Here is a 112,817-nt window from a genome sequence, read left to right as displayed (position 1 = left end):
TCGCGCCCATGCCCGCCAGCCACATCGCGAAGATGAGGACGATGTAGATGATGTCGGCGACAGTGATGTACTTTGCGGCGCCCACCGAGTGGACGACCGTGTAAAGCTGCCAGGTCGAGATGGCGAACAGGACGGATGCCGCGATGCGCCCCCAGCTGCGTCCCGCCCTGTTCAGCCTGGCCATCATGATCCAGACCGCGGTCAGGATCGCGTACTCGATAAGTACGAACACCACGGCCTCTCCCACCTGCGCGGACGAGGGCGGCTTGCCGTTGATGTTGCCGATTGAGTTCCTGTCGGCCAGCAGCACGATGACCTCGAACAGGGCGAACACGACGGTGACGCCCGCCCCCGCCAGCATGAACCGCACGGCCTTGCGCACCGGGCTGGGGATGTCCGAGTCGTCGGGTACATTGCCCGTGAGCCGCTTCTCGAGGCCGGCCAAGGCCGCCTGACCGCTGGCGGGTGTCTTCAACATTGGGTGCCCTAACGTGAGGCGCTGACCCAAGGAAGCATAGTGCTCATCCGCATGAAGCGTCGCGTCCCGGGCAGGCACAGGGCAGGTTCGACGGGATGACCTGACTTGTCCCGTCTTCTAAGTATTCCTAGAAACTCGTATACCGACACTGGGCGCGATATCATCGCACCGTCATCAACGCATGCATGTGAAGAACGTCCGTGCAGACGTGACGTGCAGATGCAGCGCGAGGAGGCAAAAGCGCTGGTGAAGGGGAACGCCGGCGAGCCGGAAGACCTGAGAGGGGACCGCGTTGAGTGCTAGTGCGCCTGGGGGCGCCGCTCCCGCAGGCGGTCCCACTGTGCTCAGAATGCTCCTGGGTGCCCAGCTCCGCCGTCTCCGCGAGTCCGCCGGCGTCACTCGTGACGACGCCGGATACCACATTCGTGCCTCTGGTTCCAAGATCAGCCGGATGGAACTCGGCCGGGTTTCCTTCAAGGAACGCGACGTTACCGACCTTCTCGAGTTCTACGGCATCGATGATCCCGCGGAAAAAGAGAAGCTCGTCCAGCTCACCCGCGAGGCCAATGCCACCCCGTGGTACCAGAAGTTCCAGGACGTGGTCCCCGACTGGTTCCACGTCTTCGTCGGCCTCGAGGAGGCCGCCCAGCTCATCCGGGTGTACGAGGTCCAGTTCGTGCCTGGCCTGCTGCAGACGGAGGAGTACGCGCGGGCCATCGTCACGCAGGGCGCGCCCGGCATGGACCCGGACGAAATCGACCGCCGCGTCGCGCTGCGCATGGGCCGCCAGCAGCTGCTGACCAGGGCAAACCCTCCGCGGTACTGGGTGATCCTTGACGAGGCCGCGCTGCGCAGGCCGATGGGCGGCCGTGACGTGCACGTCAAGCAGATCGAGCGGCTGATCGACCTGGTCGGCGAGCCGAACATCACCTTGCAGGTGATGCCCTTCAGGTACGGTGGGCACGCGGCCGAGGCGGGCGCGTTCACCATCATGCGGTTCCCTGAGACGGACCTTCCTGACGTGGTGTACATGGAGTACCTGACCGGCGCGCACTACATTGACAAGCCGGAAGAGGTCGAGCGCTACGCCGCGGTGATGGAGCGCCTGTCGGTCGCGGGCACGTCGCCCGACCGGACCAGGGAGATCCTGACCAGCATGCTGAAGGAAATCTGAGCGCAAACGCGCCGAGCAATACACAAGGGGGACCGATGGCCAACGCGGTCTATAACGGAATGCCCGCAGGAGACCTGCCGGACCTGGAATGGCGCCTGGCGACCAACGTGCCGAAGAACGACAGCGGCACGGGGGTCGAGATGGCCCGCCTGCCCGACGGCCAGATCGCGGTGCGCAACGCCGCCGACCCACAGGGTCCGGCGCTCATCTACACCAGGGCGGAGATCGAGGCGCTGATCGGCGGCGCCCAGGACGGCGACTTCGACGCCATGCTGGCTTGACGGGCCGATGGCAAAGCCCGCCATCTTATCGGCCCGCCAAGCCAGCCGTATCTCCCGGGGGGACGACCCCCCGTACCCCCCGCCCGGCTCGAGCCAACTCTCAGCTACCTTAAGTACCTTTAACAGCATGGCTTCACCCGAAGACGACCTCGCGACGCCGTCCGTGGCGGAAGATCAACATCCGTCATCCCGAACGGTTTCGTGGCTCCGCCTCACCCGCCCGACGGACTCTCCTGAGCTGTCCTGGCGTGAGCGTGTCCTGCTGCGCTGGGAGATCGTCGCCGTCTTCGCGGTGTCCCTCGGCGCGAGCGGCGTCTACGCGTTCGTCTCGCTGATCGGCTCGCTGACCGCGCGTCACTCGCTCGCGTCGCAGCAGGTGACGCTGAACGGCTCGCAGGCGCCCGGCCGCCCGGTGCTCGACCTGTTCCTCCAGCTGGTCTCCCTGGCCTCGGGCGCCGCGCCGGTCATCCTCGCCTTCTACCTCCTCGCACGCTCCGGAGACGGCGCGAAGTCGATCGGCGTCGACCGCACCCAGCCGCTGCGCGACTTCCTGCGCGGCGCCGCGCTCGCGGCGCTGATCGGCGGCAGCGGCCTCGGCCTGTACTTCATCGCGTACAAGTCGGGCATCGCGGTGAACATCGTCGCGGAGAACCTGCCGAACATCTGGTGGCGCTTCCCGGTCCTCGTGCTGTCCGCGTTGCAGAACGGGGTGCTTGAAGAGGTCCTCGTCACCGGGTACCTGCTGACCCGGCTGCGCCAGCTTGGCGTGCACCCGTGGATAGCGATCCTGATCAGCGCGACGCTGCGCGGCTCATATCACCTGTACCAGGGCTTCGGCGGGTTCATCGGCAACGCCGTGATGGGCCTCATCTTCGGCACGCTGTTCCTGCGCTGGCGCCGCGTCCTGCCGATGATCATCGCGCATACCCTGATCGACGGGGTGGCCTTCATCGGCTACGCACTCCTCGCCGGCCACGTCTCCTGGCTGCCGTGACAGAGCTGCTGGGCCAGACCGCCGGCGCGGCCGTCCACGCCAGCCAGGAGCCAAAAAAGGCACCTAACGCCGGCTGAGCACCCGCGCCGCCCCCGCCGCCACCGTCGTCACGAGCAACCACCCCGCGGCGATCAGCACGTACGACAGCCACTGCTCCGCCCCGCCCGGGTTGAACGCGTGCTTCTGCCCGAGATCCACCACGGGCAGCAGCAGGTCAAGTGTGTAGACCACCGGGTTGAAGTGCGGCGTGTCCCCGGCCTGGAGCGGCGGCGGCGGCTGGACGGCGAACGTGATGCTGCCGGCCAGCAGCAGCAGCACGAGCCAGGCGACGGCCCGCCACGGCTGGTACCCGTACCCGATGGTGACATCCTGCACAAGACCCCAGGCCCGGGACAACGGCGACTTGCCGCGGCGCAAGATCCGCTCGCTCGCGTACATCACCCGGCGCGCCTGGTCGGGCTGGCCGATGGCGGTGAAGTAGGCGGCAAGTTGCTCATAGGGGAGCGGCGTGTGGCCGTCGGGGTCGCGGGCGAGCCACTCGAGGCGCCGCCGCGCGGGCAGCCGCGGTTCGAGCGCGTCGTAGCTCAGGCCGTCGACGCTGAGCCGGCCGGCCCAGCTCGCGGGATCGTCGCGGATGATCCGCGCGCGCGCGTGCCCGAGGTCCACCAGGCCCTCGGGCGGTTCGGCGAACCGCAGCGAGAGCAGGTTGGCCTCAAGCGACCTGGCCTGCAGCGCCGTGCCTGGCCCGTTGCAGATCCTGGCGCCGTCGAAGTCGAGCTCGCCGCCGATCGTGGCGCCGGGGGCGCGCACCCCGCCGGTGACGGTCATTCCCTCGCAGAAAACGTCGGCGCCGACCAGGGCCCGCGACAGCCGCAGCGCGGTGTCGCCGGGATTGGCCAGCCGGGCGGCCATCAGCAGGATGCGCTGGCCGACCCGGATGGTGCGCAGCCGCACCTCGCCGTCCGCGACAAGCCCCTGCAGGTAGAGCATGCCGTCGATGGAGGCGCCGTCGGCGGCGAGCGCCGCCTGGTCTCCGTGGCCGCTGAGCCGGGCGCCGCGCAGGTCGACGTCGCTGGTGACCCGCGCGCCGCTGAGGCTGACCTGGCCCTCGGCGACCAGGTCCTCGCCGCGCAAGACGCCGAGCGTGGCCCGGTCGAGGGTGAGTGCGACCCCGCCCGGGTTGCGCAGCGCCGCACCGGTGGCGGTCAGATTCGCCTCCAGGCTGGCGCCGTACAGCCTGATCTCGCCGTTGGCGGCGAAGTTGTCGGCGAGGAAGACGCCGCCCGCTACGCTCAGCCCGCCGGCGCTCAGTGCCACGTCGCCCGGGTTATCCAGCCTGGCTCCGGCCAGGACCATGCTCGCGCCGATCCTTGTGTTGTGCATCCGCGTCTCACCCGCGACCGCGATGCCGCGGGCGTCGAGCCTGCCCATCACGGCACGGCTCATGATCAGCGCGCGCTGTCCGGGGGCGGTGATGCGCGCCTCGCTCAGGTCGACGCCGCCAGCCACCGTCGCGTTCTCGAGCAGGACGGGCCCCTCGGCCCGCAGCGCGACGCCCTCGAATTCGCCGTCCACGGAAAGCCCGCTGGCGGTCACCGCCGCGGTTGTGCCGTCCGCGCCGATCTCCGCCCGGCTCAGGCAGAGCCCGTCCACCCGGGCATGGTCGAGCTTGATCATTCCCTCGATCCGTGAGCCCCGCAGGTCGAGGATTCCGGACAGGCGCATCCGGGCCGCGTTGAGCCCGGGCAGCAGGCTGCCGTGGATCCGCACCGTTCCCGCCGAGGAATCGACGAGGCGGATCATCTCGGTGAAGCGGCAGTAGTCGCAGACCAGCGCGTGGGCCACCGTGGCGCCCATCAGGTCGAGCCGCCCCGTGATCCGCGCGCCGCGCAGCCGCACCGCGGGAACCTGGCCGGGTTCGGCCTCTCCCGCACCGAGCAGCAGGGCGCGGATCACCTCGGCCCGGATGACACGCTCCGGCCCCCAGCGCGACCCGCCCTGCGGGTCGTCGCCGGCCGGATCGCCGGTGCGCAGGTCAATCCACGCGCCGCGGGGGAAAGCCTGCCAGAGCAGGCGTTCCGGCTCACTCAGGTCGGTAGGGGCCACGGCGACAATCTAGGGGTCGGCCGGCACAAATAGCCAGCGGAAACCCTTCGCATAAAATCGACGACATTCGAATTCCCATTATTCCCATTAGCATCAAAAGTGCTTGACGCTCACCAGAATGTATCGTTATCGTGTCGCGAAGGTCACATTCGAATAAGGCTCGATATCCGAGAAGAGTCCCGTGGACGCTTATTCGGCCCCCCAGGTACCGGACGGGACGGGGGAGCACCTGATCGCGGTCCCGGCCACGGCCTCCGGTGCGGAGGGCGCGCGCCGGGTGCTGTCCGTGCTGCAGGCCTTCTCGCCGCAGCGGCACACGCTCACGGCCCGCGAACTCGCCGGCCTGACGGGGATACCGCTGCCGAGCATGTACCGCTACATCGCGCTGCTGCGCGAAACGGGGCTGCTGGCCGGCGACGACCACGGCGCCTACCGCCTGACGCCGCGCATCATCGGGCTCGCCCGTGCGGCCGAGGCCGCCGAGACGTTCATCGAGATCGCCGACCCGGTCATGCGCGACCTGGTCGCCGAGTGCGGTGAGACGGTGATCTTCGTCAGGCTGATCGCCCGCGTCCCTGTCTGCGTGCACCGCGTCGAGTCCGCGCACCACCTGCGCGCCACGTTCGAGCCGGGCCAGTCCCTTCCGCTGCTGCGCGGCGCGAGCGGCCGCGTGCTGCTCGCGGGCCTGCCGGACCGAGTCAGGCGGGAATGCCTGGCGCCGCTCGCCCAGACCGACCCGGCGGAGGCGGAGCGCCTCGAGGAGGCCATCGCCAAGGTGGCGGCCCGCGGCTGGGCGACAAGCGAGGAAGAGATCGACAGGGGCGTCTGGGCCGCCTCCGCCGCGGTGACCGACGGCCAGGCCACGGTCGCCGCGCTGACCGTCCCGTCCCCCCTCGTCCGCTCACCCTCCGCACTGCAGGAACGCCTGCTCGGCCAGGTCCGCGCCGCCGCCGCCCGGCTGAGCGCCCTCATCGCCGTCCAGGGCCCGGTCTCCGCGGACAGCGCCGAACCCGCGCGCTGACCGGGCGCCAAGCCGGAAATGCTTTCGCGGTGCCGGACATGAGGGGTTTGCCAACTGCCGTCGCAACGGTGACCAGTAGCGCTCCTGGCTGGTCGATAGCGACGGGACGCACGGCAGAAATGGCTACACCCAAGAGTTCGATGAGGGCGAGCGGCCGGGACGCCGGCTGGGGTTCCCCCGGTTCAAGAAGCGGGGCATCTCGGGGTGAAGGCGCTGCTCACCGGGGTCGACGACACGGGGGCGGTGATCACGATCCCGGGGCCGAAGCCGCTGAGGGCGGGGCTGCGTCGGCTGCGGCGGGCCTCCCGCGCGCACGCTCGCACGAAACCGGGGTCGGCGGGCCGCCGCAAGGCGGGCGCCCGGCTGGCCCGCCTGCACGCCCGGGTCGCTGACCTGCGCGCGGACGCACTGCACAAGGCGACCACGATGCTCGCCACCCGGTACGAAACGATCGTCGTTGAGGACCTGAACGCGGCCGGGATGACCCGCAACCGCCGCCTCGCCCGCGCGGTCGCCGATCAGGGGTTGGGCGCCGCCCGGCGGATGCTCGGCTACAAGACCGCCTGGCAGGGCGGGACGCTCGTCACCGCCGACCGCGGTTTCCTTCCTCGAAGACCTGCTCGGGCTGCGGCACGGTGAAAGCCAAGCTGGGCCTGGCCGAGCGGACCTCCCGGTGCGATGGATGCGGCCTGGTCCTTGACCGGGACGTGAACGCGGCCCGGAACCTGCTGCACCTCGCCGCCAGTGGGGCGGAGAGGCGAAACGCCGGGGGAGGGACGGTAAGACCGCGCCCCGCGCGGCACGACCCGCCGAACCCGGAACCCGGCCCCCCGCACGGGGGCAAGACCGGGACCGCCGCCCGGCAACAGGCGGCTGCGGCATGAGCGCCCAGAGCACTCAACCGCAACGGAGTGTTAGTCTCACCTCTCTGCGACCCGGCCGCGATGCCGGGCGACTGGTACGTGGTCGACGTCAGTCCCTGGGTGCCGGACGAGGTGATATTGACGCTCCAGATGCAGCCGTAGGCTGCTGGCCAGTGGATCTGTCCGTGTTAGCGCTCACTTGGCTCATTTACCCAGGTCTCACCCCGTTACATGCGCCCACGTGGACAGTTATCCTGCCGGCATGCGGGATTTCCAGGGTTTGCCTAATCCTTTCTCCAGGGTTCCTGCGGAGGGCGACGATCTCGCATCCGCGGAGCGCCAGTGGCGGTCTGCGGTTTCTCCGGGCCCGGCGGGCCAGGGGAAAGACGGGATTGAATCGGTGGCTGAGCTGCGACGGGCGATGGCCGAGGGGAGGGTCACGGCGACCGCGGTCACCCAGCATTACCTGGACCGCATCACGAGGCTCAATCCCGCCCTCGGCGCGGTGATCGCGGTGACACCCGATGCCCTGGAGCAGGCGGCGGCGAGCGACGCCGCCTGGCGGGCGGGCAAGCCGCGCGGCCCGCTTGACGGGATTCCGGTTCTGGTCAAGGACAACGTCCAGGTCGCGGGCCTGCCGGCCACGGCCGGGTCGGCGGCGCTGCTGCCCGCGCGGCCGCCGGACGCGTTCATCGTCGGCCAGCTGCGCGCTGCGGGCGCGATCATCATCGCGAAGGCGAACCTGTCGGAGTGGGCCAACTTCCGGTCGACCCGGTCCTCAAGCGGCTGGTCCACCGTCGGCGGCCAGACGGCGAACCCGTACGCGCTCGACCGCAACCCCTCGGGGTCCAGCTCCGGCTCGGCCTCTGGGCTGTCGGCCGGCTTCGCGCCGCTGGCCATCGGCACCGAGACGGACGGGTCGATCGTGTCGCCGTCGAGCGCCTGCGGCGTGGTGGGCGTCAAGCCGACGCTCGGCCTCGTCAGCCGGGCCGGCATCGTGCCGCTGTCACTTGCTCAGGACACCGCGGGCCCGATGGCCACCTCGGTCGCGGACGCGGCGGCGCTGCTTTCCGTGCTCGCCGCCGCCGATCCGGCGGACAGCGCCGCGGACCATCCGGGGAGCTTCATCGACTACACCTCGTTTCTCGACCCGGCGTCGCTCGAAGGAGCGCGGATCGGCATCTGGCGGGCGCCGTCGGCGAACGCGGACGCGGTGACCGAGGCACTGCTCGAACAGGCGGTGGGCTGCCTGCGCGACCTGGGCGCGGTGGTGGTCGACCCGGTGGACCTGCCGGACATCGAGAAGGTCACCGAGCCCGAGTTCGAGGCGCTGAACTTCGAGTTCAAGCACGGCATCAACACCTATCTCAAGTACCTGTCCGACTTCGCCGACGGCAGCGACCCAGCCCTGCCCAGGTCGCTCGCCGACCTGATCGCGTTCAACGACAAGCACGCGGCGCGGGTGCTCGCCCACTTCGGCCAGGAGATCTTCCTCGCGGCGGAGTCGACCAGCGGAGACCTCGCCGATCCGGTGTACCTGGAACACCGCGGCGCGGCCGCCCGGCTTGCCAGGACCGCGGTGGAGACGCCGGTGGTCGAGCACCGGCTCGACGCGATCTTCTCGCTGACGGCGAACCCGGCCTGGCTGACCGACTACGTACTCGGCGACCACAGCGTCTTCGGCACCTCGCGGCCGGGCGCGGTCTCCGGCTGGCCGGCGGTCAGTGTGCCGTTCGGCTACGTGTGCGGTCTTCCCGTCGGCGTCTCGTTCCTCGGCCCCCGCTTCAGCGAGCCCCGCCTGCTCGCCCTCGCCTACGCCTTCGAGCAGGCGTCCCGGGCCAGGCGCGCCCCCGAACTCCTGCGCACCGCCTGCGCGACCCCCCAGCCAGGCCAAGCCTGACCCCCGTCCCCGCCCGACCCGGGCACCGTCCGCCCCGTATGGTTGCCGCACCCATGCGGCCGGCCCGCCGCAGGTCGCCGGTAAGGTCGGCTCCATGGCCACGATTCCCGAGCTTTCGCCCGCCGTTCAAGACGCGCTCAACAACGGCAGGCCCGTGGTCGCCCTGGAGTCGACGATCATCTCGCACGGCCTGCCGCGCCCGGGCAACCTGGCGGCGGCGCGGTCATTCGAGGCGCTGCTGACCGAGGCAGGCGTGACACCCGCCACGATTGCCGTCATCGACGGCGTGCCGAAGGCCGGGCTCGGGCCGGCCGACCTGGAACGCATCGCGACGGACGAGTCGGTGATCAAGGTCAGCAGCCGCGATCTCGGCCTGGCCATCGCCGCCGGGCGGACGGCGGGCACCACGGTCGCCGCCACCTCGGTGCTCGCGGCCCGCGCCGGCATCCGGGTGTTCGCCACCGGCGGTCTCGGCGGCGTGCACCGCGGCTTCGCCGGGACGATGGACGAGTCCGCCGACCTGACGGTGCTGTCCCGCACGCCGGTCACTGTGGTCAGCGCGGGCGTCAAGTCGATCCTCGACATACCGGCCACCCTGGAGCGCCTGGAGACTCTCGGCGTCGCGGTCGCGGGCTACCGCACCAACCGCTTCCCCGCGTTCTACCTCACCGACTCGGGCGAGGACCTCGACTGGCGGGTCGACTCCGCGGAGGAGATCGCGGCGGCCATGGCGGCGCGCGATGAGCTGGGGGAGACCTCGGCGCTGCTGATCGCGAACCCGCTGCCGCCTGAGCGGCAGCTCGACCCGGCGCTGCACGCGAGGGTGCTCGCGGACGCGCTGGCGGCCGCCGAGTCGGCGGGCATCCGCGGCAAGGCGGTCACCCCGTACCTGCTTGAGCAGATGCAGCGGGCGACCGAGGGCGCGAGCGTGGCCGTCAACCTGGTCGTCGCACGCGGCAACATCGCCCTGGCCGGGCAGATCGCGACCGCGTGGTCGGCCCGGCAGAGGGGAACGCGGTAGGCTTGGTGTGGGCGGGCACGAGTTTGCTGTGGCAGGAGTGACACGGTCATGAACGATCAGGCGGGTCCGGTCACGCCGGTTGTCGTGGTGCTGCCGCCCGAGATCGACGTCACCAACTGCGACGAGGTCTTCGAGCAGCTCGCGGAGGTGCTGGCGCCCGGGATCGGCACGGTGGTCGCGGACATGACGGGGACGTCGTTCTGCGACTCCTCCGGGGTGCACGCCATCATGCGTGCCTACGAGAGCGCCGCTGCGCGCGACATCACCATGCGGCTGGCGGTATCGCCCGACGGCTCGGTGCGCCGGGTGCTCGAGCTGATCGGCGCCGCCCGGCTGATGCCGGTACACGAGACTCTCGAGGACGCGCTGAGCGCGGCCTAAGTCCGCCCGGCGCAGCACGATCATCGCGATGTCGTCCTCCTTGGGCCCGAACAGCGCCATCACCTGATTGGCGAACGCCTCGACATCCTGGTGTGCCGCCTCCGCCGCGACGCCGCGCAGCTTCTCCAGGTTGTCGTCGAGCAGCACGCGGCGGTCCTCGACCAGGCCATCGGTGAACAGCAAGACGGTCCCGCCAGCGGGCAGCGCTGCCTTCTCGATATGCGGCTCGTGCCTGGTCAGGCCGAGCATGATCCCGCCCTCGCCTGCATACCTGGCGTCCGATTCGTCGGCGATCAGCATCGGCATGTGCCCGCAGTTGACAATCGTCAGCTCGCCGGTGTCCGGCTGGGCGAGCACCAGGCACAGCGTGGCGATGACGCCCGGATGATAGCGCCGCAGCACGTCGTTGACCAGGCCGGTGATGACCTCAGGCGGGTGCCCCTCGCTGACGAAGGCGCGCAGCGCGTGCCGCAGTTCGCCCATCACGGTCGCGGCGTGCAGCGAGTGTCCCTGGACGTCGCCGATCGCGAGCAGCACGCCGTCGCGCCAGGGGAGCGCCTCGTAGAAGTCCCCGCCGACCTCGGCCCTCTCGCTCGCCGGCACGTAGCGGACCGCCATCAGCGCGCCGGGGATCACGGGCAGCGACACGGGCAGGAAGCTGCGCTGCAGGGTCAGCGCGATGAGGTGCTCCTCCGCAGATGAGCGCAGCGCCGCGACGCCGAGCGCGACCGACTGCGCGAGCTGGCGGAGGATCTGCCTGTCCTCCTCGCCGGGCACCCCGGCGACCTCGACCACGATGGCAACCGGCGGGCGGTCGGCCTTGGCCCGCGCGACGGCCAGGCAGACGTCGGTCCGCAGCGTGCTGTCCGGCACGATGGCGAGCCACTCCTCCCGGCTGAGGGTGGCGATCGTGCCTGTACGGCCAGGGCCGAGCACTAGTCCCGCGACGCGCTCGGCGAGCCCGGGCGGACCGCCGCGCCTGATCGTCTGTGCGGTCCCCGGAATGCCCGCCATCCGGCGGGACTGCCCGTCGGGCATCTCGAGGATGAGGATGGTGGGCACCGCGAACACCCGGGCCGCGCCGGCCGCGGTGGCCGAAGCGAGCCCGTCGAAGGTCTCGGCGGCGTTGATGTCCAGGGCCAGCTGGGCCAGTTCCTTCAGCATGGCCGCGGTCCGCTCGGCGCGGTTCCTGGCCCGCGAGTAGCGCAGCACGGCCGTCACGGTGGCGAGCAGTTCGTCGGGCTCGGCCGGGTCGATCAGGTAGGCGTCGGCGCCCTGGGTCAGCCCGTGGGCGCGGTCGGAGACGTCGACGGCGGTGGCGGACACCTGGATCACCGGGATTCCCGCCGTCTCCGGGTTTCCCTTGATGCGCCGGCAGACCTCGAAGCCGCTCATGTCCGGCAGGTTCACGTCGAGCAGCACGAGTTCGGCGGACCCGGCCAGACCGAGGGCCTCGCCTCCGGTGCCCACCTCGGTCACCGCGTAGCCCGCCCGGCGCAGCCAGGTGCCGATGACGTAGCGCTTGGCCTCGTCGTCGTCCACGAGCAGCAGCGTGCCCGCGGTGCCCGTCGCGGTCTCGGTCATCGGCGGACCCGCGCGATCCGGCCGATGGCGAACGCCAGCCGCTCCCTGGTCAGGTCCTCCTTGCGCAGCAGCGCCGCGGCCCTGCGGGGCTTGGCCACATCACGGCCGGTGATAATGATCGCGGGCACGGTGGCGGGCAGCCGGTCTAGCAGCGTGTTCCCGTCCATGGCAGGCATCCCCAGGTCGGCGATCACCAGGTCCACTTCCTCTGCGGTCACGATGCCCAGTGCCTGGGCGCCGTCGGCGGCCTCGATGACGTGTTCCGCGATGCCGTCCAGCATGGATTTCACCACCTGACGGAAACCGGGGTCGTCGTCCGCCACTATGACCGTCCCGACGGACACCGGGCCGTACGGCAGGCTCAGCACCGCGGTGGTTCCCCGCCCCGCCTCGCTGCGGAGCGTCAGCGCGCCGCCGAGCAGCCCGGCCAGCCGCCTGGCATAGGCGAGGCCGAGCCCGGTGCCGCCCCGTCTGACACCAGGTACCTGGTAGAACTCCTCGAACACCCGCTCGAGCTGTCCGTCGGGAATCCCCGTGCCGGTGTCTGAGACCCGGATCTCGACCGTTCCGGCGGCGACGCTGACGCTCAGCCGCACCTCGCCCTCGTCGGTGTACTTGATCGCGTTGGACAGCAGGTTGCGCAGGATGGCGGTGAGCGCGGCCTCGTCGGTCAGCAGCGTGGCGGGCCCGCCGTCGGCGCTGACCACCACCTCCACCGGCTTGCCCTCGGCCATCGGCTTGATGAGGCCGCGCAGCGTGGCGAGCAGGGCGGGCAGGCTGATCTCCGCCGGGTCGATCACGAGCTGGCCCGACTCAGCCTTGGCCACGTCGAGCAGGTCGTTGACCAGACTTAGCACCGTGCCCGCGGAGTTCCTGATGAGCCCTACCTGGTAGAGCTGCTCGGCGCCGAGCCCGCCCGCCGGGTCGGTGAGCAGCCGGGTCAGGCCAATGACAGAGTTCAGCGGCGTTCGCAGTTCGTGGCTGACATTGGCCCAGAACCGGTCCTTGGACTGCGACGCGGCCCGCAGCTGCTCGGACTTCTCGTCAAGCTCCCGGTACAGCGCGACCACTCCCCGGTTGGTCTGCTCGAGCTCCTCGGACAGCTCGCTGTACAGGGCCATGACCCCGCGGTTGGTCTCCGCGAGCTCGGCGTTGACCAGCTCAAGCTGCTCCTTCTGCCTGGTGACGTCCTCGAGCGCCGCGATCAGGTCCTCGTTGTTTCTTCGCAATTCATCCAGCGTTGACTCCGGGTGGATCGCCGCCATCTGCGCTCCGACGGCGCGCAAGTCGACGGCGGCGACAAGCGGCCGCCGCTTCGTCATCCGGAGCACCTGCCCGTCCGTCGCCACGGTGTCCATCAGCCGGGAGGCGGCGAAGATGCCGTCCGCCGTCGGCTCGCCATCGACTGTGACGGTCAGCACCAGGTGCGTGGGGTCGGCACCGAACGAGATGACCGCGGCGTGCCCCGCGGTGACGATGCTCCGGCTGACCTCGCTGAGCGCGGTGGCGACCCGGACCTGGTCCTGGTGGTCGAGGATAAGCCCGGCGGCCAGCTCGCGGCCGAGTCCGCGCGCGGCGAAGACGCCGTTCAGGTCCTTGACGCGCAGGCGGGCGAGCTCCTCGGTCATGGCCGCAGCACCAGCACTCCCGCGTCGTCGCGGCGGGTCCCCGCCGCCGCCAGCAGCATCGCCGCGATGATCAGCGGGTCCCTGCCATTCAGGCCGGGCAGCGCTCCCGCCTCCCAGCGTCCGCTGATGCCGTCCGAGTGCAGGATGATCGCCGCGCCGTCGCCCGCCGTGTACTCGAACTGCCTGATGGACCGCGCCTGGTGGCCCGCGATGCCTGGCACCGACAGCATGCCCTTGCGGCTGCCGTCGGCCAGGATCGTGGCAGCGATGTTGCCGAGGCCGGCGAACCTGACCGCGGGCCCGTCCGTCTGTACCACGCCGATGGCGCCGCCGCGGGTGTGCGTGATCCGGCGGTGCGCGCGCTCGACGAGCACGGCGGGCTCGGCCGCCGGGTCCTCCATGACCGCGGCGACGGCCTCGAGCGCCGCGCGCGCGGCGAGCGGGCCATGGCCGAGCCCGTCGCACAGCACACCGGTCAGCCCGCTGCCTGTCTCGGCCGCGCCGAAGACGTCGCCGCACTCGGTCTCCCCGGTGATCGGCCGCACCAGGCCGGCGTACGCGACGGGCTCGGCGCGCGGCGACGGCCAGAACCTGGCCACCAGGGCCGTGCCGTAACCCGGCACCGAGTACAGGTCGGTGAAGTCCGCGAGGCGTCTGATGGCGCCAAGCCCGATGCCCAGGGTGCCGCTGGTGGAGTGGCCGTCGCGCATCGCCGCGCCGGTGTCCCTGACGCCGGGCCCGGCGTCGATGGTCACCATCTCGATGCCCGGACGGCCACCGTGGCGCGCGATGCGCAGCAGCATCGAGCCCTGGCTCGCGTGCTTGTGCAGGTTGGTCGCGGCCTCGGTGACCGCGAGCGTGAGCTGGTCGGCGCGGGCGGCGGGGAACTCGAGCCGGCCGGCCAGCGTCATGGCCGCGCCGCGGCAGGCGGCGGCGGCACTCGGGTCCTCGACCCGCACCCAGCGCAGGTCCCCGGGAGCCTGGGCGACGAGGGGCCCGCTCAACGCGACCACTTGACGACCACGACGGTGGTCCCGGCGCCGGGCTTGCTGTCGAGCTCGAACTCGTCTACGAGCCGGCGGGCGCCGGACAGCCCGAGGCCGAGGCCGCCGCCGGACGTCCATCCGTCGGTGAGCGCCAGCTCGATGTCGGCGATGCCCGGTCCGGTGTCGGAAAAGTGCAGCCTGACGCCGGTCCGGCCGTTGGATGACTTGACCACCTCGACCCGGGCCAGCCCGCCACCGCCGTGCACCAGCGTGTTCCTCGCCAGCTCGCTCGCCGCGGTCACCAGCTTCGTCTGGTCCACTAGGGACAGTCCGTTGTCGGCGGCCGCGCCCCGCACATGCTGGCGAACTCGGACCACGTCGTCGCCCGACCGGATGGGCAACTCGTCCATTAGGTCTTCCCGTTCAGGATCTCCAGACCCTTCTCCGCGTTGAGCGCGGTGCGCACCCCGCTGAGTGACAGCCCGAGTTCGGTCAGGGTGATCGCCACCGCCGGGCGCATGCCGACGATGACCGTCTCCGCGTCGAACAGCCGGGAGATGGACCCGATCGTGCTCAGCATCCGGCCGATGAACGAGTCGACGATCTCGACGGCGGTGATGTCGATGATCACCCCGTGCGCGCCAGTGACAGCCAGCTCGTTGGACAGGTCATCCTGGAGACGCAGCACGCTCTCGTCCTGCAGGTCGATCTGGATCGACACGAACAGCGTCTGTCCGATCTTGAGGATTGGTACCTGTTCCAAGGACATCTCCTTTCTTGCCCCTCCTACGACAGTTCCAGAACCAGCAACATCAAGAAAGGAGATGTCCTAGGCGGGAACCACCTTGAGCCCGGCGCTCTTCAGCGCGAGCGCCAGCGCGTCGGCCAGGGACGCCTTGGTCGCGATGTCGCCGAATTCGATGCCGAGCGACACGATCGTCTGCGCGACCTGCGGCCGGATGCCGGAGATGGTGCACTCGGCCCCGAGCAGGCGCGCCGCGCTGACGGTCTTCAGCAGGTGCTGCGCCACCTCGGTGTCCACGGTCGACACGCCGGTGATGTCGATCACCGCATGGTCGGAGCCGGTCGTCACGAGCGCGTCGAGCAGCCTCTCCATGACCAGCTGGGTGCGGGCCGAGTCGAGCGTCCCGACGAGCGGGACGGCGATGATGTTCTCCCATAGCCGGATGACCGGCGTGGACAGCTCCATCATCGCGGTGGACTGGTCGGCGATGATCGCCTCGCGTGCCGCGGAGTAGGCCTCGAAGGTGCGCAGCCCTAGTTCGTCGATCATCTGCGAGAACGCGAGGAACTCGGGCACCAGGTCCGCCGTGTCCGCGACGAGCTCGTAGACGGCCTCCTTGAGCGTGAAGACGCCGAGCGCCGTCTCGCTTGGCGTGAAACCGTTCCGCGCGCGGCCGTGCGACAGCTCGTCGAGCGCGGCGCGCAGTTCGCCCGCGGCGTGGTCGTCAGCCTGGGAAAGCACCCTGATGATGAGCCCGTACAGGTCGGTCAGCTCCCGGCGGACCTCCTCGGAGGAGGTCCGGCCGCGCAAGCCGTTGCTGACCAGCTCACTCCACCGGCCGATCACCTTGTCCTGATGCTCGCGCAGGTAGTCCGCCATGCGCTGCCCGGTGACGCCAACGTCCATGAATGCGCATCCTACTCATTAGTAAGAAGTAAAGATCCTGTTGCCCATCAGGCTACTCCCGGGCACGGAACGTAGGCAGTGTCAAGGAAACACCCTTCAAGGCAGCGACATGTACATCCTGATGACCGTCCCGTTTTCGTCTGACCGCAGGTCCACCCGGTCGCAGACTTGGTGCACCAGCCACAGGCCGTGGCCGCCGCTCGCGTCGCGCGACGGCGGCTCGCTTCCGGCCCGCGGGTTGGGGATGAAGCCGGCGTCCCGCATCTCGCAGACCATCTCGTTCGCGGTGAACCAGATGTCCATCGAGCCGGCCGAACGCGCGTGCCTGACCGTGTTCGCCGCCACTTCGCTGACCGCGATCACGAAGTCGGTGACCCGGCTCGCGGGCAGGCCCGCCGTCCTGGCGTGCTGTTCCGCCAGGGCGCGGACCTCGGACAGGTTCGTGGTGTAGACGAAGGGCATGGCAGGAGGGAACCTACCCCGCAGGCTCCGCCTAACCATCGACACGCCTGCCGCGTCGGGCGGAGCCACGAACCCGTTCTGGATGATGACTTTTGGCGGCGGGCGGCTACGCCACGAGCGTCTTGACCGCGGCGGTCATCTCGCCGAGCGCCTTCTTCGCGTCGGCGAAGTACATGCTCGTCTTCGGGTTGACGTACAGCTCGTTGTCGATGCCCGCGTAGCCGCTGCCCATGGACCGCTTGATCACGATGATCGACTTGGCCTGGTCGACGTCGAGGATCGGCATGCCGGAGATCGCGGTGCCGGCGCGGCGCGCGGCCGGGTTGGTCACGTCGTTGGCGCCGATGACTAGGGCCACGTCGGCCCGCGCGAACTCCGGGTTGATCTCGTCCATCTCGCGCAGCAGCGGGTAGGGCACGTTGGCCTCGGCGAGCAGCACGTTCATGTGACCCGGCATCCGGCCGGCCACCGGGTGGATCGCGTAGGACACCTCGATGCCGCGCGATTCGAGCAGGGTCGCCAGCTCCGCGACGGCGTGCTGCGCCTGCGCGGCAGCCAGGCCGTAGCCGGGCACGATGATGACCTTGGACGCGTAGGCCAGCTGGATCGCGGCGTCGTCGGCGGCGATCGAGCGGACCTGCGCGTCGCCGGACACGGCGGCGGCGACGGCCGTGTCGCCGGTGCCGAAGCCGCCGATGATGATGTTGGCGAGCGAGCGGTTCATCGCGTCCGCCATCAGCTTGGTCAGGATGCCGCCCGACGCGCCGACCAGAGCGCCGGCGATGATCAGCGCCCAGTTGCCGACGACGAACCCGGCCATCGCGACCGCGGTGCCGGTGAAGGCGTTCAACAGCGAGATCACCACCGGCATGTCCGCGCCGCCGATCGGCAGCACCATCATGACGCCGAACGCGAGCGAGGCGAGCACCAGGATGAGCAGCGCGGGCAGCGACGCCGTGGTGAACATGTAGGCGCCGGTGCCGAGCGCGATCACGGCGAGCGCCACGTTGAGCGCCCGGCCGCCCTTGAACACGATAGGGCTGCCGGTGATGACGCCCTGCAGCTTGCCCGCGGCGATGAGCGATCCGGTGAACGTGACCGAGCCGATGATCACGTCGAGGACGGTGAACACCGACGTGGTGCCGAGCACACCGCCAGGCAGCGACTCGTCGTGGATGTACTCGTAGACCGCGACCAGCGCCGCCGCGCCGCCGCCGACCGCGTTGAACATGGACACCAGCTGCGGCATCGCGGTCATCTGCACCGTGCGCGCGGAATACAGGCCTGCCGCCGAGCCGAGCAGCGACCCGACGATCAGCACTGTCCAGCCGACCCCGGTGACCGAGCCTTCGTGGATCAGGATGACCAGCGTCGCGATGATGGCGATGGCCATGCCCGCGGTGGAGACCTGGTTGCCGCGCCGCGCGGTCCCTGGCGAGTTCATCAGGTGCAGGCCGATGACGAAGCAGGCCGCCGCGAGCACGTAGACAAGCTGGATGTTCGTGGTGAAGGTGCTCATCGGTGTGCCCCTATGCCTGCTTGTCCTGCTGCGACGCCGCGGCGGTCGCCGCGTGCCCGTTGGCGGAGGCCTTGCCCCCTGTGGGCGTCGCGCCCACCGCACCCGCGGCACCTGCTGCCGCGGTAACGCCCGCGCCCGGTGCACCCGCCGCGGCCGGCGCCGGCTGTGCCTTGCGGCGGAACATCTTCAGCATCCGGCCTGTCACCAGGTAGCCGCCGACCACGTTCGCGGCGGCGAAGAACGCGGCGATGAACGCCAGCACGTACCCGACGACGTTATGCGCGGTCAGGCCGATGAGCAGCGCGCCCGCGAGCACGATGCCGTGAATCGAGTTGGCCGCGGACATCAGCGGCGTGTGCAGGGTCGCGGGTACCTTACCGATGACCTCGATGCCGACAAGCAGCGCGAGCACGAAGATGGTGAGGTCGGTGACCAGGGCGGTCGACATCGCTAGCTCCTTTGGTTCGCGGCCGGCTCGCCGTCGGCGTCTTCGCCGCCGGCCTGTTCGCTCGCGGCGTGCCCGTTGGCGGGCGGACCGCTCCCAGGTTGCCCGCTCCCCGGCTGCCCGCTCGCGGGCTCTGCGGCGTCGAGCAGCTTCGCGACGGCGGGATGGACCAGCTCGCCGCCGTGGGCGACGATGACCCCCGCCTGGATCTCGTCGGTGGTGTCGACCGCAAGCGTCCGGCTCGCCGGGTCATCGGCGGAACCGCCGACGAGGTGCAGCAGCAGCGCGCTGATGTTGCGGGAGTACGCGTTCGACGAGGCCGTCGGCACGGATGCCGCCAGATTCTCCGCTCCGATGATCGTGACACCGTTCGACGTGACCACCGTGCGGCCGGGCTCAGACCCCGCCACGTTCCCGCCGAGCGGGCTCGACCCCATGTCCACGATGACCGAGCCCGGGCTCATCGCCGCCACCGCGTCCGCCGTGACGAGCAGCGGCGGCCGTCGTCCTGGCACCTGCGCGGTGGTGATGATCACGTCCTGCCTGGCGATGTGCGCGGCGAGCTCCGCCTGCTGCGCGTCCCGCTCCTCCGCGGTCAGCTCACGGGCGTAGCCGCCCTCGCCCACGGCGCTGACCGCCGAGGCCAGCTCGAGGAACGTGGCGCCGAGCGACTCCACCTCGCCCTTGGAGGCGGGCCGCACGTCGTAGCCGCTGACCTGGGCGCCGAGCCGGCGCGCGGTGCCGATCGCCTGCAGCCCGGCGACGCCGGTGCCGAGCACGAGCAGCTTCGCGGGCCGCGCCGTGCCTGCCGCGGTGATAAGCAGCGGGAAGAACCGCCCGTACTCCTCGGCGGCGACGAGCGCGGCCTTGTACCCTGCCACGTTGGCCTGCGAGGTGAGCGCGTCCATGCCCTGCGCCCGCGACAGCGTGCGCGGCAGCCCGTCAAGCGAGATCGCGGTGACGCCGCGCTCCGCGAGCACGCGGGCGAACTGCGGGTCGACGAGCGGCGCGAGCATGCCGATCACCGCCTGCCCGGCACGCAGCCTGCCGATCGCCGAGTCGTCGGGCCGGGTCACCGTGAGGACGACGTCTGCGTCCCTGTACAGGTCCTCGGTGCTGACGATGGTCGCCCCGGCATCCGCATAGGCGCTATCGGGAAACCATGCGCCGTCGCCGGCGCCCCGCTCCACGAGCACCTGGAGACCGGCCTGGACCAGGCGCGGCACGGTCTCTGGAACCAGGGCGACGCGTCGTTCCCCGGGCGCGCTCTCCTTAACGACGGCCACCTTCACAGCCGCGACCCTCTCATCTCCGGCACCCCTTCTCGCTTCAGTGCGCGCCGCTGCGCCTGTCAGTACCGAGGCTAAGACCGTAAGGGAGGGTAACGGTAGGACCGAAGGCACCATGATCGCGGCAGTTTTTACCCGTTTCGCGAACATTTGCGGATTTTTGTGACGGATGTTCCCGCCGCAACCTCTGTTGCCAATGGTGCAGCTGATGCCCAAGTTCCTCAAGTCCAGATTCCGGAACGGCTTCGGCACCCTCCGTCCCCGCCCGCCGCCTCCGCCAAGATCATTCCGAAAATGCCCGTGTCACTACCGGGGTGATAGCCCCGGTAACTACAAGTCCATTCGCTAAACGATCTTCTGGAGGCAGCCGAGGAGGGCTGAGACTCGTCGAGGAGCCAGTCCAGGGCGCCGCTGATCCCGGCCGACGAACCCGGCAGCCTCAGCAGCCCCAGCGGCCCTACATCTCACCTACACCTCACTGCGTTCCGCGCGCACCTGCTAGGCGTGGTGGCCGGAATCGGCGCGCAGCAGTTCGCCGATTCGCTCGCCGGCCGCGACGACCGCCGCCGAGTGCAGGCGGCCGGGGGAGCGGGTCAGCCGCTCGATCGGCCCGGACACGGAGATGGCGGCGAGCACCTTGCCGCCGTGACCGCGCACCGGGGCGGAAACCGAGGCGACCCCGGCCTCCCGCTCGGCGGCGCTCGCCGCCCAGCCGCGGCGGCGGACGCCGGCCAGCGTGGTCGCGGTGAACCTGGCGCCGCGCAGCCCGCGGTGCATTCGTTCGCCCTCCTCCCAGGCGAGCAGCACCTGGGCGGCCGAGCCGGCGATCATCGGCAGGGCGCTGCCGATCGGGACGGTATCCCGCAGCCCGCTTGACCGCTCGGCGGCCGCGACGCAGACCCGGACGTCGGCCTGCCGCCGGTAAAGCTGCGCGCTCTCCCCAGTCACGTCACGAAGCTGGTTCAGTATCGGCTGGGCGACGGCGAGCAGCCGGTCCTCGCCGGCCGCCGATGCGAGCTCGGCGATCCGCGGGCCGAGCACGAACCGGCCCTGAACGTCCCTCGTCAGCAGCCGGTGATGCTCGAGGGCAACCGCGATCCGGTGCGTGGTGGGCCGCGCGAGCCCGGTCGCCGCGACGAGCTGCGCTAGGGTGGCCGGACCGCTCTCCACCGCGGCGAGCACCGACAGCGCCTTGTCCAGCACGCCGACGCCGCTACCGAGGCCAGCGCCACCGAGGCCGAGACTACCGAGGCCAGCCCCGGAAAGGCCGGCACCGCCGAGGCCGCCCGCGAGCCCGCCGCCGGTGAGAGCACTGCCCGTGAGAGCACTGCCACCGAGAGCGTCGCCGAGACCGTTCGGGTTGTCCATATTTTGAAATCACCGTATCAAATAGTGAGATAGCACTGCTGGTCGGCGCACCCGGCGCGACCCGCGCGGGTACTATCGACCATGTACTGATACTGCCGTCTCAAATTGTGAGATGCAAGTTGAGACCGGGCGGTGTACTCAAGCGAAAGCGAAGCAACGTCAAAGGAGACCGCATGAGCAGCGCGCCTCGCACGCTGGCGGAGAAGATCTGGGACGCGCATGTCGTCCGCAGCGCCCAGGGTGAGCCAGACCTGCTCTTCATCGACCTGCACCTGGTGCACGAGGTCACCAGCGCCCAGGCCTTCGACGGCCTGCGCGCCGCAGGCCGTAAGGTCCGCCGGCCGGACCTGACCCTCGCGACCGAGGATCACAACGTCCCGACCAACCCCGGCATCGGCCCGGGTACGCCGATCGAGGGCCCAGGCACCCCCGTGACCGACCCGGTGTCGCGCATCCAGCTCGAGACGCTGCGCAGGAACGCCGATGAGTTTGGCGTCCGGCTGCACCCGATGGGTGACCCGGGCCAGGGAATCGTGCACGTGATCGGCCCGCAGATGGGCATCACCCAGCCGGGCATGACGATCGTCTGTGGTGACTCGCACACCTCCACGCACGGCGCGTTCGGCGCGATCGCCTTCGGCATCGGCACCAGCGAGGTCGAGCACGTGCTCGCGACCCAGGCGCTGCCGCAGATCAAGCCGAAGACGATGGCGATCAACGTCGAGGGCGCGCTGCCCGACGGCGTCACTGCCAAGGACCTGATCCTCGCGATCATCGGCCAGATCGGCACCGGCGGCGGCCAGGGCTACATCGTGGAGTACCGCGGTGAGGCGGTCAGGAACCTCTCCATGGAGGGGCGGATGACCGTGTGCAACATGTCCATCGAGGCGGGCGCGCGGGCCGGCCTCGTCGCACCGGACGAGACCACCTTCGAGTACCTCAAGGGCCGTCCGAACGCGCCGCAGGGCGCCGACTGGGACGCGGCCGTCGAGTACTGGAAGTCGCTGCCCACCGACGAGGGCGCGGTCTTCGACCACGAGGTCACCATCGACGCCAGCACGCTCAGCCCGTACGTCACCTGGGGCACCAACCCCGGCCAGGCGCTCCCGCTCGGCGCGGCCGTGCCGGCTCCCGGCGACACCGAGGACCCGAACGGCACCGAGCGAGCGCTGACCTACATGGGCCTGACGGCGGGCACCCCGCTGCGTCAGATCCAGGTCGACACCGTGTTCGTCGGCTCCTGCACCAACGGCCGCATCGAGGACCTGCGCGCGGCCGCCGACGTCATCAAGGGCCGCCAGGTCGCCTCGGGCGTCCGCATGCTGGTCGTTCCCGGCTCGATGCAGGTGCGCGCCCAGGCCGAGGCCGAGGGCCTCAACGAGGTCTTCACCGCGGCGGGCGCCGAGTGGCGCTCGGCCGGCTGCTCGATGTGCCTCGGCATGAACCCGGACACGCTCAAGCCGGGTGAGCGCTCCGCGTCCACCTCGAACAGGAACTTCGAGGGACGCCAGGGCAAGGGCGGCCGCACGCACCTGGTGTCGCCCGCCGTCGCCGCCGCAACCGCCGTCACGGGCCGCCTGGCCGCCCCAGCAGACCTGTAAGGAGACCCGAGCAACATGGAACCGTTCGTCACGCACACGGGGCGCGCTGTGCCGCTGCGGCGCACCAACGTGGACACCGACCAGATCATCCCGGCCGTGTACCTCAAGCGGGTCAGCCGCGAGGGCTTCGGCGAGGGCCTGTTCGCGTCCTGGCGCGAGGACCCGTCGTTCGTGCTCAACCAGCCGCGCTACCAGGGCGCGACCATCCTGGTCGCGGGTACCGACTTCGGCACCGGCTCCTCCCGTGAGCACGCCGTCTGGGCGCTGCTCGACTACGGCTTCCGCGCCGTGATCGCGCCCCGCTTCGGCGACATCTTCCGCAACAACGCCACCAAGGCGGGCCTGCTCCCCGTCGTCCTGCCGGAAAAGGTCGTCGCGCTCATCCAGGACGCGGCCGAGGCCGAGCCCCCGGCCCAGGTCACCGTCGACCTCGACGCCCGCACGGTCTACGTGACCGGCGGCGGCCTGGCCGAAGACCTGGCCGAGTCCTTCCAGATCGACGACTACACCCGCTGGCGCCTCATGGAGGGCCTCGACGACATCGGCCTGACCCTCCGCCACGAGGACGCCATCTCCGCCTTCGAGGCCACGCGCCCCAACTTCCTCCCCGTAACGCTGTAAGCACCCCGGGGACAACCCGCGCAACCCAATGTCCGCGCCGGCGGGCCCTGACCCGATCAGGGCCCGCCGGCGCGTCCATGCCCGCACGCTGCGCCACCCTTTCCCGTGCGCCGCAGCACCATTCACCCCATGTGCCCCAAGGGTCGCGATTCTCTCGCCGCGGCGGACTTGATCGTGGACACTTTTCTCCTGACGGAAATTCGGACTCCGATTTGGGGTCCGAATTTCCGTTGAAATCCGAATTTCCACGATCATGGGTCCAATATGCCCGGATTGCCCGGATTACGCGGCACTCGCAAGACGCCTCCCACCCCCGCCGAGCCCGGTCCGAGCCCGGTCCGAGCCCGGTCCGAGCCCGATCCGCGAACCCGCCCCGGGCGACGCATCCGCCGCGCGAACCGGTCCACGACGGAAACCCCGTCCCCGCCGGCACCTCCATCACGCATGGCAACACGACGGCACACGAGGCACCCGACATATCAGCACATGTCAGGTGCAAATCAAAACCCTCCCGTGAAAAAGCCCCGACACACCACCTAAATTTCCGCAAGGTTATTGTGTACGCGGGCCCGATCGCCTAATTTCGGGCTGGTCAGGGGTCGTGAGCCAGGCGAGAAGCCAAGCGAGAGCGGCCTCCCGTGGGGGAACGCAGGAGTGAATAATGAACAAGCGTGATCTGATCGACGCGCTCTCGGGTCGCCTGGGGGACAAGAAGTCCGCGACCGAGGCGCTGAACGCGGTGCTCGAGACCATTCAGTCGGCGGTGGCCGGTGGCGACAAGGTCGCCATCACCGGATTCGGCGTCTTCGAGAAGAGCGACCGCCCGGCCCGCACGGCCAGGAACCCCGCGACTGGCGCCGAAATACATGTGGCAGCCCAGTCGGTACCCAAGTTCCGCCCGGGCGCCGACTTCAAGGCACTGGTCAACGCGGGGGCCAAGAAGGCCGCCGCCAAGGCCCCGGCCAAGAAGAAGTAATCGGCGCGCGACGGCCATAACGGCCGGCCGTACGCACGGCGGCACGGGGAGGCTCTCCCCGCTGCCGCCGTACGCGTGTCACGCCCCACGGCGCACACAAAGCGCATACAAAGCGAACACCTACAAAGCGAACACAAACCAACCCGCTACCGCACCCCGTCCGCCTTGGCCAGCGCCGTGGTGATGATCCGGTCGATCAGCTGCGGCAGCGGGACCCCGGACGCGGCCCACATCAGCGGGAACCCCGACGACGGCGTCATCCCCGGCATGGTGTTGATCTCGTTGACCACCACCTCACCGGATGGGGTGTAGAAGAAGTCCACCCGGGCGAGCCCCTCGCAGCCGATCGCGTCGAAGGCCGCGCAGGCCAGCGTCCGCACCCGCGCAGCCGCGGAAGCAGGAATCGGCGCGGGTATCTCCATCCGCGAGTCCTCGAGGTACTTGGCCTCGAAGTCGTACCAGGTGGACTGCGGGTCGACCACGATCTGCCCGGGCACGGACGCCTCGGGCGGCGCGCCATCGATCCCCTCGAGCACGGCGCACTCGACCTCGGCGCCGGCCACGAAGGCCTCGACGAGCACCTTCCTGTCGTACCGCCGCGCCTCCTCGATCGCCGCCTCAAGCTCGTCGGGACCTGAGACCCGCGACGTGCCGATCGACGAGCCGCCCCTGGCCGGCTTCACGAACACCGGAAAGCCGAGTTCGGCCACCTCGTCGAACACCTTCTTGCGCTCGGGCGAGGACGGCGACACGCCCCAGTCTCTGTCCCTGACCACCACGTACCGCCCGATGGGCAGCCCGCGGGCCGCGAACAGGATCTTCATGTACTCCTTGTCCATCCCGGCGGCGGAGGCGAGCACCCCGGCGCCCGCGTAGCGGATCCCGGCCATCTCGAGCAGCCCCTGGATCGTCCCGTCCTCGCCGAACGTCCCGTGCAGCAGCGGCAGCACCACGTCCACCTCGCCGAGCTCCGGCGGCACGGAAGCGGGCCCGCTGAACACCAGCGCACCGCCGCTTGGGCCGGCGGCGGGCGTGACGGACACTCCGGGCGTCGCCACCGCCTCCACCGAGGGCGAGGACCCGGACGTCAGCGCCAGCCGCGCTGGATCGCCCGAGGTCAGCACCCACCGGCCGTCTCTGGCGATGCCGATGGGTACGACGTCATACCGGTCGCTGTCGATGGCGCCGAGCACCAGCCCCGCGCTCGCACACGACACCGCGTGCTCCGCGCTGCGCCCTCCGAACACCACGGCGACCCGGACCTTGCGCGCCGAACCCATGCACCACCTCCGGTAACAGTCAACCCGGAAATGGTAGCCCCTGATCAGCGCAAGGCAGTTGCCCGTCCGTTACATCGGCCCGTCGCGCCGCCACGGTACCGCCCAAGAACGTACGGAACGGGTTCGGCTGACCCTTCCCGCCGAACTCGTGATCGTGAAGTGATCTATTCCGTTTCATCCTGGGCTCTCCTTGTGGAAGATTGCTAAGCGGCCGCGCAATCTGGCGGGAGGCACGGACCACACGTGGAAGGCGGACGGCGTGCGAATTACCCGGTTCGGTGGATTGCTCGCAGGCACGGCCGTGCTAGCGGCGGGCTGCGGCACGGTTCACGCGTCGGGCGGCGGCACGCCAAGCAGCCTCACTGCCGCGGCACGCGGCACCGCGGCGGGAACGGCACGGATCGCGGAGACGACCACCATGCGGCTGGGCGGCATGACCGTCTCCTACACCGCGACGGGGGAGTTCGACTTCGCCCACGCCCGTGGCACGCTCAGCATGTCTGCCCCGGTCGGCATGACGATGCTCTTCCTCCCGCCGAAGATCTACCTAAAGCTCCCGGGCGGAGCAGGAAGCTCGCTGCCCAAGGGCAAGACCTGGGTGGCGCTGGACGCGAAGGGCATTGGCGACGCGGCCGCCGTTCCGGGGCTGGGCACCTTCGGCGCGACCAGCCCCGCCGACCTGCTGACCTCGCTGACAGCGATCTCCGGCAGCGTCAAGAAGCTTGGCAGTGGGTCCGTCCGCGGCGTCGCGGTCACCGAGTACCAGGTGACCATCAACCCGCAGCAGGCGGCGCGGGCGGCCAAGCTCCCCGCCGCCCAGCGGGCCGGCTACCAGCAGTTCGTCGCTAGCCTCGGGGGAAACGCGATCACCGCCGACGTCTGGGTCGACAAGGCGAACCTGGTCCGGCGGGTAACGCTCTCGATGCGGCTTCCGCCCGCCATGGCCACCGGCTCGGGAAGCAACCCGGGCAAGAACACCCGGATGACCGAGACCACCGACTTCTACGACTTCGGGATCCCGGTACACCTCTCCGCGCCGCCCGCCGCGCAGGTGGCCAGCATGGGGTCGATCATCTCAGGCATCGGTTCGGTGTCCTCGGGAAGCAGCGACAACGGCGGAGGCAGTGTCAACGTCCCATCGAGCACGCCGCCGGCCGCATCAGGCACGCTGACCCCGGCCCAGGCCATGGCGGCAGAGCAGGCGGTCACCGCCTTCTTTACCGCCCTGGGGCACCACAGCCCCGCGGCAGTCGCCCAGACGGTGCTTCCAGCTCAGCAGTCGTGCGTCAGCTCAAGCATGAGCGGTGCACCCAGGATCACTGTCAAGTCCCTGCGGATCGTCTCAGCGGCACCCGCGGGCACAGGGAAGGCCACCGTGCGGTTCGCGGTCTCCGTCTCGGCCAACCTTGGCGGTCAGACCGTCCCGTTCCCGTTGTTCGCGCCCGATTCGGGCGGGCAGCCGTGGCTGGAGACTGCCGAGTCCGGCGGCCACTGGTACGTGGACCTCGGAGCTAGCAGCGCCTTCCTGTTCTCCGGCCCCTGCTGAGGGCCGCCGTTAGCAGCTACGTCGCCCGATCTGCCGGCGGCGCCAAGCCGCACGGAGACTAGCGGCCAAGGCCCTCCAGGGCCACGAAGGCGTCGCTGATCAGGTCCTCCGAGTCCTCCAGGCCGATGGAGAAGCGGACCGCGCCTGGGTCGATGCCCGCGGCGGCGAGCGCACGGTCGTCGAGCTGCCGGTGCGTGGTGGACGCCACGTGCGAGACGAGGGTGTGCGTGCCGCCGAGCGAGGCGGCGGCCTTGGCGAGCCGCAGCTTTGAGGCGAACGCGAGACCCGCCTCACGGCCGCCGTACGGCGTGACAGTGACGATCGCGCCGAACCTGACGCCCTCGGGCCCGGCGTCGAACATCCGCCTGGCCAGCTCGTGACCGGTATGCGTGGGCAGCCCCGGGTAGTCGACGTAGGCGACGGCGGGATGCTTGGCGACCGTGGCGGCGAAGACCGAGGCGGTGGCGCACTGGCGGCGCACCCGGACGGGCAGCGTCTCGAGGCCGCGGCGGAGCTGAAACGCGTCGTCTGGCGACAGCGAGCCTCCGGTGTCGATGCGCGTCGCGCGGATCTGGCCGATCAGCTCGAGCGACCCGGTCACCACGCCGCCTGTCACGTCGGAGTGGCCGCCGATGTACTTCGTGGCCGAGTGGATCACCAGGTCGGCGCCGTGCTCCAGCGGCCGGCACACCACGGGCGGCGCGAGCGTCGAGTCGATGACGAGCAGCGCGCCGCGTTCGCGGGCGATCTCGGCGAGCCCCTTGATGTCGGCCACGGCGGTCGTCGGGTTGGCGATCGTCTCCGCGTAGATGATGCGGGTCGCCGGCCGGGTGACGGCGCGCACGGCGCCCAGGTCGGAGATGTCCACGAAATCGGTCTCGACGCCGAACCTGGCCATGACGTTGCGCAGCAGGCTGTAGGTGCCGCCGTAGAGCGCGGTGGACGCCACGACGTGCCCGCCCGCCCGCGCGAAGGCCAGGAACACGCCGGAGATCGCGGCCATGCCCGACGCGAACGCCTGGGCGGCGGGCCAGCGCGGCAGGTTAGCCCCCTCGAGCGCAGCGACCGCGCGGGCGAACGCGTCGACCGTGGGATTGTCGATCCGGCTGTAGACGTAGCCGGGCATCTGCTCGCCGATCACCGCGGCGTACTCCTGCGCCGAGGAGAACTCGAACGTCGCGGTCCGGTAGATGGGCGTGGCGACCGGCCGCTGGGCGGTCTCCGGCGGTGGCGGCAGGTGCACCGCCCTGGTGTTCTCCCCGAGTTGCCTTCGGGCTATCTCCACGGATAGGACTCCATTCCTCCGGGGAACGACCCCGTACTAACACGGTCACTCAGATCCGTACCATTCGGGCTTGGCCGAGCGTGCTGCCAGGGCGGCGGCCGCGTCCGCGACGGACAGTCGGCCGGTGATCACCGCGGCCACCACCTCGGTGATCGGCATCTCCGCGCCGAACTTCCTGGCCAGTTCGAGCACCGGGGCGTAGGAGGTGGCGCTCTCGGCGGTCTGCGTGATCATCTCAAGGGCCTGGGCGGTGCTCAGCCCCTGGCCGAGGTACTCGCCAAAGCGCCGGTTGCGCGACAGCGGCGAGGAGCAGGTCGCCACCAGGTCGCCCATCCCTGCGAGCCCGGCGAACGTCCGCGGGTCGGCGCCCATCGCCTCGCCGAGCCGCGCCATCTCGGCGAGCCCGCGGGTGATCAGCGTTGCCTTCGTGTTGTCACCGAGCCCGAGCGCGACCGCGATGCCGACCGCGAGCGCGATGATGTTCTTCACGGTGCCGCCGAGTTCGCACCCGATGACGTCGGTGTTCCAGTACGGCCGGAAGTACCCGGAGTGGCAGGCCCGCTGCAGCATCCGGGCGCTGTGCTCATCGGTGCAGGCGACCACGGACGCGGCCATCTGGCGTTCGGCGATCTCCCGCGCCAGGTTGGGACCCGACACCACGGCGACACGCGAGTCTGGCACGCCCGCGGTCTCCATGATGACCTCGCTCATCCGCTTGCACGAGCCGAGTTCGATCCCCTTCATCAGCGAGACGAGCAGCGCGTCCGGCGGGATGAGCGGCGTCCACTCGGTCAGGCACGCGCGCAGCGTCTGCGCGGTGACCGAGAGCACCACCAGGTCCGCGCCGTCGAGCGCCGCGGCGACGTCCGTCGTCGCGGCAAGCGCCGACGGCAGCGTGATTCCCGGCAGGTACCTGGGGTTCATGTGCAGGCCGTTGATCGACTCGGCGATCTCCGCCCTGCGCGCCCATATGGTTACCGCAGTGTCCGCGTCGGCGAGCACCTGCGCGAACGTGGTGCCCCATGAGCCCGCGCCAAGGACCGCCGCCTTCATGAGGAGGTCACCTCCCCGGCGGCCGCGGCCTGAAGCGTGGCTGGGGTCACTGAGCTTCTCCGGCCGCGGCGGACCCCGCCTCATCGGGCCGCTGCGCCTGCGCCGCTTCGCCCGCATCCCCCGCGGTGCTCTCCGGGGGACGATCCTCCGCACCCACCGCGGTGACGCTGGGCGAAGCGGTGGAACCGGCAACCGTTCCGGCTGGCTTTGACGGTTTTGACTTCGCCGGGTCGAACACGATGGCGGGCGGTTCCTCGTCACGCAGGGATGCGAGCAGGGCCGCCACGTCGTTCATGATTGCGTCGGTGGCGGCGCGCAGCGCCTTCGCCGACGTGTGCTTGCCGGCCCATTCCGACAGGTCGACCGGCTTGCCGGCTACCGTACGCACGGTTTGCCGTGGCCACAGCTTTGCCTTCTTGCTGCCGTAAGGGAGAACGTTTTGGGTACCCCAGTGCGCGACAGGGATGACCGGCGTGCCGGTGGCGAGTGCCAGCCGGGCGACTCCGGTCTTGGCGACCATCGGCCACAGGTCGGGGTCGCGCGTCGCGGTGCCCTCGGGGTAGACGATCACCGCCGCGCCCTCGGTGAGCGCCTGCTCGGCCTGCCGGAGAGCGAGTGCGGCGTCGGCGGCGCCGCGGTTCACCGGGATCTGGCCGCAGCCGTAAAGCAGCTTACCGATGAAGGGCACCTTGAACGCCGACGCCTTGACCATGAACGTCGGGTACCGTCCGGACTCGTAGAAGAACAGGCAGTCCGTCCCCCAGTCCGCGTAGGACATGTGGTTCGGCGCGATGATCACGGGGCCCTTCTTGGGAATGTTCTCCTGCCCCGCCCACTTGTTCCTGACCAGCACATGGAGAAGGGGGCGAAACACGATGACGGTGAAAAGCCGCCACGCAGGCGAATAAGACTTGCTGCTCATCGGGGAGGCCTTCCCATGGTCCGGTTCCGCACTTCATGCTCCACAGTCTGCCGATGGTCGTCTCGATGACGGACACTGCCCGCTTTAGCTGGACAGTTCTGCTGCCAGTCAAGGTACTAGCCCGCGCCAAGTCACGGCTTGCCGTCCTGGCAGGCGATCGCCGGCGCGACCTCGCGCTTGCCCTCGCGTCGGACACCGTCGCGGCGGTGCTCGCCTGCCCCGAGGTCCGCCAGGTGATCGTGGTCACGTCCGACCCCATCGCCGGGCCGCGGCTCGCCGCGCTCGGCGCGATCGTCGTCCCCGACGAGCCGGCCGACCTGCGGGGCGACATCGTGAGCCTGGACGGGGTCCCGGTGCCAGGAAGGCCGGGCGTGCAGGCTGCGGGCCGCGACGGCGAGATGGGCCTGCAGGACGAGCTCAACGCGGCCCTGCGGCACGGTGCGAGCCTCGCGGCGCGCCGCTGGCCCGGCACGTCAATCGCGGCGCTCACCGCGGACCTGCCCTCCCTCGACCCCGCCGAGCTGTCCGCCGCGCTGCGCGCCGCGAGCGCGCTTGGGCGCGCGGCGTTCGTGCCAGACGCGGCCTGTGTGGGCACCACGCTGTACGCGGTGCCGTGGGACGGCGGGGAGTTCCTGCCGTCGTTCGGCGGCGCGTCCCGGGCACGGCACGCGTCGTCCGGTGCGGCCGAGCTCGACCTCGACGACATGGCGGGGCTGCGCAGGGACGTGGACACCCCAGACGACCTGCGCACCGCGCTCGCCCTCGGTACCGGACCGCACACGGCCGCCCTGGCCGCGGAACTGCTGGCCGACGCCTAGCGGCTCATATATGGACGACGGGGCAGGTCAGCGTCCTGGTGATCCCCTGGACGGCCTGAATCTTCGCCGCGACTAGCTTGCCTAGCTCGTCCACGTTCTCGGCGCGGGCGCGCACGATGACGTCATAGGGGCCGGTGACATCCTCCGCCTGCGTGACTCCGGCGATCTGCGCGATCTGCCGTGCCACGTCGGCGGCTTTGCCGACCTCGGTCTGGACGAGGATGTATGCCTGCACCATGGCGTCCTCCTGGGAGCGGCCTGCGATTGCCGCCCTGACGAATCCTTCCCATCTTCCCGTTTCGTCATCAGGTCTGACGGGTCGGGTTTATCAAGATAAGGAGAGTTCGCTGTCACGGTACAGCAATGGTCCAGACCTGTTTCATACCGGTCCGTAGTTTTCTGGCTGATTCGTGTGGTCTGCGGTGTCTGGGGGGTAACCGTCCTGTCTCCGTAGCGTTACCCGGTGGGACATTAATACCTGTGCCGGCCCCCGCCGCGCGGAAATTCCGCATACCCAGTGCAACCGATTTCGCACACCGCAGTAACCGGCACCCCCCGCCAGCTGGCCACGGTTGATCGCGCCGTGAAGCACATCGCTAGGCTTGGGCCGAAAATGGCACTGCAGGTGGAGGCGGCGAGATCACTGGCAATGACGGGTCCGTCGCGGACCTGGGCGAATGGGGGGTCATCGCGGCTCTCCGGGCGCGGATGCCCGCGGGCCCGCTGACCTCGGTCGGCATCGGTGACGACGCGGCCGTGGTCGGCGCGCCGTCGGGCAACGTTGTCGCGGCGGTCGACATGCTCATCGAGGGCAGGCACTTCCTGCGCGACTGGTCATCCGCCTACGACATCGGCGTGAAGGCCGCGGCGCGCAGCCTGTCCGACATCGCCGCCATGGGCGCGGTCAACACGGCGCTGCTCGTCGCCCTCGCCGCGCCAGGCACCCTGCCCGCCAGCTGGGCGGCAGAGCTGGCCGACGGCCTGGCCGCCGAGGCCACCAGGGCAGGCGCCGGCATAGCGGGCGGCGACACTGCCCGCGCCGACTACGTAACCCTCGCGGTCACCGCCCTCGGCGACCTGGCGGGACGCCTGCCTGTCCTCCGCTCCGGCGCCCGCCCAGGCGACGTGGTAGCCGTAGCCGGCCTCCTTGGCCACTCGGCCGCTGGCCTCGCCCTCCTGATGTCCGGCGTGCTGACGCCCCCGGCAGCAACCGGAGGCGCACCCGCCTCAGTCCCACCCACAGTCTCCCCAGTGATCCCACCTGCGTCAGTCCCACCCGCAGACGCCGCAGCGGCCCCACCTGCCCAGGCGCCCGCACCTGCACCGGACGATGCGCTGGCCGGGCTTGTCGCCGCCCACCTGCGCCCGGCTCCGATCTACGAGGCGGGCCCCGAGGCGGCGCTGCTCGGCGCGACAGCGATGATCGACATCAGCGACGGCCTGATCGCCGACCTGGGCCACATCGCCACCGCAAGCGGCGTCCAGGTCAACATCAGCACCCCCGGCCTTCCCATCGCCCCCGCCCTCCTGAAGGCGGCCAAGGCACTGCCCTCGACCTCCGGAACGACCGCCCTGGAATGGGTCCTGACCGGCGGCGAAGACCACGCCCTGGTCGCAGCCTTTCCCCCGTCGGTCACGCTCCCGCCCCGCTGGCACCCCATCGGCGAGGTCCGCGAAGGAACCGGCGTCACCGTAGACAACGCCACCCACGCCGGCCCCGGCGGCTGGCAGCACTTCCGCTAACTCGCAGGCCCCGCCCGAGCACCGCAGGCCACGCCCGCGGGGACATTCCGGATATGTCAGGGTATGCCCAAGTCCGTCGGCACTTGATCACGGAACTTCGGATCCTGACGGAACTTCTCTACCCGATTCGGGTACTGAAGTTCCGTTGTAATCGAAAGTTCCGTGATCATGATCGGATCGCGGACGACCCGTCCCCTCGGCCTCGTGGCCGATGGGGACTGCGGGTACGTGGGTGTTCGCAGGGCCCGTGTTACTGCTCCAGGGGGCGTGGAGGCGGTCGCAGGCGGCGGCCGGTTCCGGGCATAAGTCAGGCCGGCACGTCCCGTGGACGTGCCGGCCTGACTGACGAGAGCTGTGTAGAACCTCTAGCGGGAGACCTTGCCGGCCTTGATGCAGGAGGTGCACACGTTCAAGCGCTTGGGCGTGCCGGAAACGATAGCCCGAACGGTCTGGATGTTCGGGTTCCAGCGACGGCGAGTGCGGACGTGCGAGTGCGACACGTTGTTGCCGAAGCCCGGCCCCTTGCCGCAAACGTCGCAGACGGAAGCCACGGCTGCCTCCAAAGTCGGATTGGTAGAGTCTGTGTCAGCGCCTCACCCGGCGGTGATGTAAACACCAGCGCGGAACTGAGGCAGCCTGGGAAGCATACCCGACGGGACGCCCACCGCGCGAACCGCCTCGTAACGACGCTGGTGCACCCGAATGTCGGCGGGCGCTCCTATGCTTGCCACGTGACCACGCTCCGCGATCCGCTGGTCGAGCCGCTGGGTAAGAAGGCGAGCGACACGCTTGAGAAGGTCTTCGGCCTGCGGACGGTCGGCGACCTGCTGCGGCACTATCCCCGCCGCTATTACACCAGGGGCGAGCTGACCCCGCTCGATTCGCTCAGTGAGGGCGATCACGTCACCGTGCTCGCCCGCGTCGCCATGTCCACCGTGCTCGGCGAGGCTCCTCGCGGGTCGCGCTACCAGCAGGGCCGGGGCCCGCGGCAACGGCTCGAGGTCATCGTCACCGACGGCACGGGCAAGCTGCAGCTCACGTTCTTCGCGGGCGTCGGGTTCCACGCGCGCCAGCTGCAGCAGGGCGCCCTCGCCCTGTTCGCGGGCACCGTGTCCAGCTTCCGCGGCCGCCGCCAGCTGGTCCACCCCGAATACGAGCTGCTTCCGGCCGCGGCCGCCGAGAGCCTCACCAGCGAAATAGCGGAAGAGTTCGCCACCGAGCTGATCCCCGTCTATCCGGCGAGCGCCAAGCTGACCTCCTGGACGATCTCCAAGTACGTCGGCGCCGTGCTCGACTCCCTCGGCCCGACCAAGGACACGCTTCCCGACGAGATGCGGCAGCGCTACCACCTGTGGCCGCGTGAGCTGGCGATCAGGGCGATACACCGGCCGCAGGACCGGGAGGACTTGAGGCACGCCCGCAAGCGGCTCAAGTGGGACGAGGCGTTCACCATGCAGGTCGCGCTCGCTCAGCGGCGGCACGCCGCGGCGGCGATGCCGGCGGTGCCGAGGCCGGCGGCCGATGACGGGATCGCCGCGGCGTTCGACAGGCGGCTGCCGTTCACGCTCACCGCGGGGCAGCAGGAGGTGGGCGAGGTCATCGCGCACGACCTGGCGTGCGCCTACCCGATGAACAGGCTGCTCCAGGGCGAGGTCGGCTCGGGCAAGACGGTCGTCGCGGTCCGCGCCATGCTCCAGGTGGTGGACTCGGGCGGCCAGGCCGCGCTGCTCGCGCCGACCGAGGTACTCGCGCAGCAGCACTACCGCTCGATTACCGCGCTGCTCGGCCCGCTCGCCACCGCGGGCCAGCTCGCCGAGGGTCAGCTGGCACCGGGGGAGCGGGCGACCCGGGTGGCCCTGCTCACCGGCTCGACGGGGGTGCGGGCGCGCCGCAGCGCGCTCAGCGACGTGTTCACCGGCGACGCAGGCATCCTGATCGGCACGCACGCGCTGCTCGAGGACCAGGTGCAGTTCGCCGACCTCGGCCTGGTGGTCATCGACGAGCAGCACCGGTTCGGCGTCGAACAGCGCGACGCGCTGCGTGAGAAGGCACAGGGATCCCGGCCGCACGTGCTGGTGATGACCGCCACGCCGATCCCGCGCACGGTGGCCATGACCGTGTTCGGCGACCTGGAGATCTCGACGCTTTCCGAGCTGCCGGCCGGCCGCTCGCCGATCGCGACGCACGTGGTGCCCGCCGTGGAGCGCCCGCATTACCTGGACCGGGCGTGGCAGCGGGTCAGCGAGGAGGTCGAGTCGGGCCGCCAGGCGTACGTGGTCTGCCCGCGCATCGGCGACGACGCGGGCGGCGAGGACGGAGACGACAGCGACGGGAGCGACGTCCCCGAGCCCGGCGCGGAAGAAGAGACGAAGCGCCCGCCGCTAGCCGTCCTCGACGTGGCGCCCGAACTCGCCGAGGGCCCGTTGTCCGGGCTGCGCGTCGCGATCATGCACGGCAGGCTCACCCCGGATGAGAAGGACCGGGTGATGACCGCCTTCGCCGCGGGCGAGGTCGACGTGCTCGTCTCCACCACGGTGATCGAGGTCGGCGTTGATGTGCCCAACGCCACAGTGATGGTCATCATGGACGCGGAACGGTTCGGCGTCTCCCAGCTGCACCAGCTGCGCGGCCGGGTCGGCCGGGGCCGCAACCCTGGCCTGTGCCTGTTGGTCACGGAGGCTGAGCCAGGGACGCCTGCGCGGGAGCGGCTCGACGCGGTGGCGGAGACGGGGGACGGCTTCCAGCTCTCCCGGCTCGACCTGCAGCAGCGCCGTGAGGGCGACGTGCTCGGCTCGGCGCAGGCGGGCCGCCGCAGCAGCCTCAAGCTGCTGCGCCTGCTTGAGGACGAGGACCTGATCGCGGAGGCGAGGCAGGAGGCGGGCCCGCTGGTGGCGCTCGACCCTGAACTGGAGTTCCATCCGGCACTCAAGGAGGCGATCGATGACTTCCTCGGCGACCGCCGCGCCGAGTTCCTCGACAAGGCCTGACACACTGGCCCCATGACACGAGTCATCGCCGGCGTGGCGGGCGGAAAGCGGCTGGCAGTGCCGGGCGGCAGTGGCACCAGGCCCACAAGCGACCGCGCGCGGGAGGGCCTGTTCGGCACGGTCCTGTCGGAATTCGGCTCGCTGGCCGGCCTGCACGCGGCCGACCTGTACGCGGGCTCTGGCGCGGTCGGGCTGGAGGCCCTGTCGCGCGGAGCGCAGAGCGTGCTGCTTGTAGAGTCCGATGCGCGGGCGGTGGAGGTCATCAGGGCGAACATCGCGGCGGTAGGGCTCCCGGGCGCACGGGTCCGGCAGGAACGGGTCGAGCGGGTTCTCGCCCGGCCCGCGGACGCCAGGTTCGACCTCGTGTTCGCTGACCCGCCGTATCCGGTGTCCGAGGCGGCCGTGACCGAAATGCTCGCTCGCCTGAGTGGCTGGCTCAGCCCCGACGCACTCGTCGTGGTGGAGCGCGCCACCAGATCCGGGCCGTTTGAATGGCCCCCCGGATATGCCAGGGGTAAGTCCCGCAGGTACGGTGAGGCCACCTTCTGGTATGGCTGGTACGGCACCGGCGCGGCAGCGGATCAGGCAGATCGAGCCGATCGAGCGGGTCAACAGGATCAGGCCGCGCGGGAGCCGACGTTTGACGCGCTCCCCTGGGCGCATGAGGAGTGATGCCGCGTGGCGCGAGTGGTTTGCCCTGGTTCCTTCGACCCGGTGACGAACGGTCACCTGGACGTCATCAGCCGGGCGGCCAGCCTGCATGACGAGGTGGTCGTCGCCGTTCTCATCAACATCACGAAGAAGTCCCTGTTCACCACCGACGAACGGGTGGACATGCTTCGCGAGGTCACCAAGGACTACCCCAACGTGCGCGTGGAGCGGTTCCACGGCCTGCTGGTCAACTTCTGCACGGACAATGGCATCCACGCGATCGTGAAGGGGCTGCGCGCCGTCAGCGACTTCGAGTACGAGATGCAGATGGCGCAGATGAACTACCGCCTCGCCAAGGTGGAGACGCTGTTCGTGACCACCAACCCCACGTACTCGTTCCTCAGCTCGAGCCTGGTCAAGGAGATCGCCACGTACGGCGGCGACGTCTCGGGCCTGGTGCCTGAGCCGGTGCTCGGCCGCCTCAAGGCGCGCCTCAAGGAGGAGTAGCGCCCGAGTTGGGAATAGTCCTTGACCGGCGGTACGCTAATCCGTCGGTCAAGCAATCGCCTAGACGATAAACTGAGATGTCTAAAGGTAACGAAAAATCAGTCGCGCGCGGAGTGCCCGGTGCACACGGTGGTGCGGAACAAGCGAGCCAGCCAGGTAAAACCGGCAGGTCGCACGGCTCCCACGTCCGTGGCAGCGGTGACTTCACGTTCGACATGCGGCCGCTCGGCAAGCGGCCAGGAGAGTTCAGGGACGAGCGGCGGACGGCGCACGCGCCGGACGGTCTCGGTTCTGGGCTAGTCTTGGTGCCTGCCGGTGCCGATGTCGCTCTCGACCTGCGGTTCGAGGCGGTTTCCGAGGGGGTGCTCGTCACCGGCTCGGCGGTCGCCCCGCTCGCGGGCGAGTGCGCGCGCTGCCTGGAGCCGCTGACCAGCACGATCGAGGTCAGCTTCCAGGAGCTGTACCGGTACCTGCCGGATCCTGACGAGGATGCGAACGACGGCGAGGAACGATTCCTCGACGGCGAGCACCTCGACCTGGAGCCGGCGTTCCGTGATGCGGTGGTGCTCGCGCTTCCGCTGTCGCCGCTGTGTTCGGACGACTGCCAGGGTCTGTGCGTCGAATGCGGCGCGCGGCTCGCGGACGTCGGCCCGGACCACGGGCACGGTGACAAGGTGGATCCCCGCTGGGGAATCCTCGCAAAGCTTGAAATTAACGACCGAGCAGAAGACTGACAGGAGAGCCGAAGTGGCTGTTCCAAAGCGGAAGATGTCGCGCAGCAACACCCGCTCCCGCCGCGCCCAGTGGAAGGCCACCCCGGTGACGCTGGTGGAGTGCCCGCAGTGCCACAGCCAGAAGCTGCCGCACGCTGCCTGCCCGACGTGCGGCACCTACCGCCGCCGTCAGGTCCTGAACCCGGCCTGAGCCTGATGTAGCCAGGGAGCGCCGGTGAGCGGACGACGTCACGACGGGGACGGTACCCAGGCGGGAGACCCCGCCGAGCTGTCGGATGCTCTCGGCGTGCCCATTTCCGCTGAGACCCTCGAGCGCGCGCTGACCCACCGGTCGTACGCCTACGAGAACGGCGGACTGCCGACCAACGAGCGGCTTGAGTTCCTCGGTGACTCAGTGCTAAGCCTCGTGGTCACTGACACGCTGTTCACCGGGCATCCCGACCTGCCCGAGGGCCAGCTGGCGAAGCTGCGCGCCGCGGTGGTGCAGATGAACGCGCTGGCCGAGGTCGCGCGTGATCTCCGTCTCGGCTTGTTCGTCAAGCTCGGCCGTGGCGAGGAGGGGACGGGCGGCAGGGACAAGCCGTCGATCCTCGCCGACACTCTCGAGGCCGTGATCGGCGCGACCTACATCGACTGCGGCCTCGGCGAGGCGAGCGGGCTGGTGCACCGGCTGTTCGACCCGGTCATCCAGCGTTCCGCAGGGCTCGGCGCGGGCCTTGACTGGAAGACCTCGCTGCAGGAGCTGACCGCCGACAGGAACCTCGGGGTGCCCGAGTATCAGGTCAAAGACAGCGGCCCCGATCACCAGAAACTGTTCCGCGCCGTCGTCAAGGTCGGCGCCCGCGAGCTCGGCGCCGGCGAGGGCAGGTCCAAGAAGGCGGCGGAGCAGCTGGCCGCCGAGGCCGCGTACCGCTCGATAACCGCGGAAAAAGACCAAAATCGAGACGATCCCGAACGGGTTCGGCTTACACCCGACGCGCCCGCCGTCTCTGCGGGCCAGCCGGCGCCGCTGCGCGACGCGGTGCCCGCGCAGCCAGACGCGCCGCACACGCCATAGCGCCCGTAGCGCCGGGTCGGCCTCGTAACGCCGCCCGCCCCGCCGTTCCTCATTCCCTCGTCGTCTCCCCGCTTGGAGTTGCCATGCCCGAGCTGCCTGAGGTGGAAACCGTGCGGGCGGGCCTTGAGCGGCATGTGGTGGGCCGCACCGTCGCGACCGCCGCCGTCTTGAACCCGCGCGCGGTCCGCCGCGACCTGGCAGGCCCCGAGGGGTTCGCCGCCGCCATGGTGGGCCGCACCTTCCTGCGCGCCGAACGCCGCGGCAAGTACCTCTGGTTCGCCTTGGACGACAGCGAAGCCCTGCTGGCGCATCTGGGCATGAGCGGCCAGCTCCTGGTCGGAGACCCGGAACGCCCGCTGTCACCGCACGTCCGCGCCCGCTTCACGTTCGCCGACGGCGGCCCCGACCTGCGCTTCACCGACCAGCGCACATTCGGCCATCTGATGCTGAGTGAGATGACGGCGGACGAGTTCCCCGGTAAGGAGGAGCGGCTAGTCCCCGCCCCAATTGCGCATATTGCCCCGGACCCGCTGGAAGAGGCATTCGACCAGAAAGCATTCGGCGCGCGGCTGACCCGCAAGAAGACCGAAATCAAGCGCGCACTGCTTGACCAGTCGCTGATCAGCGGAATCGGCAACATCTATGCGGACGAGGCGCTATGGCGGGCGCGGCTGCACTGGGCGCGGCCCACGCAGACACTCAAGCGCGCCGAGGTGTCGCGGCTGCTTGACGCGGTCCGCGAGGTGCTCGGCGAGGCCCTGGTAGCGGGCGGGACGTCGTTCGACGCCCTGTACGTGAACGTGAACGGCGAGAGCGGCTACTTCGACCGGTCACTCAACGCCTACGGCCGCGAGGGGGAGCCCTGCCCGCGCTGCGGTACCCCGATCCGCCGCGACGCGTTCATGAACCGCTCCTCCTACAGCTGCCCCCGCTGTCAGTACCTCCCGCGGGGGGACGACTCCCCGCACCCCCCGGCAAAGCTTGAGTGAGGTCTATCACGCTTGACCTGCCTAATGGTACGATTGACGCAGGTCAATGGCCCTAGATATAGGGTTTTTGTCCCGGGAAGCGTTTGTTTGACGCTCGTGTCTTTGGTAAGATAAAGCACATAACGGGTGCATGGCTTCTCTCAACTTGACCTCGATAGGTCGTGGTGAGACCCTGTATCTGTTGCCCGCACGCATGGGCGTGCGGTTCACAATGTGCCCACTCTGGTCACTCAGTGTGGAGGACCTTTCACCATGTCGAAGGCTCTATTCGGCCACGTCGGCGGTCCGGACCCGCGCATGATCTCGGAAATGCGCCGTCTCCAGCAGCGTGTTCGCGACCTGGAGGCCGAGCTTGCTCGGCTGCAGGAAGAGAACGACGCGCTCGTTGCTGGTATCGGCCATGACGAGGAAGTGCTCGTCCTGGAACGTGAGCCCGCGCTCACCTGACGATCTCAGGCACCCCGCAGTTGGGGGGAGCTCAGCTCGGTCCCGCGACCCGCGGGGCTCGTCGAGGCACAACCTCAGAAACGAACAAGGGACGCCATAGCCGGCGTCCCTTATCGTTGTCCCGCCTCTCGGCTGCTTCTTTTTCCTCAGAGTCATCGCCTGGTCACCTGTTGTTCAAATGCTTTTCCGATCCCGTGCCGTTTCCGGCGGTGGGCCGCCGTGGGCGGTAACCTTCGGGTGGCGGTGATGTTCGCGGGCAACGCATCGCGTGGAAGTTCCGGGGGAGGAGAGGTGGCGTGTACCTGAAGTCCCTCACGCTTCGCGGCTTCAAGTCGTTCGCCTCCGCGACCACGCTGCGCCTCGAGCCAGGCATCACCTGCGTCGTCGGCCCCAACGGTTCCGGCAAGTCCAACGTTGTCGACGCGCTGTCCTGGGTCATGGGCGAGCAGGGCGCGAAGAGCCTGCGCGGCGGCAAGATGGAAGACGTCATCTTCGCCGGCACCACGAACCGCGCGCCGCTTGGCCGCGCCGAGGTCGCGCTCACCATCGACAACAGCGACGGCGCCCTGCCGATCGACTACGCCGAGGTGACGATCAGCCGGCTGATGTTCCGCTCCGGGCAGAGCGAGTACGCGATCAACGGCGACAGCTGCCGGCTGCTCGACGTGCAGGACCTGCTGTCCGACAGCGGCCTCGGCCGCGAGATGCACGTGATCGTCGGCCAGGGGCAGCTAGACCAGATCCTGCACGCGGGCCCCGAGGCCCGCCGGGCGATCATCGAGGAAGCAGCCGGCGTACTCAAGCACCGCAAGCGCAAGGAAAAGGCGCTGCGCAAGCTTGACGCGATGCAGGCCAACCTGACCAGGCTCGTCGACCTGACAAGCGAGCTCAGCAGGCGGCTGAAGCCGCTGGGCAGGCAGGCCGAGATGGCGCGCAAGGCCGCCGTGATCCAGGCCGACCTGCGCGACGCCAGGCTCCGGCTGCTAGCCGACGACTACATGCTGCTGCACGAGAAGATGATCCGCGAGGCGGCCGACGAGGCCGCGATCCGCGCCCGGCGCGCCCAGCTGGAAGCATCGCTCGGCTCGGCCCGCGAGCGGGAGGCGGAACTGGATGCCGCCTCGCAGGCCCAGGCGCTCGTGCTCGGGCAGGCGCAGCAGACCTGGTTTCAGCTTTCCTCGCTGACCGAGAAGCTCCGCTCCGTCCAGGGCCTGGCGGAAGAGCGGGTTCGGCTGCTCGGCGCCGAGCAGGAACCGGAGCGCCCCGGCCGCGATCCCGACGAACTTGACCGGCAGGCGGAGGAACTGCGCGCCGAGGAATCCGGCCTGACCGAGCGGCTCGGCGAGGGCCAGGAGTCGCTCGCCGAGGTCGTCGCCGAGCGCACCGCCGCGGAGAGCGCGCTTGCCGCCGCCGAGCGCCGTCTTGCCGACGCGGCCCGCGCGGCCGCCGGCCGGGCCGAGCGGCTTGCCAGGCTGCGCGGCATGACCGACGCCGCGGAGAGCCGCAGCGCCGCCGCGGCCGAGGAGATCGAGCGGCTCGCCGAGGCCGCCGAGCAGGCCCGCGCCCGCGCCGAGCGCGCCAGGCTGGAGCTCAGCGAGGTCCAGGACGTCGCCGAGGACGGCGACTCCGACCGCAGCGATCTCGCCGCGGAACTGGCCGCGGCGCAGGAAGAACACCAGGCTCACGCCGAACGGGTGTCGGCGGCGCGCAAGGCGGAACGCGCCGCCAACAGCGAGGTGGCGGCGCTGCGGGCGCGTGTGGAGGCACTCGGCGAGACCCTGCGGCAGGGCGTCGACGCGACCGCCGCGGTGCTCGCCGACCCCGGCCGCTTCCACGGCGTTCTCGGCTCATTCGCGGCCCAGCTGTCGGTCGCCGACGGCTACCAGAAGGCTATCGCCGCCGCGCTCGGCGCCGCCGCCGAGGCCCTGACGGTGAACGGCCTGGACGCGGCGGTCGACGTGCTGGCCGGCATCCGCACGGCCAACGCGGGCACGGTCGGCCTGGTCATCGCCGCCCCGGGCCAGGCGCAGTCAACGGACAAGCCCGGCCTGCCAGGCACCGCCCGCTGGGCGGCCGGCCTGGTGACCGCTCCCGCCGGGCTTTCCGGCGCGGTCGCCGACCTGCTCGGCGATGTCGCGGTGTTCGCTGACCTGACAGAGGCAGCCGAATTCGTTCGGAATCATCCCGATTGCCGTGCGGTGACAGCGGACGGCGACCTGATCGGGACGCACTGGGCGCGCGGCGGGTCCGCGGGCGGGCAGTCGCTGCTCGACGTGCGGGCCGCGGCGGACGAGGCAGCGGCGAAGCTCGCCGCGGCCGAACTGGCGGCGCAGGAGTCGGCGGAACTGCTCGCGGCCGCGAGCGAGGCGGCCGACGGCGCCCAGGAGAAGCTCGGCGAGATCAGGCAGCGGATGCAGGCCGTGGACGCGGCCAAGGCCGAGATCTCCGGCCGCCTCGGCCGGCTGGCGGGCGCCGCGCGGGCCGCCGCCGACGAGGCCAAGCGGATCGAGGCGTCCGTCGGTGCTGCGCAGCGCGGCGCGGAGAAGGACCAGGTCAAGCTCGTCCAGCTGAAGGACGAACTGGCCGAGGCGGAGGCCGCGGAGCTCGGCTCTGCCGACCCGGAGGCGGAAAACCAGCTCGCCGGCGAAGAGCGCGAGGAGCTCGCGAACCGCGCCGCGGCCGCACGCAACGCCGAGATGGAGGCGCGCCTCGAGGTGCGCACCGTGGAGGAGCGGCTGCGCGCGATCGGCGGCCGTGCCGACTCGCTCGCCGCGGCGGCGACGGCCGAGCGGACCGCGCGGGAACGCGCCGCGGTGCGCCGTCGCCAGCGCGCCGCGCAGGCGTCGGTCGCCCGCGCCGTGGCCGCGGGCGCGGCCGTCGCGGTGTCGGCCGCGGAGGAGTCGCTCGCCGAGTCCTCCACCCTCCGCGAGGAGGCCGAGCAGTCGACCGCCCGGGGCACCGAGGCGCTCAAGTCGGTGCGCGCCCAGGTGACGGCCATCTCCGGCGAGCTGGACAAGGTCGTGGACACCGCCCACGGCACCGAGATCACCCGCAACGAGCACCGGCTCCGCCTGGAGCAGCTCGCGGAGCACGCGGCAGACGAGTACGGCATCGAACCCGACGCGCTGCTTGCGGAGTACGGGCCTGGCGTCCCTGTCCAGGTCCCGGTGAACTCCGACGCCGCCAAACGGGCCAGGGCGGCGAACACCATCGTTCCGGATCTAGCCGAAGACCCCGGGGCCGCGCAGGCGCCTGACGAGGTCCCCGCCGCTGCGCAGGAGCCGCTGTCGCTCGCCGACGCGCTGCGCGCCGTCCGCGTGGAGGCGTCGCAGGACGACGACGAGGACAGCCCCGCCGCGCCGCTGGCCGCCGAGCAGCCCAAGCCGGAGACCGTCGGCATCCCGTACGTGCGGGCCGAGCAGGAGGCACGCGCCGCCGAGGCCGAGCGGCAGCTCGCCAGGCTCGGCAAGATCAACCCGCTCGCCCTCGAGGAGTACACGGCGCTGCAGGAGCGGCACCAGTTCCTCGCGACGCAGCTCGATGACCTGCGCAAGACCCGCCGTGACCTGCTCATGGTCGTCAAGGAGGTCGACGACCGGGTGCAGGAGGTGTTCGCCTCCGCCTACGCGGACACCGCGCGCGAGTTCGAGGGCCTGTTCTCCCGGCTGTTCCCCGGCGGCTCGGGCCGGCTGATCCTCACCGAGCCCGACGACATGCTGACCACGGGCATCGAGATCGAGGCGAGGCCGCCGGGCAAGAAGGTCAAGCGGCTGTCCCTGCTGTCGGGCGGCGAGCGGTCGCTGACCGCGATCGCCTACCTGACCGCGATCTTCAAGGCGAGGCCGTCGCCGTTCTATGTGCTTGACGAGGTCGAGGCCGCGCTCGACGACACCAACCTGCAGCGGCTGCTGCGCGTATTCGAAGAACTGCGAGAGACCTCGCAGCTCATCGTCATCACCCACCAGCGGCGCACGATGGAGTCGGCGGACGCGCTGTACGGGGTCTCGATGCGCGGCGACGGGGTGTCGCAGGTGATCAGCCAGCGGGTCAGGGAAAGCGAGCCGGCCTGACGGCGCAGGCCGCCCGGCGGCACAATAAACAGCAGGGGTCATGCCGCATGCCCTGGCCCTGCCGGGGCATGTTGTAGCGTCAGCAGGGGGAGTCGAACGCGGGTAGGGGTGCGCGATCCGCGTCGGGGAAAGCTTTTTCAGGGAGACTGTGGGTCTAAATGACTGCGTACATCATCCTTATCGTGGTGGTCGCTGTGCTGCTGCTCGGCGTTGGCGGCACGGTGCTGCTGCGGCCGCGCGGCATGCATGGCGTCCGCCGCAGCCGGAACCGCGAGCTCGACCTGACCGGCTCGATGCCGAAGGTCAGCGACAGCGGTTCGGGCACCGGCACCGACACCATCACTGTCCCGCCTGCGCAGCGGCCCCCAGCGGAGGCGCCGCCCGTTCCGCCGCAGCCCATCATCGAGCGGCCGCCGCCGTCAGCCGGCCGGATGGTCCGGCTACGGGCACGCCTGGCCAGGTCGCAGAGCGGCTTCGGCAACGCGCTGCTGGCCCTGCTGTCGCGTGACCGGCTTGACGATGACACCTGGGACGAGATCGAAGAGGTGCTGATCACCGCCGACGTCGGTGTCACCCCGGCCAGGCAGATGGTGTCCGATTTGCGGACGAAGGTGAAGGTCGAGGGCACCAGGACACCGGACGACGTCCGGGAGATGCTCCGCACCGAACTGCTCGCCCAGGTGGAGACCCCGGCGAGCCGCAGCCTGCGCACCCAGCGGCACGAGGGCCGTCCCGCGGTCGTCCTCATGGTCGGCGTCAACGGCACGGGCAAGACGACCACGTGCGGCAAGCTGGCCAGAGCGCTCGTCGGTGACGGCGAGACCGTGGTGCTCGGCGCCGCCGACACCTTCCGTGCCGCGGCGGCCGACCAGCTGCAGACCTGGGGCGAGCGCGTCGGCGCGGAGACGGTCCGCTCCGACAAGGAAGGGGCCGACCCGGCGAGCGTCGCCTACGACGCGGTGTCGGTCGGGATCGAGCAGGAGGCGGACGTGGTGATCATCGACACCGCAGGCCGCCTGCACACCAAGAACGACCTGATGGACGAGCTTGGCAAGGTCAAGCGGGTCGTGGAGAAGCGCACCACGGTGGACGAGGTGCTGCTCGTGCTCGACGCCACCACCGGCCAGAACGGCCTGCGTCAGGCGCGGGTGTTCGCCGAGGTGGTGGACGTGACAGGCATCGTGCTCACCAAGCTGGACGGCACCGCGAAGGGCGGCATCGTGATCGCGGTGCAGCGCGAGCTCGGCGTCCCCGTCAAGCTCGTCGGGCTCGGCGAGGGACCCGACGATCTCGCGCCGTTCGACCCCGTTACTTTCGTGGACGCCATCCTGGGCGGCTGACGCCCCGGCTCTGGCCGCCCGGCCATGCTCACGGCCGTTCTGTGACTCGTGAGAAACTCCGCCGTAACAGGAGAGTCCGCGGCTTCACCGTCCTGACACATACGGACTGGACGCACGAAACGCGCATAGGGCACAGTCGGTGGCAGTGAACGAGAGGGTGGTCCCCAATGAGGCTCATTACGGCTGTCATCAAGCCCTTCAAACTCGACGACGTCAAGGCGGCACTGCAGGCATTCGGCGTGCATGGCATGACAGTCAGTGAAGCGAGCGGCTACGGCAGGCAGCGCGGTCACACCGAGGTCTACCGTGGCGCCGAGTACCAGGTCGACCTCGTGCCGAAGGTTCGAGTCGAAGTCATTTGCGACGATGAAGACGTCGACGACCTCGTCGACGTCATCGCCAAGGCGGCGCAGACCGGCCGGATCGGCGACGGCAAGGTGTGGACCGTCCCGGTCGAGACGGTGATCCGGGTGCGTACTGGAGAGCAAGGGCACGACGCTCTCTAGGCCGCGCTTTCCCGCCGGCCCAGCCCGGCGGCGGCACCAATCCGGGGGGGTCGGGCCGCGAGTCGCCCATGCCTCAACCATGGGCGGCTCTCTAACCTTTCGGGGGACCTGGTGAACGTGATGACCTCATTCGCGGCTGACCGTAGCCGGAGGACTACAGAAACCGACCGCTGGCTGGCCGGGCTGCTGGGCGCCGAGCCCGGCGTCGCGCTGGTGGCGGTGGGCGGCTACGGCCGCAAGGAGCTGCTGCCCGGCAGCGATCTCGACGTGCTTCTGCTGCACGACGGCAGGGACGACATCGCCAGGATCGCCGACCGCATCTGGTACCCGGTCTGGGACTCTGGCGCCCGCCTCGACCACGCGGTCCGGACCGTCCCGCAGGCCAGAAGGGTGGCACGCAGCGACCTCAAGGTCGCGCTCGGCCTGCTGTACGCGCGGCACGTCGTCGGCGACCCCGACCTGACGACCCGGCTGCGCGAGGGCGCGCTCGAGGACTGGCGGTCCAACGCGCGCACCAGGCTCGCCGAGCTCAAGGCGCTGTACGAGGAGCGGGCCAGGCTGCACGGCGAGCTCGCCTTCCTGCTCGAGCCCGACCTGAAGGAGTCGCACGGCGGGCAGCGTGACGTGCACGCCATCCAGGCCATCGCGGCGGCCTGGATCGCGCCCGCGCCCGGACCGAAGGTCAGGGCCGCCTATGAGCAGATCACGGACGCACGCCACGTGCTGCACGACGTCACCGGGCGGCGCCTTGACCGGCTCGTGCTCGAGGAGCAGGACGAAGTGGCCCGCACGCTCGGCCTGCTCGACGGCGACGCGCTGCTGCGTCAGCTGGCGGGCGCGGGCCGCACCGTCACCTACGCCGCCGACCATGCCTTCCGCCTGGTTGACAGGGCGGGCGGCGGCAGCCGGGGCATCGGCCTGCGCATGCGGCGCGGCAAGCCCGAGCGCCGCCCGCTCGCCGACGGCGTGGTCGAGCAGGACGGCGAGGTGGTCCTGGCGCGCGCAGCAACCCCGGAGACCGACCCCGTTCTGGTGCTGCGGGCCGCGGCCGCGGCCGCGCAGACCGGGCTGCCGCTCGCGCCGCGCGCGCTTGCCAGGCTGGCCGAATGCCCGCCGCTCCCCGTCCCGTGGCCGCCAGAGGCACGCAACGAGCTGATCTCCCTGCTCGGCGCGGGCGCCGACGCGATTCCCGTCTGGGAGGCCCTCGACCAGGAGGGCCTGCTCACCATCTTGATCCCGGACTGGGAGCGGGTGCGCAACCGCCCGCAGCGCAACCCGCTGCACCGCTTCACCGTGGACAGGCACCTGGTCGAGTGCGCCGCCAACGCCGCCGCGCTCACCCGTGACGTGTCACGGCCCGACCTGCTGCTGCTCGCCGCGCTGCTGCACGACATCGGCAAGGGCTGGCCGGGCGATCACAGCGTCTCCGGGGAGGTCGTGGCCATCGACGTGTGCAAGCGGCTCGGGCTGCGCGAGGCGGATGTGCAGCTGGTCGCCGAGGCCGTCCGGTATCACCTGCTGCTCCCGGACGTCGCCACCAGGCGCGATCTTGACGACCCGATGACCGTCGAGCAGGTCGCGAAGGCGGTGCGCAGCCGCACGCTGCTTGAGGTGCTGCACGCGCTGGCCCAGGCGGACGGGCTCGCCACCGGGCCCGCCGCGTGGAACGACTGGAAGGCCGGCCTGGTCGCGGACCTGGTGCGCCGGGTCAGCACCGTGCTCGCGGGCGACCCGATGCCCGAGCCCGCGCCGCTACGCGAGGATCAGCTCGCCCTGGCCGCCGCGGGCGGCCCGGCCGCGATCGTCAAGGGGAACGAGGTCACGGTCGTCACGCGTGACCGGCCCGGCGTGCTGTGGCGGGCGGCAGGCGTGCTCGCCTCGCACCGCCTCGCGGTCCGCGGCGCGAACGCGTCATCGGTCGGCGACACCGCCGTCACCGTCTTCAGCGTGGTGCCCGAGTACGGCGAACCGCCGGACGCCGCCCTGGTCACCGCCGACCTGCGCCGCATGCTCGAGGGCAGGCTCGACGTGGAGGACCGGCTCGAGCGCCGGGCCAGGGCCGTCCGCCCGCACGGCTCGCACGCGCCGCCGCCCAAGGTCACCCTGGTGGACAACGCCTCGAGCAGCGCCACCGTCGTCGAGGTCCGCGCCCACGACGAGCCGGGCCTGCTGTGGCGCATCGGCCGCGCCCTCGGCGACTGCGGCCTGAACGTCCAGGCCGCCCGCGTGGAAACCCTCGGCGCCGAGGCGGTCGACGTCTTCTACGTCACCGACGCCGCCGGCGGCCTCCTCACCGACCCCGACCTCCGCAAGCGCACCGTGAAAATGGTCCTCTCCGCCCTCACCCCCGGCTAGGAAATCACCCGAATCATCTGTCTCAGGACACGAAACGCCGTCACCCGCGCGGGCCGGTAGCCTTGAAGGGTGTTTGAGACGCTCTCCGATCGGCTGACTCAGGTCTTCTCCTCGCTGCGCGGCAAGGGACGGCTGTCCCAGGCCGACATTGACGCGACGGCCCGTGAGATTCGCATTGCCCTGCTCGAGGCGGACGTCGCGCTGCCCGTGGTGCGGCAGTTCATCGCGCGGATCAAGGAACGTGCCGCCGGTGAGGAGGTCTCGCAGGCACTGAACCCGGCGCAGCAGGTCATCAAGATCGTGCACGAGGAACTCGTCACGATCCTTGGCGGCGAGGCGCGGCGGCTGCGGTTCGCGAAGAACCCGCCGACCGTTATCATGCTGGCCGGCCTCCAGGGTTCCGGTAAGACCACCCTGGCGGGCAAGCTGGCGCTGTGGCTGAAGGAGCAGGGCAACACGCCGCTGCTCGTGGCGGCCGACCTGCAGCGGCCCAACGCGGTGACCCAGCTCCAGGTGATCGGTGAGCGGGCAGGCGTGCCGGTGTTCGCGCCCGAGCCTGGCAACGGCGTCGGCGACCCCATCGCGGTCGCGCGTGCCTCCGTTCAGGAAGCCAAGCGCTCGCTGCACAACATCGTCATCATCGACACCGCCGGCCGTCTCGGCATCGACCAGGACATGATGGCGCAGGCCGCCTCGATCCGCGACGCGACCGACCCGGACGAGGTGCTGTTCGTCGTCGACGCGATGATCGGCCAGGACGCGGTGGCGACCGCGCAGGCCTTCCTCGACGGCGTGGGCTACGACGGCGTAGTGCTGACCAAGCTGGACGGCGACGCCCGAGGCGGCGCCGCGCTGTCCATCGCCGCGCTGACCGGCAAGCCGGTCATGTTCGCGTCCACCGGCGAGAAGCTGGCCGACTTCGACATGTTCCACCCGGACCGGATGGCCACCCGGATCCTGGACATGGGCGACATCCTCACGCTCATCGAGCAGGCGGAGAAGGCGTTCGACGCCGACCAGGCCGCCTCGATGGCCGAGCGGCTGATGACCGGCGAGGGGTTCACCCTCGAGGACTTCATCGAGCAGCTCGGGATGCTGCGCAAGCTCGGCCCGCTGAAGAACATCCTCGGCATGATGCCGGGCGCCGCCAAGAACAAGGCGCTCCTTGACCAGGTCAACGACAAGGACCTGGACCGGGCCGAGGCGATCGTCCGCTCGATGACCCCGGAGGAGCGCCGCAACCCCAAGATCATCAACGGCTCGCGCCGTCTGCGGATCGCCAACGGTTCCGGCGTCGCGGTGGGCGAGGTCGGACAGCTGGTCACGAACTTCTTCGAGGGCCAGCGGCAGATGCGGATGATGATGGGCGGCGGCATGCCGGGCATGCCCGGGGTGCCTGGCATGATGGGCGGCAGCCGCAAGGCCGCCGCGAAGGCCAAGGCCGCCAAGAACGCCAAGGGCAAGCGGAGGAGCGGCGACCCCCGCAAGGCGGGCATCGCCGCCGCCTCGTCAAGCAGCCCGGCCGAGCCGCCCGTGGCGCAGCCCGCGCCGCAGTCCATGGAAGAGCTCGCGGACCTGCTCCGTGACGCCCAGGCCGCGGGCGGCCCCGCCGGATTCGGTGAGGCTGGCGGCGGCCAGGCACCCGGCTTCCGCGGCCCAAGCTCACTACCGCCCGCCTTCGGCGGCGGACGCTCCAATGTGATCCCCGCGGCATTCGGCAAGCGCGACAAGAAAAAGAAATAAGCCTCCCGCTCAGTCGTCAGTCCTCGGTCAGGGCAAGCGCCTTGACGGTGCCGATCGTGTCGGCCTCTTCGGCCGGCTTGTCCTCGCGGTAGCGCAGGACGCGGGCGAAGCGCAGTGCGACGCCACCTGGGTACCTGGGGGAGCGCTGCACGCCGTCGAAGGCGATCTCCACGACCTGTTCGGGGCGGACGTAGACGGTCCAGTCGTCGCGGTGGTCTTCGAGTTCCTGGAAGCGCGCGGTCTGCCAGGTCAGCAGCTCGTCGGTGAGGCCCTTGAACGTCTTGCCGAGCATGACCCAGCCGCCGGTCTCCGGGTCGCGCGCCCCCAGGTGCAGGTTAGACAGCCAGCCCTGCCGGCGGCCGTGGCCCCATTCGACGGCGAGGACGACCAGGTCCAGTGTGTGCCTCGGCTTGACCTTGATCCAGCCCGCGCCGCGCCGCCCCGCGGCGTACGGCGCGGCGAGCGACTTGACGACGACGCCCTCGTGGCCCTTGGCGACCGCCTCGCCGAAAAACTCGGCCGCCGCCGCGGCGTCGCCGGTGACCAGCCGCGGCATCAGCATCTCCGGCGGCGCGACGGCAGCCAGCGCGGCGTGCCGCTCGGCGTCCGGCAGGTCGATCAGGTCGATGCCATCCAGGTGTAGCACGTCGAACAGGAACACCGACAGCGGCACGGTCCCCGCGCCGTGTGAATCGATCTCGCTCGCGGCCCGCGACGCGGTGTCCTGGAACGCGTAGGGCCGTCCGTCTGGCCGCAGCGCGATCAGCTCACCGTCGAAGACGGCGCTGCTCACCGGCAGCTTGGCAAGCGCGGCGACCACCTCGGGCAGCCGGTCAGTGATGTCGTCGAGCGACCTGGTGAACAGCCGCACCCCTCCGTCCGCGATGTGCGCCTGGACCCGGATGCCGTCGAGCTTCCACTCCACCGCGGACTCGCCGCCCGCCCGGTCGAGCGCCTCCTCGATCGACGCCTCGCTGCTTGCCAGCATCGGCTTGAGCGGCCGGCCCACCTGCAGCCCGAACCCCGCGAGCGCCTGCGTGCCACCGCTCAGCGCCGCCTGCGCGGCGCGGGGCAGCGACCCGCTGAGCATGACCGCCCGCCGAACCTCCGCCACCGGCACTGCCGAAGCCCTGGCCACGGCGTCGGTCATCACCCCGTCGAGCGCCCCCTGCCGCAGCTCACCGGACAGCAGCCGGACAAGAAAGTATTGCTCGTCCCTGGTGGCCACCCCGAACAGCTCTCCGACAAGCCGCTTGCGCTCGGCCGTGGACCCCTTGCCGGCCACTGCCCCGATCGCGGTGAACGCCTCGTCCACCGCGAGCACCGTCAGCGACTCCGCCGCGGCGGGCCCGGGCACGTCCCGCAGCGCCGCCCACCCCACTCCGATCTGCCGCTGCGGCAGCTCCCCGGACAGCCACGCCACCACCACCGGCACCTCGTCGGGCACGGCATCGCTCAGCGCCGACGCGATGGCATCAACCTTCGCCAGCCGCGCCGAATGAGCGGCGACTATCCGGGACACCTCAGCAACCTCGTGAAGCAGCATCCTCCCATTGTGCCGACCCGCAGCCCGGCACGCGCGAAGGGTGCTCAGGCGTTCAAGAGGTAGATGATCACGAACACCGTTAGCACGGTCGCGACATACCCAAGGACCATGCCCGCCGTGGCCAGCCCGTCGCCAGCCTCCCCTGTCCTGCGGACCTCACGGCGTGCGAGGTGCCCGAAAACGATCGCCAGGATCGCGGAGGGGAGGACGAAGAAGCCCACGACGCCGCAGGCCAGCGCCGCGATCGCCCGTCCGTTGGTGGGCGGCGTCCCGACCGGCTTGGGCCGGCTGCGGCGTTCTCCGGGTTCCCATAGGTGGTAGCCGACGGGGAAGAGGCGGATGTTGAATTTCTCGTCGATGGTTCCCCACAGTCCGCGCCGGGCGAAGATCGCGACGGCGATCGCGACGACGCCGAGGACGATGAGGTACCAGGCGTTGTAGGACTGGAGTTCCTGCTGCAGGACCATGTAGACGATGGTGCCGACGATGGGTCCCTCGATGGTGCCGATGCCGCCGATGATGGTGGCGAACGCCATCTCCGCGGTCCACTGGACGCTGAACACGCCGCCCGCGGTGCCCGGCACGACCTGGAGCTGCTGGATGGCGAGGACGCCGCCGGCGGCGCCGCAGCCGGCCGCGGCGACGATGAAGACGAGGAGGCGGGCGAAGCCGACCCGGACCCCGGAGGACTTCGCGGCCCGCTCGTCGTCGCGGATGGAGGTCAGCACCAGGCCGACGCGCGAGCGGAGCAGGAAGTAGACGCCGCCGATGGCCAGGACCGCCACGGTCAGCGCCGCCCAGTAGGTGTCGGCGGTGAGGACCGCGGGGTCGTAACCGGAGATCCCGGGCAGCGGCATGCCGGTGCCGCCGCCGATGGAGGAGATCTGCTCGATGACCAGCATGACCGCGGAGGCGAGCACCCAGGTCGCGATCGCGAAATAGCCAAGGCGCAGCCGGGCCACCAGCCACCACAGCGGCAGCGCGCAGGCGCCGGCGGCGACGGTGGCGATCACGAGACCGAACCAGGGCGTGATCCCGTGCATCGCGGGGATCAGCACGAAGTAGGCGCCGAGCCCGAGGAACGCCTGCTGCCCGACGGAGACCAGGCCGGCGTACCCGGCGAGCAGGTTCCACATTGAGGCCAGGGTGAGCACGATCAGGCCCTGGATCATGATGCCGGTGGTGCCCGGTCCCACGTAGTAGGGGAACCGATACAGCACGACGACCACGAGGAGCGCGCCGAGGCCACTCCACGCCACGTTCCTGCGCGAGCGGGTTACTTTCAAATCCGGCAAATCCGAGTATTCCGAACGGTTCCGTGTCGCCGCGTTTTCCGTCATGACTGAGCCCCCTGGCTGATGAGCCCCTGCGGGCGGAGCACGAGGACGAGCAGGAAGACCCCGTACCCGGCGAGCGTTTCGTACGACGGGTTGAACTGCGCGCCGACCGCCTGGGCGACGCCCAGGATGACGCCGCCGAGCAGCGTGCCCCACAGCGAGCCGAGGCCGCCGATGACGACGGAGGCGAACGCGAACAGCAGGATCGTGTCAGTGCCGATGGTCGGGCTGATCGTGGTGATCATGCCCTGGAACATGCCGGCGATCGCCACGGTGCCGAACGCGATCGCGGCGGCGATGCCGAACACGTGCCGGTAGTCCGCGCCGGACAGCTGCGCCGCCTCCCGGTCGTCGGCCACGGCCCTGATCAGCCGGCCGTACCTGGTGAACGACAGGAACTGCTGCAGGCCGAGCAGCACGATCACCGCGATCACGAAGATCGCCAGGTTCAGCCAGGCGATGATGATCTGCGAGCCGATCGTGAACGAGGCAGTGACGAACGAGTCGCCGACGGCGATGCCGCGGCTGTTGGCGGTGAAGAACTGCTGCAGGCCGTTCTCGATGATGATCGACAGGCCGAACGTCACGATCAGCGTGGTCAGCTCACCGCGCGACAGCGCGGACTGGATGACAGAGCGCTGCAGGACGTAGCCGACGATCGCCATCAGCACGACGACGACCGGGATCGACCACAGCACCGGCATGTGGGTGACCGCGATGACGCCGACGCCGATGTACCCCGCCACGACGGCGAGGTCGCCGTGCGCGAGGTTGACCACCTTCATCACGCCGAACATCAGGGACAGGCCGCACGCGAACAGCGCGTAAAGGCCTCCGGTGAGCACGCCCTGGATAATGGCGTTAACCCAGGCCATAACGCACTGCTCCTGTCCGGGGGGGTCGTCCCCTCGTGGTGATCAGAGTTGACACCGAAGTAGGCGGCCTCGACCTGCTCGCGGTTCACCTCGGCGGGGGTGCCCTCCAGGGTGGTGTGCCCCTCTAGCAGGCACTGCAGGTGGGTCGCGACCTTCAGCGCCTGGCTGACGTCTTGCTCCACCAGCAGGACGGTGATGCCGGAGGCGAGGATCTGCGGCAGCATGGCGTAGATCCGCTGCACGATCACCGGCGCCAGCCCCAGGGACAGCTCGTCAAGCAGCAGCACCCGCGGGTTGGCGACCAGCGCCCGGCCGATCGCGACCGACTGCTGCTCGCCGCCGGACATCTGCGCGGTCCGCTGGCCGCGCCGGTCCTTCATCCACGGGAACAGGTCGTAAACCGCGGCGATGTTCCACGGGCCCTTGCGGGAGTAGGTGGCGCCGACCTTGAGGTTTTCTTCTAGGGACAGCGACGGGAACAGCCGCCTGCCCTCGGGAACCATCACGATCCCCGCGGTGGCCCGCTTCTCCGGCCGCAGCCCGGTGACGTCCTTGCCGTCGTAGCTGATCGAGCCGGACGTCGGGTGGTGCAGGCCGGCGATGGTGCGCAGCAGCGTGGACTTGCCCGCGCCGTTCGCGCCGATGAGGGCGTACACCTCGCCGGGGTAGACCGTTAGCGAGATGCCGGACAGCGCCCGGAGCTGGCCGTGGTGCACGACCAGGTCGCGGACCTCGAGCAGCGGCGCCCCGCTGTCTGAACGGCCGCTCATCGCCCGCCCTCTCCCTCTTCGAGCACGGCCTCGATCGTCGAGGCGTCGACGATCTCGCTGCCGAGGTAGACCTCGCGCACGCGCGGGGTGGCGAGCACCTGCGCGGGCGTGCCGTCGCCGATGAACTCCCCGCCGTACAGGCAGGTCATCCTGTCCACCAGCGAGGTCAGCGCGCGGACGACGTGCTCGATCCAGATCACCGCGACGCCCTCGGCGTTGATGCCGCGGATGATCTCCACGAGCACGGTGACCTCGGGGTCGGTGAGGCCGCCCGCGACCTCGTCGAGCAGCAGCAGCTGCGGCCCGGTAGCCAGCGCGCGGGCGATCTCCAGGCGCTTGCGGGCGAGCAGGCCAAGACGGCCGGCGGGCACGTTCGCCTCGCCGGCCATCCCGGTCATACCGAGCGCCCGCGCGGCCGCCGCGTAGCTGGCCTTGCGGCGCAGGCCGCCGCCCTGCTGGGCGGCGACGAGCACGTTCTCGAACACGGTCATGTCGGTGAAGGGCCGCGGAACCTGATAGGTCCGGCCGATGCCCAGACGGCAGCGGGCGGACGAGTCAAGGCGGGTGACGTTCCTGCCCGCGAACCTAACCTGGCCGGCGCCGGGGGCAAGGTCGCCGGAGATCAGGCCGAACAGGCTGGTCTTGCCAGCCCCGTTCGGCCCCACGATCCCGACGGTGTCCGCGGCGCCAACCGAGAAGGAGAGATCTTCCGCGATGACGACGCGGCCGAACCGCTTCGTCACATGGTCGAGCTCAAGAAGTGGAGTGCTCATTTGTCCTCCGGGGGGACGACCCCCCGTACCCCCCGCCGCGCGCCCGATAGCAAAAAATCGCCATCATATCGGGCCCGCGGCAGGCGTCGGTCATCTTCTCAGTTGCTTCTTACGAGGTGAAGGTGGGCAGCAGGTCGCCGGTGATTTTCGCGTTCGGCTGCAGGGTGTTGTCCACCACGACGGCCTCGAGCGGGTACTTCTTGCCCTTCTGCCACTGGATGCCGACCGGCGGGGTGATGGCCACGCCGGGGGCGGGGTTGGTCTTGAGGTTGGTCGAGGTGTAGTCGACCGGGCCGGCGACCGCCTCGTCCAGCTTCACCTTGAACAGGGCCGCGGAGAGCGCCGCCTTGTCGTGCGGGTTGTCCACCGAGGTGAGGGCCGCGTAGGCGATCTCGAACAGGGTGAAGTTGGAGATGTTCTGGTTGGGCTGGCCGAGGCCAGCCGCGGTGTACGCAGCGGCGAGCTCCTGGCAGGTCTGGCCGTCGAGCGAGGAGTGCCACGGCAGGGAAGGCACCCACCACGCGTCGGTGGCGATGTTGTAGACCTTACTGCCCATGGCGTAGGCGTCGGTCGGGAACAGCAGCACCTTGGCGACGGTGGCGAGCTTGGGCTTGAAGCCCTGCTGCAGCGCCTGGGTCCACATGGTGGCGAAGTCGGGGGGCAGCGGGACGTTGGTGAAGAAGTCGTCGCCGTGGCTCTTGAACTGGCTGATCATCGAGGTGTAGTTGGTCAGCCCGTCCGGGTAGGCGGTCGAGATGTCCAGGTTGTACCCGGTGCCCTTGAGCACCAGAGGGAAGACCGCGCGGAACGCGTTGCCGTCGGAGTCGTTCGGGTAGGCGGCGGCGACCTGGTGGTTGTTGCCGTACTTCTCGCCGATCCGGTCCCACATGGGCTTGAACGCCAGCGCCAGGTGCTCGGCGCCGAGGAAGTACATGATGGTGTGCTTCGGAGCCAGGGTCGGCTTCTGCGGGTTGCCGCCCAGGTTGATGTACCAGGACTCCCACGGGATGTTGGAGCAGATCAGCGGGGTGCCGAGGGCCTCAGCCTGGGATGCGACCGCGTTGACCGTCTCCGGGGTGGAGGACGCGAAGAGCAGGTCGCAGTTGTCCTGCTGGATGGCCTGCTTGGCGAGGCTGCCGGCCTTAGTCACGCTCGACTGCGTGTCGTAGGACTTGATGGTGACCTTGTAGGTCGTGCCGCCGATCTTGATCCCGTTCTTGAACTGGGAGGTGGCCATGGCCTGGGAGAGCACGAAGTTGTCCGGGTAGCCGAAGCCAGCCAGGCCGCCGGTGAGCGGGTGAATCCAGCCAATCGTGATCTCGCCGGTGGCCGAGCCGCTCGCGCTCGTCGACGCGGAGGAGGACGAGGAAGACGAAGACGAGGCGCTCGGGGAGTTGGTCGCTGCACCCTGAATGCCGGAGCTACACGCCTCGAGAAGGGCGCCGCCGCCCACGACGGCCGCGCCGACGCCTGCCGCGCGGAACAGGCTGCGCCGGGAAACGCCGGAACCGGCGGGCGTGCTGTCGGGGGCAGTCCTGTCCGGTTGGGCAGTCTGGTCAGTCATGATCTGGATCTCTCCTTGATATAGCTGTGCACCTGCTCAGGCGCGGTTCACGTCCGGGTAGGGCTGTGGCTTTAGCGCTACGAAGAGTGGCTTCGGTCACGGTTACGCCCCGTGAGCGCCTCCGAGGCTAACATCACAACTGTCACTTACGTGCACAAACGTCGCTGTTTTGGGGATATCTGGAGATTGATACACCCTGCGACATCGTTGGCGCGTGAGGTGCGGGGGCGGGTTTCCGGGGGGAAACGTAACGCATGGTGAACGTTACTGGTCATATCCGGTGGACTACCGTGGATTGTCAACAATCGTAGGTGCACGCTACGTGCGCCCCGCTAGAGGTGTCAATGCGCGTTACGTAACTGTCACACCGCCGGGAGAGAGCCCGAGTTGGGGCGCCTGCGCGCACGAACGGGCGCGGGTGACCCTATACTTGACCCTTGATGCTCGGCCGCGTGGCGCCCTCTCTCCGTTCACCCGGCCTAGCTCCATTCACGCTCGGTCCGGCCGGCCATTCCCCGCTGGCAGGAGCCGGACATACGCACCTAACTTCGTGGGAGAAGAGCGCAGCTGTGGCTGTCAAGATCAGACTGAAGCGCCTAGGCAAGATCCGGGAACCGTATTACCGGGTCGTCGTGGCGGACTCGCGCACCAAGCGGGACGGGCGGGCCATCGAGGAGATCGGCAAGTACCACCCGAAGCTCGAGCCGTCGCTCATCGAGATCGACTCCGAGCGGGCACAGTACTGGCTGTCGGTTGGCGCCCAGCCGACCGAGCAGGTCCAGCACCTGCTGACCGTCACCGGTGACTGGCAGAAGTTCAAGGGCCTGCCGGGCGCCGAGGGCACCCTCAAGACCGGCGACGTCAAGGCCGACAAGAAGGACCGCTACGAGGAGCTCGTGAAGGAGTCCCTCGCGGTCAAGGAGGCCAAGGCCGCCGCCAAGCCCGCCAGGTCGTCGGCGAAGAAGGACGCGCCGAAGAAGGCTGAGCCCGCAGCTGCCGAGGCGCCGGCCGCCGAGGCGCCGGCCGCTGAGGCGCCCGCTGCTGAGGCGCCCGCTGCCGAGGCTCCGGCCGCTGAGGCGCCCGCTGCCGAGGCTCCGGCCGCTGAGGCCCCCGCTGCCGAGGCTCCGGCCGAGGCTACCGAGGCCTGACCGTGCTCGAAGAGGCCCTCGACCACCTGGTGCGCGGCATCGTGACCCACCCGGACGACGTCCGGGTGGTGAGCCGTATGCTCCGCCGGGGCAACGTCCTTGAGGTTCGCGTGCACCCCGACGACCTGGGCAAGGTCATCGGCCGTGGCGGGCGGACTGCCCGGGCGCTGCGGACGGTGATCGGCTCCCTTGCCGGGAACGGGCACGTCCGCATCGACCTCCTGGAGACCGGCGAGGTCCGGTAATCCCGTGCAAGTGACGGTTGGCCGAATCGGCCGCCCGCACGGGGTACGTGGCGACGTCGTGGTCGGTGTCCGTACCGACGAGCCCGAACTTCGGTTCGCCAAGGGCTCGCGGCTGGACACCGACCCCGTCGCGCTGGGGCCGCTCACCGTGGCGGCCACCAAGTGGCACTCCGGTGAGCTGCTCGTCCGTTTCGAGGGGATCGGTGACAGGGACGCCGCCGCGGACTTGCGCGGCACCTGGCTGCTCGTCGACTCCTCGACCCTCGCACCGCCGGACGATCCAGACGAGTTCAACGACGCGGACCTGCGCGGTCTCGCTGTCCGCACGCTCGACGGCAGCGCCGTCGGCGTCGTCGATGACGTGCTGCACTCCGGCCAGGACATGCTGGTCGTCAAGGCGGCGGACGGACGCGAAGTCATGATCCCGTTCGTCAAGGCGATCGTGCCCGAGGTCGACGTGTCGGCGGGCTTTCTGGTGATCGACCCGCCCGAGGGCCTGCTCAACATCGAAGAAGCCACCTAGCGGGTGAGCGATGCGCATCGATATCGTCACCATCTTCCCTGACTACTTCGGCCCGGTCGGCGCGGACGGCAGGGTCGGCGACGCGGGGCCCCTTGGCGTATCCCTGATCGGGAAGGCCGGGGTGCGCGGCGACATCGACTTCCGCGTGCACGACCTGCGGGCATGGGCGACCGACGTGCATCACACCGTGGACGACACCCCCTTCGGCGGCGGGCCCGGCATGGTCATGAAGCCGGACGTCTGGGGCGACGCACTCGACTCAGTGCTAGCCGCGGCACAAGCCACAGCGGCACCAGCCCCAGCGGCACCGGCCCGGCTCGTCGTGCCCACTCCGTCCGGTGCGCCGTTCACCCAGGAACTGGCGGCCTCGTACGCCGCGGAGAGCCACCTCGTGTTCGCCTGCGGCCGGTACGAGGGGATCGACTCGCGGGTCGTCGCCGAGGCCAGGACGCGGCTGCCAGTGGATGAGGTCAGCATCGGCGACTACGTGCTTGCCGGGGGAGAGGCCGCGGTCGCCGTGATCGTGGAGGCGGTCTGCCGCCTGCTGCCCGGCGTGCTCGGCAACGAGCAGTCGCACAGCGACGACTCGTTCGGCGGGACCGGGGGCGCGATGAGCGGCCTCCTCGAGGGTCCCGTCTACACACGGCCAAGGACGTGGCGCGGGCTTGAGGTACCTGACGTACTATTGTCCGGGCACCACAAGGCCATCGCTCGCTGGCAGCGAGATGAGGCGCTGCGCCGCACCGCGGCAGCCAGGCCGGACCTCATCCGCCGTCTCGCGACCCGAGGCGACGGCCTTGACAAGCGGGACCGAGAGGTGCTTGCCGAAGCCGGTTTTCCGGTTGACGCAGAAAATATGGCACACTGAAGAGCGCTGCCCGTTCGGGCGTTGACTTCGCCGGGGTGTTTCCCTGGCTAACGCAGGCTTCCACCCGGATGCGCGCTGCCGCGCATACCGACCAGGACTGAGGAAACATCCACCATGCACACCGCGATCGCCGAGCTTGAGCAGGCCCAGCTCCGGGCAGACGTCCCGGACTTCCGCCCGGGTGACACCCTCAAGGTGCACGTCAAGGTGACGGAAGGCAACCGCTCCCGCATCCAGGTCTTCCAGGGTGTCGTGATCCGGCGCCAGGGCGGCGGCCTGCGTGAGACCTTCACCGTCCGCAAGGTCAGCTACGGCGTGGGCGTCGAGCGCACCTTCCCGGTGCACAGCCCGTCGATCGACAAGATCGAGATTGTCACCCGCGGCCGTGTCCGCCGGGCCAAGCTCTACTACCTGCGTGACCTGCGCGGCAAGGCCGCCAGGATCAAGGAGCGGCGGGAGAACGCCGCCAGCTGAAAGGCTGACTGGCTTATCTCCGATGGCTGCCGACCCGGACGCACAGCCGGACGCGTCGCCGGTTGACGACACCGCGCCGGATGAATCCGAGGCGCCGGGCGAAACCGAGGCGCCGGAACAACCGAGTAAGCGCAAGCGGTCGTTCTGGCGCGACCTCGCCGTCATCGTGGTCGCGGCGCTGGCGCTGACGATCGTGCTCAAGGCGTTCGTCGTGCAGGTGTTCTCCATCCCCTCCGGGTCGATGGAGAACACTCTGCTGCCCGGCGACCGGATTCTGGTCAGCAAGATCGTCTACGACTTCCGGTCGATCCAGCGCGGCGATGTGGTCGTGTTCAGCGGCGCCGGGTCCTGGGACCCGGCCACGCAGCCGCCGTCCAACCCGGTGCTGCGGCTCTGGGACGACGCGGCCGGCCTAGTCGGGATCGCGGCGCCAGGCACCGACTACGTCAAGCGCGTGATCGGCGTGCCGGGCGACCACGTGGTGTGCTGCGACCTGCAGGGCCGGATCACGGTCAACGGCGTGCCGCTGTCCGAGTCGTCGTACATCTATCCCAATGCCGTTCCGTCCCAGAAGACGTTCGACATCACCGTGCCGCCAGGGCGGCTGTGGGTGATGGGTGACAACCGGGCGGACTCTGACGACTCCCGCTACCGTACGAGCTTCCCCGGCCGCGGGACCATCCCGGAGAGTGCGGTCGTGGGCCGGGCCTTCGTCGTCATCTGGCCGCTGTCGCGGTGGTCAGACGTGCCGATCCCCGAGACCTTCAAGCAGGCTGGGCTGACCGCGGCGTCTGCCGTGGCGGCCGCCCCGCCCGTGACGCTGGCGGGCGGCACGGCCGTCGCCGGTGCCGCCTTCCTGACGCTGCGCCGCCGCCGGCGGCGCTGAGCGCTGCCGGCGAAGCGATGAGCGACCACGGCGCGGCCCCCGGCGAACAGCCGGAAGAAGGGCCGCCTGACGGACCGCGCGACGAAGAAGCGCGCGACGAGGAAAAGCCGCAGGCCAAGGACGGCAAGCGCCATCGCAGCTTCTGGCGTGAGCTTCCCGTCCTGATCGTCGCCGCGCTCGTGCTCGCGTTCCTTGTCAAGACGTTCGCGTTCCAGGCCTTCGTTATCCCGACCGGCTCGATGCAGAACACCCTGGCGATCGGCGACCGGGTCCTTGTCAACAAGATCGTCTACCACCTGCGCTCCATCCACCGCGGCGACATCGTGGTGTTCGACGGCTCCACGTCGTGGGACGCCGGGCAGCCGCGACCGAGCCAGAACCTGTTCAGCAAGGCGGTCAGCGAGTTCGAGGGGCTCTTCGGCGTCAGCGCCGACAACTCGGTCTACATCAAGCGCGTGATCGGCCTGCCCGGCGACCACGTCCAGTGCTGTAACGCGGGCGGTCAGCTCGCCGTCAACGGCGTGACGCTTTCTGAGGGCGACTACCTGTACCCGGGGAACACGCCGTCCGACCAGCAGTTCAACATCACCGTCCCGGCCGGGCAATTGTGGGTGATGGGCGACCACCGCGCCATCTCCGACGACTCGCGCGGCCACCCGGGCAGCCCGGGCGGCGGCTCCATCCCCGAGTCGAGCGTCATCGGCCGCGCCTTCGTGATCGTCTGGCCGCCCGGGCAGTGGGGCTTCCTGAACATCCCCGCCACCTTCGAGCAGCCCGCACTCAGCGCCTTGCGCTTGGTCACCGGCTCTGACCTGGGCGGTTAAAGACATTAAAGATGTAGTTAACATTTTCCTCTCTCGATGGACGCCCAGCCAGGCTGGGCTGGAATTGGGCCCCTGCGCGGCGGCCTGCCCCTGGGAAATCGGCGATACGCTCACAGGTGATGAGCGATGAGGGCGCGGCCTGGCGCGAGCGAACAGGGGATGCGTGGATGAGCGGTTCAGGCTCGCGCGACGGCTTCGGCGCACCGCCCTGGGGGCCCGCCGACCCGGTGCCCAAACTGGATGACACCCTCGCGATTCCCGGCCTCGGCGCCGCGCCTGGCCCGGAGCAGGACGCCCCGCAGCAGGGCAACTGGCAGCAGCAGCGCAACTGGCAGCAGCAGGACAACTGGGAGCAGCAGGGTAACTGGGGACAGCAAGGCAACTGGGGGCAGCAGGGCAACGGGCACCGGCAACGCAACTGGAGCAGGGAACCCGGCGACAACGGCAGCCAGCCGGGACCGGATTCGGGAAACTCGGGCACGGGGATACCTGGCGGAGGCGCCCATCGGCGCCGGCCAAAGCGCCGCCGTAGCTTCTGGCGCGAACTCCCGGTGCTCGTCGTCGTCGCGCTCGTGCTCGCGCTCGTCATCAAGTCCTTCGCGATCCAGGCATTCTTCATCCCGTCCTCCTCGATGGAGAACACCCTGGAGATCAACGACCGGGTGCTGATCAACAAGATCGTCTACCATCTGCGGCCGATCCACCGCGGCGACATCATCGTGTTCGACGGCACCGGGTCCTGGGACCCGAGCAACCCGTCGCGGAGCACCAACATCTTCAGCAAGGCGGTCGACGAGCTTGAGGGCATCGTCGGCATCAGTCATGACTCGTCCATCTACATCAAGCGCGTGATCGGCCTGCCCGGCGACCACGTCAAGTGCTGCAACCACGTCGGCCAGATGACCGTCAACGGGACGCCGCTGCACGAGGGCGACTACCTGTACCCGTTGAACCAGCCGTCCGCCCAGACCTTCGACATCACGGTCCCGGCAGGCCGCCTGTGGGTGATGGGTGACCACCGCGCGGTCTCCTACGACTCGCGCGGCCACATGGAGATGCCGGGCGGCGGAACGATTCCGGAAAGCGCCGTGCTCGGCCGCGCGTTCGTCATCATCTGGCCGCCGAGCCGGTGGGGCTTCCTCAACATTCCGGCGACATTCGAGGAACCGAAGCTGAACGCGCCGGCGGCGCAGGGCGGCAACGCCGCGGCGGGCGGCTCGAGCGCCGCGCTTGAGGCCGCCCTGGACAACGGCACTCCCGTCACGCCCGCGACGTCGCCGCTGCCGCTCGCCCTTGGCTTCATCGGCGCGGTCCCCGTCGCCTGGCTGCACCGCAAGGCGAGGAACCGCCGGACACACCGGCGCGCCAGTCAGGGGCAGTAGGACCTGGTCGGCAGCGGCCGAACCCGTTCGGGATGACAGACAGACGCGGTCTCGGTGCGGTTTGGCGTACCCTGCCAATGAGATGGTCGCTTCCCCCTACGCACCGCGGCGCAGCGCTGGGCTCGCCGCCTATGAGAACGCGCTGGCCCGAGCCGGCCTTGCCCCGGTGGCGGGCATCGACGAGGCGGGCCGCGGCGCCTGTGCCGGGCCGCTCGTCGTCGCGGCGGTGGTCCTCGGCAGCGCGGCGACCAGGCGCATCGACGGCCTGGCCGACTCCAAGCTGCTGACACCGGCCGCCCGCGAGGCCGCCTACGGCCTGATCGTCAGGCACGCGCTTGAGTGGCACGTAGTCACCATCCCGCACACCGACATCGACCGGCTCGGCCTGCACGTGTGCAACGTGCAGGGCATGCGCCGCGCGTACGCGGCGCTGCGCGACAAGCCCGCCTACGTGCTGACGGACGGGTTCCCCGTGCCTGGCCTCGGCGCGCCGAACCTGGCGATGTGGAAGGGGGACCAGGTGGCCGCCTCGGTGGCCGCCGCGTCGATCGTGGCGAAGGTGACCAGGGATCGGATGATGTGCGAGCTCGACGAGCGTTATCCCGAATACGGTTTCTGCCGTCACAAGGGGTACGTAACCGGCGAGCACCTGCGCACGCTCGCGGAGCACGGGCCGTCGCCGGTGCACCGCAGGTCCTTCAGGTGCGTGCCGGGAGCCGACGTGCCGGGAGCCGACGTGCCGGAAGCCGATGTGCCGGGAGCTGATGTGCCGAACGAGGGGCTGGCGGAGGGAGAATAGTTGACATGAGCGCGGAAGATCTTGAGAAGTACGAAGCGGAGATGGAGCTTCAGCTCTACCGCGAATACCGCGATGTTGTCGGCCTGTTCACCCACGTTGTTGAGACAGAGCGTAGGTTCTACCTAACGAACGACGTCGACCTCAAGGTGCGGGCCGCGGAGAACGGCGAGGTTTTCTTCGAGGTAACCATGCACGACGCATGGGTGTGGGACATGTACCGTCCCGCACGTTTCGTGAAGAACGTGCGGGTAGTCACCTTCAAGGATGTCAACATCGAGGAGCTGGCCAAGAGTGACCTCGAACTTCCTGACGAAAACGGGAAGCCGGGCTTTTCCGGCTAATTCACCACATAAGGGGCGGCCATGCTAGGGCTGCCAGACGGCGTGACCGCCTGCCTGTTCGACATGGACGGTGTGATCACCCAGACCGCGAAGGTGCACGACGCGGCCTGGAAGGAGATGTTCGACGAGTTCCTGCGTGACTGGTCGGCATCCCATAACCAGCCGTTCGTCCCCTTCGACCCGGTGCGTGACTACGACGAGTACGTCGACGGCAAGCCGCGGCTCGAGGGCACGTCGTCCTTCCTTAAATCCCGGGGTATCGAGCTGCCCACCGGGTCGCAGGACGACCCGCCGGGCACGCAGACCCTGTGGGGGCTGGGCAACAAGAAAAACGAACTCGTGCAGCACGTCATCGAACGCGACGGTGTGCAGCCCTACGAGGGCTCGGTGCGCTACGTCGAGGCGGTCCGGGCGGCGGGCCTGCGCACGGCGATCGTGTCGTCAAGCGCGAATACGGTGGCGGTGCTGAAGGCGGCGGGCGTGGAGAGCCTGTTCGAGGCGCGCGTCGACCACCAGGTGGCCGAGGAACGCAAGCTGCACGGCAAGCCCGCGCCCGACACGTTCCTGGAGGCCGCGCGGATGCTCGGCGCCGAGCCCGCGCACGCGGTCGTCTTCGAGGACGCGCTCGCCGGGGTCGAGGCGGGACGAGCGGGGAATTTCGGATTTGTCGTCGGCGTGGACCGGGTCGGCCAGGCCGAACAGCTCCGCGAGCACGGCGCGGATGTCGTCGTGAAGGACCTATCTGAGCTTCTGTGAGGGCCGGAGGTAGCGGGTAGATGATCAGCAACGCCCCGTACGGGGTCGAGCCGTGGTGCCTGACGGAGAGTCATCTCGACCTCAACCTGATAGCGCAGAGCGAGTCGGTGTTCGCCCTGTCCAACGGGCACATCGGGCTGCGCGGCAACCTGGACGAGGGCGACCCGCACGGCCTGCCTGGTACCTACCTGAACTCGCTGTTCGAGGACAGGCCACTGCCGTACGCGGAGGCGGGCTACGGCTTCCCCGAGATGGGGCAGACCGTCATCAACGTGACGAACGGCAAGATCATCCGGCTGCTCGTCAATGACGAGCCGTTCGACATCAGGTACGGCACCGTCCAGTCGCACACCAGGACCCTCGACCTGCGCGGGGGAACCCTGACGAGGAACGTGGTCTGGACGTCGCCCGCCGGGCACACGGTCGACATCCAGTCAGTGCGCCTGGTGTCGCTGACCCAGCGCGCGGTCGCCGCGATCAGCTACCGGGTCAAGCCTGTCGACGAGACGCTGCGCCTGGTGCTCATGTCCGAGCTGGTCGCCAACGAGGAGGTGCCGCGCCAGTCCGCGGACCCCAGGGCGGCCGCGATCCTCAGCAAGCCGCTCACCGGCGAGGAGCACTACGCCGTGGACGGCGACAATCCGCGCGCCGTCCTGGTACACGGGACGGAGTCGAGCAAGCTGCGGCTTGCCGCGGGCATGTCGCATGCCATCCACGGGCCCGCCAAGATGTCCACGAGCACGGAGTCGTTCGACGACATGGCCCGGCTGCTCGTCGCCGCGGAGGTGGCGCCCGAGGAGGAACTGAGCCTGATCAAGTACCTCGGCTATGGCTGGTCCTCGCAGCGGACGCGGCCCGCCCTGATCGACCAGGTGGTGGGCGCGATCGCGGCCGCCAAGCTGACCGGCTGGGACGGGCTGCTCGCCGAGCAGCGCCAGTTCCTCGACGAGTTCTGGGAGGGCGCCGACGTCGAGGTCGACGGCGACGTGGAGATACAGCAGGCGGTCCGCTTCGGCCTGTTCCACATCATCCAGGCAGGCGCGCGCACCGAGAACCGGCCGATCCCCGCTAAGGGCCTCACCGGGACCGGGTACGACGGGCACACCTTCTGGGACACCGAGACGTTCGTGCTGCCGGTGCTGACGTACACCTGGCCTGAGGCCGCGGCCGACGCGCTGCGCTGGCGGTACGCGGTCATGGACAAGGCCAAGTCGCACGCGGTGGAACTTGGCCTTGACGGCGCCGCGTTCCCGTGGCGGACGATCCGCGGCCAGGAGTGCTCCGGCTACTGGCCGGCCGGCACGGCCGCGTTCCACATCAACGCCGACATCGCCAACGCGGTCACCAAATACCTGGACGCGACGCAGGACGAGAAGTTCGAGCGCGAGATCGGCCTGCCGCTGCTCGTGGAGACCGCGCGCCTGTGGCGCTCGCTGGGCCAGCACGACTCGCACGGCAAGTTCCGCATCGAGGGCGTGACCGGCCCCGACGAGTACAGCGCGGTTAAGGACAACAACCTCTACACGAACCTGATGGCGCAGCATAACCTCGCCGCCGCCGCCGAACTGGTGGAAAAGCTTGACAAGGAGGCGCGCGAACTCGACGTGACCGCCGAGGAGGCTGCCTCCTGGCGGGACGCGGCGAACGACATGTACATCCCGTACGACCACCACCTCAAGGTCCACCCCCAGCACGACGGCTTCACCAGCTACGCCCGCTGGGACTTCAAGGCGACGCCGGAGGACCACTACCCGCTGCTGCTGCACTACCCGTACTTTCAGCTGTACCGCAAGCAGGTGGTCAAGCAGGCCGACGTGGTGCTCGCCATGCAGCTGCGGCCAAGCTCGTTCACCGATGAGCAGAAGCGCCGCAACTTCGACTACTACGAGGCGATCACCGTCAGGGATTCCTCCCTTTCGCCCTGCACCCAGGCCGTCATCGCCGCCGAGGTAGGCCACCTCGACCTCGCCTACGACTACCTGGCCGAGGCTGCGCTGATGGACCTGCAGGACCGCGAGCACAACACCAAGGACGGCGTGCACATCGCCTCCCTGGCGGGCGCCTGGACCGCCCTGGTCGGCGGCTTCGGCGGCATGCGCGCCCCGAGCAGCGGCGCCCTCGCCTTCAGCCCCAAGCTGCCGCCTGGCATCATTTGCCTGTCCTTCCGCATGCGCTACCGCGGCCGCATCGTGCAGGTGAAGATCCACGACCACGGCGTTGACTACCTGCTGCTGGCCGGCGACCCCCTAGAGATCACCCACCACGGCGAACCGCTGACGATCACCGGCGAGCCGCAGACGCTGGAGATCCCGCCCGCGCACCCGCTGCCGCCGCCCTCCCAGCCCTTCGGCCGCGTCCCGCAGAGCCGCCACGGCCGCGAGTAGAAATGCCCGTTTCAGTACCGGGGCTATAACCCCGGAAGCGACAAGCCGTCGAGCACGGACGCGGTCGCTTTCGCCGAACGGCCGGCCTGGGCCACCAGGATGGCCGCCTGCGCGCCGATCGCATGGCCGCGTTGCCTGGACTGCCGCCTGTTGAGCAACTGGTTCACCACGAGGACCGTGATCAGCAGTACCAGCAGCCCGGACACCGTGTCCGTGGTCAGCGGCCTGTCGCCCCACCAGCGCCGCTGCGCGGCGTCCGTGAGCTCGCCGGCGACAAGCGCCAGCACGACCAGCGTCGCGAGGATGGCGGCGGCCCATCCCGTCAATCGCGCCGACACGTGAGCGCCTCTAAGACCACGACGTGTACAAGCGAGGCATCAGGGTTCAGGGTGCCCCCTGTCATCCGACGAAGGCCGTCATCCGGATCGAGATCAGGATGCCGGGCAGTTCGACGCCGAGCTTGGCGACGTAGCGAGCGGGCGGGTCGGCCGGGAACCACTGCGCGTACTCCTCGTTCATCCCGGCGAAGTCGGCCGGGTTGGTAAGCAGCACTCCAACCTCGATGACATCGTCTAGTGTGGCGCTGCCAGCCTCCAGGATCGCCGCACAGTTCGCCAGCGCCTGCCGCGTCTGCTCCTGGATCGTGGGCCCGGCGAGACCGCCGGTGCCCGGGTCGATGCCGACCATGCCGGAGACCACGATCTGCGGTCCCGCTTTGACGCCCTGGCTGTAAAGCGGCGACGCTGGCGCGTTCGCGGTAGTGATGATTTGGCGCGGCAACGCGGTCCTCCTCGGTCGGCCCGGTAAAGATCAAGTTCATTATCCAGAACGGATGCGGCATGACCGTTTCCGCCACGGAGCCGATTTCCCTCTTGACCGGACCGCGAACCGGGGCTTATGTTTCGTGAAAGTCGTTCGACAATGCCGAACAACTTTCAGGCAGTCTTCCTCTCGCCAAAGGAGGTGAGACGCCCCGGCCCCCGCCGTGGGCGACCCGAATGGCAGCTCCACCTACAACTACGCAGAAGCTTCTGGCCGAAGGCATCGGAACCGCGTTCCTCGTCTACGTGGGCGCCGGATCGGCCGCGGCGACCGGCGTGATCGCCTCCGGCACCAAGGTCGCCTTCTCCATGGCGCAGCTCGGCATCATCTCGTTCGCCTTCATGCTCGTCATCGTCGGCGCGGTCTACGCGATCGGGCACATCTCCGGCGGGCACATCAACCCGGCGGTGACGCTGGCGCTCGCGGTCTCCGGCAAGTTCCCCTGGCGCGAGGTGCCCGGCTACGTCGCGGCCCAGCTGGTGGGGGCTTGCGCAGGGGCGGCGGCCATCTTCCTCACCCTCGGCCGCGCCGCCACGGCGGCGGCCGGCGGCGGGGTGACCAAGTACGACGCCGCGACGATGGGTTTCGGCCGCGCCTCGCTCATCGAGGCCATCGGCACGTTCATGCTGGTGTTCGTGATCTTCGGCGTCATCGACCACCGTGCCGTGCCAGGCTGGGCGCCGATGGCGATCGGCTCGGTCGTGTTCGCGATCATCATCATCCTCGGCCCGGCCACCGGGGCGGCCATCAACCCGGCCCGCTACCTCGGCGCCGTGTTCATGCAGAGCGGGTTCGGCGGCACCGTCTCCTGGGCACAGGTTCCCGCGTACCTCATCGGCGAGCTCGCGGGCGGCGTGCTCGGCGGACTCGCCTACGTCTTCATCGGCCGGGTGCGCACTGACGCGGCGATGACCAGCCTCGCACCCACTGTCGATTCAGTAACGGGCGATTCAGTACCGGAAGAACTCAGCGGAGCAACGTCATGAAGAAGCTAATCAACGGCCCGGACGCGGTTGTCACCGACGCTCTGCGCGGCGTCGCCGCGGCGCACCCCCAGCTCGCGGTGGATGTCGAGAACAAGGTGATCACCCGCGCTAGCGGTGCCACCAGGGGCAAGGTCGCCTTGGTGTCGGGCGGCGGCGCGGGCCACGAGCCGCTGCACGGCGGATTCGTCGGCTACGGAATGCTTGACGCCGCCTGCCCCGGCGAGGTGTTCACCTCCCCGGTGCCCGACCAGATGCTGGCCGCCACCAAGGCGGTCAACGGCGGCGCCGGCGTGCTGCACGTAGTGAAGAACTACACAGGCGACGTGCTCAACTTCCAGATGGCCGCGGAACTGGCCGGGGACGAGGGCATCGAGGTCGTCTCCGTCATCACCAACGACGACGTGGCGGTCGAGGACTCGCTGTACACCGCGGGCCGCCGGGGCACCGGGGCGACCGTGTTCGTGGAGAAGATCGCCGGTGCGCTGGCTGAGGAAGGCGCGGACCTTTCCGCAGTCGCCGCGGTCGCCAGGGAAGTGAATGAACGGAGTAGGTCTTTCGGTGTCGCGCTCAGCTCCTGCGTGGTCCCGGCGGCCGGCAAGCCCACCTTCGAGCTCGGTGACTCGGAGATCGAACTCGGCATCGGCATCCACGGCGAACCAGGACGGACCCGCGCGGCCCACATGCCCGCGGCCGAGCTGGCCGCCGTCGCCCTTGACGCCGTCGGCGCCGACCTGCCGCTCGACAACCAGGACCTGCTCGTGATGGTCAACGGTATGGGCGGCACCCCGCTGATCGAGCTGTACCTGATGTTCGGCGAGGTCTGCAGGCACCTGGAGGCCCGCGGCGCGCGGGTGGTCAGGAACCTGGTCGGCAACTACATCACCAGCCTGGAAATGCAGGGCTTCTCGCTAACGGTCTGCCAGCTCACCGACAGCCTCACCCGGCTGTGGGACGCGCCAGTGGACACGCCCGCCCTACGGTGGGGACGCTAGAACCTACAGTTACCGAGCAGGGAGCGATCATGGACGCTGCTGTCTTCCGCGCCTGGATAGTGTCGGCCGCCGCGGTCGTCGAGGCCAACCGCGACCACCTCACGCAGTTGGACGCGGCGATCGGCGACGCCGATCACGGCACCAACCTCGCCCGCGGCTTCACAGCCGTCCTCGGCGCGCTTGACGCGGCCGGCGTCTCGGCGGCGGAGCCCATGGTCCCCGGAGCCATCCTGACCCTGACGGGCAACACTCTCATATCCAAGGTCGGCGGCGCCTCCGGGCCGCTCTACGGCACGGCCTTCCGCCGGGCCGGGAAGGCGCTGGGAGACGCCGCCGACGTGGAACTGCCCGCACTGGCGGCGGCGCTTGAGGCGGCGCTCGCTGGCGTGCAGCAACTGGGCGCCGCCCGTGAGGGCGACAAGACCATGGTCGATGCCCTCGCACCGGCAACCAGGGCCTTCGGCAAGGCGGTCGCCGAGGGAGCCTCGGCGACCGACGCACTCGGCGCCCTGGCCGAGGCCGCCGAGGCCGGCGCGCAGGCGACCATCCCGATGCAGGCGCTGAAGGGCCGGGCGAGCTATCTCGGGCCGCGCAGCGTCGGCCACGAAGATCCCGGTGCCGTCTCCACCGCCCTCATCCTCGGCGCCCTGCGGGACGCCGCCCGGGCCGGCCGATGAGCGGATCCGGCCGCTACCGCGGGCAGCCGGTCTCCACTGGGATCAGCACCGGCGAGATCTACCAGGGCGACCCGCCTACGGCGGAGTTCACCGCGGAGTCCGCGGCGGGTCCCCTGGCCGGTGCCCCGGCGGGAAACGGGCACCGCATGGCGGCCGAGGAAGCGGTGCGCGCCGCGTTCGCGGCCGTGGCCAGGGACCGCGCCGCCCTCGCCGCCGAACTCCGCGCCAGGAGGCAGGAGGAGCAGGCCGCGATCGTCGACATCGCCGCGCTGATCGCGGCCGACCCGGTCCTGGTCACCGCCGCAGTGGACGCGGTCCGGGCCGGAGCCAGCGGCGCGGACGCGATCCGGCAGGCCGGCGAGGCGCAGGCTGCGCTGCTCGCCGCGCTGCCCGATCCCGACCTGGCCCAGCGTGCTGGCGACGTCCGCCAAGTAGCGAAGGCCGCGTCCGACTGCCTTACTGGCTCCACCGCGGGGCCGCCGCCCGCAGGGAAGTTCATCCTGATCCGCAGGGAGGTCGAAGCGGCCGACCTGATCAGGCTTGCCGACACGGGCCTTGCCGGGGCGGTGTCGATCGGCGGCGGCGCCAGCTCACACGCGGCGATCATCGCCCGCGGTCTCGGCCTGCCGATGCTGGCCGGGGCTGACCCGGCGGTACTCGGCGCCGCAACCGGGCAGCACGCGATTCTCGACGCCACGGCGGGCGAGCTGATCACCGATCCGACCGAGCCAGAGATTGCCGCCGCCGCCCAGGCTGCTGCCGTGGCCGGCACGGTAGCCGTGGCACGCACGGCGGCCGCGGCGGGCCAGCCGGACGAGCTTGCCGCCGGGGAGGTCAAGACGGCCGACGGCCAGCCGGTCACGCTGCTGTGCAACGTCGCCTCGGCCGCCGAGACGCGACTTGGCCTGTCCGGCGGTGCGGCCGGGGTCGGCCTTCTGCGTACCGAGATCGCGTTCACTACGGCCGCGGACTGGCCGTCGCTCGACGACCACCTGGCACAGCTGACGCCCATCCTCGGCCTGCTCGCCGGCCGGCCTGCCGTGGTCCGCCTGCTCGACTTCTCCGGCGACAAGGTCCCGCCGTTCCTGGCGTCCCGTGGCAGGCAGGGTCTTGACGCGCTGCTCGATGACCAGAGGGCGCTGCGCGCACAGCTCACCGGGATCCTGCGCGCCGGCCGCGGAACTCAGGTGTCCGTCCTGGTGCCGATGGTCCGGTCGCTCGCGGAGGTGGCGGCGGTCCGTGCCGCACTGGCCGAAGCCGCCGCCGCCGAGGGCATCGCGGCGCCAAAGCTCGGCATCATGGTTGAGGTCGCGGCGACCGCCGCCAACGCGGCCGCCTTCGCGCAGGTCGCGGACTTCTTTTCCATCGGCACGAACGACCTCAGCAGCGATGTGCTGGGCCTGGACCGGGCCGGCCAGGCGGCCACGCCCGCGGTCACGGCTGACCCGCGGGTGCTCGCGCTTGTCCGTGACGTCGCCCGGGCAGCCATGGCCGCCGGCATCCCGGTGTCGGTCTGCGGTGACGCCGCGGCCGACCCGCTGGTCCTTCCCTTGTTGCTCGGCGTCGGCATCACGTCCCTGAGCGTCGGCGCCGCGCGCGTGCCCGGCATCGCACGGCAGATCGCGGACACCGATACCACGACCGCGAGGGCGCAAGCCAACGAGGTGACCGGGTTATGGCCGCCGGCGTGCGCTCAGCCGAGCGCGGACAGGACCACCCCGCCGCGGCCCGCTCCAAGGTCCCGCGACACCGCCCGGGCGGCCTCGGTGACCAGGCGCACGAGGTCGTCGCGGTTCTCGTCCGCGAGCAGCCGGTCGGCCGCGCCCACCACCCCGATCGCGCCGGCCACCGTGCCCTCCCGAGCCACGATGGGGGCCGCGATCCCCGCGTCGCCCACGGTCGCCTCCTGGTCCTCCACCGCGTAGCCCTGCCGCCGGGCCTGGTCGAGTACCGGGGACAGCGCGGCCCGCGTCGTCTTGGTCTGGCCGGTCAGCTGGACGAGTTCCCCGGCAAGTGCCCGGTCTCGCTGTCCCTCGGACAGGAACGCTACGATCGCCCGGCCAAGGGCGCAAGCGTGCCACGGGATCGCCGCGCCGACCTCGAGGATCTGCACCGTGTTGTCCGGCCGGAACACGTGGTGCAGCACGATCACCCGCGATCCGGACAGGGTGGCGACCCAGACCGCCTCGCCGGCCCGCTGGGCGAGGGATTCAGCCCACCGCAGCGACCTGGCGCGCAGCTCGGAGCCGTCCAGGTAGGCGTTGCCGAGCTGCAGCACCCCAGGTCCCAGGCTGTACTTGCCCGTGTCGGGGTCCTGCGCGACAAGCTCGTGGGCCTCCAGCGTGCGCAGCAGTCCGTGCACCGTGGGCTTGGCCAGGCCCACCCGGTCAGCGATCTCGGTCACGCCAAGGCGCGGCGTCCCGGAGCCGAGGACGCCGAGGATCTGCGCCGCACGCTGCACCGACTGGATCATGTCACCCTTTCAGCGATACCGAACAACATTCAGGATACGTGATGACCTCAGGCACCGTCGGAATCGTTCTCGTCTCCCACAGCGCCGAACTGGCAGCGGGTGCGGCGCACCTGGCAGCCCAGGTCAGCGGCGGGACGGTGACCATCGTCGCGGCCGGCGGCACCGACGATGGCGACCTTGGCACCAGCGCGGCAAAGGTAACGGAGGCGCTCCGCCGTGCCAACCAGGGGGCCGGCGTGGTGGTGCTGCCCGATCTGGGCAGCGCCGTGCTGACGGTGAAGACCGTGCTGGAAGACTGCGGCGATGTCACCGCCGTGCTGCTCGCCGACGGGCCGTTCGTCGAGGGCGCGGTGGCGGCCACCGTCACCGCGGCCGCGGGCGGGGACATCAAGGCGGTCGCCGCGGCCGCGGAGGAGGCTCGCCATGCCCGCAAGCTATGAGCAGGGAATCACCCTGGAAGGTGACCTGCACGCCCGTCCCGCCGGAGCGCTCGCCGTAGCCGCCGGGCGGTTCGCCGCGGCCATCAGCGTCAGCGCGGGCGGCCACACTGCCGACGCCAAGAGCGTGCTCGGGGTCATGGGCCTCGGTGCCACCAGCGGCCAGCACCTAACCGTCACCGCAGCCGGCCCCGACGCCCGCGAGGCGGTGGCGGCCCTCATCGCCATCCTCAGCGAGGCCACCAAGGTAGGCGGCTGATCTACCGCGGGCCGGTGCGGAGCAGCGCGGCCTGTTTCTCCAGCGGCAGGATCTCGGAGCTGAATTCCGGGTACGCGTCGAGCCACAGCCGCAGGGTTTCCTGCATGTCCGGTACGACGAGGTCGTCCACGATGACGATCGAGGCTGGGTTCAGCGCCTCCCTCAGCGACGGGAGCGCCGGATAGCGGGCCTTAGCGCAGGTGGCGGCGGGCGGTCCGTCCACGAAGAGGAGATCGATCCCCGCCAGGTCCTTCCATGCCCATCTCGCGTACCAGGTGTAGCTGCCATCGGCAAGCTTGAGGTCCTCAAGCGGGGCCTCACGCACCTCGGCGACATCGCTAACACCGTGCCTGGCCAGGAAGCCGCGGGTCTTGTCGGCGAAAACTGGATCGGCCTCGAGCGCGACGATCCGCCCGTCGATACCGAACCGCCGCAGCGCCAGGGCGAGCCACAGCGTGGACGCGCCGCTGCCGCATTCCACGATGAGCGACGGCCGCTGCGCGATCACCTGGTCGATGAGGACAAGGATCAGGTCAGGCGAGGCGGCCCAGCCTCGGGTGGCGGGCAGCACGTCGCTGGCGGGAAGTATGGCGTTGAGGTTCTGGATCGCCTCGATCTGGCGGAACGTCTGCCTTAGCTCCGTCCCAAGGCGGGACTCGATCCGCCGCATGGTTGCGAGCGAGCGCTGCGACTCCGTGCCCAGGTTGCCGATCCTCGCGGCCAGCTCAAGGCTGTGCCGGATCAGCAGCAGTACGCCGCCGGCCAGCAGCCCGAGCGCCATCAGCGCCGTCGTCGCCGTCGCGCCCGAGTCCGTCACCAGGCCGAGTGCGAGCGCGCCGGCTAGCCACAGCATGACGGCGACCGCCACGGTGCCTGCGTTCACGAACATGCGGATCAGTCGGCCCATGGCCCACAGAGTATCCAGATGCCTACTTTTAGTCATTAAGTTCCGCTGAAGTCACGCCCGCCGCGCATGATTGTGCAGCTCTTTCTGCAGACGTAGAGTTTTGCTCGCATAAGGATCAGCCTCTGACAGAACTGCGGGTTTACTCGACCGCCTCCGGCGCGCTCCTGCACACCTGGTCTGCCCGGTCCCCCGAACTGCACGGAATCGGAACGTTCGCCCCGGTCTCCTGGACGGGCGGCGGCCGCCAGCTGACATTCCAGACGAGTACGACTTCCACCGGGTCCGTGATCGTCCGGCTGCTCCCGGCCGACGACCGGGGCCACGACCTGCTTACCGACAGCCGGCCCGTCTTTTCCTTCGCGGCCAGCTTGGGCAGCCCGCACAACTGCACCGACGGTTTTCTTATGGCGGGGAACGGCAAGACGGCGGTGTGCGGTACCGCCGCCCAGGCCCGCGAGGCCGCGGGCTACGCCGGCAGCAACGCGTGCCCCGTCGGCACGCACCCGTACAGCACAGCGATCCTCCAGGCCTCGGCGGTGACAGGGAAACTCACCGGCACGATGTACCAGTTCGGCGTCTCTTGCCAGATGCTCGGAGACCTCGCGCTGTTCTGGGCCAACGACGCCGGCACCGCGGTGCTTGGCTACTTCGGCTACAGCCCAGCAGGCCAGTCACGGTCCCCGCTGCAGACGATCGGGCAGTTCGGGCTTTTCACCAGAGGCAAGTTCACTCCACTGCCGGCACCGCTGGAAAGCTTCCAGGGGCGGCCGTCAAGCACAGCGTGGTGACAGCGACCGAGTCAGCTGTTTGTCGCCGGTCACCCCGGGGGAAGGGCTGATGCGTCGTGCGCCTCGCGGTTGGCGAGCACGTCGTCCATGTGCGTCTCGGCCCTGGGCACGCTGCACGCCGTCGAGACCTTCACCACAGTCTGCCCGGAGGTCAGCAGGGACACCGCCAGAGACCTCGCGGCCTTCTGCAGAGGTCAGCCCTGAGCGTGCGAGGCGAAGCGGCAGGGCGTCGAATTAGCAGGCCAGGCCTTGGTGGGGCTATGATGCCCAAATTTGGGGATGTTGTTCCCTGTGTCCCTTGTCGCGGTGAACTAGGGGGCGATAAGGATGAGCAGGCGTAATACGAGGCAAGACAAAGCACGGCGGCGCGCGGAGCGGGAGCGCCGGCGGCGCTCCATGTCCTCGAGCCAGGGACCCGGGGCCGTAGAGGTGCAGTCGGTTCCGGTGGCTCCACCGCCAGAGGGGCCTGGTACCCGGAACTCGGATGAACACGATTCCGGGGTACCCACCGACGTCGGCGCGGGCTTGATCGCGGCGGAACCCGGCGAGGCTGATCTCGATGCCAACGCGGAACCTGGCGACTTCGGCGATCTCGACGCTGACGACGCCGGCCTCCAGGCCACGCTCACCGTTCTAGCTGTCCTCGCAGACGACATCGGCGACATCGCTGACGTCGCCGAGGTGGCCGACGATCTGCTCGGCGACGCCGACGTGCTGCTCGCCGACGCCGACGGGCTGCTCGGCGACGCCGACGAGCTGGCGGCACCTGACGCGCCAGAAGACCCCGGGGACCTTGAGAAGGGCAAGCCGTCCTCCGATGCGAGCGGCGAGGAAGAAGAGATCTTCGCCCTCAGTGACGATGACGACGATCTTCCCCCCGCGCGGGTGGCGGTCGCGGGCGCGACGGCGGACGCGGTCAAGGACTACCTGAAGCAGATCGGCAAGGTCCCGCTGCTGAGCGCCCAACAGGAAGTGGACCTCGCCAAGCGGATCGAGGCCGGCCTGTTCGCCGAGGAGAAACTCGCCGAGGCCGGCGAAAACCTGCCCAACGACGTGCGACTGGACCTGGAGTGGATCGCCGAGGACGGCCGCCGGGCCAAGGACCACCTGCTTGAGGCGAACCTGCGGCTGGTGGTGTCGCTGGCCAAGCGGTACACCGGCCGCGGCATGCTCTTCCTTGACCTCATCCAGGAGGGCAACCTCGGCCTGATCCGCGCGGTGGAGAAGTTCGACTACGTCAAGGGGTACAAGTTCTCCACCTACGCCACCTGGTGGATCCGGCAGGCGATCACCCGGGCGATGGCCGACCAGGCCCGCACCATCCGGATCCCGGTGCACATGGTCGAGGTCATCAACAAGCTGGCCCGGGTGCAGCGCCAGATGCTGCAGGACTTGGGTCGCGAGGCGACCACTGAGGAGCTGGCGGTTGCGCTCGAATTGACCCCGGAGAAGGTCGTAGAGGTGCAGAAGTACGGCCGGGAGCCGATCTCGCTGCACCTGCCGCTCGGCGAGGAGGGCGACAGCGAGTTCGGTGACCTGATCGAGGACACCGAGGCGATCCAGCCCGGCGAGGCGGTCAGCTTCACGCTGCTGCAGGAGCAGCTCGGCTCGGTCCTCGGCACGCTGTCCGAGCGCGAGGCGGGCGTGGTCTCGATGCGGTTCGGCCTTATCGACGGCCAGCCGAAGACGCTGGACGAGATCGGCAAGGTCTACGGGGTGACCCGGGAGCGGATCCGGCAGATCGAGTCGAAGACGATGCTGAAGCTGCGCCACCCCTCCAGGTCGCAGCTCCTGCGCGACTTCCTGGACTGAACCGTGGTACCCGCCGAACCGGTCCTGGCCGGCGTTCTGCGTTGCTCACTGTCACCCGTGTCAGGACGGCCTCCGGGTCAAGCGGTTCGCTCTTAGGCCTGACCTTTGGCTGCTCCGGCGGTAGAACTCGTCACGGTTCATCCGGTTCGCCGGCATGGCACGTAATCGTAGGGCGCGAGGCGTTCGCCCACTCGCCGAACCGCCACCGCGGCCAGAACGCGACGGCTCAGGACCCACCCGAATGCTCAGCGGGAGTGTCGGCTCGCTGCGGCGCTGGGCGGGACGCGCTTATGAGGTCGAGGTAGCCTTCGACGGCTTCCCAGAGTTCGTGTTCCGGGTTGCGTCCCATCCCGCGATGCTCGCGTCGCCAGTCCGCGTCCCAGTACGAGCCATGCACCTGCCGCAGGTGAAGCAGCGCGGCGTCCAGGTCGTCGCGCAGTTGCAATCGCTCGTCGACCGGATCGGGAACAACCCGCCGCAGCTCGCCGAAGCGCCGTTCGGCGAGCGCGGCCAAGGTCTCGTCTTCAATGCCGTCCTGCGACCAGATCCGGACCGGCGAGCGAATGTAGTGGTTCCACACCGGGTCAAGGTAGGACCGCCACCAGTACTCGAAGCCGCCCTTAGAGAGCCGCAGGCGGTCCGCCAGCCACTCGGTCCCGTGCGGCGACGAGCCCCACGTCACCTCCTCCGCCGGCAACCGGATCACCCCGGCCACCTGTACCTCATCCAGCGGGTCGGCCCCCTCAAGCACAGCACCGAAGGCGTACATCTCCAGCAGGTACGGCTCGTCCCACGGCGGCCAGAAGCCGATCTCCTCGCACCCCTCGGCCAGAAGCCGGAGCTTCTCGACTGCGCGCTTATACCGCATAAGGACTATCGTGCTACGGGCCAGGGTACGGCGGCAGGCCAGCGATTGAAGTTCAGACTGATCATCCCGAACGGGCGCGTGCTCCGCCCCATCCCTCCGACGGTCCGTGCTGGCGCGGGCCCTTATGAGCCGCGTTTGTCGTGCGGGAGACCAGGCCTGGTGACCGGGACGACGCGCAGGAGCTTCCCGAGCCCGGCGTAGTCGCCGGGATTAGTGGTGTACAGGGGCAGGTCCTCCGCGATCGCGGTGGCCGCGATCATCAGGTCCGCGATCCGCCTGCGCGGCTTGCGTCCCGCGGCGACGACCGCTGCGCTGACCCGGCCGTAGACACGCGCCGCCTCGGCATCGAACGGGAGCGGGTCGAACTCGCTCTCGGCGCGCTGCAGGGTCTCCATGCGCCGGCCGCGCTCTTCATGCTCGTCATACAGGTCCTGCTCGTCGTTGCGGCGTACCTCGTGCGGCCCTGCCGACAGCTCGGCCAAGGTGACGGCGCTGATCGCCATCTCGTCGGGCAGCTCGGCGGGGTCGATCCACCGGCGCAGGATCAGGATGTTGGTGTCGAGCATGCCCTGCCGTGGAAGATCACCGCTCATACGCGCTGTCAGCCTCGTGGTCTGCCGCCGCGTCTTGGTCGGCGCGGAAGGCCTCCAAGTCGGTGCCGGGTGCGTTGCGCGACATCGCGGCGAACTCCTGCCGGGAGACGAACCGGCGGCGCCTGCGGATCGGGACGAGCTCACCGATCTGGTGGCCGTCTCGGGTGACGGTGAACGATTGCCCGTGTTCGACGGCGTCCATGATTTCCCGCGACCTCGATCGCAGGTCTCGCTGCGTGATCTCCGGCATGCTCATGTTCACACGGTAGCACGTGGTGCTACCAGGGACTAGCTCGCTGCCTGTGAACACACAGCGGCCCCCGGCGACGGTCAGTTCCGCGCCGGGGCCGCTGCAAAAGACAGCCGGGGATAACCGCTAAGGCCGCCCAGCCAGTTCCGCAGCCGGTGGTGGGCGTGGTGTACAGGGTTGAGCCGTCGAGCTCGGGGTTGGCCACCCCGTCGTCGCCGGTCGCCGCCAGGACCGTCACGCCGTGCGCGAACGCGTCCAGGTAGGCCGCGCGCAGCGGCGCCTGCTGCGCGTAGCTGGTGAAGGTCTGCTCGGTGGCGCTGAAGCTCTGGCTGATCAAGTCGCCGAGGTGGTGGTTGACCACGTACTCTTCGGCCTTGACGATCTCGGGGAAGCCCGTCACGCCCTCGGTCTCCGCGGTCGGCGTCTCCACCAGCAGGATGTTCGCGCCGGGGGCGATCGTGTGCGCGTACTCCACGTCAAGCGTGGTCTCGCCGGCCCAGCCGGTCATGGTCGAGTTGTTCGGGTCCCACGTGGGGATCGCCCCGGCCGGCGCGATGATCTTGAAGGAGGGCGGGTCGGGGTAGCCGAACTGTGCGTCGAACGTGCTCAGGTCGGCCTGGATGGTGGGGGAGCCCCACAATCGGGAAAAGAAATTCAAAATCAGGATTCCGAACGGGTGCGCGGCTCCGCCCTAATCCCACAATTCCTCTAACGGCTCGGGTCGCGGTGCTGAGTGCCGCCGGCCCGGCTCCACGAGGCCGCGCTCGTAGGCACCCGCGAATTTCCCTGGCCAGTTGCCGAATCACACAAGCCACGGGTCAAACCATGGGTATTGCTTCCGAAGACCGCCGCGGCTGCCTTGCTCATACTGGCTGAAGCGATCGGTGGCGCCTGAGCGCTGCGATCGGTCACGAAGACAGCGTGGGCAAGGGAACGATGATCAACTGCATCCCGGGGTCCGGACCCCCGGCGGGAGGTCGACGGCCGTGACCGGGAGCGGTTACCTCTTTCGCGGCCCGCGCAGCACGCCAGAGTCGCGGGCCGGGCGGCCACCCGAGCCGCGTACCGAGACCAGGCCCGGCATGCTGATCGACCGCGATGTCGCGGTGGTGAGTGGTTCAGGCGCAACGATGTGGGTGGACGTTTACCGTCCGGCGGGCGGAGATGCCGCCGCGCCGATCGTGGCCTGGTCGCCCTACGGCAAGCACAACCCGGCTCCCATCGGGAAGATCTATCCCAACAGCGGCGTCCGCCCGGAATGGAACTCTCCGCTGACGACCTTCGAGGCTCCTGACCCGGAGTACTGGGTCCCCCACGGCTACGCGATCGTGATCGCAGACATCCCGGGTACGTGGTACTCGGAGGGGCCGGCGACCTATCTCTCGCCCGAGGAGGCCAGGGCCTATGCGGACCTGATCGAGTGGGCTGGCACGCAGCCGTGGAGCAACGGACGGGTAGGCCTGTCAGGCGTGTCGTACCTGACGCAGACGCAGTGGCGGGTGGCCGAGCTCAATCCTCCGCACCTGGCGGCGATCAACCCCTGGGAGGGCTGGACCGACACCTACCGCGAGGTCGTCAGGCACGGCGGCATCCCGGAGACGTGCTTCTGGCCGTACATCTGGGACAGGTGGGGCGCGAGCACGGGCAGGATCGAGGATCTTGAGGCCGAAACTGCGCAGCACCCGTGGTTCGACGAGTTCTGGGCCTCGAAGGCCGCCAGGCTCGAGGAGATCCTGGTGCCCGCGTTCGTCGTGGCAAGCTGGTCGGACCAGGGCCTGCACTCGCGCGGCACGCTTGAGGGTTTCCGCCGAATCTCTTCAGAGCACAAGTGGCTCGACATACACGGCCGCAAGAAGTGGGGTTACTACTACGACCCCGAGAACGTCGAGCGCCAGCGTGCGTTCTTCGATCAGTTCCTGCGCGGCGCCGACCGTGGCGTGCTGGACTGGCCGAAGGTCCGGATGGAGGTGCGGGAACGGTACTACCAGGGCACCCGCCGCGTCGCCGAGGACTGGCCGCCTAAGGACTCTGAGTACCTGACCTTCTACCTGGACGCGGCACACGGAGCAATGCTCCCTGCCTCGCCCGTCGCGGGCGCGGTAGCCGAGTACGACTCGCTGGGCAGCGCACCGGGCCCGGTGGATGCCCGGTTCACGATGACCTTCGACGAGCCGACCGAGATCATCGGGCACTCCCGCTTGGTGCTGCACGTCGAGGCCCCCGAAGCGGACGATCTCGACCTGTTCGCCGCGCTGTTCAAGACCGTCCGGGACGGCGAGGTGGCCGGGTTTCCGCACTACGCGCAGTTCGAGGACGGTCCGGTCGCCCTCGGCTGGCTGCGCGCCTCGCACCGGGAGCCTGACCTTGAGCTCAGCACCGACTTCCTGACCGTCCTCGCCCACCGCCGCGCACTCCCGGTCCCGCGCGGGCAGGTCATCGAGGTCGAGATGGAGATTCTCCCCTCGGGCACCCGCTTCGACGCCGGTGAGGGACTGCTGCTGATCGTGCAGGGCACAGATATCAAGCGCTACCCCAAGTCGCTCCTGTATGCCCGGCACGAGAACACGGTCAACGCAGGCCCGCATCGTATCCACACCGGCGGCGACCACCCGTCGCGAATCGTTCTCCCGATCCTCCCGGCAAACGATCAGGCCGCCCGGTAGACGATGAGCGACACGGCGGCGTACTGGGCGAGGTAGGCCGTGATGGTCATCGCGTGGAAGACCTCGTGGAATCCGAACCACCGCGGTGAGGGGTTGGGTCGCTTCCGCGCGTAGACCACGGCTCCGAGGCTGTACAGGATGCCCCCGGCCAGCACCAGCGCCAGGACCAGGACTCCCGCGCCCCGCAGGAGTTGCGGCAGGACGAAGACCGCGACCCAGCCAAGCCCGATGAACAGCGACGTGATGAGCCAGCGCGGCGCGGGCCGCCAGGCGGGCCGCCAGATGAGCCGGGCGAGGGCGCCGCCCCCCGCCCCAGCCCAGATGATCGCCAGCACGCTCAGCCGCGTCCAGCCGTGCAGCGCGAGCACTGCCAGCGGGGTGTAGGTGCCGGCGATCACCAGCAGGATGCTCACGTGATCGAACCGGGCCAGCAGGCCCCTGCGCCGGCTAGCTGGTGGTGACAAGTGATACGCCGCGGACACGCCGAACAGGGCCACGCAGGTCACGCTGTAGACGGCGGCGGCGATCCTGGCCGGCTGGGTCGGGGCAAGCGCGATGAGCACAATGCCAGCGACCGTGGCGGCCGGGAAGGCCCCGGCGTGCAGCATTCCCCGGAGCCTGGGCGGGCCGACGCTCGCACCGCCCAGGTCGGCCGCGCCATCCACGGCGCCGACTGCAGTTCGCATGGAGCGCTCCCTTCCTACGGTTCCGTAACCTACGGTACCGTATATTACGGAAGAGTAGGTTATGTCAGTGGAATCCCGCCAGGCGGCGCGCCGTCCCGGCGACGACAACGGGCCGTGTACACATCAATGTTAGTAACTTTGATGTTAGTAACTTGAATGTTAGTATGGCCGCATGGCATCGATGCGTCGCTTCACCGGCCGTAGCCGCGACATGCAACGGCTTCGCCGGCATCTTGACTCGGTAACCAGGGATGGGCAGGGCAGGCTGCTCAGCGTCCGCGGCAGGCGGCAGGCTGGTAAGTCACGGCTGGTGACCGAGTTCGCAGACCGGACGAAACTGCCTCAGTTTTTCTTCACCGGTTCACGGCTGGCGAATCAGAAGGAAGAACTGAGCCGTCTGGCGATGGAAGCCGCCCGCTCTTCGCTTCCTGGTGCCTCGCTGTTCGAAGGCGTCACCCTGGACGGTTGGGCTGGGGCGTTTCAGCTGATCGCGGCCGCCTTGCCGGACGGACCGGCGATCGTCATCCTCGACGAGTTCCCGTGGCTGTGCGAGTCAACTCCCGGACTGGAAGGCGCGCTGCAGGTCGCCTGGGACCGGGTCCTGGAGGCACGGCCGGCGCTGTTCATCCTCATTGGGTCGGACATCTCGATGATGGAGGCGTTGAGTACCTACGAGCGCCCGCTTTTCGGCCGGATCAAGGAGATGGTCGTCAACCCGTTCGAGCTCGCCGACACAGCCGCGATGATCGGCGCTTCCGATCCCGCGGTCGCCGTCGATGCGCAGCTGATCACCGGCGGGTACCCGCGTATCTGCGCGGAATGGCGCGGTGCCTCCGACGCGCAGGCATTCTTCGGCCAGCAGCTCTCGGACGAGAACTCCGACCTGATCGACGTTGGGCGCAATGTGCTCGCCGCCGAGTTCCCGCCGGACCTGCAGGCAACGCGGGTACTCACCGTGATTGGCGGCGGCAAACGGACCAACAAGAAAATCGCCGAGGTCGCCGGCGTCAGGGAAGCACCGCTGGCGCGCTCGCTGGAGACGCTCCGGGAGGCCAAGCGGATGATCGCGGTTGACCGCCCTGTCTCGCTCCGGCCACGGAACGACCCCCGGTACCGTGTCGCGGACTCTTACCTGCGCTTCTGGCTGCGCTTCATCGGGCCGTCGCTGCCAGATATCGCGCGGGGACGCCCCGACCTGGCACTCGAGCGGGTACGTCACTGGTGGCCGGAGTACCGCGGCAGGGCAGTCGAGCCGCTGGTCAGGCAGTCACTGGAGCGGATCGCTGCGACCGACCCCGTGCTCGCCGGAGCCGGGGTGATCGGCGCCTACTGGACCCGGGCCTCAGACGTCGAGGTGGACATCGTCGGCGTGGACCAGTGGCCAGGCGCTCGCTCCATCGCCGTGGTGGGATCGATCAAGTGGCGCGAGCACGCGCCCTTTGACAGGCAGGACCTCGCGGCGCTATCGGTGCACCAGTCGCACCTGCCCGGCGCCGACAGCGCACGGCTGATCGCGGTCAGCCGATCCGGCTGCACCGCCGATGTGCACCGCGGCTACGGCCCAGCCGACCTCATCGACGCATGGCGTTCCTGACGCCCGTCTCGGCGTGGACGTCGAGTGTCGTTCGGGCTCGGCCTTCAGGACGCGCATCACGCGTACCCGCAGCTGCTCGGCATCGCCTGCGTAGATAATCAGACGTGTGCCGTCTGGCCCGTCGACCGCCGAGAACCTGCCCGGCTCGAGCCTGACGGGCGAGACCGCCCGCGTACGCACCGTGAGGTCGGGCATGTCGCTCTGGCTTTGCGCCTGCGGCTGGGCCGTGCCCTGGATGAGCGCCACGAGCTGTTCCGCGAACACCGGGTCCCGCGTCCCGTCATATATCCAGCGGGTGCCGAGCACCCCGTGCTCCGTGGTCCCGATCAGCGCCTCATCGGCCTAGTGGACGTCCTCGAGCAGGAGCACCATCGCGGACTCCGACAGCGCATCGCGGGCTGGCCGGCTCGGCGGACGGCGCAGGCGCAGCCGCTGGCGGGGGCTCGGCCGCCCGCTGGGGCTGCGCGGGCAGGAAGACGGCCGCCAGGATGGCTCCGGCCGCCGCGACGCCGCCGGCCACGAGGGCGCCGACGGTGAGGCCGCGCAGGAACGCGTTGGTGGACGCGAGCCGCAGCGCCTGGCCGAGAGCTGGGTGGCCGAACCCCGCGAGGCCGCCCGCCGCCGCGTACGCCGCGCCGACGGACTGGTGCGCGAGCGCCGCCACCTGGCCGGGCACGTCGGCGGGCGTGGCGGCGGTGAGCCGCGACCCGTAGACGGATGCGTAGACGCTGCCGATCACGGCCACGCCGAGCGTGCCGCCGATGAGCCGGGTGGCGTCGTTCACGGCCGAGCCGACCCCGGCCTTGCTCCGCGAGACGGCGCCCATGATCGCCTCGGTGGCGGGGGCTGAGGTCAGGCCCATACCCAGCCCGTACACGACCATCTGGACCGCGATGACGCCGTAGCTCAGCGTCGCGCTGGTCGTCGCCGCCACCCAGCCGTAGAACGCGGCCATCGCGACGAGCCCGATCGTGACGATGAGCTTGGTCCCGGCCCGCACGGCGAGCTGGGTTCCCGCGACCGACCCGACGGCGACCGCCAGCGCGACCGGGAGCAGCCGGACGCCGGCGGACAGCGCGCTGTATCCGCGGACGAACTGGAAGTACTGGGTGATCAGGAAGATGAAGCCGAGCAGGGTGAAGAAGGACACCGTGACCGCCCCGCTGGCGGCGCTGAACCGCATGTTGCGGAAGAGCCGCACGTCGAGCATGGGGTGCGCGGCGCGCCGCTCGGCCGCGATGAACGCGGCGAGCAGCACGGCGGAGACGGCGAAGCCCGCCACGCTGCGGGCCGAGGTCCATCCGTGGGCCGGCGCCTCGATGATCGTGAAGACGACCAGCGCCATCATCGCCGACGACAGCACCAGGCCGGTAACATCGGGGCGTGCCGCGTCGGGGCTCCTGGAGGCGGGAACGGCGATGGCCACCCCCGCCAGCGCGAGCGCCGCGACCGGGGCCATGGCGATGAAGATGCTACCCCAGGAGAAGCTCCGCAGCAGCCAGCCGCCCACGATCGGCCCCAGCGCGATGGCCACGCCGGCGATCGCGCCCCACAGGCCGATCGCACGGGCCCGTTCCCGCCGCTCCGTGAAGACATTGGTGAGCAGCGAGAGCGTGGCGGGGAACGTCATGGCGGCGCCAAGACCCATCACGGCCCTTGCCGCGATGAGCTGCGACGCGCTGGTCGTGAAGCCGCCGGCCAGGCTGGCGGCGCCGACGACGGCGAGCCCGGCAAGCAGCATGCCCTTACGGCCGAACCGGTCGGACAGGCTGCCGAAGGTGAGCAGCAGCGCCGCGAAGACGAGGTTGTAGGCATCGACGACCCATTGCAGCTGGGTCGTAGTGGCGTGCAGGTCCCGCGTGAGGGCGGGAAGCGCGACGTTCACCAGGGTTGTGTCGAGGTTGACGAGGAACGCCGCGAGGAGCAGCGCCACGAGGATCAGAGGCTTGGATCTCATAGTCTAGATACTCAACGGCTAAGTTGAGAAAGTCAAGTTATTAGACTTGAATATCAACTAAACATGGGTTAGTCTGGTCTCATGCGTAGTTACGGTCAGTTCTGCTCGATTGCCAAGGCCCTCGACGTCATCGGTGACCGGTGGACCCTGCTGATCATCAGGGAGCTCCTGCTCCGCGGCGCATGCCGGTACACCGACTTGAAGAACGGGCTGCCGGGCATCGCGACCAACCTGCTCGCGGACCGCATTCGCGAGCTGGAGGCGGCGGGCCTGATCCGGCGGGAAGAGGCACCGCCCCCGATCGCCACCACTTTGGTCCACCTCACCGAAGCCGGCGCCGAGCTGGAACCGGTGATGCGCGCCCTGGGCTCGTGGGGGATCAGGTTCATGGCACAGCCAGCCGATGACGATGAGTTCCGGAGCCAGTGGTTCGCGTACCCGGTCGAGGAGTTCCTGCGCGACGCGGATCCCGGCGCTTCGCCGGTGTCAATCGAGCTGCGGACCGCAAGCGGTCCCGCGGTCATCGAGGTATCAGGCGGCACGGTGCGCACCAGGATCGGCGCGGCCGCGTCACCGGATCTCGCTCTCGCGGGCCGGCCGCAGATGATCCTCGCCCTGCTCACCGGCAAGCTCACCGCCGCCGAGGCCGCCGCCCGCGGCCTCGAGATCACCGGCGATGAGAGCGTTCTGCGCCGCGTCCTGCCCGACCCGGCGCACGGCGTCGCCTCAGCCAGCGTGCCTTAGGCCGGCGCGGGCTTTCGGGGTTGCAGCCTGGCACGGGGGGCGAGGTCATCCTCCAGGCATCAAGGCAGAGCCAGGCCTTCCAAACGGTGCGCGCTGAACTCAGTTGCCTAGCCTCTCGGTAGCGTGCGGGGGAAGCCGAAGCGGGCGAGGAGGCCTGAGTCCGCGAAGCGGGTGAGCGCGCTGATCTGGTTGCCTTGCAGCGTGAGCACGATGAGGCCACTGGCCCGCCAGATCGGCGCGCTTGGGTCGGGAATGTACAGGGCGAGGGCGGGCTGGCCGTTGGCCCGGGTGGGGAGGAATTTGAGGTCCTGGCCCGCGTGGGTTCCCAGGAGGAACCCGGCAATCGGCTGGGGCCCCCGGTGCTCGGCGGGCTCGGGTGGCATGGTGAGCCTGGCCTCGTCGGTGAGGAGGGCGACCAGCTCGTCGAGGTCGAAGCGCTCGAACGCGCTGACGAACCGGTCGACGATGACGGCCTCGGCCGGGGACTTGGGAACCGGCACGTCGTGCGGGTTCCGGTCGGTTCGGAGGCCGGCCCGGGCCCGGATGAGCGCGCTGTTAACGGCGGCTTGCGTGGTGCCGAGGATCGCGGCGGCCTCGGCCGCCGGGAAGCCGAGCACGTCCCGGAGCACGAGGGCCGCCCTCTGCTGTGGTGGCAGGTGCTGCAGGCCCGCCACGAACGACAGGGCGATCGACTCCTGGGCGTCGTACCGGGCCTCTGGGCCGGGGGTCAGGTCGTACAGGTCGTCCGGGTAGGGCTCGAGCCACCAGGGCTCATCGGACCGTGTCGGCCCGGTCAGTCCCGCGCCCTGGCCGGGGGGGCGGGCCGCCTGCGGGCGGCGGGATTCGCCCCGCAGGTAGTTGAGGCAGCGGTTCGTGGCGATCCGGTACAGCCACGCCCGCGGCGACTGGCCGTCGAACCGTCCGATAGAGCGCCATGCAGCCAACAGGGCCTCCTGAAGCACGTCCTCGGCATCCTGGACCGAGCCGAGAATCCGGTAACAGTGCGCCTGCAACTCGCGGCGATGCGGATCGATCAGCTCGCGGAAGGCCTCGCCGTCGCCGGCCTGGGCACGGGCCAGGGTTGCCTCGGTCATGGCTGGACCTGTCCTTTCATACGGCCACCTGGATAACGCCTCCTGAAAAGTGCAACACCGGTGGCGGCACGGATTCACCGGCGAATCCCTCCGGCGGCCGGTGCTTCAACTGGTGAGGACCTGACCAGCAACGACCGGAGGCACACATGACCTCGGTAGACCCCAGGAACGAAACCGGCGGGGGGATGGCCGCGGCACCCGGCGAAGTGCGCCGGTGGCGGGCGTTTTCGCTGCTTGCCGTGGCTTACTTCATGACCGCGGTTGATCTGCTTATCGTCAACGTCGCGCTGCCGACGATCGGCGTCAAGCTGCATTTCGCCGAGTCGGACCTGCAGTGGGTGGTGACCGCGTACGCACTCACCTTCGGCGGGTTCCTGCTGCTCGGCGGCCGGGCCGCCGACCTGCTCGGCCGCAGGCGCATGTTCATGGCCGGGCTGGCGCTGTTCACCGCGGCCTCGCTCGCCTGCGCGCTGGCCACCAGCGGCACGTTCCTGATCATCATGCGCGGCGTCCAGGGCCTAGGCGCAGCCATGGTGCTGCCCGCCGCGCTGTCCATCGTGATGAACATGTTCCCCGAGGGCGCCGAGCGCAACAAGGCACTAGGGCTCTGGGGCGCCATCGGCGCCAGCGGGGCGACCATCGGCGTGCTAGCCGGCGGCGTGCTCACCAGGTACGCGGGCTGGCCGTACATCTTCTACCTGAACGTCGCCGTCGGCGGGGCCACGCTGCTGCTGGCCCGGCGGGTGGTGCCAGAAAGCAGGCTGGACGGCGCGCGCCGCCGCTACGACCCCCTCGGCGCCATCACCGTGACCGGCGCCCTGGTGATAGCGGTCTACGCGATCTCGCAGGCGCCGGCCGTCGGATGGACAGCCGCACGGACCCTGGCCTTGCTCGCGGCGGCGGCGGCCCTGCTGGCCGCGTTCGCGATCATCGAGGCCAGGGCGGAGGCCCCGCTGCTGCCGCTGCGGCTGTTCCGGCTGAGGACCCTCGCCGGGTCCAACGCGGTCGGGTTCCTGCTCGGGGCCAGCTTCTACGGCTACATCTTCATCGGCACCCTTTTCATGCAGCAGGTGCTCGGATACTCCGCGATGACGACCGGCCTCGCTTGGCTGGCGGTCGGCCTGACCGGGACGGTGCTCGCCGGCCCGGCGCAGGTGCTCGTCACCCGCGCATCGGTCAGGCTGGTGATGGCGGTCGGGATGACCGTGACCGGGGCCGGGATCCTGTGGGCGACCCAGGTGCCCGCCCATGGGAGCTTCTGGGCGAACCTGGCCGGGCCCTTCTTCCTGACCGGCGCCGTCACCTGGGTGTTCATCCCGGTGTCGATCGGTGCCCTGATCGGCGTCACGGAGCGTGACGCGGGAGTCGCCTCCGGGCTCATCGACTCATCCCAGCAGCTCGGCGGCGCTATCGGGATTGCCGTCGCGTCAACCGTTGCGGCCGCGCGCTCCCGTGCCCTGCTCGGCCAGGGCCACGCCATCACGGACGCGCTCACCGGCGGATTCCACTGGGCACTCTGGGTCTGCGGGCTCGTCGGCCTGACCGCCGTCCCCATCGCGCTCATCCTGGTCCGGCGCGCCGTCACCGAAGCGCCCGAACGGCGGGCCAGCTTCGACGCCGAATCCCAGGGCGCTGTCCCTTGAGCGGTGCCAGAACCCCCAGCTTTTCGAGCTAGGTACCGACCATCACTCGCCCGTGAACAGGGAGAATCTAATGCAGATCGGAGTCATCGGCGCAACCGGCACCATCGGCAGCCGAATCGTCACCGAGGCGCTCAGCCGCGGACATCGCGTCACGGCATTCAGCCGCGACGCCACGAAGATCGAGGACAGCAGGGAGAACGTCACCTGGAAGAGCATCGACATCCTGGATGCCACGGGTATCAGCGCGGTCCTGCCCGGCCTGGATGTGCTGATCAGCGCATTCGGGCCTGGCAACGGCACCAGGGACATCACCGGCAGCCTGGCGCTGGCCATCGCTGACCCCAAGGCCTACACCCGGGCCGCCACAGCGCTGCTGGCAGCCCTGGACAGCCACCCCAGAACCCGCCTCATCGTCATCGGCGGCGCCGCGAGCCTTGAGGTCAGGCCGGGGCTGGTGTTCACCGACTCCGGCGAGCTCATCGATCAGGCGCTAGACCAGTTCGGGCTGCCCAGGGAGTACGCCGCAGTGATGCGCGGCCACGGGGACGCGCTCGGCATCTTGCGCGCCTCCAACCGCCTGTGGACCTATTTCAGTCCTGCTATCGAGATCGCCCCTGGCGAGCGCACCGGCCGGTTCCGGGTCGGCACCGACCAGCCGGTCCTGGACGCGGATGGGCGCAGCCGCATCTCCGCCGAGGACGCGGCCATCGCCGTGATCGACGAGGCTGAACTGCCGCGCTTCGTCCAGCGCCGCTTCACGATCGGCTACTGAACGGGAACCCTCCCTGCCGGAACTCGACGGGCGACGGAGCCGTCGGCCCCTGGCGGCTGTCTCACTGGGCAGCTGGCTGCATGTGGCTGAGGATCCTGGCGGCGAGGGCAGTGGCGGCCTGCTGGCGTGCGGCAGCCAGGTCGGGGTAGATGCTGATGTTGACCGGCACGTCGTCGACGACTTGGAACACGTTCCCGCTCACCAGGACCACGACGGTATCGGTCCCCGGGTCCGAGTAGGCGCCGTTGCCTAGGCCGTGGATCACGGGCCGTCGGGGCTGTAGTCGCCGATGTCATTCCCGTCAGCGACGACGGTCAGCTGAGCCCACTGGTCGCCGGACAGCGTCGTCACCATGCCGTCGGCGGAGGCGAACACGCCCTTCTGGTTGAAGCCGCACTTGCCCAGCGGGGGCTGGCTCGCCTGGTTGTGGCCGTCAATGCTGATCGCTGCGCCGCGGAACGTCGCGGCCACGGCAAGGACGTCGGCCGGCCGCAGGAGGGAACACGCCGATGGCGCAGCGGATGCCGGGCCGGTGATGGCGGACACTACTGGGCCGCCGACCAAGGCGGGGGTCGGCACGGTGCTGCGGGCGCCCGGCACGGCGGGCGAACTGCCGCAGCCAGCCAGGACGGTCGCCGCCAGGCCTGCCGCCACTGCTGCCGCGGCCGAACCCAGGCGACGTACGGTGATGGGTCTCATGCGAACTCCCTGACGTTCTACGTCGTCGGGCTGCAGGGCCTATACCAGGGATCAAGCGGTAGAGCGCCGCAAGGTTCGACTTAGTCATCTGACACGGAGAAGCAGCCGGGATTGTTCGGGAAGAGCAAATTCGATCATCCCGAACGGTTGCGGCCGACTTACCACCCGCAAATTTCCGCTCCTCACGGGAGGGCGGCTGCCAGGATGCGATACGTGATCTGGCCTTGGCCTCTGATCGCGGCAGGAACGAGAGACCATGCGGGGTTGGTGTTGTCGGCGAGCACGGTGGCCTTCCGGAGTCGCTGCCGGTCCTTGCTCGTGACCTGTTCGCTGAGGCTGAACGGGTCTTCGACCAGGGAGCAGAGCAGCGCCAGGTCCCGGTGGTGCCGTGCCGGGCTGGGCAGGTCCGCCGCCGCAGCTTTAATAATGATCGCACCGAGCAGCGTCGGCCTCGGGACTTGGCCGTGCCGGCCTTGGTGGACGACGGTCACCTGCTCGGTCCTGCTGAGTGCCTGAGTGCCGCCTGGCACCTGGACGGTGCGCCCGGGCGGGCTGGTCGTCAGGTTGGCGCGCGCCCCGAGACCGTCGGGCGCCAGGAGGTCGATAAGGACGGGCCGTGGCTCCGCCGGGCGTGCGGACCGGTGGGCGAGGCCATCAGTGCTGATGCTGTCGAGTGTGAAGCCGAGTGCGTACAGCTGGCGGACGGCCTGGATGAGGGCCCCGTGGTCGGCGCGGAGCTCGGCGACGACGTCGCCGTCCTGGCTGGGCTCGAGTGGGGCCTGGCTGTGCTCGAGGGCGTTCAGCAGCACCATCTGCCCGCGGACGAGAGTCCACGGCACGGTCAGGCGCTCGGACAGGTCGAGGAGGGCGTGCCAGAGTTGGTCGACCGGGCTCGCCAGCGGCAGCTCGATCAAGCCAGGCTCTTGTTCAGCAGCTGGCCAAGGCGCTGGGCCCCTGCCCTGCTTGCTGAGGACGAATTGGTCGGTTTGCTTGAGCGTACCGCGCTTGCCCGGAACCGCGCGCTTGTCCGCCGGCTTGCGCTTGCCGTCTTGAAATACGATGGGACAATGGCTCGCTCAGAATGGGCACGCAAGCTCTATCTGCGTGTAACATTCATCACAGGCGCCCGCCTCCTAGATGGCCTGTCAGACGAAGAACTCGACGCCATAATTAGCCAAGCCGGAGGCGCCGAGTGAGCACTGTCCATGCGATTATGGTTTCATGGTCCATCTGCATAACGCGCCCTTAGCACTCAGCCTCACTCACTTATCCTAGTGGTCGGCCAGTGCCGCGGCCCTGTCACCTGACTTTTATCATCCGATTGGAGTTGGCGCAGCCGTGATGCTGTGACCTGGTGGTTTGTCGGCTGCGCGCGCGGGATTTGCGCACTAAGCTCGGGGTTTCGCAATCTCGCCGCGGTCGTGGAGCAGTGGGCAGGCGCGGCGCACGGTGAACTGGAGTATCTTCGGGCACTGATCAAGGCGGGGGTTGTTGCGGCATGGCGGCCAGGCTTCCTGAAGACGGAGAGTTCTCGCTCGGCCCGGTGCGGCTACCGGCGGGCAGGCGGATTATCACCGAAGACGAAGAACCGGTCGCCTGGGTGACCGAAGACCCCGTTGCTGAGCCCGGGCGGGTGTGGGCGGCGCTGCGCGACCTGCACACGGACTCGGGCCTGGTGCCGGTGCTGCTCGACCCGGAAGATAACCTCGCGGACTTCTTCTTCACCGGCGGCGTTGATCCCGGCGAGATCGACGGCCTGAGCGCGGTGGAGGTTCTCGCGGACTCGTGGGCAGTGCATGACGATGCAGCAGGCCCGCCCCCTGGGAAGGAGTCCGACCTCGCCCCGGCGGAAGGCGCCGCACTTCCGGTGGCCACGCTCACGGCGGCGCTCGGCTGGTTCCAGGCGGCGCACATCGGGCTGGTGCCGGCGGCACGGCCGGCCGATGTGCCGGCGGCGGTCGGCTGGGTCGCCTTCAGTGATCTCATGGACCATCGCAACGGGGTGTGGATCGGCTCCGTGCTGCGCTCCTTTGAGAGGCGTTTCGGCGCGAGGCTGGTGCAGATCGGCCCCGGTGCCGCGATCCGGCTCCTGGTTGAACGGCCGCCGCACACCCTCAAAGCCGCGCGCAGGATCGCCGCCGAGCATAGGGCTTTCGCCGACGAATACCTCGGCCTGGGGCCGATGGACGTTGAGCAGCTCGCGGCGGCCCTGGTGGACACGCCCGGCTGGACATTCTGGTGGGACTGACCTGGTTGCGGATCTTCGGAACGCTCCAGAACGCTGACTCCTGCGGCAAAATCCATGACGCCCTCGCTCTCATCAAGTAGCCCCTAAAGGCCATGGATTCAGCGGCTCAGCAGCTGTTCCTCAGGTCGATGACACTTGAACGAGCGGCGGTAGTGCCCAGTCGCTTGGATCATGAAGCGCGAGATGGTGCCAGGCGCACAACGACGCCTCCACCGTGACATCCTCCCGGCAGATGATGCTCGCTTGCTCCGGCAAACCGGGACCGGGTGGATCAGCGTACCGCCGCGGATTCGACTGTACGGACTGTGCGGGCCATGGTGGCGCTGAGGTCTTCGGCAGACGGCAGCGCCTGCCGCACCTTCGCAGGCAACCGCCGCCACTCGGTAACAGCCAGCGGCGTCCTAACCCCACGCAGTGCCACCTCCACCGTTACATCATCGCGCCCGACAACCAGCAGCATGCCAAGCGTGGGATCGTCGTGCACCTGGTCGCGCAGGTGATCATCGACAAGCTGCACGTAGAAGTTCGGCTTGCCGACGTACTCCGGCTCGAAGCGCCCGAGCTTCAACTCGAACACCACTTACCGATGCAGCCTGCAGTGATAGAAGAGCAGGTCGAGAAAGAACTCCCGCTCTCCGCATTGCACCGGCACCTCGGCGCCCACGAACGCGAACCCGGTCCCGAGCTCGCGCAGAAACCGAGCAAGGTTGTCAGTGAGTGCCTTGGACAGGTCACGTTCTCGCACCGGGTCGGCGGCAAGGAAGTCGAGGACGAACGGGTCTGCACGATCCCCTGCACCGCATCCCTGTCTGCCTGCGGGACCGCGCGGTCGAAGGTCGTGAGCGTGGGCTGTGACCGCTCGTGCAACCGGCTCGCGATCATCGACTGCAGCACGCCCCGGGTCCATCCCTCGTCCGCGGCGCGCCCGGCGTAGAACTCCGAGGTCCCGGTCCTGGCAGCCGTCTAGCAGCGTCGCCACCGAGCTCCACGGCAATTGTGCAACGCCGCATTGCACAATTCCTGTTGGCCACCGGGTGGCGGGTGCCACCATGTACCGCAAGTTGCGGGCGGAGAGTCCGCGCACGTCGGGGTGCGCCGTCCGCAGAACCGCAGACAATCCCTCGATCACGCGAGCGCCCCAGCTTTGCTCCTGCTGCCGATGGACGATGTCCCGGCCGATCTGCCAATAGGTCTCGACGAGGACGTTGTTGGCTGCCCGCGCCGCACGAAGCTGTCCAGCCGCAAGAGTCCGCTTAATGGAATCAAGCAACTCGTCATACTCGGTCGCGGCAACGATTGAATCGCTCATGAATCTCCGCCCGCTCACCCCTGGCATTGAGCAAACGCTAGGCCGCGGCGCGGTCCAGTTTCGCCAATTCGGCGCCCAGCGCTTCTTACAATTCCCTTATCGGTTCCGAACGGGTTGAGCTACTTCAACACACGCCACCGGCGCCTCCCCGGAATCTGGCGAAGGCGCCGGCGCGAACCTAAGAAACGATCAACTACTGCGCGGCGCGCACCCCGGATTGCGCCACGTCCATCGCGTGATCGAACTCGTCCGGGCTGAAGGCGCTCAGGAACGCCAGCGCCGTCTTCATCTGCTCGAACGTTGCCGACGTGAGCCTGTCCCAGCGCGAGCGCGCTGTCTCGGTGACAATAGAACCCATGGTCATCCTCCAGGTTCGACTGGTTGAGGTGATCTAGGGTCGCCGTCGGTGTTCGAGCACCACGGCGACCCGCCCATATTCACGGGCTGTGTAGCCAATAATAGGCAAACATCAGTTTGACGGGAATGACCGACACGCCTGCCTCGTAGCACGAAATTTCATTAATTCCAGCGACCCGCGTATTCTGGCTACTCGCCGGCGACGATGCGGCGGATGCGTTCGACGATCTGGTTGGCCTCGTCCTCGGTGATCTCGTAGAACACGCTGTCGCGGTTTCCGCGTTCGAAGGAGTACAGCAACGGGGTGCGTTCCCAGACGAGGCTGCGGGTGAAGGCCTCGTCGTACTCGCCTTCCTCCGACTCGGTCCGCCTGACGACTCCACCGGGACGCTCTTTACTGCTGAACTCGTTGACGAACGCGAAGTAAGTGATCTTCGTTGGCATCAGGTCCCCTGCAGATGGTTGTAGTCCGGAATCTCTGTTGCCCCTGGCGGGATCGTGATTCCCGCGCAAACGTCGCGTTGGTACTCCTTCAGCCGTCTGACCTCGTCGGGCGGCGTCTTCGTATCGCGGATACGCTCATAGGCCGAGTGCGTGAGCTCCTTTGCGTCGAGGCTTTCCTGCGTATGGAACTGCACCTCAAACAGCATCCCAGATTCTGGTTCCCGCCATCTGCCGTTGATTCCCTTATATTGATCGTCTTCCCAGGAATTCTGCCGATCGACTGGTCTGAAGCCTGACGATTCAAGTCGATCACAGTCCGCCTGCACGCCTGCCGAGTAAGCCGTTTCTTCGTACAGGAAGGTATAGCGGATTGCATCCTTGACCAGCCTGATCGCGTCCGCTGCCGTCAGATTGGCCTGGGCGCTCATCCAGTTGTCCACCTTCTCGGTGAGCCGGTCCTTGCCCTTGAGGCTGTGCTCGAGCCCGGCCAACCGCCGTTCCGGATCCTCGGCCTCGATCCGCTTCATGGCCGGCGTGACAATACCGCGCTCGATCTCCCGGACCCGATCGTAAGCCTGGTCGATCGCATGCGCCCGGAAGACGGCATCCACCCTGGCGCGGTACGCCTCGTGCTCCCCGCCCGAGTCCGCCGAGTCGGCCGAGGCGCCCGAGGCGGCGGGCACCGCCCGCTCGCGGTCCCCGAGACGCGAGCCGGCAGCGCCCTCCGCATCAGGCGCATCGGGCGTGTCAGCGTCGTCCGCCCGGCCGCCGTCCTCGTCCGGTTGGTCGATCCGCACCGCTGCCGCCCAATATCGCGCCCAATCTCCGCCACTCACCCAAGACAACGGCCAGACGTCCAACACGGTTCACGCCGTCGTCGAGGACCAGAGACGACGTTTCAGATGCAGGGCGATTTCACGTGACCTAGCCGCAGTCACCTGAGTCCCATGAGCACAGGACATTTATCGTCAGCGTCCGGTTGGCCTGCACGCGGATGTTCTCCCGCGCCGGCGCCAGTCTCGTCGGAGCGAGCAGTGCGGTGTAGTTCCCCGCGGCGAGGCGGACGGTGAACCTCCCTGAGGCGCCGACGGTGACGGTCACCGTGTGCCCGCTCTTGTCCGTGAATGTGACCGTCCCTGCCACCGGGTTGGCCGGCGGCTTCCCGTTCGAGGGCATGGGCCCTGGATACGCTAGAAGCCTCCCCTGCACGGTCCCGGTGGGTCCCGCCGCAGTACCCCCGGAGCACCCCGCCACAATGAGCGCCACGCCGGCGACGCTCAGAACCGTGCCGCCCAGCGTCCTCATCGCAGCTGCCCTCCGCTCTCGTGCCTTGGACGAAGCTGGCGCCCGCCCCGGTTCCGTTGGTGTCCACTAAGCGGGCGGACCGCCGGTCAGGCGACGGTGACTGGCAGGCTTTCGAAGCCGCGGAAGGCCGGCCCCGGTACCCGCCGCGCCTCGCCTGCCGATGCTATGGCGGGGAATCGCGCGAGCAGCTCCGGGAACGCGATCGCCGCCTCCATCCGAGCCAGCGCCGCACCGAGGCAGAAGTGCGGGCCCCCACCGAAGCTCAGCGCGCCGGCGTCTGACCGGCGCGGGTCGAAGCGGTCCGGACTGGCGAACCTGCGCGGATCTCGGTTTCCGACGCCGATCAGCAGGAGTATCTGGGTGCCAGCGGCCGCCTGAATGCCGCCGAGCTCGGCCGGCGCCGCTGCGCGCCGGACCGTCATTTGGACGGGCGCTTCGTAGCGCAGGGTTTCCTCCACGAAGTCCGCGACTGCGATCTCGGCCTCCCGCATGGCCGCGGCTAGGTGAGGGTCGGACAGCAGGAGCGCCAGCCCGTTACTGAGAAGGTGGGTGGTGGTCAGGAATCCGGCTATCACAAGCGTGCGCAGGTTGTCATGCAACTCGGCGTCGCTCAGCCGGCCGTCGCCGACGTCGTGAACGTGCACCAGCTGGCTGAGCAGGTCGTCGCGGGGATGCTTGCGGCGCTCGCCGGCGAGGGCGGTGAAGTAGTCATTGAGCCGAACCGTTGCGTCGTCCGCGAGCGCGACCGCGTCCTCTGCCCGGCGCCGCTCGCCGATGAGGCCGGCGACGAGGTCTTCGGCGAGCGGCCGGAAGGTCTCGCGGTCCGCCTGCGGTATCCCGACCAGGTCGCAGATCACGATGACCGGCAGCAGAAAGGCGAACTGCGCCACGAAGTCAACCGGCTCGCCGCCGCTGCCTCGGTCGGCCATGTCGTCGAGCAGGCTGGCGGTCGTCGCGGCGATCGCCGGCGCCAGGCTTTCCACCCGGCGGCGGCTGAAGGCCCGCGACATCAGGCCGCGAACCCTCGTGTGCTCGCCGCCGTTCAGGTCAATGACGGAGTTTTTGCTCATCGACGGGTGCTCGCGCCACGCCGGAAAGATCTCGTCGAGCCCGGTGTCACCCTGCACCTCGAACACGGGATCACGCAGGACCGACTCGATGGCGGCGTAACCAAACACGACGACCGACGACCACTGCGTCGGATGGCAGACCTCGCCGGTCGCGAGCAGGTCCGCATAGCGGGGGTAAGGATCACTGGCAGCGTCAGCAGCAAAGAGAGCTTGCAGGATCTCGGTCGCTTCCACCTGGCACTCCCGGCCGCGCCGTGTAAGGGCAGTACCCGAGTCTTCCATGTCGGGCACACGATGACCAGACTGTGCATACCCGCCACCGTGCGTCTATGAACTCGCTAGGGCGCGCGCTTCCACGGTCAGTAGGTCGATAAGGCCGTGGACCAGCTCCAGCGTCGGCGCCGGCACCCCGACGAGCCGCGCCAGCTCAACGGGGGCCGCCAGCAAGACGTCCGTCTCCAGCGGCTTGCCCGCCTCGAAATCCATCAGCATCGACGTCTTATGCTCACCCACCTTCGCCGCTCCCTCGAACCGCCGCTCGACCGAGATCTTCGGCAGGCTGCCAAGACACGAAGCGATCGAGGCAGTCTCGCGCATCATGCTCAAGACCAGCTCCCGCGTCCCCGGATGCTCCGCGATCGCCCCCATCGTGGCGCGGGTTAGGACGCTCACCGGGTTGAACGCCACGTTGCCGAGCAGCTTGAGCCAGATGTCGGAACGCAAGTCCGGCACCACCGGGCACTTCAGCCCCCCGGCGACCATCGCCTCGCTGAACGCGAGACAGCGCGGGGAGACAACACCGGAAGGCTCGCCGATAGAAAACCGCGTCCCCTCGACGTGCCGAATGACTCCAGGTGAGGTGATCTCGGCCGAGCAGTAGACCACGCATCCGATGGCACTTTCCAAAGGAATCGCGGCCGACACCGCGCCCTCCGGATCGACCGCCTCGATCCGCCGCCCCTCATAAGGACCCGGCAGACCGTGGAAGTACCACCACGGGATCCCGTTCTGCGCGGCGACCACACCAGTCCCCGGACGCAGCAACGGCGCGAGCAACGGCCCCGCATCACGGTAGCTATACGCCTTAAGCCCAAGAAAGACGATGTCGACAGGCCCGATCGACGCCGGATCATCAGTGGCGTGCGGATGGGCGTGGAAGTCGCCCCGCTCACTCAGCACGGTAACGCCCCGCTCCCGCATGGCCTCCAGGTGCGCGCCACGCGCCAGCAGGTGCACCTCCGCCCCGCCGCGGTCCAGTGCCGCCCCGACATAGGCGCCGATCGCCCCGGCCCCCACGACCGCCACCTTCACGAGCCGCCGCCCACCAGCCCGGCCAGGTTACGGCGCTGGATCTTCCCCGTCGGCCCCTTCGGGATCGAGTCCAGGATCGTCACCCGAACCGGCCGCTTGAACGCGGCCAGCCGCTCCGCACAGTACAAAGTCAGTTCCCGCGGCGTCGCGTCACCGCGCAGCACGATGACGACCCCCACCTGCTCCCCGTACTTCTCATCGGGCACCGGGTAGGCCGCCGCCTCAGCGACCGAAGGATGCGTGAGCAGCACGTCTTCCACCTCATACGGCGAGATCTTCTCGCCCGCCCTGTTGATCAGTTCCTTCACCCGCCCCACCAGCGACAGATACCCGTCGGCACTGAGCCGGCCGACGTCACCAGTGCGGAACCAGCCGTTCCGGAACGCGGCAAAGGTGGCGGCAGGATTATCGAGGTACTCGTCAACCACGGACGGCCCGCGCACCGCGATCTCACCCTCGTCGCCTGGCGGCACCGGCCGCCAGTCGTCGTCAAGTGCGACGACCTCGGTGCCGGTGCCCAGCCCGACCGTGCCTGGCCGGCGTTCGCGGGGAGGCAGCGGGTTGGATGCCATCTGATGCGCCGCCTCGGTCATCCCGTAGGCCTCGACGAGCGGGACGCCGATCGTCTCCTCGTAGCGCCGCCACAGCGCCGTAGGCAATGGCGCAGAGCAAGATCGTACGAAACGGATTCGGTGTTCCAGTGGTCCGCCCACCTCTGTCCCGGTGAGCAACCGGGCGTGGATGGTCGGCACCGCCGTGTACCAGGTAACCCCGTGCCGGGCGGCGTCGTCCCAGAACGTCGACGGCCGGAACCGCGGCAGCAGCACCGTGCCGCCGGTAGACAGCGTGGCAAGCACGGTGGCGACCAGGCCGTGGACGTGGAAGAGCGGCATGACGCACGCCGTCACGTCGTCGCCGGACAGCGCGTAGGTGTCCGCGACCGCAGCGGTCGACGCGACCAGGTTGCGCTGCCTGATCGGCACGGTCTTCGGCTTGCTTGTCGTGCCGCTGGTGTGCAGCAAAAGGCCCAGCGCGTCCGGGCTCCCGGCGGTTTCCAGCGCCGAGCCGGCCTCGCCGTCGATGTGCAGCAGCCCTTCCGCCATCCCGATCACGCTGGCAGGTACGTCCGAACGGTCCGCCGCCGCGACGGCACTGGCCACGCCGTCGTGCAGCAGGCGGGACACGCGCAGGTCGCCGAGTTCGGCGGTCAGCTCGGCCTCGCCGAGCGTGGGGTTCAGCGGCGCGGCCACCGCGTCGCTGGCGACGACCGCGAGGAACGCCACGATCAGCGCCGGGCCGTTGGCGGCGGCGAGCGCTACCCGGTCGCCTTCCCGCACGCCGATCGCCGCCAGTCGCCCCGCCGCCCGGTCGAGCGCGCGCTGCAGTCCCGCGTACGAAAGCACGGCGCCCGACTCGGGCACCACCAAGGCCGGATGGCCGTCAGACCTCGTGACGAGGCGACGAAGACTGCCCGCGCTGCCGACGGTCATCTGCGCCCTCTCTCCACGACGTCAGGTGGCATCACCCACCCATATCGCACGCCGCGATGCGTGTCCACCGCTTGCCTACCCCGACCTGGACGCCAATGCCGCGGCGCTGCTGCACTCCATCGCCCGCAACCGCGTGCTCATCGACGGCAACAAGCGGCTCGCGCTCGCCGCGGTCATCGCGTTCTACGGCCTCAACGGCCGTCGGCTGACCCTGACCAACGACAAGGCCTACGACCTGGTGATCAACGTCGCCGCCGGGCAACTCGACGATGCTGACGCCATCGCGGCCGTCCTCCGGAACACCACACAGCCCCGCAGGTAAAGCGACAGCGTGCGGCCGCACACCCAAGCCCCTGCCGACGGCAAGAGCGGCGGCGTCCGGCACTGGCACCGCCGTGGTGGGTTCGGCCGCCGCAACAGGTAATCGTCGTGCACCCTGATGGGCCTCTTAATGTCTCAGCCAGTAATGAGGAGGTCGTCCTGGACGTCGGAGACGCCGAGGCTCCGCCAGGCAGCGTCGATGACCGCATCGTGCTCGGCCCAGGTCTGGACGTGGCCAGCCAAGGTGATGGTGCCGTCGGCGGCAGTGACGGAGATGTCGCTGTCGTCGCCGAACAGGCCGTAGCGGTCCAGCGCCCGTTGCACTCGTCTGGTGGCGTCAGCGGTCTCCTCGAAGCTGCGGACTTCGATGTCGTCGCTGATGTTGCGGACTCCTGTCAGCCCGGAGACGGCCGCCTCGGCGGCGTCCCGCTGGTAGCCGTAGCTGACTGAGCCTGTCAGCCAGATGTTTCCGTCGCTGGCCGAGGCCTCGACGCCATCAGGCACGGTGATGTTCAGCGCGAGCGCGTTGTTCGCCGCGGAGATCAGCTGCGCGTCGTCCCGGTAATTCTCGTCGGGCAGCATGACCATCAGGTGGTTGTGCACCCTGGTCACGCCCGCCACGCGCCGCGCGGCCGCGGCCGCCTGCAGGTACTGCGGGTAGCTGGGCACGGTGCCGTTTAGCGCCACGTCGCCGCCGAGGTTCTTGACAGTGATGTCGGTATCGTCGATGAACGGGTCGAAGTCCAGTTCTGCCCTGACCGCAGCGCGGATGTCCTTGGGCTTTGCCATGGTGTCCCCCTGTAAGCCGGTGATGCTGCCGAGACCGAGGTGATACCCCGATGCGGAAGGCCTAGCCCCGAGAACTGGGGTGACGAAGTTCCATGCACAAGTTAGCGGTAGCGCCCTGAGCGGCAGACTTTAGATGTTCGCGGTCTTGGGTACAGCGTGAACAGGGCAGGCACGCCCGCCCGGCTGCCTGATCGGCACGCAAACGCGCCGGGGACGGGCGGCTGGCTACGCGCGGTGACCCGCATATGCGTGCATGCGCGGGCAGCCGGTACGGAAACCTTCAGACCTCAGCCAGATCACTGAACGAGTCGCGCATGACGCTGCTGCTGAGGCCCGCGCGTCCGAGCCATTCCTGGTGGAAAGGAGATCACCATGACCACAGCGTCACCGGTAAGGAACGTCGTTCTGGTACACGGCGGTTTTGTGGACGGGTCCGGCTGGCAGGGCGTCTACAACCTGCTCACACAGGACGGCTACCACGTCAGCGTGGTCCAGAACCCGACCCTGTCGCTCGAGGGCGACGTCGCCGCGACGCGGGAGATCATCGACGAGCAAGACGGTCCGGTTGTCCTGGTCGGCCATTCCTACGGCGGGGCCGTCATCACCGAGGCGGGAACCGACGACAACGTCGCGGCCCTGGTCTACCTCGCAGCGTTCGCGCCGGACACGGGCGAGTCGGTCAACACGCTGATCGCTGACCCGCCGCCGGGTGCGCCCGTGCCGCCGATCCTGCCGCCCAAGGACGGCTTCCTGTTCCTGGACCGGGAGAAATTCCCCGCCTCGTTCGCCGGCGACCTGCCCGCCAAGCAGGCCGCGTTCATGGCCGACTCGCAGGTCCCCTGGGGCGTGGCCGCCTTGGGCGGATCGATCACCAACCCGGCATGGCGCGCCAAGCCGAGCTGGTACATGATCACAACCGAAGACCGGATGATCCCCCCGGCTGCCCAGCACGCCATGTCCGAGCGGGCGGGCTCTACCGTGGTCGAGGTCGCCGGCAGTCACTCCGTCTACGTCTCGCAACCCGCCGCAGTAGCGAACCTCATCGAGCAAGCCGCGTCAGCGGTCACCGTGCGGTAGCAGACGATATCGGGCGTGCGCGGCCCTGGGGCAGAATGACGCCGTGGCGATCGGGCGGCGCAGTACGCCATGTACGCGGCGGTCGCCTACATCCGCGCCTCCGCTAGCCGGGCGGGCGTCCTGGTGCGCCAGGCATGCCAGGACCTTGACGAGCACCCTGGCCATCCTGAGCTGCCGAATCGGGAGCGTCGGTCGCCATGCCAAGGTCCTCGGCGCTGGTTGACGGCGCATGGTCATGCGGGCTGGTCGGCCGTCGCTGCGCCGAGTCTGGAATTGCCGAACCGCCGGCGACGCGGATAAGCCTAGGGAAGCGAGGGCGGCAATCCGCAGCGGATCGCGAGGGCAGGGTCGCGATAGGACACCAACGTGGTGATGAGCGGCTGGCCGCTCGCCTCGCCGAGCTGCAGGACCTGGAGGCCGCTGACGGCAAAGCGGCCTGCACCGTCTGGCTCATAGGTCCCGAATGCGGGCTGTCCGTTGCAGGAGCCGGCCCTCAGCTGCACCCCATGCGGGCGAACAGCCGCGAAGATGGCGTTCTCCACGAACGCCGCCACGGCCTCCCGGCCGTCGAACCACGCGGTGAGCGGGGGCATGGTGAAGCGGACGTCTTCGGTGACGAGCCGGACGAATGCGTCGATGTCCGCGAGCTGCCATGCCCGGACATAGCGCTGCAGGAGCTGCTGCACACGAGGCTCGGTCATGTCCGGCTGCGGCTGACCAGCACTGGAACGGACAGACTCGCGCGCCCGTGACAGGAGGCTGTTGACCGCGGTGGTGCTGACCTCGAGCACCTCGGCGACCTCCGCGTGGGTGAATCCCAGCACGTCGTGCAGCAGCAGCGCGGCCCGCTGACGTGGCGCAAGGAGCTGCAGCGCGGCCACGAACGCCAGGCTGATCTCCTCCCGGCGGACCACCTCATCCTGGGGGTCCTGCGACACGCGAAGGTCAGTATCGCTAACCGGCTCTACCCAGGCCAGCTCCGGGTCAGGTGGCCCAAGTGGGGCTCCGGGCGCTGTCGGCGGTCCGTATCCGACTAGGCCGATCCGCGCCCGCCTGGCCCGCAGCCCGTCGAGGCAGACGTTGGTCGCGATGCGCTGGAGCCAGGCGCCGAACGGTCCCGAGCCGTCATAGGTTCCCAGCTTGCGCCACACGCGTTCCAGCGTGTCCTGGGTGGCGTCCTCGGCGTCCGCGCCGGAGCCGAGCATCCGGTAGCAGTGACGGAACACCGGCCCACGCAAAGGCCCCACTAGCGCGGCGAATGCCGCACTGTCCCCGGCGACGGCCCGCGCGAGCAAGGCAATGTCAGTGGAATCAGGCACTGGAGCCTCCCTGCTGTCAGTGTCTCGCCCGGCGGCCCGGCGCAGCATGCCTCAGCTGTCTGCCGAGGCCAATCCCACCACTTGCCCCTGCGGGTCGGCCAGCAGCCCGAAGGTGACCCCTGGCACCGATGTAGCCGGCTGGATGATCTTCCCACCTTGCGCCACCGCCGCGTCTAGGGTAGCGGCGACATCCTGAACCCCGACGAAAAACGTGACCAGGGGCGTACCGCCCTGCAACGGGCTGATGCCGCCGGGTATCGCGCCCTCGACTCCGGTGTCTACGTAGCTGTAACCGGGAATCCCCCCGCCAGGGAACGTCCAGCCGAACAGCTTCCCGAAGAACGACCGTGTCGCATCCGGGTCTGATGACCTGATCTCGAAATGAACCACCGGGCTCGGCATTGAAATGCTCCTCTCTCGCCGATGCAACCTCACAACAGGTCTGACGACGAGACACCCCCTGATCTCTCGGTGAACGGCGGCACGAAAGATTTCCTTGCCGGCGGGTGCGCGGCGTGCGGACTTCGTTCAGCGGGGGATAGGTGTGGGCCCGCCCGGGCGGTAGCCTGCCAGGTCGCCGCGAACCGGTTCCCTGGCGCTGTCAGCCTTGTCGCCGTTCCAGTGGCCGGCACACTTCCAGTGGGGCATCACGTTCGCGTCGCCCTTCATCGGTCATGGTGTTCGCGGGATAGGTCTGCGGCCTTCGGCAAGAGCTTGGTTCCTCGCGGGACGTCGATCTGGGCGGTGGTTGCGCTTCTGGCCGGCGGGTACAGACCGTCCGGGATGGTCCGCAGTTCATCTGGCGGCGTTCGGCAGCGGATGTGCGCGGGCCGGTTCCCGTCACCTTCGCCCTAGCGGCGGTCGTGCGGGCGCCCCGGCATCACGGGGAGCCGGGCTGTGGCGGCAAGCCGAGGGCGGCCAGAGTTCAACGGGGGTACTCGTGCGTGTCATGGCAAGGATCAGCATGCCGGTTGAGTCAGGGAACCAGGCGATCAAGGACGGCACCCTGGGCGCGGTCATGCAGCGCGCCGCTGAGCGCTGGAAGCCGGAGGCCATGTTTTTTACGACCTTCGACGGGCAGCGGACCGCGTTCATGGTGTTTGACCTGCCGGACGCGTCCGGCATACCGCCGTTCGCGGAGCCGTTCTTCATGGAGCTGAACGCCAGCGTGGAGCTAGCCCCGGCGATGAACGGCGACGATCTGCAGAAGGGGCTGTCCCAACTCGGCTGAGCGCCCCGGGTGGATCACGCCGCGCGGAGATCTAAGCCGGTGGATGATTCTCCGCGCTTCGCGTGCCGCTTTCCGGGCGTCTTTCCGGGCGTCGCTCACTCTGATGATGAGCAGCGCCCGGATTGAGGCATAGGCTGCACACGCCCGCGGTCAACGACCAGGTCATGGTCATGGTCCCGGCACCTCAGCGTGCCAAGAGCGAGCCGGCATGCCCCTCCTGCCGTCACCGCAGTATTGAGCGGTGACGGCAGGAGGGTCCCTCTGCTAAGGTCTGGCGGTCCTTGGCCGGTGGGGCCGCGGCTTTGCGGTCACCTGTCGTCTTTGATCGTTGCGTCTGGCGTGAGGACGTCTTGCGTGAGGACAGTGTGCCCCTGGCCAGCGTGCACCCGGATGCGCTTGGCCTGTACGTCCGGCGCCTTGGGTACCAGGATCTGCAGCACGCCGTCCTGCACCGAGGCCTCGATCTTGTCCGCCTCGACGTGGCTGGGCAGGGTGATCGAGCGGCGGAATGCGCCGTAGTAACGCTCGGTCCGGTGCATCTTCTCCTCGGCGGAGTCGTGCGCGAAGCGCCGCTCCCCCTGGATCGTCAGCAGGCCGTCCTCGAAGGTGATCTCCAGGGCGTCGGCCTTGACGCCCGGAAGCTCGGCCGCCACCAGGTAGGCGTCCTTACGTTCAGATATGTCGACCGCCGGCGCCCAGGCCGCGGGGGCACCGCCGCTGGTGAACTGCTGGCCGGGCCGCCAGCCGTGTCCCCTGGTCGCCCGCAGCGTCTCATCCTGCGCGGCACGCAGGTCCTCGAACAGGTCCCAGGCTGTCATGACTGTCATGTCGTTCTCCCTTGCCTTTGGCCGGGCCAGAGGCCCGGCGGCCCGGAAGAACACCGCCTACGTGAACACTATTCACTTCCGAGCTACACTGTTCACTTTACATGAACAGTGTTCACAGTCAAAACGCGGTCAACCCAGGCAGGCATGGACAGTCAGCGAAAGGCCTGCGCAACGGGGCGCCGACCCTGCGCGGTTGTTCAGCCAGCGGATGGCGGATGAACTCGTAGCACGCCCGGGCGATAGCCTCGGGCAGCCGTTCCTACGGTTGCCTGGGGGCCGTGGGCGACATCACCGGATACGGCGTCCGCATGGGATGGATGGGCCGGAACGAGCAGGGTTAGCCGCGAGGCATCGTGAAACGTCCTTGCTCCCAGACATCTGGGCGCGCCGCTGAGCGTTGACGGCTGCCATCGCGACGCTCTGGTGAAGCTCGGCGATGCGCTCGGCCAGATCGGCGAGGGCATCGTCAACGTTGACTGTTTGCGAACGCCCGCTGTTGCGGGTGATGACGATGTCCGGATAGTCCTCATGCCAGGCGCGCACAGCCGTATCGCGGGTATTACGGTGCTGGCCGCCAGGCCCGGTTCCGCGCGCGGTCTCCACGTGCACGCAAGGGTCATCCCGTCGCAGAGCCGGAACAGCTACCCGCGGAACGGGCAAACTCGTCAGCGTCCTGACCGCCTCGGCCGGGGCGGATCTCCACGATGCACATAAGACAAGAATACGGCGGACCGGGCATGTTCCACGGCGGCGAAGCTGATCCGCTCCTGCTCCAGCCGGATCGCAGGCCCGAGGGTGCCGCCGACGAGATCGGTGTACAGCTCCTGCTCGTCCGGCGTCAGCAGGTCCAGAACGGCTCTCGTCGGTGTCGACTCCGTAACCCACTGGGCTTGGTGGGCAAGAAGCGTCTCCCGGTCCATAAGAATCGACCGGGCACCCGGGAAGCGATGGCGCAGCCGGTTCAGGATCGCGAACCCGTGCGTGTCGATGTCGCCCCAGTACACAAGCTCGAGCTCAGCGAGCCAGGCGAGCCTCTCGAGCACGTTGACCGCATACCCGTCCCCGAAGAGCACGATGGCATCCGGCGCGAGCGGGAACGCCAGGTAGGTGATCTCATTCTCGACGATGTAGGCGCGCGTAATGCCCGGCGGCCGGGCGGTGAACTCGTCGGCGCGGACCGCCATCTCGGAAAAGCGGGCACCCGGGACCGCCGTCCGCAGCCGGACGTAGGCCGGCTTGCGGGCGAAACCGTAGCGTCCCTCGAAGTCCGGGGCCGCCTGGTCGATCCTGGCCGGGTCGAGCTGGAGATCGAGCAGTTCGGCGAGCACGCGCCGGTTCTTTTCTATGAACTTCGTGTCGACGCCCGGCACGTCGACCTGGCGGACGTACATGCCGGGCCGCTCGCATTCGTCGATCCAGCGGACGGTGGCGAGCAGGCGCGGCCAGGCGTCGGCCAGGTCGAGCGCGCGTACCGGGCGGCGTTCGAGCCAGCTGACCACGCGCGGGCACTGGGCCTTCGCCTGGTCGGCCAGTTCGGTCAGCTTGCGGACCTCGCGCCGCGCGCCGAGCAGCTCCCAGGCCTGGTCGTAGCCGTCGAGCCAGGCGCGGGACGGGATCTGGTTGGTGCCGACGAGGCGGCCGCCGATCTTCTTGTACTCCACGCGCAGTGGTCCGCGCCCGGCCCGCTGCCACTGCGCGGCCCAGTCCTGAACGTCGGCGAGGCGCTCGCCGATCTCGGCGGGCCCCGGGCCGCGCAGCGGAACGTCGAGCGGCGCCCACGGCTCGCCGGTCATGAAGGCCGTCAGCAGTTCGGGCCACTTCCGGCGCACGGCCTCGCGCACGTCCGCCGGGCGGGTCCACGGCCTGCTCGCGACGGGCCGCCCCATCTCAGGCCACCGCGACCGGCGCGCCGAGGGCGCGGGTGATCCGCTCCGCCTGGTACTCCTCGATCGTCAGCGTCCGCAGCCGGGAGTAGCGGGACGTCGGGTTGTCGACGAACCCGACCGCGGACACGTGGGGCTCGATCACGTGGATCTTCTGCAGCGGCGTCACGATCAGCAGCTGCAGGCCGAGTCGCTCGAACAGCTCGAGCGCGAACCTGGTCGACTCGTCGGACCCGCGGCCGAACGCCTCGTCGATGACCACGAAACGGAAGGTCCGTGACTTGGGTGCGTCCCGTTCCAGCTTGAACTGGTAGACGAAGGAAGCCGCGAGGATCGTGTACGCGAGCTTCTCCTTCTGCCCGCCGGACTTGCCGCTCGAGTCGGCGTACGTCTCGTACTCGCTGTCGTCCTCGCGGAAGCGCTCGGAGGCCGTGAAGGTGTACCAGTTCCGCACGTCGGTGACCTGCCGCGTCCACTTCTGGTCGGCGTCGGTCAGCCCCTCACGGCCCTTGAACCGCTCGATGATCCGCTTTACCTGGAGGAACTTCTGCTCGGAGTACTGGTCGTCGGCGGCGGCGGAGGACACCGCGTCATCGGTGCAGGCCCGCAGGTCCGCGCGGAAGTCCCTGATCTCGACGTTCGGGGTCTGCTGCGGTTCTAGCCTGATGTACCGGCCCGCGTTGTAGTCCACGTCGTACAGGGACCTGTTGATCGTGTCGATCCGCTCCCTGATCAGGTCGGACTGGCGGATCAGCTGGGCCTGGAACTGGGCGATCTCGCGGATCGTGTTCTGGTTCAGGTACGTCTTGAACTGGTCCTGGAAGCGGGGCAGGTCGTCGTCCGCGAGCCGCTTGTGCAGCTCGCGGTAGCCGCCCGCCGCCTCGACGGCGCTGTCCAGCTCGGCGGTCTCGACCGGGTACGCGTTGCGGAAGCTGGTCATGGCCGAGGCGATCCTGCTGGCCAGCCGGGTCTTGCGGTCACCGACCTTGTCCGCGCGTGACATCAGTTCCCGCCCGGCGTTCGACTCGGCGCGGTCGCAAGCGCCGTGCTTTTCTGGCAGCGGCTGGCCGGCCGCTGCCAGCAGGTCTCCGATGGCGCCGAAGTGCGCCGCGGCCGCCTCCGCGGCGGGTTCGGCGAGGACCGCCCGGGCGCCGTCAAGCTCATCGGAAGCGTCGGACAGGGACTGCTCGGTTCGGCCGAGCTTGTCGCCCGCCTTCGAGCGCTCGTCGTCCGCGTCGCTGATCTGCCGCCGCACGGTCTCCAGGTCGGCGTCCAGCCTGGCCAGTTCGGTGGAGGCGGCGACCAGGCGCTCGCGCTCCCTGGTGAGCTCGACGATCCGGTTCACGGCCGACTGGTAGTCGATGTCGGCGAAGTCGCGGGTCTGCGCCAGCCCGGCGAGCACCTGCCCCTGCGTGATCGCGGCCTTCACCGCGGTCTCATGCCCGGCCAGCAGGCGGCCGGCCTCGGCGAGCCGGGCGGCGAGCGCCTCGGCCCGGGCGAGCAGCGCTCCGATCTTCCGCTCGTTGCTCCAGCCGAGCACGTACCTGCTGCGGTCGTCGATCCGGTAGCGGTCGTCCTTCTCGTGCCGGACACCGCCCTTGATCTGCCCGGCCTTGGTGACCGCCCGGGTCGTCCTGCGGAACTCGGCCATCGTCTCGACGCACTCCGCGTCCGCCCGGCCGGCGAGCTCCCGCTCCAGCCAGGCGGCGAACACGGTGTCCTTGACCTCGAGCTTGGCGGCCAGCGTGCCGCGGCCCGGCTCCGGCGGCGAGACCCGGCCGGCCAGCGCCGCCGCGGGTACCCGGTAGTAGACGATGCGCTCGCGCAGGTGATTGCCGTCGATCCAGTCGGACACCGCACGGTAGTGCTCGTCGGGCACGAGGACCGACAGGGCGAAGGAGTGCAGCAGCCGTTCCGCCGCGCCTTCCCAGTCGGACTCCTGCGGGCGCACCGCGATCAGCTCGCCGGCGAACGGCAGCGTGTCCGCCGCGAGCCGCAGCTCACGGCAGAGCTGGGCGCGCAGGTCAAGCTGGCGCTTGGGGATGTTGCTCTTGCGCTCGCGCAGGCTGCGCAGCTCGGCGTTCACCTCCGCCGCCTCGGCGTCCAGCTGCTGTTTCGCCACGCCCGCGGCCGTGAGGCCGCGCTGCGCGTCCGCGAGTTCGCCGTCCACCTCCGCGCGGGCCGTGTCGATCTGCCGGCGACGGGCGGCGAAGTGCGCCGCGGTCTCGACGGCTTCCAGGCCGGCTTGCTCCAGGAGCGCGCAGAAGTGCTGATGGCGGCTCATGCGGGCGTCACGCGCCTGGCCGGTCTCCCTGAGCTGCCGTTCTATGTCGCCGAGCTGGTTACCGCCGTGGCCGGCGCGGTCGACGTTGAGCCTGGTCTCCCGCTCCCGAAGGCCGGCCAGCCGTTCGTCTAGTCGCTTGCGGTGGACAGTAAGCCGCACCCGTTCCGAATCCAACTGGGTGAGCAACCCGTCGAGAAGGCGAGCCTTGTGATCGGCGAAGTAGTAGCGCAGCGCCTCGCGCTGGGCGCTCAGCGCGGCGATCTCGCCGGCCAGCCTGTCGTGGGTGTCGCAGTCCGCGAGCAGCGGGGTGAGCGCGGTGAGCTGCGCCTGGGCGCGCAGCACGGCCTCGTGCGCGCTGGTCAGGTGCTCGAAGTGGGCGACGATGTCCTTGGTGGCTTGGGCGGCGTTGAACGGTTCGAGCATGTGCTCGCGGACGAACTCGGTCAGGTTGCCGACCGACTTCATCGACACGGTCTGGTGGAACAGCTCCATGGCCTGTTCGGACTCGATGCCGAGGCGGCGGCGGAAGTCCCTGCCGTACTCGGGGAAGGCGTCATGCAGCCGGACGCCGTCGGCCGACTTGAGCCGCTTGCGCAGCCGCGCCATGTCCCCGCCGAACTCGAGGAAGTCACCGGCGATCGACAGCGGCGTGTCGGCGGTGACGTAGAAGCGGTCGGGCTGTCCGCCGACGTCGCCGTTCCTCATCCAGAAGACCTGCGCCAGGGTGACCGCGGCGTCGTAGCCCTCGTTGGTGAACACGCCGAGGATGACGCTGAACTTGGTGGCGTCGCGCAGCGCGATCGGCCTTGTGGTGCCGGTCGCCTCGTTCTGCTCCGACTTGTAGAAGCCGAGAACGTAGGAACGCAGCGAGCGCTCCTTGGCCTCCGCGCCCGCGGCCTTGTTGTAGGAGATCCGGTTCGCGGGCAGCAGCAGCGTGGTGACCGCGTCCACGATCGTGGACTTGCCCGAGCCGATGTCGCCGGTGACCAGCGTGTTGCGGCCGTCGGCGCGCAGCGTCCAGACCAGGTCGTCGAACGTTCCCCAGTTGCGTACCTCAAGGCGGGACAGCCGGAAGCCGCTCAGTGGTTGACCGGACGTCATTCGTCGCCCTCCAGCAGGCTCGCGTAGTCAGCCAGCCGCGCGTCGAAGTCGGCGAGCCACTGGCCGTCGATGAACGCCTTCAGGACCCGGCGGACCTCATACGTCTGGTCGCCGTTCTTCGCCGGGCGAAGGAAGCCGAGCTGCTCCGCCTTGTTGATGTGCTCGTCTATCTTGTCGTGCAGGCGCGCCTCGTTGCTCGTCGCCGGGAGGAAGACGCGGATCATCTCCACGATCTGCGCGCGGGTCATCATCAGCCGGGTGTCGCCGCCCTGGGCGTCGAACTCCGCAAGCTTCTTCCTGAGCAGTGCGAGCAGCAGGCTGACATGGAAGGACAGCGAACGGCGCGGGATGAGCCTGGGCAGCGGATCGGTCTCCGCCTCGTCGGCGGGGCGCTGCCGGAGGAACGCGTACCCCTCGGCCTCGTCGATGACGACCTGCAGGCCGAGCACCTCGACGTAGTCCCTGACGTGCGGCTGAAGCTGGAGCAGCTGCTTCCAGGCCCGGTCGTGCGTGTCACGGTAGACGACGCCCTTCATCAGGGGGATGACGGCGGACGGCAGGTCGGGCTCTGTCATGACGCGCTCTCTATTGCGGAACGGGTGAAGGTGACTCGCGGCAGCGACGCGGTTCTCCGCTTGCCGTCGAGGCCTGTCCAGCTGACCTGTTCGGAACTGGCGTCGTCGTAGACGATCGTGAAGGCGTCATCGCGCAGCGACAGGTAGGCGACGAGTTCCGCGGCGCCGTGGGTGAGGGGGCTGCTGCCGACCAGGTCCGCGAGGCCGACCTGCGGAGCCCGCCGCAGCGCGGCGCGGACGTTGCCGCGCAGCGGGCCTGGATCGACGTAGACCTGCTCGAATA

The 112,817-nt window shown here is 69.4% G+C and carries 110 protein-coding genes and 4 pseudogenes (2 of these 114 cut by a window edge); 57 read left to right on the top strand and 57 right to left on the bottom strand.

Annotated elements, in window-relative coordinates:
• A protein-coding gene (locus EAS64_RS03460) for a hypothetical protein (RefSeq protein ID WP_145851245.1) crosses the window boundary here: on the bottom strand, positions 1–478 show its 5' portion. 62 nt of this gene lie to the left of the window's left edge; the window shows 478 of its 540 coding nt (coding positions 1–478); its start codon is at positions 476–478; the stop codon falls past the left edge of the window.
• 340 nt (positions 479–818) lie between these two features.
• Between EAS64_RS03460 and EAS64_RS03455 the strand changes: the two genes are divergently transcribed.
• The 3 genes from EAS64_RS03455 to EAS64_RS03445 all read left to right on the top strand — a co-directional run bounded on the left by EAS64_RS03455 (position 819) and on the right by EAS64_RS03445 (position 2,927).
• A complete protein-coding gene (locus EAS64_RS03455) occupies positions 819–1,652 on the top strand; it encodes a Sco1979 family transcriptional regulator (RefSeq protein ID WP_500691512.1) in 834 nt (277 codons plus the stop codon).
• Positions 1,653–1,687: 35 nt separating this feature from the next.
• Positions 1,688–1,933 carry a DUF397 domain-containing protein gene (locus tag EAS64_RS03450; RefSeq protein WP_145851243.1) on the top strand — a complete coding sequence of 82 codons (246 nt, stop codon included), beginning with the start codon at positions 1,688–1,690 and terminating at the stop codon, positions 1,931–1,933.
• 127 nt (positions 1,934–2,060) lie between these two features.
• Complete coding sequence (locus EAS64_RS03445; RefSeq protein ID WP_145851242.1) at positions 2,061–2,927, top strand: CPBP family intramembrane glutamic endopeptidase; 867 nt, start codon at positions 2,061–2,063, stop codon at positions 2,925–2,927.
• 63 nt (positions 2,928–2,990) lie between these two features.
• Here EAS64_RS03445 and EAS64_RS03440 read toward each other — a convergent pair whose 3' ends face one another.
• Entirely contained in the window at positions 2,991–5,033 is a 2,043-nt protein-coding gene (locus tag EAS64_RS03440; protein ID WP_145851241.1) for a translocation/assembly module TamB domain-containing protein, read from the bottom strand.
• 181 nt (positions 5,034–5,214) lie between these two features.
• On the opposite strand from EAS64_RS03440, the gene EAS64_RS03435 reads away from it, so the two are divergent.
• The 5 genes from EAS64_RS03435 to EAS64_RS03415 all read left to right on the top strand — a co-directional run bounded on the left by EAS64_RS03435 (position 5,215) and on the right by EAS64_RS03415 (position 9,838).
• Positions 5,215–6,054, top strand: coding sequence for an IclR family transcriptional regulator (locus tag EAS64_RS03435; RefSeq protein ID WP_145851240.1), 840 nt, complete (start codon positions 5,215–5,217; stop codon positions 6,052–6,054).
• 204 nt (positions 6,055–6,258) lie between these two features.
• The gene (locus EAS64_RS03430; protein WP_145851239.1) at positions 6,259–6,693 is read left to right on the top strand and encodes an RNA-guided endonuclease InsQ/TnpB family protein; all 435 of its coding nucleotides are present in this window, start codon (positions 6,259–6,261) and stop codon (positions 6,691–6,693) included.
• Positions 6,618–6,938, top strand: coding sequence for a zinc ribbon domain-containing protein (locus EAS64_RS03425; RefSeq protein WP_145852316.1), 321 nt, complete (start codon positions 6,618–6,620; stop codon positions 6,936–6,938). The genes EAS64_RS03430 and EAS64_RS03425 overlap by 76 nt, the downstream gene beginning before the upstream one ends.
• 379 nt (positions 6,939–7,317) lie before the next feature.
• Positions 7,318–8,817, top strand: a complete 1,500-nt coding sequence (locus tag EAS64_RS03420; protein ID WP_222848950.1) for an amidase — start codon at positions 7,318–7,320, stop codon at positions 8,815–8,817.
• A gap of 94 nt (positions 8,818–8,911) precedes the next feature.
• Positions 8,912–9,838, top strand: coding sequence for a pseudouridine-5'-phosphate glycosidase (locus EAS64_RS03415; RefSeq protein ID WP_187365662.1), 927 nt, complete (start codon positions 8,912–8,914; stop codon positions 9,836–9,838).
• A gap of 399 nt (positions 9,839–10,237) precedes the next feature.
• Here EAS64_RS03415 and EAS64_RS03405 read toward each other — a convergent pair.
• From EAS64_RS03405 to EAS64_RS03355, 11 genes and pseudogenes are all read right to left on the bottom strand, one after another.
• Positions 10,238–11,803: pseudogene (locus EAS64_RS03405) on the bottom strand (SpoIIE family protein phosphatase); the annotation flags it as partial.
• Entirely contained in the window at positions 11,800–13,431 is a 1,632-nt protein-coding gene (locus tag EAS64_RS03400) for an ATP-binding protein (RefSeq protein WP_145851236.1), read from the bottom strand. The gene EAS64_RS03400 and the pseudogene EAS64_RS03405, both read right to left, overlap by 4 nt.
• Positions 13,428–14,444 (bottom strand): ATP-binding protein, encoded by a 1,017-nt coding sequence (locus tag EAS64_RS03395; protein ID WP_145851235.1) that lies wholly within the window; start codon positions 14,442–14,444, stop codon positions 13,428–13,430. The genes EAS64_RS03400 and EAS64_RS03395 overlap by 4 nt, the downstream gene beginning before the upstream one ends.
• A complete protein-coding gene (locus tag EAS64_RS03390) occupies positions 14,432–14,827 on the bottom strand; it encodes an anti-sigma regulatory factor (protein WP_145851234.1) in 396 nt (131 codons plus the stop codon). The genes EAS64_RS03395 and EAS64_RS03390 overlap by 13 nt, the downstream gene beginning before the upstream one ends.
• Entirely contained in the window at positions 14,827–15,180 is a 354-nt protein-coding gene (locus EAS64_RS03385; RefSeq protein WP_187365661.1) for an STAS domain-containing protein, read from the bottom strand. The genes EAS64_RS03390 and EAS64_RS03385 overlap by 1 nt, the downstream gene beginning before the upstream one ends.
• A 66-nt stretch (positions 15,181–15,246) precedes the next feature.
• Positions 15,247–16,068, bottom strand: a complete 822-nt coding sequence (locus EAS64_RS03380) for an STAS domain-containing protein (protein WP_145851232.1) — start codon at positions 16,066–16,068, stop codon at positions 15,247–15,249.
• Positions 16,069–16,164: 96 nt separating this feature from the next.
• Positions 16,165–16,530 carry an ATP-binding protein gene (locus tag EAS64_RS03375; RefSeq protein WP_187365660.1) on the bottom strand — a complete coding sequence of 122 codons (366 nt, stop codon included), beginning with the start codon at positions 16,528–16,530 and terminating at the stop codon, positions 16,165–16,167.
• A 106-nt stretch (positions 16,531–16,636) separates the two neighbouring features.
• Entirely contained in the window at positions 16,637–18,049 is a 1,413-nt protein-coding gene (locus tag EAS64_RS03370) for an NAD(P)(+) transhydrogenase (Re/Si-specific) subunit beta (RefSeq protein ID WP_145851230.1), read from the bottom strand.
• Between the two features lie 10 nt (positions 18,050–18,059).
• Complete coding sequence (locus tag EAS64_RS03365; protein ID WP_145851229.1) at positions 18,060–18,497, bottom strand: NAD(P) transhydrogenase subunit alpha part 2; 438 nt, start codon at positions 18,495–18,497, stop codon at positions 18,060–18,062.
• Positions 18,498–18,499: 2 nt separating this feature from the next.
• Positions 18,500–19,786, bottom strand: coding sequence for an NAD(P) transhydrogenase subunit alpha (locus tag EAS64_RS03360; RefSeq protein ID WP_246115501.1), 1,287 nt, complete (start codon positions 19,784–19,786; stop codon positions 18,500–18,502).
• A 495-nt stretch (positions 19,787–20,281) separates the two neighbouring features.
• Positions 20,282–20,986, bottom strand: coding sequence for an IclR family transcriptional regulator (locus EAS64_RS03355; protein ID WP_246115578.1), 705 nt, complete (start codon positions 20,984–20,986; stop codon positions 20,282–20,284).
• 338 nt (positions 20,987–21,324) lie between these two features.
• Between EAS64_RS03355 and leuC the strand changes: the two genes are divergently transcribed.
• From leuC to EAS64_RS03340, 3 genes are all read left to right on the top strand, one after another.
• Complete coding sequence (leuC, locus tag EAS64_RS03350) at positions 21,325–22,752, top strand: 3-isopropylmalate dehydratase large subunit (protein ID WP_145851227.1); 1,428 nt, start codon at positions 21,325–21,327, stop codon at positions 22,750–22,752.
• 15 nt (positions 22,753–22,767) lie between these two features.
• Positions 22,768–23,373, top strand: a complete 606-nt coding sequence (gene leuD / locus EAS64_RS03345) for a 3-isopropylmalate dehydratase small subunit (RefSeq protein WP_145851226.1) — start codon at positions 22,768–22,770, stop codon at positions 23,371–23,373.
• A gap of 661 nt (positions 23,374–24,034) precedes the next feature.
• Positions 24,035–24,349 (top strand): HU family DNA-binding protein, encoded by a 315-nt coding sequence (locus EAS64_RS03340; RefSeq protein WP_145851225.1) that lies wholly within the window; start codon positions 24,035–24,037, stop codon positions 24,347–24,349.
• A gap of 146 nt (positions 24,350–24,495) precedes the next feature.
• Here the strand turns inward: EAS64_RS03340 and EAS64_RS03335 are convergent, their stop codons facing one another.
• Positions 24,496–25,629 (bottom strand): D-alanine--D-alanine ligase family protein, encoded by a 1,134-nt coding sequence (locus EAS64_RS03335; RefSeq protein WP_145851224.1) that lies wholly within the window; start codon positions 25,627–25,629, stop codon positions 24,496–24,498.
• Positions 25,630–25,888: 259 nt separating this feature from the next.
• Here EAS64_RS03335 and EAS64_RS03330 point away from each other — a divergent pair, with 259 nt between their 5' ends.
• Positions 25,889–27,175, top strand: coding sequence for an SCO4651 family lipoprotein (locus EAS64_RS03330; protein ID WP_145851223.1), 1,287 nt, complete (start codon positions 25,889–25,891; stop codon positions 27,173–27,175).
• A gap of 58 nt (positions 27,176–27,233) precedes the next feature.
• Here EAS64_RS03330 and EAS64_RS03325 read toward each other — a convergent pair whose 3' ends face one another.
• From EAS64_RS03325 to EAS64_RS03315, 3 genes are read right to left on the bottom strand one after another with little or no spacing between them, the layout of a single operon-like run.
• Positions 27,234–28,460, bottom strand: a complete 1,227-nt coding sequence (locus tag EAS64_RS03325) for a trans-sulfuration enzyme family protein (RefSeq protein ID WP_145851222.1) — start codon at positions 28,458–28,460, stop codon at positions 27,234–27,236.
• 45 nt (positions 28,461–28,505) lie between these two features.
• A complete protein-coding gene (locus EAS64_RS03320) occupies positions 28,506–29,513 on the bottom strand; it encodes an NAD(P)H-dependent glycerol-3-phosphate dehydrogenase (RefSeq protein WP_145851221.1) in 1,008 nt (335 codons plus the stop codon).
• Between the two features lie 46 nt (positions 29,514–29,559).
• The gene (locus EAS64_RS03315; protein WP_145851220.1) at positions 29,560–30,435 is read right to left on the bottom strand and encodes a lysophospholipid acyltransferase family protein; all 876 of its coding nucleotides are present in this window, start codon (positions 30,433–30,435) and stop codon (positions 29,560–29,562) included.
• A gap of 65 nt (positions 30,436–30,500) precedes the next feature.
• Here EAS64_RS03315 and EAS64_RS03310 point away from each other — a divergent pair, with 65 nt between their 5' ends.
• The gene (locus tag EAS64_RS03310) at positions 30,501–31,253 is read left to right on the top strand and encodes a CofC family guanylyltransferase (RefSeq protein WP_145851219.1); all 753 of its coding nucleotides are present in this window, start codon (positions 30,501–30,503) and stop codon (positions 31,251–31,253) included.
• 4 nt (positions 31,254–31,257) lie between these two features.
• Here EAS64_RS03310 and EAS64_RS03305 read toward each other — a convergent pair whose 3' ends face one another.
• Complete coding sequence (locus tag EAS64_RS03305) at positions 31,258–31,491, bottom strand: Lrp/AsnC family transcriptional regulator (protein WP_145851218.1); 234 nt, start codon at positions 31,489–31,491, stop codon at positions 31,258–31,260.
• Between the two features lie 470 nt (positions 31,492–31,961).
• Here EAS64_RS03305 and EAS64_RS03300 point away from each other — a divergent pair, with 470 nt between their 5' ends.
• Positions 31,962–32,996 carry a thiamine-phosphate kinase gene (locus EAS64_RS03300; RefSeq protein WP_246115500.1) on the top strand — a complete coding sequence of 345 codons (1,035 nt, stop codon included), beginning with the start codon at positions 31,962–31,964 and terminating at the stop codon, positions 32,994–32,996.
• Positions 32,997–33,361: 365 nt separating this feature from the next.
• On the opposite strand, the gene rpmB is transcribed toward EAS64_RS03300, so the two are convergent.
• Positions 33,362–33,547: a 50S ribosomal protein L28 gene (gene rpmB, locus EAS64_RS03295; RefSeq protein ID WP_145851216.1), complete on the bottom strand. Its 186-nt coding sequence runs from the start codon at positions 33,545–33,547 to the stop codon at positions 33,362–33,364.
• A gap of 180 nt (positions 33,548–33,727) precedes the next feature.
• Here rpmB and recG point away from each other — a divergent pair, with 180 nt between their 5' ends.
• The 13 genes from recG to ffh all read left to right on the top strand — a co-directional run bounded on the left by recG (position 33,728) and on the right by ffh (position 50,382).
• Positions 33,728–35,983 carry an ATP-dependent DNA helicase RecG gene (gene recG, locus EAS64_RS03290; protein ID WP_145851215.1) on the top strand — a complete coding sequence of 752 codons (2,256 nt, stop codon included), beginning with the start codon at positions 33,728–33,730 and terminating at the stop codon, positions 35,981–35,983.
• Positions 35,984–35,995: 12 nt separating this feature from the next.
• Positions 35,996–36,655, top strand: a complete 660-nt coding sequence (rsmD, locus tag EAS64_RS03285; protein ID WP_145851214.1) for a 16S rRNA (guanine(966)-N(2))-methyltransferase RsmD — start codon at positions 35,996–35,998, stop codon at positions 36,653–36,655.
• Positions 36,656–36,661: 6 nt separating this feature from the next.
• Positions 36,662–37,141: a pantetheine-phosphate adenylyltransferase gene (gene coaD, locus EAS64_RS03280; protein WP_145851213.1), complete on the top strand. Its 480-nt coding sequence runs from the start codon at positions 36,662–36,664 to the stop codon at positions 37,139–37,141.
• A gap of 113 nt (positions 37,142–37,254) precedes the next feature.
• Positions 37,255–37,875 carry a YceD family protein gene (locus EAS64_RS03275; RefSeq protein WP_246115499.1) on the top strand — a complete coding sequence of 207 codons (621 nt, stop codon included), beginning with the start codon at positions 37,255–37,257 and terminating at the stop codon, positions 37,873–37,875.
• A 13-nt stretch (positions 37,876–37,888) separates the two neighbouring features.
• On the top strand, positions 37,889–38,065 hold the full coding sequence (gene rpmF / locus EAS64_RS03270; protein ID WP_145851212.1) for a 50S ribosomal protein L32: 177 nt from the start codon (positions 37,889–37,891) through the stop codon (positions 38,063–38,065).
• A gap of 24 nt (positions 38,066–38,089) precedes the next feature.
• Positions 38,090–38,932, top strand: a complete 843-nt coding sequence (rnc, locus tag EAS64_RS03265; protein ID WP_145851211.1) for a ribonuclease III — start codon at positions 38,090–38,092, stop codon at positions 38,930–38,932.
• An 83-nt stretch (positions 38,933–39,015) separates the two neighbouring features.
• Positions 39,016–39,921 carry a bifunctional DNA-formamidopyrimidine glycosylase/DNA-(apurinic or apyrimidinic site) lyase gene (gene mutM / locus EAS64_RS03260; RefSeq protein WP_145851210.1) on the top strand — a complete coding sequence of 302 codons (906 nt, stop codon included), beginning with the start codon at positions 39,016–39,018 and terminating at the stop codon, positions 39,919–39,921.
• A gap of 252 nt (positions 39,922–40,173) precedes the next feature.
• Positions 40,174–40,368: a hypothetical protein gene (locus EAS64_RS03255; protein ID WP_145851209.1), complete on the top strand. Its 195-nt coding sequence runs from the start codon at positions 40,174–40,176 to the stop codon at positions 40,366–40,368.
• Between the two features lie 296 nt (positions 40,369–40,664).
• Positions 40,665–44,438, top strand: a complete 3,774-nt coding sequence (gene smc, locus EAS64_RS03250) for a chromosome segregation protein SMC (protein WP_145851208.1) — start codon at positions 40,665–40,667, stop codon at positions 44,436–44,438.
• 158 nt (positions 44,439–44,596) lie between these two features.
• Positions 44,597–45,778, top strand: coding sequence for a signal recognition particle-docking protein FtsY (ftsY, locus tag EAS64_RS03245; protein WP_145851207.1), 1,182 nt, complete (start codon positions 44,597–44,599; stop codon positions 45,776–45,778).
• A 167-nt stretch (positions 45,779–45,945) separates the two neighbouring features.
• Entirely contained in the window at positions 45,946–46,284 is a 339-nt protein-coding gene (locus EAS64_RS03240; protein ID WP_145851206.1) for a P-II family nitrogen regulator, read from the top strand.
• Positions 46,285–46,404: 120 nt separating this feature from the next.
• Positions 46,405–48,639, top strand: a complete 2,235-nt coding sequence (locus EAS64_RS03235) for a [protein-PII] uridylyltransferase (protein WP_145851205.1) — start codon at positions 46,405–46,407, stop codon at positions 48,637–48,639.
• A gap of 69 nt (positions 48,640–48,708) precedes the next feature.
• Entirely contained in the window at positions 48,709–50,382 is a 1,674-nt protein-coding gene (ffh, locus tag EAS64_RS03230; RefSeq protein WP_145851204.1) for a signal recognition particle protein, read from the top strand.
• 16 nt (positions 50,383–50,398) lie between these two features.
• Here ffh and EAS64_RS03225 read toward each other — a convergent pair whose 3' ends face one another.
• The 6 genes from EAS64_RS03225 to EAS64_RS03200 form a co-directional block, all read right to left on the bottom strand.
• A complete protein-coding gene (locus tag EAS64_RS03225; RefSeq protein WP_145851203.1) occupies positions 50,399–51,928 on the bottom strand; it encodes an ATP-dependent DNA ligase in 1,530 nt (509 codons plus the stop codon).
• Positions 51,929–51,972: 44 nt separating this feature from the next.
• Positions 51,973–53,187 (bottom strand): ABC transporter permease subunit, encoded by a 1,215-nt coding sequence (locus EAS64_RS03220; protein ID WP_187365659.1) that lies wholly within the window; start codon positions 53,185–53,187, stop codon positions 51,973–51,975.
• Positions 53,188–53,264: 77 nt separating this feature from the next.
• The gene (locus EAS64_RS03215; RefSeq protein WP_145851201.1) at positions 53,265–54,140 is read right to left on the bottom strand and encodes a branched-chain amino acid ABC transporter permease; all 876 of its coding nucleotides are present in this window, start codon (positions 54,138–54,140) and stop codon (positions 53,265–53,267) included.
• Complete coding sequence (locus EAS64_RS03210; RefSeq protein WP_145851200.1) at positions 54,062–54,910, bottom strand: ABC transporter ATP-binding protein; 849 nt, start codon at positions 54,908–54,910, stop codon at positions 54,062–54,064. Before EAS64_RS03210 ends, EAS64_RS03215 begins: the two co-directional genes overlap by 79 nt.
• Positions 54,907–55,683 (bottom strand): ABC transporter ATP-binding protein, encoded by a 777-nt coding sequence (locus EAS64_RS03205; RefSeq protein ID WP_145851199.1) that lies wholly within the window; start codon positions 55,681–55,683, stop codon positions 54,907–54,909. Before EAS64_RS03205 ends, EAS64_RS03210 begins: the two co-directional genes overlap by 4 nt.
• 109 nt (positions 55,684–55,792) lie before the next feature.
• Positions 55,793–57,247: an ABC transporter substrate-binding protein gene (locus tag EAS64_RS03200; RefSeq protein WP_145851198.1), complete on the bottom strand. Its 1,455-nt coding sequence runs from the start codon at positions 57,245–57,247 to the stop codon at positions 55,793–55,795.
• Positions 57,248–57,816: 569 nt separating this feature from the next.
• Here EAS64_RS03200 and rpsP point away from each other — a divergent pair.
• The 12 genes and pseudogenes from rpsP to EAS64_RS03140 all read left to right on the top strand — a co-directional run.
• Positions 57,817–58,239 (top strand): annotated as a pseudogene (gene rpsP, locus EAS64_RS03195) (30S ribosomal protein S16); the annotation flags it as partial.
• A gap of 158 nt (positions 58,240–58,397) precedes the next feature.
• Positions 58,398–58,640: an RNA-binding protein gene (locus tag EAS64_RS03190; protein WP_145851196.1), complete on the top strand. Its 243-nt coding sequence runs from the start codon at positions 58,398–58,400 to the stop codon at positions 58,638–58,640.
• A gap of 4 nt (positions 58,641–58,644) precedes the next feature.
• Positions 58,645–59,163: a ribosome maturation factor RimM gene (gene rimM, locus EAS64_RS03185; protein WP_145851195.1), complete on the top strand. Its 519-nt coding sequence runs from the start codon at positions 58,645–58,647 to the stop codon at positions 59,161–59,163.
• 10 nt (positions 59,164–59,173) lie between these two features.
• A complete protein-coding gene (trmD, locus tag EAS64_RS03180) occupies positions 59,174–60,031 on the top strand; it encodes a tRNA (guanosine(37)-N1)-methyltransferase TrmD (RefSeq protein ID WP_145851194.1) in 858 nt (285 codons plus the stop codon).
• Between the two features lie 114 nt (positions 60,032–60,145).
• On the top strand, positions 60,146–60,505 hold the full coding sequence (gene rplS, locus EAS64_RS03175; protein WP_145851193.1) for a 50S ribosomal protein L19: 360 nt from the start codon (positions 60,146–60,148) through the stop codon (positions 60,503–60,505).
• A 22-nt stretch (positions 60,506–60,527) separates the two neighbouring features.
• Entirely contained in the window at positions 60,528–61,391 is an 864-nt protein-coding gene (gene lepB / locus EAS64_RS03170; RefSeq protein ID WP_145851192.1) for a signal peptidase I, read from the top strand.
• Between the two features lie 17 nt (positions 61,392–61,408).
• On the top strand, positions 61,409–62,215 hold the full coding sequence (gene lepB, locus EAS64_RS03165) for a signal peptidase I (protein WP_145851191.1): 807 nt from the start codon (positions 61,409–61,411) through the stop codon (positions 62,213–62,215).
• A 167-nt stretch (positions 62,216–62,382) separates the two neighbouring features.
• Complete coding sequence (gene lepB / locus EAS64_RS03160; protein ID WP_145851190.1) at positions 62,383–63,597, top strand: signal peptidase I; 1,215 nt, start codon at positions 62,383–62,385, stop codon at positions 63,595–63,597.
• Between the two features lie 82 nt (positions 63,598–63,679).
• Positions 63,680–64,396, top strand: a complete 717-nt coding sequence (locus tag EAS64_RS03155; protein WP_145851189.1) for a ribonuclease HII — start codon at positions 63,680–63,682, stop codon at positions 64,394–64,396.
• A 5-nt stretch (positions 64,397–64,401) separates the two neighbouring features.
• A complete protein-coding gene (locus EAS64_RS03150) occupies positions 64,402–64,737 on the top strand; it encodes a DUF2469 domain-containing protein (RefSeq protein ID WP_145851188.1) in 336 nt (111 codons plus the stop codon).
• A gap of 21 nt (positions 64,738–64,758) precedes the next feature.
• Positions 64,759–65,493, top strand: a complete 735-nt coding sequence (locus EAS64_RS03145) for an HAD family hydrolase (RefSeq protein WP_145851187.1) — start codon at positions 64,759–64,761, stop codon at positions 65,491–65,493.
• Positions 65,494–65,513: 20 nt separating this feature from the next.
• The gene (locus EAS64_RS03140) at positions 65,514–67,877 is read left to right on the top strand and encodes a glycoside hydrolase family 65 protein (RefSeq protein ID WP_145851186.1); all 2,364 of its coding nucleotides are present in this window, start codon (positions 65,514–65,516) and stop codon (positions 67,875–67,877) included.
• A 23-nt stretch (positions 67,878–67,900) separates the two neighbouring features.
• On the opposite strand, the gene EAS64_RS03135 is transcribed toward EAS64_RS03140, so the two are convergent.
• Together EAS64_RS03135 and EAS64_RS03130 are read right to left on the bottom strand one after the other, a co-directional pair.
• The gene (locus EAS64_RS03135; protein WP_145851185.1) at positions 67,901–68,215 is read right to left on the bottom strand and encodes a hypothetical protein; all 315 of its coding nucleotides are present in this window, start codon (positions 68,213–68,215) and stop codon (positions 67,901–67,903) included.
• Positions 68,216–68,276: 61 nt separating this feature from the next.
• Positions 68,277–68,657, bottom strand: coding sequence for a RidA family protein (locus tag EAS64_RS03130; protein ID WP_145851184.1), 381 nt, complete (start codon positions 68,655–68,657; stop codon positions 68,277–68,279).
• Positions 68,658–68,875: 218 nt separating this feature from the next.
• Between EAS64_RS03130 and EAS64_RS03125 the strand changes: the two genes are divergently transcribed.
• The 4 genes and pseudogenes from EAS64_RS03125 to EAS64_RS03110 all read left to right on the top strand — a co-directional run.
• On the top strand, positions 68,876–69,685 hold the full coding sequence (locus EAS64_RS03125; protein WP_145851183.1) for an MIP/aquaporin family protein: 810 nt from the start codon (positions 68,876–68,878) through the stop codon (positions 69,683–69,685).
• A complete protein-coding gene (gene dhaK / locus EAS64_RS03120; protein WP_145851182.1) occupies positions 69,682–70,677 on the top strand; it encodes a dihydroxyacetone kinase subunit DhaK in 996 nt (331 codons plus the stop codon). The genes EAS64_RS03125 and dhaK overlap by 4 nt, the downstream gene beginning before the upstream one ends.
• Before the next feature lie 29 nt (positions 70,678–70,706).
• Positions 70,707–71,354: a dihydroxyacetone kinase subunit DhaL gene (dhaL, locus tag EAS64_RS03115; RefSeq protein ID WP_187365658.1), complete on the top strand. Its 648-nt coding sequence runs from the start codon at positions 70,707–70,709 to the stop codon at positions 71,352–71,354.
• Positions 71,351–72,973: pseudogene (locus EAS64_RS03110) on the top strand (putative PEP-binding protein); the annotation flags it as partial. The gene dhaL and the pseudogene EAS64_RS03110, both read left to right, overlap by 4 nt.
• Positions 72,974–73,047: 74 nt before the next feature.
• Here EAS64_RS03110 and EAS64_RS45490 read toward each other — a convergent pair.
• Entirely contained in the window at positions 73,048–73,827 is a 780-nt protein-coding gene (locus tag EAS64_RS45490; protein ID WP_145851180.1) for an IclR family transcriptional regulator, read from the bottom strand.
• A gap of 41 nt (positions 73,828–73,868) precedes the next feature.
• Between EAS64_RS45490 and dhaM the strand changes: the two genes are divergently transcribed.
• A complete protein-coding gene (gene dhaM, locus EAS64_RS03100; RefSeq protein WP_145851179.1) occupies positions 73,869–74,267 on the top strand; it encodes a dihydroxyacetone kinase phosphoryl donor subunit DhaM in 399 nt (132 codons plus the stop codon).
• Positions 74,251–74,523 (top strand): HPr family phosphocarrier protein, encoded by a 273-nt coding sequence (locus EAS64_RS03095; protein WP_145851178.1) that lies wholly within the window; start codon positions 74,251–74,253, stop codon positions 74,521–74,523. Before dhaM ends, EAS64_RS03095 begins: the two co-directional genes overlap by 17 nt.
• 1 nt (position 74,524) lies before the next feature.
• Here the strand turns inward: EAS64_RS03095 and EAS64_RS03090 are convergent, their stop codons facing one another.
• A complete protein-coding gene (locus tag EAS64_RS03090) occupies positions 74,525–75,430 on the bottom strand; it encodes an O-methyltransferase (protein WP_145851177.1) in 906 nt (301 codons plus the stop codon).
• Between the two features lie 284 nt (positions 75,431–75,714).
• Between EAS64_RS03090 and EAS64_RS03085 the strand changes: the two genes are divergently transcribed.
• Positions 75,715–76,218 carry a hypothetical protein gene (locus EAS64_RS03085; protein ID WP_145851176.1) on the top strand — a complete coding sequence of 168 codons (504 nt, stop codon included), beginning with the start codon at positions 75,715–75,717 and terminating at the stop codon, positions 76,216–76,218.
• Between the two features lie 29 nt (positions 76,219–76,247).
• Here the strand turns inward: EAS64_RS03085 and EAS64_RS46640 are convergent, their stop codons facing one another.
• The gene (locus tag EAS64_RS46640; protein WP_281283179.1) at positions 76,248–76,382 is read right to left on the bottom strand and encodes a hypothetical protein; all 135 of its coding nucleotides are present in this window, start codon (positions 76,380–76,382) and stop codon (positions 76,248–76,250) included.
• A 280-nt stretch (positions 76,383–76,662) separates the two neighbouring features.
• Between EAS64_RS46640 and EAS64_RS03080 the strand changes: the two genes are divergently transcribed.
• Positions 76,663–78,030 carry an RNA polymerase sigma factor gene (locus EAS64_RS03080; protein WP_246115498.1) on the top strand — a complete coding sequence of 456 codons (1,368 nt, stop codon included), beginning with the start codon at positions 76,663–76,665 and terminating at the stop codon, positions 78,028–78,030.
• A 226-nt stretch (positions 78,031–78,256) separates the two neighbouring features.
• Here EAS64_RS03080 and EAS64_RS03075 read toward each other — a convergent pair whose 3' ends face one another.
• From EAS64_RS03075 to EAS64_RS03060, 4 genes are all read right to left on the bottom strand, one after another.
• A complete protein-coding gene (locus EAS64_RS03075; RefSeq protein WP_145851174.1) occupies positions 78,257–78,898 on the bottom strand; it encodes a DUF7711 family protein in 642 nt (213 codons plus the stop codon).
• Positions 78,899–79,020: 122 nt separating this feature from the next.
• On the bottom strand, positions 79,021–79,491 hold the full coding sequence (locus EAS64_RS03070; protein ID WP_145851173.1) for a type II toxin-antitoxin system VapC family toxin: 471 nt from the start codon (positions 79,489–79,491) through the stop codon (positions 79,021–79,023).
• Positions 79,481–79,747, bottom strand: coding sequence for a type II toxin-antitoxin system Phd/YefM family antitoxin (locus EAS64_RS03065; RefSeq protein ID WP_145851172.1), 267 nt, complete (start codon positions 79,745–79,747; stop codon positions 79,481–79,483). The genes EAS64_RS03070 and EAS64_RS03065 overlap by 11 nt, the downstream gene beginning before the upstream one ends.
• Before the next feature lie 22 nt (positions 79,748–79,769).
• On the bottom strand, positions 79,770–80,381 hold the full coding sequence (locus EAS64_RS03060; protein ID WP_145851171.1) for a S8/S53 family peptidase: 612 nt from the start codon (positions 80,379–80,381) through the stop codon (positions 79,770–79,772).
• A gap of 346 nt (positions 80,382–80,727) precedes the next feature.
• Between EAS64_RS03060 and EAS64_RS03055 the strand changes: the two genes are divergently transcribed.
• On the top strand, positions 80,728–82,404 hold the full coding sequence (locus tag EAS64_RS03055) for a CocE/NonD family hydrolase (protein ID WP_145851170.1): 1,677 nt from the start codon (positions 80,728–80,730) through the stop codon (positions 82,402–82,404).
• Here EAS64_RS03055 and trhA read toward each other — a convergent pair.
• The gene (gene trhA / locus EAS64_RS03050) at positions 82,389–83,090 is read right to left on the bottom strand and encodes a PAQR family membrane homeostasis protein TrhA (RefSeq protein ID WP_145851169.1); all 702 of its coding nucleotides are present in this window, start codon (positions 83,088–83,090) and stop codon (positions 82,389–82,391) included. The two genes, EAS64_RS03055 and trhA, sit on opposite strands and share 16 nt — an antisense overlap.
• 172 nt (positions 83,091–83,262) lie before the next feature.
• Here trhA and EAS64_RS45485 point away from each other — a divergent pair, with 172 nt between their 5' ends.
• Positions 83,263–84,684 carry an ATP-binding protein gene (locus EAS64_RS45485; RefSeq protein WP_246115497.1) on the top strand — a complete coding sequence of 474 codons (1,422 nt, stop codon included), beginning with the start codon at positions 83,263–83,265 and terminating at the stop codon, positions 84,682–84,684.
• Positions 84,685–85,018: 334 nt separating this feature from the next.
• Here EAS64_RS45485 and EAS64_RS03035 read toward each other — a convergent pair whose 3' ends face one another.
• On the bottom strand, positions 85,019–86,641 hold the full coding sequence (locus EAS64_RS03035; RefSeq protein WP_222848948.1) for an MFS transporter: 1,623 nt from the start codon (positions 86,639–86,641) through the stop codon (positions 85,019–85,021).
• An 81-nt stretch (positions 86,642–86,722) separates the two neighbouring features.
• On the opposite strand from EAS64_RS03035, the gene EAS64_RS03030 reads away from it, so the two are divergent.
• Entirely contained in the window at positions 86,723–87,385 is a 663-nt protein-coding gene (locus EAS64_RS03030; protein ID WP_145851167.1) for a winged helix-turn-helix transcriptional regulator, read from the top strand.
• Between the two features lie 107 nt (positions 87,386–87,492).
• Here EAS64_RS03030 and EAS64_RS03025 read toward each other — a convergent pair whose 3' ends face one another.
• A complete protein-coding gene (locus EAS64_RS03025) occupies positions 87,493–88,479 on the bottom strand; it encodes a sigma-70 family RNA polymerase sigma factor (RefSeq protein WP_145851166.1) in 987 nt (328 codons plus the stop codon).
• A 146-nt stretch (positions 88,480–88,625) separates the two neighbouring features.
• Between EAS64_RS03025 and EAS64_RS03020 the strand changes: the two genes are divergently transcribed.
• Both EAS64_RS03020 and EAS64_RS03015 read left to right on the top strand, forming a co-directional pair.
• Positions 88,626–90,122 carry an MFS transporter gene (locus tag EAS64_RS03020; protein WP_145851165.1) on the top strand — a complete coding sequence of 499 codons (1,497 nt, stop codon included), beginning with the start codon at positions 88,626–88,628 and terminating at the stop codon, positions 90,120–90,122.
• Between the two features lie 70 nt (positions 90,123–90,192).
• Positions 90,193–90,894, top strand: coding sequence for an NAD(P)-dependent oxidoreductase (locus EAS64_RS03015; protein ID WP_145851164.1), 702 nt, complete (start codon positions 90,193–90,195; stop codon positions 90,892–90,894).
• A 61-nt stretch (positions 90,895–90,955) separates the two neighbouring features.
• On the opposite strand, the gene EAS64_RS03010 is transcribed toward EAS64_RS03015, so the two are convergent.
• The 3 genes from EAS64_RS03010 to EAS64_RS03000 all read right to left on the bottom strand — a co-directional run bounded on the left by EAS64_RS03010 (position 90,956) and on the right by EAS64_RS03000 (position 92,507).
• A complete protein-coding gene (locus EAS64_RS03010) occupies positions 90,956–91,159 on the bottom strand; it encodes a hypothetical protein (RefSeq protein WP_145851163.1) in 204 nt (67 codons plus the stop codon).
• On the bottom strand, positions 91,156–91,593 hold the full coding sequence (locus EAS64_RS03005; protein WP_145851162.1) for a hypothetical protein: 438 nt from the start codon (positions 91,591–91,593) through the stop codon (positions 91,156–91,158). Before EAS64_RS03005 ends, EAS64_RS03010 begins: the two co-directional genes overlap by 4 nt.
• 182 nt (positions 91,594–91,775) lie before the next feature.
• The gene (locus tag EAS64_RS03000) at positions 91,776–92,507 is read right to left on the bottom strand and encodes a hypothetical protein (RefSeq protein WP_145851161.1); all 732 of its coding nucleotides are present in this window, start codon (positions 92,505–92,507) and stop codon (positions 91,776–91,778) included.
• On the opposite strand from EAS64_RS03000, the gene EAS64_RS48050 reads away from it, so the two are divergent.
• Positions 92,463–92,789, top strand: a complete 327-nt coding sequence (locus EAS64_RS48050) for a DUF6339 family protein (protein ID WP_500691511.1) — start codon at positions 92,463–92,465, stop codon at positions 92,787–92,789. The two genes, EAS64_RS03000 and EAS64_RS48050, sit on opposite strands and share 45 nt — an antisense overlap.
• Positions 92,790–93,091: 302 nt before the next feature.
• Positions 93,092–93,841 carry a DUF4253 domain-containing protein gene (locus EAS64_RS02995; protein ID WP_145851160.1) on the top strand — a complete coding sequence of 250 codons (750 nt, stop codon included), beginning with the start codon at positions 93,092–93,094 and terminating at the stop codon, positions 93,839–93,841.
• 271 nt (positions 93,842–94,112) lie between these two features.
• Here EAS64_RS02995 and EAS64_RS02985 read toward each other — a convergent pair.
• From EAS64_RS02985 to EAS64_RS02955, 8 genes and pseudogenes are all read right to left on the bottom strand, one after another.
• Positions 94,113–95,150 (bottom strand): annotated as a pseudogene (locus tag EAS64_RS02985) (PDDEXK nuclease domain-containing protein).
• Between the two features lie 193 nt (positions 95,151–95,343).
• Positions 95,344–95,508: a hypothetical protein gene (locus EAS64_RS43245; protein WP_187365656.1), complete on the bottom strand. Its 165-nt coding sequence runs from the start codon at positions 95,506–95,508 to the stop codon at positions 95,344–95,346.
• A 188-nt stretch (positions 95,509–95,696) separates the two neighbouring features.
• On the bottom strand, positions 95,697–95,951 hold the full coding sequence (locus EAS64_RS02980) for a hypothetical protein (RefSeq protein WP_145851157.1): 255 nt from the start codon (positions 95,949–95,951) through the stop codon (positions 95,697–95,699).
• Positions 95,951–96,748 (bottom strand): hypothetical protein, encoded by a 798-nt coding sequence (locus EAS64_RS02975; protein WP_145851156.1) that lies wholly within the window; start codon positions 96,746–96,748, stop codon positions 95,951–95,953. Before EAS64_RS02975 ends, EAS64_RS02980 begins: the two co-directional genes overlap by 1 nt.
• 127 nt (positions 96,749–96,875) lie before the next feature.
• Positions 96,876–97,127, bottom strand: coding sequence for a peptidase associated/transthyretin-like domain-containing protein (locus tag EAS64_RS02970; protein WP_145851155.1), 252 nt, complete (start codon positions 97,125–97,127; stop codon positions 96,876–96,878).
• A gap of 215 nt (positions 97,128–97,342) precedes the next feature.
• The gene (locus tag EAS64_RS02965; protein ID WP_187365655.1) at positions 97,343–98,560 is read right to left on the bottom strand and encodes a cytochrome P450; all 1,218 of its coding nucleotides are present in this window, start codon (positions 98,558–98,560) and stop codon (positions 97,343–97,345) included.
• 93 nt (positions 98,561–98,653) lie between these two features.
• Positions 98,654–99,637: a 2-dehydropantoate 2-reductase gene (locus EAS64_RS02960; protein WP_145851153.1), complete on the bottom strand. Its 984-nt coding sequence runs from the start codon at positions 99,635–99,637 to the stop codon at positions 98,654–98,656.
• Complete coding sequence (locus EAS64_RS02955; RefSeq protein ID WP_145851152.1) at positions 99,634–101,127, bottom strand: AMP-binding protein; 1,494 nt, start codon at positions 101,125–101,127, stop codon at positions 99,634–99,636. The genes EAS64_RS02960 and EAS64_RS02955 overlap by 4 nt, the downstream gene beginning before the upstream one ends.
• A 25-nt stretch (positions 101,128–101,152) precedes the next feature.
• Between EAS64_RS02955 and EAS64_RS44445 the strand changes: the two genes are divergently transcribed.
• Complete coding sequence (locus EAS64_RS44445) at positions 101,153–101,449, top strand: type II toxin-antitoxin system death-on-curing family toxin (protein ID WP_222848947.1); 297 nt, start codon at positions 101,153–101,155, stop codon at positions 101,447–101,449.
• A gap of 134 nt (positions 101,450–101,583) precedes the next feature.
• Here the strand turns inward: EAS64_RS44445 and EAS64_RS02945 are convergent, their stop codons facing one another.
• On the bottom strand, positions 101,584–102,237 hold the full coding sequence (locus tag EAS64_RS02945; protein ID WP_145851151.1) for a BON domain-containing protein: 654 nt from the start codon (positions 102,235–102,237) through the stop codon (positions 101,584–101,586).
• A gap of 372 nt (positions 102,238–102,609) precedes the next feature.
• Here EAS64_RS02945 and EAS64_RS02940 point away from each other — a divergent pair, with 372 nt between their 5' ends.
• Entirely contained in the window at positions 102,610–103,314 is a 705-nt protein-coding gene (locus EAS64_RS02940; RefSeq protein WP_145851150.1) for an alpha/beta hydrolase, read from the top strand.
• Between the two features lie 302 nt (positions 103,315–103,616).
• Here EAS64_RS02940 and EAS64_RS02935 read toward each other — a convergent pair whose 3' ends face one another.
• Both EAS64_RS02935 and EAS64_RS02930 read right to left on the bottom strand, forming a co-directional pair.
• Complete coding sequence (locus EAS64_RS02935) at positions 103,617–104,633, bottom strand: RNA polymerase subunit sigma-70 (RefSeq protein WP_187365654.1); 1,017 nt, start codon at positions 104,631–104,633, stop codon at positions 103,617–103,619.
• Positions 104,634–104,684: 51 nt separating this feature from the next.
• Positions 104,685–105,035 carry a VOC family protein gene (locus tag EAS64_RS02930; RefSeq protein ID WP_145851148.1) on the bottom strand — a complete coding sequence of 117 codons (351 nt, stop codon included), beginning with the start codon at positions 105,033–105,035 and terminating at the stop codon, positions 104,685–104,687.
• A 547-nt stretch (positions 105,036–105,582) separates the two neighbouring features.
• Between EAS64_RS02930 and EAS64_RS02925 the strand changes: the two genes are divergently transcribed.
• Positions 105,583–105,864, top strand: coding sequence for a hypothetical protein (locus EAS64_RS02925; protein ID WP_222848946.1), 282 nt, complete (start codon positions 105,583–105,585; stop codon positions 105,862–105,864).
• Positions 105,865–106,172: 308 nt separating this feature from the next.
• Here the strand turns inward: EAS64_RS02925 and EAS64_RS02920 are convergent, their stop codons facing one another.
• The 6 genes from EAS64_RS02920 to EAS64_RS02895 form a co-directional block, all read right to left on the bottom strand.
• A complete protein-coding gene (locus tag EAS64_RS02920) occupies positions 106,173–106,691 on the bottom strand; it encodes an Hsp20/alpha crystallin family protein (RefSeq protein WP_145851146.1) in 519 nt (172 codons plus the stop codon).
• A gap of 288 nt (positions 106,692–106,979) precedes the next feature.
• The gene (locus EAS64_RS43240; RefSeq protein WP_187365653.1) at positions 106,980–107,300 is read right to left on the bottom strand and encodes a peptide chain release factor-like protein; all 321 of its coding nucleotides are present in this window, start codon (positions 107,298–107,300) and stop codon (positions 106,980–106,982) included.
• A gap of 56 nt (positions 107,301–107,356) precedes the next feature.
• Positions 107,357–108,577 carry a DUF3322 domain-containing protein gene (locus EAS64_RS02910; RefSeq protein WP_145851144.1) on the bottom strand — a complete coding sequence of 407 codons (1,221 nt, stop codon included), beginning with the start codon at positions 108,575–108,577 and terminating at the stop codon, positions 107,357–107,359.
• A 1-nt stretch (position 108,578) separates the two neighbouring features.
• Positions 108,579–111,959: an ATP-binding protein gene (locus EAS64_RS02905; RefSeq protein ID WP_145851143.1), complete on the bottom strand. Its 3,381-nt coding sequence runs from the start codon at positions 111,957–111,959 to the stop codon at positions 108,579–108,581.
• Entirely contained in the window at positions 111,956–112,534 is a 579-nt protein-coding gene (locus EAS64_RS02900) for a DUF4194 domain-containing protein (protein WP_222848945.1), read from the bottom strand. Before EAS64_RS02900 ends, EAS64_RS02905 begins: the two co-directional genes overlap by 4 nt.
• Positions 112,531–112,817, bottom strand: the 3' portion of a protein-coding gene (locus EAS64_RS02895; protein WP_246115496.1) for a DUF3375 domain-containing protein. It continues 1,180 nt past the right edge of the window; only the last 287 of its 1,467 coding nucleotides appear in the window; the start codon falls outside the window, past its right edge; the stop codon is at positions 112,531–112,533. The genes EAS64_RS02900 and EAS64_RS02895 overlap by 4 nt, the downstream gene beginning before the upstream one ends.

The sequence above is a fragment of the Trebonia kvetii genome (genome assembly GCF_007827045.1).
GTDB classification, from domain to species: Bacteria; Actinomycetota; Actinomycetes; order Streptosporangiales; family Streptosporangiaceae; genus Trebonia; species Trebonia kvetii.
The sequence above is the reverse complement of the archived record's forward strand: the minus strand, read 5'-3'. Positions and strand labels throughout refer to the sequence as shown.

Coding starts and splice junctions, on each gene's coding strand:
- EAS64_RS03450 (WP_145851243.1), top strand. CDS start 1,688: ATGGCCAACGCGGTCTATAACGGAATGCCCGCAGGAGACCTGCCGGAC.
- EAS64_RS03445 (WP_145851242.1), top strand. CDS start 2,061: ATGGCTTCACCCGAAGACGACCTCGCGACGCCGTCCGTGGCGGAAGAT.
- EAS64_RS03415 (WP_187365662.1), top strand. CDS start 8,912: ATGGCCACGATTCCCGAGCTTTCGCCCGCCGTTCAAGACGCGCTCAAC.
- EAS64_RS03400 (WP_145851236.1), bottom strand. CDS start 13,431: ATGACCGAGGAGCTCGCCCGCCTGCGCGTCAAGGACCTGAACGGCGTC.
- EAS64_RS03390 (WP_145851234.1), bottom strand. CDS start 14,827: ATGGACGAGTTGCCCATCCGGTCGGGCGACGACGTGGTCCGAGTTCGC.
- EAS64_RS03380 (WP_145851232.1), bottom strand. CDS start 16,068: ATGGACGTTGGCGTCACCGGGCAGCGCATGGCGGACTACCTGCGCGAG.
- EAS64_RS03375 (WP_187365660.1), bottom strand. CDS start 16,530: ATGCCCTTCGTCTACACCACGAACCTGTCCGAGGTCCGCGCCCTGGCG.
- EAS64_RS03370 (WP_145851230.1), bottom strand. CDS start 18,049: ATGAGCACCTTCACCACGAACATCCAGCTTGTCTACGTGCTCGCGGCG.
- EAS64_RS03365 (WP_145851229.1), bottom strand. CDS start 18,497: ATGTCGACCGCCCTGGTCACCGACCTCACCATCTTCGTGCTCGCGCTG.
- leuC (WP_145851227.1), top strand. CDS start 21,325: ATGAGCAGCGCGCCTCGCACGCTGGCGGAGAAGATCTGGGACGCGCAT.
- leuD (WP_145851226.1), top strand. CDS start 22,768: ATGGAACCGTTCGTCACGCACACGGGGCGCGCTGTGCCGCTGCGGCGC.
- EAS64_RS03340 (WP_145851225.1), top strand. CDS start 24,035: ATGAACAAGCGTGATCTGATCGACGCGCTCTCGGGTCGCCTGGGGGAC.
- EAS64_RS03335 (WP_145851224.1), bottom strand. CDS start 25,629: ATGGGTTCGGCGCGCAAGGTCCGGGTCGCCGTGGTGTTCGGAGGGCGC.
- EAS64_RS03320 (WP_145851221.1), bottom strand. CDS start 29,513: ATGAAGGCGGCGGTCCTTGGCGCGGGCTCATGGGGCACCACGTTCGCG.
- EAS64_RS03315 (WP_145851220.1), bottom strand. CDS start 30,435: ATGAGCAGCAAGTCTTATTCGCCTGCGTGGCGGCTTTTCACCGTCATC.
- EAS64_RS03310 (WP_145851219.1), top strand. CDS start 30,501: ATGACGGACACTGCCCGCTTTAGCTGGACAGTTCTGCTGCCAGTCAAG.
- EAS64_RS03305 (WP_145851218.1), bottom strand. CDS start 31,491: ATGGTGCAGGCATACATCCTCGTCCAGACCGAGGTCGGCAAAGCCGCC.
- EAS64_RS03300 (WP_246115500.1), top strand. CDS start 31,962: ATGCCCGCGGGCCCGCTGACCTCGGTCGGCATCGGTGACGACGCGGCC.
- rsmD (WP_145851214.1), top strand. CDS start 35,996: ATGACACGAGTCATCGCCGGCGTGGCGGGCGGAAAGCGGCTGGCAGTG.
- mutM (WP_145851210.1), top strand. CDS start 39,016: ATGCCCGAGCTGCCTGAGGTGGAAACCGTGCGGGCGGGCCTTGAGCGG.
- EAS64_RS03255 (WP_145851209.1), top strand. CDS start 40,174: ATGTCGAAGGCTCTATTCGGCCACGTCGGCGGTCCGGACCCGCGCATG.
- ftsY (WP_145851207.1), top strand. CDS start 44,597: ATGACTGCGTACATCATCCTTATCGTGGTGGTCGCTGTGCTGCTGCTC.
- EAS64_RS03240 (WP_145851206.1), top strand. CDS start 45,946: ATGAGGCTCATTACGGCTGTCATCAAGCCCTTCAAACTCGACGACGTC.
- EAS64_RS03235 (WP_145851205.1), top strand. CDS start 46,405: ATGACCTCATTCGCGGCTGACCGTAGCCGGAGGACTACAGAAACCGAC.
- EAS64_RS03225 (WP_145851203.1), bottom strand. CDS start 51,928: ATGCTGCTTCACGAGGTTGCTGAGGTGTCCCGGATAGTCGCCGCTCAT.
- EAS64_RS03215 (WP_145851201.1), bottom strand. CDS start 54,140: ATGGCCTGGGTTAACGCCATTATCCAGGGCGTGCTCACCGGAGGCCTT.
- EAS64_RS03210 (WP_145851200.1), bottom strand. CDS start 54,910: ATGAGCGGCCGTTCAGACAGCGGGGCGCCGCTGCTCGAGGTCCGCGAC.
- EAS64_RS03205 (WP_145851199.1), bottom strand. CDS start 55,683: ATGAGCACTCCACTTCTTGAGCTCGACCATGTGACGAAGCGGTTCGGC.
- EAS64_RS03200 (WP_145851198.1), bottom strand. CDS start 57,247: ATGACTGACCAGACTGCCCAACCGGACAGGACTGCCCCCGACAGCACG.
- trmD (WP_145851194.1), top strand. CDS start 59,174: ATGCGCATCGATATCGTCACCATCTTCCCTGACTACTTCGGCCCGGTC.
- rplS (WP_145851193.1), top strand. CDS start 60,146: ATGCACACCGCGATCGCCGAGCTTGAGCAGGCCCAGCTCCGGGCAGAC.
- lepB (WP_145851192.1), top strand. CDS start 60,528: ATGGCTGCCGACCCGGACGCACAGCCGGACGCGTCGCCGGTTGACGAC.
- lepB (WP_145851191.1), top strand. CDS start 61,409: ATGAGCGACCACGGCGCGGCCCCCGGCGAACAGCCGGAAGAAGGGCCG.
- lepB (WP_145851190.1), top strand. CDS start 62,383: ATGAGCGGTTCAGGCTCGCGCGACGGCTTCGGCGCACCGCCCTGGGGG.
- EAS64_RS03155 (WP_145851189.1), top strand. CDS start 63,680: ATGGTCGCTTCCCCCTACGCACCGCGGCGCAGCGCTGGGCTCGCCGCC.
- EAS64_RS03150 (WP_145851188.1), top strand. CDS start 64,402: ATGAGCGCGGAAGATCTTGAGAAGTACGAAGCGGAGATGGAGCTTCAG.
- EAS64_RS03145 (WP_145851187.1), top strand. CDS start 64,759: ATGCTAGGGCTGCCAGACGGCGTGACCGCCTGCCTGTTCGACATGGAC.
- EAS64_RS03140 (WP_145851186.1), top strand. CDS start 65,514: ATGATCAGCAACGCCCCGTACGGGGTCGAGCCGTGGTGCCTGACGGAG.
- EAS64_RS03125 (WP_145851183.1), top strand. CDS start 68,876: ATGGCAGCTCCACCTACAACTACGCAGAAGCTTCTGGCCGAAGGCATC.
- dhaK (WP_145851182.1), top strand. CDS start 69,682: ATGAAGAAGCTAATCAACGGCCCGGACGCGGTTGTCACCGACGCTCTG.
- dhaL (WP_187365658.1), top strand. CDS start 70,707: ATGGACGCTGCTGTCTTCCGCGCCTGGATAGTGTCGGCCGCCGCGGTC.
- EAS64_RS45490 (WP_145851180.1), bottom strand. CDS start 73,827: ATGATCCAGTCGGTGCAGCGTGCGGCGCAGATCCTCGGCGTCCTCGGC.
- dhaM (WP_145851179.1), top strand. CDS start 73,869: ATGACCTCAGGCACCGTCGGAATCGTTCTCGTCTCCCACAGCGCCGAA.
- EAS64_RS03095 (WP_145851178.1), top strand. CDS start 74,251: ATGCCCGCAAGCTATGAGCAGGGAATCACCCTGGAAGGTGACCTGCAC.
- EAS64_RS03090 (WP_145851177.1), bottom strand. CDS start 75,430: ATGGGCCGACTGATCCGCATGTTCGTGAACGCAGGCACCGTGGCGGTC.
- EAS64_RS03075 (WP_145851174.1), bottom strand. CDS start 78,898: ATGCGGTATAAGCGCGCAGTCGAGAAGCTCCGGCTTCTGGCCGAGGGG.
- EAS64_RS03070 (WP_145851173.1), bottom strand. CDS start 79,491: ATGAGCGGTGATCTTCCACGGCAGGGCATGCTCGACACCAACATCCTG.
- EAS64_RS03065 (WP_145851172.1), bottom strand. CDS start 79,747: ATGAGCATGCCGGAGATCACGCAGCGAGACCTGCGATCGAGGTCGCGG.
- trhA (WP_145851169.1), bottom strand. CDS start 83,090: ATGCGAACTGCAGTCGGCGCCGTGGATGGCGCGGCCGACCTGGGCGGT.
- EAS64_RS45485 (WP_246115497.1), top strand. CDS start 83,263: ATGGCATCGATGCGTCGCTTCACCGGCCGTAGCCGCGACATGCAACGG.
- EAS64_RS03035 (WP_222848948.1), bottom strand. CDS start 86,641: ATGAGATCCAAGCCTCTGATCCTCGTGGCGCTGCTCCTCGCGGCGTTC.
- EAS64_RS03030 (WP_145851167.1), top strand. CDS start 86,723: ATGCGTAGTTACGGTCAGTTCTGCTCGATTGCCAAGGCCCTCGACGTC.
- EAS64_RS03025 (WP_145851166.1), bottom strand. CDS start 88,479: ATGACCGAGGCAACCCTGGCCCGTGCCCAGGCCGGCGACGGCGAGGCC.
- EAS64_RS03020 (WP_145851165.1), top strand. CDS start 88,626: ATGACCTCGGTAGACCCCAGGAACGAAACCGGCGGGGGGATGGCCGCG.
- EAS64_RS03015 (WP_145851164.1), top strand. CDS start 90,193: ATGCAGATCGGAGTCATCGGCGCAACCGGCACCATCGGCAGCCGAATC.
- EAS64_RS03005 (WP_145851162.1), bottom strand. CDS start 91,593: ATGAGACCCATCACCGTACGTCGCCTGGGTTCGGCCGCGGCAGCAGTG.
- EAS64_RS02995 (WP_145851160.1), top strand. CDS start 93,092: ATGGCGGCCAGGCTTCCTGAAGACGGAGAGTTCTCGCTCGGCCCGGTG.
- EAS64_RS43245 (WP_187365656.1), bottom strand. CDS start 95,508: ATGGGTTCTATTGTCACCGAGACAGCGCGCTCGCGCTGGGACAGGCTC.
- EAS64_RS02980 (WP_145851157.1), bottom strand. CDS start 95,951: ATGCCAACGAAGATCACTTACTTCGCGTTCGTCAACGAGTTCAGCAGT.
- EAS64_RS02970 (WP_145851155.1), bottom strand. CDS start 97,127: ATGCCCTCGAACGGGAAGCCGCCGGCCAACCCGGTGGCAGGGACGGTC.
- EAS64_RS02955 (WP_145851152.1), bottom strand. CDS start 101,127: ATGACCGTCGGCAGCGCGGGCAGTCTTCGTCGCCTCGTCACGAGGTCT.
- EAS64_RS02945 (WP_145851151.1), bottom strand. CDS start 102,237: ATGGCAAAGCCCAAGGACATCCGCGCTGCGGTCAGGGCAGAACTGGAC.
- EAS64_RS02940 (WP_145851150.1), top strand. CDS start 102,610: ATGACCACAGCGTCACCGGTAAGGAACGTCGTTCTGGTACACGGCGGT.
- EAS64_RS02930 (WP_145851148.1), bottom strand. CDS start 105,035: ATGCCGAGCCCGGTGGTTCATTTCGAGATCAGGTCATCAGACCCGGAT.
- EAS64_RS02925 (WP_222848946.1), top strand. CDS start 105,583: ATGGCAAGGATCAGCATGCCGGTTGAGTCAGGGAACCAGGCGATCAAG.
- EAS64_RS02920 (WP_145851146.1), bottom strand. CDS start 106,691: ATGACAGTCATGACAGCCTGGGACCTGTTCGAGGACCTGCGTGCCGCG.
- EAS64_RS02910 (WP_145851144.1), bottom strand. CDS start 108,577: ATGGGGCGGCCCGTCGCGAGCAGGCCGTGGACCCGCCCGGCGGACGTG.
- EAS64_RS02905 (WP_145851143.1), bottom strand. CDS start 111,959: ATGACGTCCGGTCAACCACTGAGCGGCTTCCGGCTGTCCCGCCTTGAG.
- EAS64_RS02900 (WP_222848945.1), bottom strand. CDS start 112,534: ATGACAGAGCCCGACCTGCCGTCCGCCGTCATCCCCCTGATGAAGGGC.